Below are 110,800 nucleotides of genomic sequence, written 5' to 3' on the forward strand. Positions count from 1 at the left end.
TCGGCGGCGATGGCGCGCAGTTCGGCAGAGTTCTTGAAGGTCAGGATGCCCGAGAACGACACGTAGCCGCCGAGCGAGACGCCCACCTCGGCCAGCCGGCGTCCGGAGGAGAAACAATGCAGGATGAAGGGGAAGGTGCCCTTCCCTGTTTCGTCCTCTAGAATGGCTGCCATGTCGTCATCGGCATCGCGCGAATGGATGACGAGAGGCAGGCCGGTCTCGCGAGCGGCGGCAATGTGATTGCGAAAGCCCTGCGCCTGCGCATCGCGCGGCGCCTTGTCGTAGAAATAATCCAACCCCGCTTCGCCGATTGCCACCACCTTCGGGTGTGCCGACAGGCGGATCAGCTCCGCCGCCGTCACGTCCAACTCTTCCTCCGCATTGTGCGGATGGGTGCCGACCGAGCAATAGACATCGTCGAAAGTCTCCGCGATTTCAAGTATTTGCTGAAACCGCTTCACACGGGTTGAGATCGTTACCATACGGCCAATTCCGGCCGCCTTGGCGCGGGCGACAATGGCCGCCCGCTCCTCGGCGAAATCTGGAAAATCCAGATGGCAGTGGCTGTCGACAAGCATCAGGCGTTCGCGCTCGGCTGTTCGACGTAACGTGGAAACACGCCTTCCGGCACCGGCAAGGCAGTGCCCGGCACCAGCGCATGGTCGGCGTGGACATGCGCGAAATCACGTTTGTCCGCGGGCACCGCCAGCAGGTCGAGCAGCTTCGCTGCCGATCCAGGGATAAAGGGCTGGCACAGCACCGCCACGCGCCGCACCAGTTCGGCGGTCGTCCACAGCACCGTTTCCATGCGTTCCGGATCGGTTTTCTTCAGCGCCCATGGTGCCTGTCCTGCGAAGTATCGATCGGCTTCCGCCACCACATCGAAGATCGCCGCCAGTGCCAAATGAATGCCTTGCCCGGCCATGGCTTTGCGCGCGGTGGCGAGAGCGGTCACCGCCTGATCCAGGATCGCGCTGTCGGCTTCCGTCAAATCGCCGCGCTTCGGCACCACGCCGCCGCAGTTCTTGGCGATCATCGACAGCGACCGCTGCGCCAGATTGCCGAGGCCATTGGCAAGATCGGCGTTGGTGCGGTTGACGATCGCTTCATGGCTGTAGCTGCCATCCTGGCCGAACGGTACCTCGCGCAGGAAGAAGTAGCGCACCTGATCGAGACCGTAATGCTCGATCATGGTGAACGGGTCGATGACGTTGCCGACCGATTTCGACATCTTCTCGCCGCGGTTGAACAGGAAGCCGTGGCCGAAAACCCGCTTCGGCAGCGGGATGCCGGCCGACATCAGGAAGGCTGGCCAGTAAACCGCATGGAAACGCACAATGTCCTTGCCGATGATGTGCGCATCGGCCGGCCACAAGCGCCATTTCTCATCGTTTTCATCGGGATAGCCAACACCGGTGATGTAATTGGTCAATGCGTCGACCCAGACATACATCACATGCTTGTCGTCGCCCGGCACAGGCACGCCCCAGTCGAAGGTCGTGCGCGAGATCGACAGATCCTTCAGTCCCGATTTGACGAAACTCATCACCTCGTTGCGGCGCTCGGCCGGGCCGATGAAGTCGGGCTGGCTTTCATAAAGCGCGATGAGCTTGTCCTGGTAGGCTGAGAGGCGGAAGAAATAACTCTCTTCCTCGACCCATTCGACCGGCGTCCCCTGCGGTCCGTAGCGGACATTGTCGGGACGGACCTCCGTCTCCTCCTCGCCGTAATAGGCTTCGTCGCGCACCGAGTACCAGCCGGCATAGCCGCCCTTGTAGATGTCGCCATTGGCGTCCATCGCCTTCCAGATCGCCTGCGAGGACGCATAGTGCCGCTCTTCCGTGGTGCGGATGAAATCGTCGTTGGAGGCGTTGAGCGCGGTCGCCATGCGCTTGAAATCGGCCGCGTTGCGATCGGCCAGCGCGCGCGCCGAAATGCCTTCGCGCTTCGCCGTCTGCAGCATCTTGATGCCGTGCTCATCGGTGCCGGTGAGGAAGAAGACCTGCTTGCCGTCGAGGCGCTGGAAGCGCGCAAGCGCGTCGGTGGCGATCAGCTCGTAGGCATGACCGATATGCGGCTTGCCGTTTGGATAGGATATCGCGGTCGTGATGTAGAATGTGTCGCGTGACATGAATGAACCGTCATGAATGTCCGAATGAATGTGAGGCGGTGGATATCGCATCGAGACAGCGATTGCCATCCCGACACGAGGCTGGGCCTGTCACATTCGCGTTGCGGAATTCAGGCGGTCGATCATGATCAAGGCGTGCTGCTTCTTGTCGAGATTGTAGGTGTCGGTTTCAGATATCGCGTCCAGCGCCTCGTGCCAAGTGTCCGACAGCGTTTTCGCCCTTGCGAGGTCGCCTGCGAGCGCGGCCTGGCTTGCAGCATCCGACAAAAGGTCGAGCGCCCGGCGGTTGAAGATACCGAACTGGATCGCCTGGTCGCGGCCGGCGACGGCTTCGGCGAGCCGATAGGCGCCGCCGATGTCGTTTTTTCCCTTCGCAACCAGCGCGTCGAGCGTCGAGGCGATCTCCAACCCGCCATATTGTGTCAAAAGGATCGCGTTGCGGGCGCTGCCACCTGCCCGCTCGACCAGTGCCGCCCGCGCGGCCGGATCGTCCGGCGGCGGCGGTTCGGCTGTTTCCAGCACCGCCATCAACTCGTCGGCGTCGAGCGGTATCAGGCGTATCACCTGGCAGCGTGAGCGGATCGTCGGCAGTAGGCTGCCCGGCGCATGGACGATGAGAATGAACAGCGTTCGCGCCGGCGGCTCCTCAAGATTCTTCAGCAAGGCATTGGCGGCATTGGCATTCATGTCGTCGGCCGGATCGACGATGACCACCCGGTAGCTGCCGTCATGCGAGGTCATCGACAGGAAGCGGCTGACCCGGCGGATCTCGTCGACGGTGACGACCGTCTTGAAGCTCTTGGTCTTGTCGTTCATCGGCCGGGTCAGATGCAGCACGCCCGGATGCGCCCCGGTCGCGATCTGGCGAAACAGCGGTGAGGCCGGATCGGGACTGGCAAGGCTTTCCGGCGCCTGCTCGAAGGCCGGGTGCTTCAAGAGATGGTGCGCCAGGTGGAAGGCCAGCGTGGCCTTGCCGATGCCGACCGGTCCGGTGAAGATCAGCGCATGGGGCAGCTTTCCCGATCGATAGGCGGCGGCGAGCATTTCCGCCGCCTGCCTGTGACCGACCAGACGAGGCGTTTCGGACGGTTCGGGAACGCCGTCCAGCGTATCATGCTGTTCCGGCGCGATGCGTTCGAAGATCATACCGGTGCGGCCTGCCTGTTGCGCGCGGGCGCCCTCGCCTCCAGAGCCGCGAAGACGGCCGCGGTGACGACGTCCTCCACCATATTGGGATCGGCGGAGGCATCGACGACGATGCAGCGTTCCGGCTCGGCCGCGGCGATCGCCAGAAAGGCCGCGCGGCGGGCTTGATGAATGGCCAGCGTCTCCTTTTCGAAGCGGTCGGGGTCGGCGTCGCTGCCGCGCCGCAGCGTCGCGCGCCTGAGGCCCTCGGCCGGATCGATATCGAAGATCAGCGTCATATCGGGCATCATGCCGTTGATGGCGACCTGTTCCAGCGTGGCCATGAACGCCGGGTCGATCCCGCCGGTGACGCCCTGGTAGACGCGCGAGGAATCCAGGAAGCGGTCGCAAAGCACGATGGAGCCGCGCTCGACCGCCGGCCGGATGACCTGCTCGACATGGTCGGAGCGCGCGGCGGCAAAGAGCAGCGCTTCCATCTTCGGTCCGAAGGGCTCGGCGGCACCCGAAAGCAGCACATGCCGGACCGCTTCGGCGCCCGGCGAGCCGCCCGGTTCGCGCGTCAGCAAAACATCATACTTCTTGGCGCGCATCTTTCTCGCCAGCCGCTCGATCTGCGTCGACTTGCCTGCGCCCTCGCCGCCTTCGAAGGTGATGAAAAATCCGCGCGCCAATCGAAAGGGCCTTTGTCCAGGTGGATTGTTGCGCTCTAGATAGTCCGCGTTCGGGAAAACGTCCATGCCGTCGGTGCTATCGCAGCCAGCCGATCGCCAGTTCCTTGACGGCATCGAGCGCGCGCTGCGGCAATGTGCCGACGCCGATCGATTCGGCAGCGAAAAGCGGCGTCTCCTGGCTCAGCGTGTCGCCGATCCAGACGCGCAGCGCCCCCACCGGCTGGCCCTCCTCCACGGGCGCCGCAACCGGCCCGGTGTAGACGATCCTGGCCGTCAGCTTGTCGCGGTTGGTGATCGGCAGGAAGATGTCGATCGGCCCTTTTGCCTTCAGCGTCACGCCGGATTTCGCACCGCCGAAAACCTGGGCCTCGCCGACCACCTCGTCCTTGGCGAAGATCTCGGTCTTCTCGAAGGAGCGCGCGCCCCAGTCGAGCAGCTTTCGCGCCTCCTCGGCACGCTCCTTGTCGTTGGCCAACCCACTCATCGCCATGATCACCCGCGTGCCGTTGTGAGCGACCGAAGCGACGATGCCGAAGCCGGCCACCTCGCTGGCACCGACGGCCAGACCGTCGGCGCCGATGTCCATGGCCAACAGCGGATTGCGGTTCTTCTGCGAGATCTTGTTCCAGGTGAAATCCTTCAGCCCGTAGTAGCGATAGAAATCCGGATAGTCGCGCCACAAATGCAGCGCCAACTGCGCCAGCTCGCGCACCGTCGTCTGCTGGCCGTCGGCCGGCAGGCCGGTCGAATTGACGAAAGTCGATGTCTTGAGCCCGATCTGGCGGGCGCGCTCGGTCATTTGCGCGGCAAAATTGTCCTCGGAGCCGGCCATGCCTTCGGCGATGACGATGCAGCCGTCATTGGCCGCCTGCACCGTCACGCCCTGGATCAGGTCTTCGAGCCGGATCGCGGATTTGAGCTTGGCAAACATCGTCGACGTGCCCGATGGCGCGCCGCCCTTGCGCCAGGCGTTTTCGCTGACCACGAACGTGTCGTCGAGCTTGAGGCGCCCGGACTTGATGGCGTTGAAAACCACCTCCATGGTCATCAGCTTGGCCATCGAGGCCGGCGGGATCGGCTTGTCGGCGTCTTTCGAGAACAGCACCGTGCCGGTGTCGGCATCGATCATGAAGGCCTGAGTGGCCTTGGTCTCGAAAAGCTGCGCTTGAGCTGGTGCGAGGCAAAGCAGCAGTAAGGCCAGTCCCAGAAAGCCGGCAAATGGCGGAAAGGCGCGCAACTGCATGAAATCTCGACCCGTTTGCCGGTTTTGGCACAGTCAAGCTATCAGGGTTTTTTCCGCCGGATCAACCGCCCGGAGAAAATAGATCAGTTGCGCACAGCCAGCGCATCGGGTGCGCCGTGCGACCATGCCGCCTGCAGCAATTCGTCCAGGCCGCCATGGCCGTTCGGATAGAGATTGATCGCGTACCAGTCATTGCCGTCGAGGTCGGAACGCTGGATTTCCGTTCGGCCGAAGGGCTGAAGTGCCGTTGCCACGCGCTTGGCTTCGGTGGCGTCGTCGAACGTGCCGGCGGCGACATAGTCGGCGCTGGACGGTGACGCCTGAGGATTGGACTTTTTCCACAACCGCAGGATATCGGCGGGCGACATGCCGCTGTCGTCCAGCGCGGCAAAGACGTCCGCGCGCTGCACGCGTTCATCCGCATAGGACAGCGAGGCCACCGCGAACGGCGACTGCGGCGGCAGGCCGATCTCCGGACGCTCCGGCACGATCGGTCCGAAATCGGGCAGCGCCAGGTCGCCGAAAGCCGGCGCCTGCGCCGACAAAGACGGTTGCGCCGCCTCGCCGGAATTCGTCAACTGACCCGGGAACGGCACGGCGGCCGCGCCCACCGGCACGCTTGGCGACGGTCCGTTCATGGCCACCATGACGCCGGTCGGCAGGCCATCCGACGGATCCGGAATCCTGTTGCCCGGATGATAGGAGGCCATCAGATACTGGTCGTCATTGCCATCGAGCGGCGCGCGACCGACATATTCGACCTTGACCTTCGCCGTGCCGACTTTGTCGTAGTCGAGCATCTGCGCCGCGCGCTCCGAGACGTCGATGATGCGGCCCTCATGATACGGTCCGCGGTCGTTGACGCGCACGACGACCGAACTGCCGGTTTCGAGGTTGGTGACACGGGCGTAACTGGGCAGCGGCATGGTCGGGTGCGCGGCCGTCAGATGCGTCATGTCGTAGACTTCGCCATTGGCGGTCAGCCGGCCATGGAAGGCGTCGCCATACCACGAGGCCAGGCCGACCTTGGCATAGTGCCGATCTTCCTTGGGATAGTACCACTTGCCGCGCACCTGGTAAGGCTTGCCGAGTTGGTCGCGACCACCGCCGCGCCGCATGAAGCCAGCGCGCGGGCTCGCCTTCACGCCATATTCGGTTTCGGCGAAATATTCCTTGGAGCGATGCTTGGGATTGACCATCCCCTTCGGCTCAGGCTGCGACGCGCAAGCCGCCAGCAGAGCAGCCGACGCAGCAAGCAGCGTAAGCGTGGAAGCGCGACGAAGACGCGGGCGCGTCATAGCCTGCATTGTCCTGAAATCCCCTACAGTCTCAATCAAGACGCCGTCGTATGAACAGCAGAGGAGCCAAAGCACTCGCTCGACAATACCAACGGCACCCTGAACCCCGATCCTTTGTGCGCAGGAATTGTTTATCACGGTATTAATTGATTGTGGCCGGAACCGGGCAAGATTGTGGCGCTGCCCTGCTGCATGGTTCAGTGAAGGAACACGCGCGGCCACGCATGCCGGTTGACAGGCCTTTGCCGGGCACACTAGAGCAGTCGCATGTGACTGATGTCACTGGAGGGATGGCCGAGCGGTTTAAGGCACCGGTCTTGAAAACCGGCGTGGGCGCAAGTTCACCGTGGGTTCGAATCCCACTCCCTCCGCCACAATATCAATAAAAACAAATGGTTAGGGTTATGGGATGGGCCTTGCCATAACTTTTGCCCCAATCCCCTACATAAAAAGCCGGGAAGCCGAGCCGGCGGGCTAAGAGTTCGCCCCCCGTTTCGATCCACGCTGACCTCGACTTCAGTGGACCAATGATCTGTGATTGACGGTAACCCTTCCGCAGCGTTAACTTCTTATTAGCTTTTGCTAAAAGAGGGGCATCTAATGAAAACCGCTATTCTTTGCGCGGCAATTGTGCTTGCCGCGTCGAGCGCCGCCATGGCGCACGACAAGAAGGCAAAGGTCGTTGCCGACGCGTGTGCCGGCCTTTCGATCAAGGCTGCAGTTGCCGCGAAATTGGACTGTGCGGCAACCGGTACGGCCATTTCACCACAGGCCGATTCAAGTAGTCCTAAGCCGCACCTTGGGTACGATACCAACCCTTGGACTCCCTCATTCGGACTCTAGGCGCTCCATAAAGCGGAAGGCCCGCAACTGTTAGGCTGCGGGCTACTGTGGGTCTGCATCGGCCACTCCCGTGCCGCGTAGGCGGATATCACTTCCTCCCGGCTCATCGTGTGGCCTCAGCCACCTCCTCGCTATCACTGGCTTCCGTGTGCGGCGCAAAGAAGCAGCGGATGGTCATATTCGGGGAAGACGTGCAGATGTGATATTGGCTGTCTTCGCTCTCTAGGACGCGGTTCTTGGGATGAAGTATCGACTCTTGGACCCGTGCGGATATTGAAATCGCCGCCCGGTAGTGGCTCGACATAGCGCGAGCTAATGACCCTACAATCCTTCTTGTCGTCGCAGCATTCATATCCGGTGACCGGATCATGGTAGCCGGTATACCAGTTGTGAGCGACAACGAGTGCGATCAAAAAGAGCCCTCATGTGTCAGAAAATCTTGCGCCTCCAGTCGAATATTAGCAAGTTCTTGGCGTGTAGATCAGGCCGACAGCGCGGCCCGCAGAAACGCTCGCTGGCCGGACTCCTAGCGGCCCAGCGGCCAAAGGCTCCGTCCTACACCGGCGAAGCATCCCTCCCACCGCCGAAGCCTCTGCCACGCTCTGTTGCTTGCCGAGGAACAGTTCCACCCCTCGCGAGTTTCTAATGCAGGCGGACGCGCAACGATTTAAAGGCGGCCATTGCATGCAACAGATCGACGACACCAAAAAGCCGGTTGAGTTCGATGAACGGGAGCGGCAAAGCCTCATCCGCATTAAGGAAACTCAGGAACTCATCGAGCGGAACCGTAGGCTTATAGAGCGGTCTCGTGAAATCCTTTCGAGGGCTAATAAACGGGCTTGAGAGAGCCAGCGCCTAGATGCTTTACGCGCCCAGGTTTTTCCTGTGGTTGCAATCGTGGCAGCCCGCGCGGCCGCTGGCCAACGTTCGGCTGACCTTAGTTGGTCGGCCCGCGTCAAATGGCGCCTGCATCACGTTGGCGGGGGTGATGCGGGCCGAGCCAAGACCGCACGGATCCAGGCGCTGATCCGCGAACTGGTCGGGCGTTCGATCCAGCCGTTGGGGCGACACCATAATGTCGGTTTGCCGGGTGGCCTATCCACGGCGATGAGCGCGTGCGGCGACGACAGGCCCGTGCAATGCCAGGCGATTGCTCAATCCGACGGCTGGGTACGCTCCGCGATGGCGAACGCCTGAAGGTTCTTGGCCTTGCCGATGTCCTGATCCGCATTTGCGATGATCGAAAAGAAGGCCGCTCTGGCGATGTCCTTCTTCGAGGCCTTGGGGTGCGCTTTTTGGGCTGCCTTGACAAGCTGTTTGGGAGACATGTCGGGCGTGACGATCCTCATGAGGGTGTCGCCGATCGCGCTCATTTCACTTGCGTCCATGACGGGGTGTCCTGTGCTGACCGTAGACCACGATAGCAAGGATAATTCGCGACTGCCAAGATGGTAGCTGAAATAGAAAACCCCACCGGCAGGGAACCGGAGGGGTTGGTCCTGGGAGGACGCACGGCGCACGCTGCGTTCGTCGACCGCGCCTTGTCTTCATATCGCCCGGTTGCGACACCGATGTGACACTCTGGTCAGCGGCTCATTTCCATGCTCGGCCATGCGTATAGCTCGGACGCCGGCATCAAGCCTTTGGAAAGGAGAAATATGGTTCTGTTCGGAAGCTGAGGCGCGTGCGGTGCTGGCCAGGCTAGGCAATAGAGGCGAGCGAATGGATATATTTGGCATCAAGGGGCTGTTGATCTGCGCGCTGATCTTCATTCCGTTCGAACATCTGTTCCACGAACGGCCCCAGAAGGTCCTGCGCAAGGGCCTGGGTGTCGATCTGATCTATGTGCTGTTCAATGGCCTCATCGTAAAATTGGTCATCGTTCTGATCGCGGCCAACACACTCGAAGCCGCTGCGATCCTCGTTCCGCAATCAATCACGCAGACCGTTGGCGGCCAGCCCGTCTGGCTGCAGGTTCCCGAAATCATCGTGATCACCGATATCGGCGTCTACTGGGCACACCGGGCTTTCCACACGATCCCGGCGCTTTGGAAATTCCATGCGGTACACCACGGCATTGAGGAACTGGATTGGCTCGGCGCTTTTCACTCCCACCCGGTCGACGCCATCCTCACAAAGGCATTGTCGCTGACGCCGATCTTTTTCCTCGGCTTCTCCGAAGCCTCGATCGCCGTCTTTTCGGTCATCTACTTCTGGCACACGCTGCTCGTTCATTCGAACGTGCGGATTCCGTTCGGTCCCTTGAAGTGGCTGATCGCCAGCCCGCAGTTCCATCGCTGGCACCATGCCAACCAGCGCGAGGCCTATGACAAGAACTTCGCCGGGCAATTGCCTGTCCTCGACATGGTGTTCGGCACCTACAATGCCACTGGCGACAAAGTGCCGGAAAAATACGGCGTCGATGATCCGATCCCCTCCAGCTATTTCGGGCAGGTCAGCTATCCGCTCCTGCCGGACGAGAAGCGATCGAACCGTCCAGTGCCGAGCACCGAAGCCTGACGGCTGACACCGACACGCAGGTCTTTCGCCGCTCGAAACCGGCGGTGTCGCCAGGTGGCAGCAGACGTTGCGTCGCGGGTTGGCTTTGGCTGATACCGGCAATAATTGTGGGTCCCGCGCGTTCGCCTCGAGGCATTCCCGGCATGGACCATCACGACGACGATCTCAGGAAATTCGAAGCGCATGGCGCGACGCCCCTGCCGGCCGCAAGGGACGAAGGCCGGGTGGCACATGATGGCGCCGAAATCTGGTACGCCACGTTTGGCGCCGGCCTCCCCGTGATCCTGCTGCATGGCGGCCTCGGTCACAGCGGCAATTGGGGATTTCAGGTCCCCGCGCTGGTCAAGGCCGGCTATCGGGTCGTGGTGATCGACAGCCGTGGCCATGGGCGCAGCAGCCGCGACGAGCGGCCATACAAATATGAACTGATGGCTTCCGATGTCCTGGCCGTGATGGACAGGCTGCACTTGAAAAAGGCGGCTATGGTGGGTTGGAGCGATGGCGCCTGCGTTGCCCTGATCCTCGGCATGAAAGCCGCCGACCGCATCACCGGCGTGTTCTTCTTCGGCTGCAACATGGATCCGAGCGGCACCAGGGAATTCGAGCCCAGTCCGGTCATCGATCGCTGTTTCAGCCGGCATGCCAGGGACTATGCCGAATTGTCGGAGACCCCGGACCAGTTCGACGCATTCGTCGAAGCCGTCGGCCTGATGATGAAGTCCGAACCCAATTACACCGCCGCCGACCTGGCGCGGACGCGCGTGCCCGTGGCGATCGTTCAAAGCGAGCATGACGAGTTCATCAGACACGAGCACGCGAGCTATCTGGCCCGCAGCATCCCGGCATCGCAATTGATAATCCTGCCCGACGTCAGCCATTTCGCACCGCTGCAACTGCCCGGGCAGTTCAACAGCGTGCTGCTGGCCTTCCTCGAAAAAATGCATTCTTGAGAGCTCGGTGCGCAGCGCGCGCCGATGCGGGAAGGCTTTTTTTGTCGAATCGGCTAAGCCTTGCGGCATGAACGAGACCTCACTCTATGCGCCGGTGAAGCGGTTCCTCGAAAGCCTCGACTTCGTCGTGAAGGGCGAGATCGGCGGGTGCGACATCGTCGCGCTGCGCGACGGTGAGCCGCCAATCGTCGTCATCTGCGAGTTGAAGCTGCAATTCAATCTGGAATTGGTGCTGCAGGGCGTCGACCGTGCGGCCGCTTGCGACGAAGTCTGGCTGGCGGCGCGCATGTCGGCGCGCGGCAAGGGACGTGAAAGCGACGCCCGGTTCCGCAACCTCTGCCGCCGGCTTGGCTTCGGCGTGCTTGGCGTGACAGCCAACGACAAGGTCGAGGTGCTTGTCAGTCCCGCCGCGCCGGAGCCGCGCAGGAATGCACGGCGGCGCTCACGCCTTGTCGACGAGCACCAGCGCCGCCGCGGCGATCCTGTCGCCGGTGGAGGATCGCGCAATCCGATCATGACCGCCTATCGCCAGAGTGCCCTCACCTGTGCGGCCGCGATGGCGGACGGACCCAAACGACCACGCGATCTGAAGGCCTTGACGCCGATCGCGCCGAAAATCCTGCAGCACAATGTCTATGGCTGGTTCGCGCGCGTCGATCGCGGCGTCTACGACCTCACCGACGCCGGCCGCGCCTCGTTGATCCGTTGGCCGCAGGCCTCGGACAGTTCGGCGGGATGACCGTGAACGTGCTCTGTGCCGTCATCCAGTTCGCGCAGGATTTGCCGATCGAACGGACGTTCCGATCAACTTTCTGACAGGGAGGCATGATGACGGTACGCATTCAGGGCATGCGAAATCTTGGACCGGCGACGGCGCGGATGTTGGCGGAAATCGACATTATCGACGATGAGGATTTGCGCCATCTTGGCTCGGTCGAAGCCTATCGTCGCCTAAAGTTTCGATTTGGCCGACATGTGACGATCCTCGCGCTCTATGCGATGGAAGCTGCATTATCCGATTGCGATTGGCGGGATCTCAAACCGGACACAAAGGCGTTTCTCCGACAACAGGTTGGCGCGGCCAAGTCTTAGAGGACGGCGCTCCAAACGTTCACCAGGAATTCGGTCCGACGACGAAACACGACACGGGATTTTGAACGCGAGGGCCGCCTGAACACGGGAACCTGCCGGGTCCTTTGGTTGATTTTTCAGACAAAACATGCTGCTAGTCCCGCCCATGAAGACACTCTGCATGATGGCCATTGCGTCCCTGACGCTGACTTTCCCGGCCAGCGCGATGGACAATGCTTTGCGTGCCGGGCTGATGAAACTTGACCCGCAAACACGCCTCGAACAGCGGTGCGATGCCGAAGTCCTGGACCGGATCACCCACGATGATCGCAAGTTCAAGGCCGACCGGGTCGTCGCCTACGCCTTTGCGACGCCCGAGATGAGCGCCGATGCGATCAGGAGTCCGGGTGCGGCATTCCGCAGCAAAGGACAGTGGTACCGACTGAAATTCAAATGCCAGACCGGGCCGGACCATATGGAAGTCCTGCAGCTGCGCTACCGGATCGGCGACGAAATTCCGGAAGCCGACTGGGCGAAGTACAATCTCTACGATTAGTTTTTCGCGGGCTTGCGTAGGCTTTGGCTCACGTGCCGGCAGCGGCTAAGAATCCCCTGTAATACCCCTGCCACGAAAGTGGTTTTCCAGTGGCGTCCGTCGCGGCGTCTTGACGCCAGCGGACCATGCCTTTAGGCCCGTCTGGACAATCGACAACGAACACTCGGCGAAGGGCTTCCCGGTCGATGGAAATATTTACCGCCGCGGGCATATCGGCTCTTTTTCAAGTCATCGCTATCGACCTTGCACTTGCGGGCGACAATGCCATCGTCATCGGCCTCGCGGCGGCCGGCCTGCCCGCCGCCCAGCGCAAGCGCGCCATTTTGGTCGGCATCGCGGCGGCCACCGTGCTTCGCATTTTCTTCGCCCTGATCACGCAATGGCTGCTGACCATCGGCCCGATGCTGCTGATCGCCGGCGGCCTGCTTTTGCTGTGGGTCTGCTGGAAGATGTGGCGCGAATTGCGCGTCAGCCAGGATGAGGAGCGCGACGCGACCGAAGCGCTGTCGAATGGCGATTTCGACAAGGACGGCGTCATCGGCGGCAAGGGATCCGGCAAGACCTTCTCACAGGCCGCCTGGCAGATCGTCATTGCCGACGTGTCGATGTCGCTCGACAATGTCCTGGCCGTGGCCGGCGCGGCCATGAACCATCCGACGGTGCTGATCATCGGACTGGCCCTGTCGATCGCCTTGATGGGCTTTGCCGCGTCGTTCGTCGCGCGCTTGCTGCACAAATACCGTTGGATTGCCTATGTCGGCCTGGCAATCATCCTCTATGTCGCGGTCAAGATGCTGCTTGACGGGGCCGTGCAGCAATTCCCCGAGCACTTCGCCTTCCTGGCGCCTTGGTTCGGATCCGGGGGCCACTGAGCCATCCGATGGCGCGGACCAGCCCGTCGGCCGGTTTGCTTGATTGCGCAACCCATGCTATTGCGCCGCGCGTATTGGCTCCTGCCATGCGCCATAGACCGACATTTACAGCGATTTGAGGCCGGACCAGCGTTTCGGCCCGTGCCCCCATTGGAAGCTTGCCTATGTCCGCCCCTCGCGTCAGTTTCGTTAGCCTTGGATGCCCGAAGGCGCTCGTGGATTCCGAGCGCATCATCACGCGCCTGCGCGCCGAAGGCTATGAGATCGCCCGCAAGCATGACGGCGCCGATCTCGTCGTGGTCAACACTTGCGGTTTCCTCGATTCCGCCCGCGACGAGTCGCTCAACGCCATCGGCTCCGCGCTTTCGGAAAACGGGAGGGTCATCGTCACCGGCTGCCTCGGCGCCGAGCCGGAGGTGATCCGCGAAAAGCATCCCAATGTGCTGGCGATCACCGGGCCGCAGGCCTATGAGAGCGTCATGGCAGCCGTGCATGAGGCAGCCCCGCCCTCGCATGATCCCTATATCGACCTGCTGCCGCCGCAGGGCGTCAAGCTGACGCCGCGCCACTACGCCTACCTGAAGATCTCGGAAGGCTGCAACAACCGCTGCACCTTCTGCATCATTCCCGCCCTGCGTGGCGATCTCGTTTCGCGCCCGGCCGCCGATGTGCTGCGCGAAGCCGAAAAACTGGCCAAGGCAGGCGTCAAGGAACTCCTCGTCATCTCGCAGGACACCAGCGCCTACGGCATCGACATCAAGTACCAGACGTCGATGTTCGGCGACCGCGAAGTGCGCGCGAAATTCCTCGATCTCTCCGAGGAGTTGGGCAAGCTCGGCATCTGGGTGCGCATGCACTATGTCTACCCCTACCCGCATGTCGCCGACGTCATTCCGCTGATGGCCGAAGGAAAAATCCTTCCCTATCTGGATATCCCGTTCCAGCATGCCTCGCCGCAAGTGCTGAAAAACATGCGCCGTCCGGCACATGGCGAAAAGACGCTGGAGCGCATTCGCGGCTGGCGTGACGTGTGCCCGGATCTCGCTATCCGCTCGACCTTCATCGTCGGCTTCCCCGGCGAGACGGATGAGGATTTCGAGATGCTGCTCGACTGGCTGGACGAGGCCAAGATCGACCGCGCCGGCTGCTTCAAATACGAACCGGTCAAGGGCGCCCGATCCAACGACCTCGGCCTCGAACAGGTACCGCAGGACGTCAAGGAAGCACGCTGGCACCGCTTCATGCAGCGTCAGCAGAAAATTTCGGCGACGCAGTTGGCCAGGAAGGTCGGCAAGCGCCTGCCGGTACTGATCGACGAAGCCCATGGCAATTCGGCGAAGGGCCGCACCAAATACGACGCGCCCGAGATCGATGGCTCGGTCCATATCCAGTCGCGCCGCCCGATGCGTGCCGGTGACATCGTCACCGTCAAGATCGAGCGCGCCGACGCCTACGACCTCTACGGTTCGGCCGTCTGAGCGTTCCGTCACTTTCTCCCGGCAAATGAAAAGGGCGCCTCGCGGCGCCCTTTCCTGTTCGAAATGTGATGCGCCGCTTACTGCGGCAGCTTGTCGTCGACGCCCTTCACGTAAAAATTCATGCCGAGCAGTGTGCCGTCATCGGCGACTTCACCGTCCTTGAGCCACGGTGTACCGTCCTGCTTGGCGATCGGTCCGGTGAAGGGGTTCCAGCCGCCGGCGATCTTCTTCTCGGTTGCCTCGGCCATCGCCTTCACGTCGTCGGGCATGTTGGTGTAGGGCGCGAGCTTGACCGCGCCGTCCTTGATGCCGAGCCACACATTGTCCGGCTTCCAGGTGCCATCGATGGCTGCCTGCACGCGGCTGATGTAGTACGGACCCCATTCGTCGGTCAGCGAGGTCAGCTGCGCGTTCGGCGCGAACTTGATCATGTCGGACGACTGGCCAAAGCCATGCAGCTTGCGCTCCTCGGCGACCTGCAGGGCGGCGGTCGAATCGGTATGCTGGACGATGATGTCGGCACCTTGATCGAACAGCGCCTTGGCGGCGTCGGCTTCCTTGCCCGGATCGAACCACGAATTGACCCAGACGATCTTGGCCTTGAAGTTCGGATTGATCGACTGCGCGCCGAGCATGAAGGAGTTGATGCCCATCACCACTTCGGGAATCGGGAAGGAGACGATGTAGCCGGCAACGCCGGACTTCGATTCCTTGGCGGCGATCTGGCCGAGCACATAACGGCCTTCGTAGAAGCGTGCGTTGTAGATGCCGAGATTGTCACCGGTCTTGTAGCCGGTGGCGTGCTCGAACATCACTTTCGGAAACTTCTTGGCGACCTTCACCTCGGCATCCATGAAGCCGAAAGAGGTGCCGAAGATCAGCTTGCAGCCTTCGCGCGCCAGACGCTCGAAAGCACGGTCGGCATCGGGACCTTCGGAGACGTTCTCCAGATAGGCGGTCTCGACCTTGTCGCCGAGCGCCTTCTCGACTTCGAGCCGGCCCTGGTCGTGCTGGTAGGAGTAGCCGAAATCGCCGATCGGGCCGGTATAGACCCAGCAGGCCTTCAACTTTTCGGCAGCCTCCGCGGACGCGGCCAGCGACAGTGCCGCTGTCGTCGTCATCAGGGCAATAAGCAGTTTTTTCATCGTGTTACCTCTCTGTGTTAAGCCTTGGAGCTTCCCGTCTTTTTGTTTTTGTCAACGATCCGGAACGAATGGCTGCCCCAGGGATGCCGGCGTGTTCATCATCGTCAGACGCTTGTTGCGCGAGATTAGAACGAGAACCACGACGGTTGCCAGATAGGGCAGAGAAGAAAGCATCTGCGAGGGCACCGGAATGCCAAAAGCCTGTGCATGAAGCTGGCCGATCCACACCGCGCCGAAGATGTAGGCACCGGCCAGCACCCGCCACGGCCGCCACGACGCGAACACCACCAGCGCCAGCGCGATCCAGCCGCGGCCCGCGGTCATGTTCTCGACCCACTGCGGCGTGTAGACCAGCGACAGATGGCCGCCGGCAAGACCGGCGCAGGCCCCACCGAAGATCACCGAGAGATAGCGGTAGCGGATGACCTTGATGCCGAGTGCGTGCGCCGAGGTGTGGCTGTCGCCGATCGAGCGCAGCGTCAGTCCGGTCCGCGTCTTGAACAGGAACCACATGACGGCGGCGGTCAGCACGATCGAGATGTAGAACACCGGATCCTGGCCGAACAGCAGCTTGCCCACGACCGGGATGGCGCTCAGGCCTGGAATGTCGAGATTGGGCAGCCTGACACCGGGCTGGCCGACGAAGCTCGTGCCGATCATGCCGGAGAGGCCGAGGCCGAGCAGCGTTAGCGACAGGCCGGTCGCCACCTGGTTGGTGGCCAGCGACAGGGTCATGACGGCGAACAGCAGCGAGAACAGCGCCCCCATGGCGATCGCCGCCAAAAGGCCGATCCAGGGCGAGCCAGTCAGATAGCCGGCCCCGAAGCCGCCGACCGCACCCATGATCATCATGCCTTCGACGCCGAGATTGAGCACGCCGGAGCGCTCGACCACCAGTTCGCCGATCGCAGCGATCAACAGCGGTGTCGCCGCCGTCGCGATGGTCAGGAGGATGTTGACGGTGATGTCCATCAGCGGGCTTCCTTCAACTTCGGTGCAGCGTCGAGCTTTGCCGCGCCTTCTTGTTCCGTCAGCGCCAGGCCGATCAGGCGGATGCGGTAGTGGATGAGCGTGTCGCAGCCGAGCACGAAGAACAAAAGCATGCCCTGGAACACCCGCGCCACCTTGTCGGAAATGCCGAGCGCGCTTTGCACCGCCTCGCCGCCGAGATAGGTCAGCGCCAGAACCAGGCCCGCGGCGATGATGCCGAGCGGATTGAGGCGGCCGAGGAACGCCACGATGATGGCGGTGAAGCCGTATCCGGGCGAAATCACCGGCTGCAATTGCCCGATGGCGCCGGAGACTTCAGAAATGCCGGCAAGTCCGGCCAGCGCGCCCGACAGCAGGAAGGCGAAGAACACCATGCGGCTGAGGCCGAAACCGGCAAAGCGCCCTGCCCGCGGGCTGGAACCCAGCACACGCACCTCGAAGCCCTTGAGCATGCGACCCATCAGGATCCAGATCAGCACCGCGGCAACCAGCGCGAAGACAAAGCCCCAGTTGGCGCGTCCGGCGTCCGGCATCAGTTCCGGCAGCACGGCGGAGTCGCCGAACTGGATCGTCTGCGGGAAACCATGGCCCTGCGGATCGCGCCATGGGCCGCGCACCAGCCAGTCGAGGAAGAGCTGGGCGACATAGACCAGCATCAGGCTGGTCAGGATCTCGTTGGTGTTGAAGCGGGTCTTCAGAAACGCGGGTATCGCCGCATAGGCCGCGCCGCCGACCATGCCGAGCAAAAGCATCAGCGGCAACACCAGCGGGCCTTCGAATTGCGGAAACAGCACCGGAATGGCCGAGCCGAAGATGGCGCCGAAAATAAACTGGCCCTCGGCGCCGATGTTCCAGATGTTGGCCTTGTAACAGACTGACAGGCCGACCGCGATCAGGATCAGCGGCGCCGCCTTGATCGCCAGTTCATGCAACTGCCAGACCTGGCTGATCGGTTCGATGAAATAGATCCGGAACGCGGTCAGCGGATTGACGCCGAGCAGAGCGAACAGAATGGCACCGGCGATGATCGTCAGGGCGAAGGCGATGAACGGCGACAGGGCTGAAAACAGCGCGGAGCGCTGCGGGCGTTTGACGAGTTCGAGGCGCATCATGCCGTCTCCAGCGTATGTTCGGCGTGGCCGGGCTCGGCGCCGCCCATTAGCAGGCCGACCTTCTCGAAGGTTGCTTCGGCGATCGGCATCGGCTTGGACAATTCGCCATTGTGCATGACCGCGATCGCGTCCGAAATTTCGAACAGCTCGTCGAGATCCTGGCTGATCACCAGCACCGCCGATCCGCTGCGCGACAGTTCGATCAACGCCTGGCGGATGTGTGCGGCGGCGCCGGCGTCGACGCCCCAGGTCGGCTGGTTCACCACCATGACGCTGGGCCGGCGGTCGAGTTCCCGGCCGACGATGAATTTCTGCAGGTTTCCGCCCGAAAGAGCCGCAGCTTCCGGATCCGGCGCGCTCTTGCGCACGTCCATCGCCTCGATGATGCGTTGGGAGGCAGCGTAAATGGCGCCGCTCTTGACCATTCCACCGGTGCCGACAAACGCCTTGCCGTCAGTGGCATGGCGCGACAGCAAAAGGTTTTCCGAAAGTTTCATGCGCGGCGCCGCACCATGGCCGAGGCGCTCTTCCGGCACGAAGGCGGCACCCAGCAAGCGCCGTCCGGTGATGGTCAGCCCACCCGCATCCTTGCCGCGGATGCGCACCGAGGCGGCATCCTGCTGCAACACTTCGCCTGAAACGGATTCGAAGAACTCGCCCTGCCCGTTGCCGGCGACACCGGCGATGCCGATCACCTCGCCGGCACGGACATTGAGGCTGATGTTCTTGAGCGGAATGGAGAACGGCGTTGCCGGCTTGCGGGTGAGACCGCGGACTTCAAGCAGCGGCTGCGCGGTCTCGATCCCCTCGACCGGGGCACGCACCACGGCCTGCACCTCGTTGCCGACCATCATGCGGGCGAGCGAGGCGGCTGTCTCCTCGCGCGGATTGCAATGGCCGACCACCTTGCCGTGCCGTAATACGGTGGCGCGGTCGCAGATGCGCTTGACCTCTTCCAGCCGGTGCGAAATGTAGAGGATCGATTTGCCTTCCGAGCGCAGCCGCTCCAGCGTCTCGAACAGCTTGTCGGCTTCCTGTGGCGTCAGCACCGAGGTCGGCTCGTCCAGGATGATGAGCTGCGGCGTCTGCAGCAGGCAGCGGATGATCTCGATGCGCTGGCGTTCGCCGACCGACAGGTCGCCGACCAGCGAATCCGGATCGAGCGGCAGGCCGTAGCTGTAGGAAAGCGCCCTCGCCTTGGCGGCGATGCTGCTGATGGGCGAGCCGTCGTCCAGGGAAAGCGCGATGTTCTCGGCCGCGGTCAGCGCCTCGAAGAGCGAAAAATGCTGGAACACCATGCCGATGCCTAGCTTCTTGGCGACACCCGGGCTGGTGATCCGCGCCGCCTGGCCGTTCCAGAAAATCTCGCCGGAATTGGGCTCCAGCGAGCCGAACAGCATCTTGACCAGCGTCGATTTGCCGGCGCCGTTCTCGCCGAGCAGCGCATGGATTTCACCTTTGGCGATGTTGAGATCGATATGGTCGCACGCCGTCAGCGTGCCGAATATCTTGGTCAGGCCACGAACCTCGAGCAGGTTCGCCCCATCGTGATTTGCACTCACAGTGCCTCCCATCTGGTTCACCAGATATGTTCTGTGTTCCCGCAAACATGGTAGGCGCCGCCGGCTCTCAACGGAAAGCGGCACGCGTCTTGAAAGAGCTTCAAGAATTTCAGCGGAAATTCAAGGGATAGCAAGCCCGGCGGGACTAAGGGATGAGAATGGTCGTCCCTGTGGTTCTGCGCCCCTCGAGGTCGGCATGCGCCTTGCCCGCATCCTTCAGCGCATAGCGCTGGTTGATCTGGATCTTGACGGCGCCGCTGAGCACCACTTTGAACAACGCGGCCGCGGAGGCGTCGAGGTCCTCGCGTTTCGCGTTGTAGACGAACAGCGTCGGCCTGGTGGCGAACAGCGAGCCCTTCTGTGCCAGCAATGACATCGAGAAGGGCGGGATCGGTCCCGACGACTGGCCGAAGCTGACGAACATGCCGAGCGGCCTGAGGCAGTCGAGCGAGGCCGGGAATGTGTCGTTGCCCACCGAATCGTAGACGACGTCGCATTTCTTGCCGCCGGTGATGGCCGCGACGCCGGCGACGAAATCCTGCTCCCTGTAATTGATGACATGATCGAAGCCGTGCGCCTTGGCGAGCTCGATCTTGTCGGTCGAGCTTGCCGTGCCGATGACGGTTGCGCCCAGATGTTTCGCCCATTGGCCGAGAATGAGCCCGACGCCGCCGGCAGCGGCATGGAACAGGATCGTGTCGCCCGCCTTCACCTTGAAGGTTCGGCGCAGGAGATATTCGGCGGTCATGCCCTTCAGCATCATTGCGGCCGCCTGTTCGTCACTGATGCCGTCCGGAACCTTGACGACCCGGCTGGCATCGATGACGCGTTCCTCGGCATAGGCGCCTGTCGTTACGGCATAGGCGATCCGGTCTCCCGGCTTCAGCCAGTCGATATCCTGGCCCACCTGCAACACCACGCCGGCGGCCTCGCTGCCCGGAATGAGAGGAAAGCCTCCGGGCGGCGGATAAAGGCCGGAGCGATGATAGACATCGATGAAGTTGAGGCCGATCGCCGTATGCCTGACCAGGATCTGCCCGGAACCCGGTTGGCCGGGATCGGCGTCCTCATAGGTCAGAACTTCCGGGCCGCCATGGGCGTGGATGCGGATAGCTTTGGACATGGACCGGGATTCCTCTGGGAGCGGCTCGTCAGGCCTTTTTGGCGCCGAGATTTGGAAAGAACTGCATGATGCCACCGATACAGGCCAGGTAAAGCCCGGTAATGGTGATGCCGATCTTGATGAAGGTGCTGACCTGTGCGCCCAACACGCCGATCTGGTCGTAGAAGGCGGCAAGTGCCGCCTGTGCGAGAGCAAGCGCGCCGAAGGCGCACCACAAAAGGGTCATTGTGAGATTGATGGGCCGCAGCCGCACGACCCGCACCGGATGAATGAAATTGATGGGGATGAAGGTCAGAATACCGGCTACCACCACCACCGCGAACGATACCCATTGTCCGGGCTCGATGACGAACAGCGTGAACACCACCATGTTCCAGACCACGGGGAAGCCCTTGAAGAAATTCTCCTTCGTCTTCATGCCGGTGTCGGCGTAATAGATCGCGCTGGAGACGACGATGATTGCCGCCGACAGGAACGACAGACCCTCGCCCATGAAGCCGCGCTGGTAGAGCGCGAAGGCCGGGATCAGCACGTAGGTCACGTAGTCGATGATGTTGTCGAGGAGCTCGCCCGACCAGGTCGGCAGGATTTCCTTGACCTCGAGCTTCCTGGCGATAGGCCCGTCAATGCCGTCGACGAACAGCGCCAGCCCAAGCCACCAGAACATTGCCGTCCAGCGTTCCTCACTCGCCGCCACCAGCGACAGGAACGCGAGGAACGAGCCTGACGCCGTCAGCAGATGGACCGAGAACGCCCTCGCCTGCGGCCAGGTGACCTTCTTCTTCGGTCGCGGAATCCGGTCCGTGAGCTTCTTGGCGGCTTTCCGTGCCGCCATGTTCCTGGCCGATGTGTTCTTGCTCACGGGCCCCGCCAATCCAGCTTGCAGATTTCGGCCGAGCGGCCGGCAAAATTCCAGTTGCGGCCAAAGGCTCGCATCTTGCTCTTGTCGGACCTCGCCACGATGATCTCCGGTGCAATCCAGTATTCCGAATTGGTGATCACCGTATCCTTCTCGCGATCCTTGCCCGCGATTGGCGTGACCGCGCCATCGATGATCTTCGGTATCTGGAAGATACGCGTCTTGTCCCGTGTCTCATAGGTGATCGGCACCTGTTCCACACCCAGGAATTTTCCGACCAGGATCGACAGCAGCGATGTGGTTCCGCCGGCCTTGCCGGTGAAAATCTTCGTCAAGGCCTTTACCGCGTAGATCGAGGCGCGTTTGTCGATGAAGAGGCCCGCGGTCCAGTTGCCACGGCTCATGTAGCCGGGGATTTCCATGATCAGCCCAAGGTTGAGGCCGGACAGGTCGACCTCGCCGAAATGGCCGGCATCGATACGGAAACCTGCCCAGGTCTGGCAGTAGCCCTCGGTCGGAGGGTGGCTGCCGAGCGACAGCACGCAAGGGCAAAAAACCGTGCAATTGCAGGAGAGTACGAGCTCTCCTTTCATTGCCCAGCCCTGATCTGTCATTGAATTTCCCCCACTCACAACGAGATTACTAACAGCGCGGCTGCCCAGACAAGCAGTATCGCACCGGCCAGCCGGGTTGGAAGACGGCCCGTGGTTTGTTTTTCAATCAGGGTGAACACGCCGATCAGCGCCATCCAGAAGATGTTCATCACGCCGACTGCGAACATCACCAGCATCAGCGCCCAGCAGCAGCCGAGGCACCAGATGCCTTGCACGGCACCAAGGCGGAAGACGCGGATCGGCGTGGCGCTCCAGTTCGAAAACAGGATCGAGAACGGGTTGCGGCATTTTTTCAGGCAGGCCTCCTTGAGGCCGCTGAACTGGTAGAGGCCTGCAACCAGCAGTGCAAGCGCCCCGGCAACGCCAAGCAGCGGATCGTAGATTTCGCCGGACGCGGCGAATGCATGCACGCCCAATGTCAGCGCTGCAAACAGCATCGAGGCGGCGAGCCAGACACCGAGATAGCCGGCAACCAGTACCAGCGGATGGACGACCGGCTCGCCTTTGATCCGGGCCGTATCGGCGATCTCACAATAGGTGCGGATCATCGGTGCCGCCGACGGCAGCATCGCGGCGACCGCCATCAGGAACCACATCAGGATCAGCGCCAGGGCATGCGGGACGATGCCTGCATCCAGCGGCGCCGGCGACAGGCAGAGCGCGAATAACCGCTCCAGGAAATCGGGCAGCGGCAGCTGCGGCAGACCGCGCAGGAGCATGTCGCCGGGCGCGCTGCCCCTGGCCTCGGCGCCGCGAATCGCCATCGTGGCCAGCGACGACCAGGCGAGCAGAATGCTGGCGCCGACGACGATATTGACCGTCAAACGCGGGTTGCGCGCAATATCAGCCGTGGCGCGGCCGGCGCGGTCGAGATGGCTGAAATCGTCCTGGGGGCCGGTCATGACACCCGAATGAGCCGAATCGCCGCGTTGATCAAGCCGCATGAACTGACCTATATGCTTCTCGACTGGCAGGTCTGGTGGCCCGCCTCGCATCGCAAGCCGGAAACCGATCTTGGAGCATCACGAAACAGCGCCGATACTGATTGCCGGCACTGGTCCGGCAGGACTGATCGCGGCGCTTGCTTTTGCCGATGCCTGCTTCCCGGTGACGCTGGTGGGGCCCGAGGCGTCGGCCCCCGATGGCCGCACCACGGCGCTGATGAACCCTGCCCTGAAAGTGCTTGAGCGGCTCGAGGTCCTCGAAGTCATCAGGCCCAAGGCCGCTCCCTTGAAAGTCATGCGCATCGTCGACGCGACCAGCCGGCTGATCCGCAGCCCCGTCGTCACCTTCCGCGCCAGCGAGATCGATGAGGACCAGTTCGGGCTGAACCTGCCCAACAGCGTGCTTAGCCCGGCGCTTGCCGACAAGGTCGCCGCCCATTCCGGGATCGAATGGCGCAGGTCGATGGTGAAGACCTGGCATCTCGATGCCGATCGGGCCCATGCCGTCCTCGCCGACGGCAGCGAGGTTGGCGCGTCACTGGCGGTCGCCGCCGATGGTCGCCAGTCGCCTGCGCGCGAGGCGGCAGGCATTTCGACCGGCTCGCACGCCTATCCGCAGGCCGCGCTCGTGCTTAATTTTGGCCATAGCCGTGAGCACGCCTCCACCTCGACCGAGTTCCACACCGAAACCGGTCCGTTCACTCAGGTTCCGTTGCCCGGCAATCGCTCAAGCCTCGTCTGGGTGGTGAAGCCCGAGACCGCCAAGGAGCTTGCCGCCCTGGATGACGCAACGCTCTCGTTGCGGGTCGAGCAGCAGATGCAGTCGATGCTGGGTCGGGTGACGGTAGAGCCGGGCCGCCAGATCTATCCGCTTTCGACCGTGACGCCCCTGCGTTTCGCACGGGACAGGGTGGCGCTTGTCGGCGAAGCCGCGCATGTGTTCCCGCCGATCGGTGCGCAAGGCCTCAACCTTGGCATCAGGGATATTGACGATCTGGTTGGAATTGCAAAAGAAAATAGCGGAGATCCAGGCGCGGCCAAGGTCCTTGCCGCCTACGATTTCAAGCGTCGTCCCGACATTCTGGCGCGCAGCAGCGCGGTCAACCTGCTCAACATGTCGCTGCTCTCCGACATGCTGCCGGCGCAGATGGCACGCGGCGCCGGTCTCGGCGTGCTCGGCGGCTTTGCACCGCTGCGCGCCTTCTTCATGCGCGAAGGGCTTCGCCCCGGCAGTGGTTTTGCAGCACTCGCGGGCGGCCTGCGGAAACCCATGCGGCAGCAGTAGCGATTTTGCGGATTTTATCGCGACATCGCGACATCAATCAAAACCTTTGCGTCGCATTCTGCGTAGCTTGAAGGCGCTCGAACGCTTCGGGATTGAATTGACTCGGAGTCTGCGCCAAATAAAGTCAAGGAATTCAGTGGTGAGTACGATGAAAACGGCCAAATTCGCGATCGGACAGGTGGTTCGCCACCGGCTGTTTCCGTTTCGAGGCATCATTTTCGACGTCGACCCTCAATTCGCCAACACCGACGAATGGTACGAAGCTATCCCCGCCGATGCGCGGCCGCGCAAGGATCAGCCATTCTACCATCTGCTCGCCGAGAATTCGGAAACCGAGTACATCGCCTATGTGTCGGAGCAGAATCTCCTCGAGGATCGGTCAGGCGAGCCGGTCCGCCATCCGCAGATCAAGGAGATGTTCGACAAGAGGCCGGACGGGCGTTACGAGCCGAAACGCCAGTCCAGGCACTGACCTTCCGGCATTCCGGCCGCCGTCAGGAAAGGCCAGACACGAAAAAAGCGGGGCATGACCCCGCTTTTTCATTGGCTTGGGAGCGACCGAAGCCGGTGATCAGTTGGCGGTCTTGGCCTTGTCCTGCTCGTCCTTGAGCTTCTTGGCGAAGTCCTGGTTGTTCTTGGCAACGAAGTCCTGGAGCTTCTTCTGCCGGTCCTCGATGTCCGACTGCTGCAGCGGAGGGCCGTCATAGGCGCCGCTGAAGCCCTGGAGCGCGATCTTGATCGGGTTGGCCTGATTCTGGAAATTGATCGAGGTCAGCGTGATCCCCTGACCCTTCTTGAACGAGGCGACGAGCTGGTCGGTCAGCGGCACTTCGGCCACGCAACGATCCGGAAAGCAGATGACATAGTCGAGCTTTACGGCCTTGCCGGTGTCGATCTGCAGGCCGATGCCGGGAGGCACCAGGCGGCCGGTCGGGACCGTCACCTGAAACACCTTGCGGTTCACCTTGCCCTTGAGTTCGATCAGGCTGACACCGGTGACGAGCTGGCCGTTGCCGGCAGTGACGATGTTCTGGACGTTGCAGATATCAACGTCTTCCTGCTTGGTGCAGGCCTTGAACCAGCCCTGAGGGATCTGTTGCTGCTGCTGTGCGGAAGCAGAGGGAAGTCCTGCGCCTAGAAAGCCGACCACGCCCGCGGCCATGACCGAAAGGCGGTACGCATTGCTGTTCAGGCTCGTCATGTCGTGCACTTCCTCTCAAATAATCCCGGAACCGGCTTCTCTACGCCGTGTGGTCCAGCTACCTGTTGCCGAAATGAGGCAACAGAATGACTTCGGACGGCGTGTTACACTGCAAGCGGTGCCGAATCCAGCCCCGCTCACTTCTAATTCTTGATGACACGATTGGCCGGTACGCGACTGCCTCATGCTAGGCTGCGCACCGAATCATCAAGCCGACCTGTTAAGGAGACGGTCATGGGCCGCGTTCTTGTTTGGCTGGTCACCGCGATATCGCTTTTCACCCTTTCGCTGCGACCGGCCATGTCGGAACCGAAGCATGCCATCGCCATGCAGGGCGAGCCGGCACTGCCGCCCGACTACACCCATTTCGACTACGTCGATCCCGATGCGCCGAAGGGTGGCAACATCACCTATTGTGTTGTCGGCAGCTTCGACAACCTCAACCCTTTCATCCTGAAAAGCCTGCGCACGACGGCGCGCGGCATGATGGATCTGACCTACGGCAACCTCGTTTTCGAACCGCTGATGCAGCGCAACTACGACGAGCCCTTCAGTCTTTATGGCCTGCTCGCCGACAGCGCGGACATGGATTCCGAGCGCAAGTCGATCGAATTCCATCTCAATCCCAATGCAAAGTGGTCGGACGGCGAGCCGGTGACGCCGGAGGATGTGCTGTTCACCTACGATGTGTTCACCGACAAGGGCCGACCGCCCTACAACGCACGCATGAGCCTGATCGCCAAGCTTGAAAAGACCGGTGATCACAGCGTGCGCTTTACCTTCAATGACAAGGCCAATCGCGAAACGCCCATGATCATCGCGCTGACGCCGATCCTGCCGAAACATGCCTTCGACAAGGAGACTTTCGACAAGACAACGCTCAAGCCGCTGATTGGCAGTGGACCCTACACCATTGCCCAGGTGGCTCCGGGCCAGCGCATCGTGTTCAAGCGCAACCCCGACTATTGGGGCAAGGATGTCCCGGCCAAGCGCGGCTTCGACAATTACGAACAGATCACCATCGAATATTTCCTCAACGCCAACGCCAAGCTCGAGGCTTTCAAGAAAGGCCTTTGCGCCATCGACGACGACGGCGATCCGGTCAAACGGGAGCGCGATCTGGATTTCCCGGCCTTCCACAGAGGTGAGGTGGTTTCCGAAACCTTCGATACCGGCATTCCGCCCGTGGTGACCGGTTTCCTGTTCAACACCAGGCTGCCGAAGTTCTCCAATCCGGTGGTTCGGCGCGCGCTCGGCATGCTTTACGATTTCGAATGGGCGAACAAGAACCTGTTCGGCGGCAAATACACCCGCACGATGAGTTATTGGCAGAATTCCGAGCTTTCCGCGCTCGGCCATCCGGCCGACGACAGGGAAAAGGCGTTGCTCGCCCCCTACCCCGGCCGTGTGCCGCCTGACGTCATGGACGGCACCTGGAAACCGCCCGTGACCGACGGTTCGGGCCAGGACCGCAAGGTTTTGAAGACAGCCTTCGATCTCCTGAAAAGCATCGGCTACCACGTGCAGGACGGCACGATGCTCGATCCCGACGGCAAACCTTTCGGGTTCGAGATCCTGACCGCTTCGCAAGACGAGGAGCGCCTGGCCGGCATCTATCAGCGCACGCTGGAGAAGATCGGCATCAATGTCAGCATCCGTAGCCTCGACGGCGACCAGATCCAGTCACGCAAGCAGCGCTTCGATTTCGAGGCTCTGATCGGATCCAGCGGCTTCAGCAATTCACTGTCGCCAGGCTTCGAACAACTCGGGCGCTGGGGCTCCGAGGCGGCCAGGGCCGAAGGTTCGTTCAATCTCGCCGGCGTTGCCGATCCGGCAGTCGATGCGGCGATCGAAGCGATGCTGCGCGCCCGCTCGAAGGAGGATTATGTCGCCGCCGTTCGCGTTCTCGACCGGCTGCTGATTTCGGGCAATTACATGGTGCCGATGCAGTACAACACGCAGCAGTGGCTTGCTTACTGGAATTATCTGGAACATCCGAAGAAGACGCCCATATTCGGTTATCAGCTGCCGACATGGTGGCGCAAACCGAACTGAAAATCCGGAGATCGAGATGAGCGAAGCGAACGCCATAACCGTCGATGTGGTGTCGGATGTCGTCTGCCCCTGGTGCTTCATCGGTCAGAAGCGGCTGGACAAGGCCGTTGCCGCGGCCGGCGACGTCGATGTGCGTATACGCTGGCGGCCGTTCCAGCTCGATCCGACCATTCCGCCGCAAGGCAAGGACCGCCGGGAGTATATGCGGGCCAAGTTCGGCAGCGATGAGCGCATTCGCGAGATTCATGCCCGCATCGAGCCGCTCGGCGAGGCAGAGGGCATCTCCTTTGCCTTCGATGCCATCAAGGTGGCGTCGAACACGCTGGATGCGCACCGCCTGATCCGTTGGGCGGGTGCTGCCGGTGAAGCCGTGCAGAACAGGCTGGTCCGCCGCCTCTTCCAGTTGAATTTCGAGGAAGGCGTCAACATCGGTGACCATGCCGTGTTGGTCGAAGCCGCTCGCGAGGCCGGCATGGACGCATCCGTGGTCGCCACGCTGTTGCCGACCGACGCCGATGTCGAGGCGGTGCGCACCGAGATCGCCACGGCGTCGCGCATGGGCATATCGGGCGTGCCGTGCTTCCTGCTTGAAGGCAAATATGCCGTGATGGGCGCTCAGGACGTCGACACGCTGGCTGACGCCATCCGCCAGGTGGCGGCGGCGAAGGCGCGCGGCGAATTGGACAAGGTCGGCTGAAGCCGGTCATTCCTTCGCCTGCGACGAGACCGTTTCAGGTCACTTCTCGGGCTCCCGGAAAGGCCGATCGCGCCAGGAATCAGACGTCAAAGGACGGCCGGTTTTCGGGAATTTGGTTAGCCCCAACGAAAAATCGGCTCGCCGGACAAGCCAAAATGAGTCACGAAATCGTGTGGACGCCTTCCCTAAGGGAAGGTTGTGGCTCATCGCGTCGTAACCAAGTAACCATCTGACATTGTTATGTTAAGTCGCCTTCCTGCCGGCTTACGCGAAGCAGTTGGAAAGCCTGCTCTGTTGCCTTCCCGACACGGCCGGATCTTCAAATCTCGCTGACCCCTATAAAAATTAATGGAAAATGATCAATTGGTGTTACCATCCGTAACAAAACAAAAAAGGTTTGGGCGGGATCGTGATTCGGATCGGCAGACGATCGCAGGAGTCAGTACCGGATAGACTACACCGCGGCGCCGCAGGGCGGTCGCATTTGACGCCGGTATCCTCGATGCGCAGTTTCTGGGGGCTGATGAAGGCCTACTGGTTCTCCGAGCGCTGGAAGGAAGCCTGGACGCTCACCATCGTCATCGCTCTGCTGACGGCGCTTTCCAGCAAGGCCGGCGTCTGGTTTGCCCTGGCATTGGGCGAGTTGGGCAATTCGATTGCCTTCTTCCACGATGCAGCCAACACCAGCCCGCTGCAGGCAATCCTGACCAATGCCGGCATATTGGTTCTGCTGGTCGTGCTCAAGGATGCCGGCTTCACCGGCGTGCGTGGTCTTGTCTCGGCAACCCTGCACCGAAAGTGGCGTGGCTGGCTGAATAGCCAGTTCAACAAGGCTCTGCTCGACGGCAATCACACCCACTTCCATGCTCAGCATGGTTCGGCGGCTGGCGGTATCGTCGCGCCCGACAACATCGACCAGCGCATCCAGGAATCGATCAAGGACATGACGGGCGGGGCGATCGGTCTCGCCATGGGCGTTCTGGGTGTCGCGACCTCGCTCTATTTTATCGGCGAAAATCTGATCGGGTCCTCGGTTGAGGTCAAAGGACTGGAGTTCCTCGGCAGTTATGGCAGCGCCGTGCTGGCCTTCCTCGCCGTCGCCATTTACGTGCCGCTGAACACCTGGATCGCGGTCAAGCTCGGCCGCTTGCTCGAGCGGCTCAATATCCGCATGCAGCAGGCCGAGGGCAGCTACCGCAGCGAACTGACGACGTTCCTGCGCCGCAGCTTCCATGTCGCCGCCTCGCATGGCGAAGACGTGCAAAAGTCGATGCACGACAAGCTCTACGTCGATATCGACAAGACCTGGGGCAAGCTCAATGTCGTCAACAATGGCTACACGTCGTTCGAGCTGATCTACAACTTCCTCGGCGCCCGGATCGTCGCCTATGGCCCCGGTCTGGTGTCGTTCATACACAATCGCCTGGACTACAAGGGCTACATAACCGGCTCCGAAATGGTCGCTCAGCTGATCAGCCAGTGCTCGTGGTTCATTCATGTCATGCCCGCCATCGCCACGCTGCGCGCCAACAGCCAGCGTGTCACGGAACTGGCGAACGCGATCGAGAACGTTCAGCATCCGCAGGCGTTCTACAGCCAGACCGGTCAGTCCGACTTCCATTATGCCAGCCAGAACCCGGTTTTCGGCCTGACCATCCAGAAGCTCGAACTGGCGCATCAGGGAGAGGACGCGACACCGTTCCTCAGCGCCGCCAATTTGCGCTTCCGGCGCAGCGAGTGGACGTTCCTCAAAGGCGAATCCGGTTGCGGCAAGACTTCACTGATCAAGGCGATCAACGGTCTTTGGCCTTATGGCCGCGGTACCATTGTCTTCCCCGACGGGGTGAAGAGCTTTTATGCCGCCCAGGAGGTCAAGCTCCAGCAGGTGTCGCTGAAGCAGCTGGTCTGCCTGCCGGGCTCCGAGCACGACCACGGCGATGCGCAGGTCGCGTCCGCGCTGCACAAGGCCGGCCTTGGCGACTTCATCGAGCATATGGCCAATGAAAGCCGTGAAGGCAAAAGCTGGGATCAGGTCCTGTCGGGCGGCCAGAAGCAGAAGCTGGTGGTGGCCCGCATCATCCTGCAGCAGCCGGGGCTGCTGTTCCTTGACGAGGCGACCGGCGCCCTTGACCCGGAAGGCAAGATTGCCTTCCACCAGGCGATCAAGGACAACTGCCCCGATGTCACTGTGATCAGCGTCATGCACGAAGCGGTGGCGCCACGATCGGCTGCCGGCACCGAGTTCTACCATTCGATCGTGTTGATCGCCGACGGCGTCGCCACCAAGAAGCCGCTGGTTCCGACCCTGCCGGTCGAACTCACGACGATTCTGACCCAGCCACGTCCGGTCGAGGACAAATGGCTGCGTTTCTCACGTCGGCTGAAGCAGAAATAACGTTGATTTCACCGCGACTTGCCGGGCAGCGCGGCAGTCGGCGATCACAGTATCGCGATCGGAGCCATCAGGCGCCGTTTTCCTCACTCACCGCGATTGACTCGGCAAGGCGCGCTCCTATGTTGCGCCCGCTTGCTGACAGTCAAACGCGAACCCGCAAGCGGAAAGGTCACCGCGCCATGCCTGGCGACAGTATTAGTCGAACGCAACCGCCGTCCGCCTAGACGTGACCTGACATGGTTCATGTCCTGCCGGACGGCAAGGAGTGAACCATGAACGATTTTTTCCCCGTAGCGGACGACGAGGCCGTCGCCATCGCCCGCATCCTTGCAAACGACCATGTCGCCGACGTGGTCGAGGGGCTCAACCATGAATCGCGCGAAACCGCGACGGATTTGCTTTGCGCCGTACCGTTCGAGCGGCTGGTCGAGATCTTCGACCAGCCTGAACTCGACGGCGCGCCCGAACTCGCGGAGGCCCTGCCCCGCGCCAAGGCAAGCAAGCTGCTCACCGCCATGTCGGTCGACCGTGCGGCCGACATACTGCGCGAGCTCGATGAGCCGGCACGCTCCGAACTGCTCGGCGCACTGGCGCCGCCGCTGCGCGCCACCCTGCTGTCCATTCTGGGCTATCCCGAAGGCAGCGCCGCATCGATCATGACGACGGAATTCGTCAGCGTTCCCTCCGACTGGACCGTCGGACGCACGCTGGACTACATCCGCAAGGTCGAGCGGACGCGCGAAACCGTCTACGCGATCTACATCGTCGATCCGCAAACGCACCTCCTGGTGCGGTCGACCGGCCTGCGCCGGCTCATCACCGGTGAGCCGGACGACCCGATCCTGTCTGTGGCGCCGGACCGTGTGCCGGTGACGGTCACCCCGCTGACCGATCGTGAAACCCTGGCGCAGACGATCTCCAAATACGATCTGCTCGCCGTACCCGTCGTCGACCACGGCAAGATCCTCGGCATCGTGACAATCGACGACATCATCGACACGATGATCGAGGAAACGACGGAGGACGTGCATCGCTTCGGCGGCATGGAAGCGCTCGACGAGCCCTATATGAAGATGAGCTTCCTCGCCATGATCCAGAAGCGCGCCGGCTGGCTGTGCGCCCTGTTCCTCAGCGAAATGCTGACCGCGAACGCCATGCAGAGCTACGAAAGCGAACTGGAAAAAGCGATCGTGCTCACCCTCTTTATCCCGCTGATCATGAGCTCCGGCGGCAATTCCGGCTCGCAGGCGACCTCGCTGGTCATCCGGGCGCTGGCGCTGCGCGAGATTGGGCTCGGCGACTGGTGGCGGGTTGCCTTGCGCGAACTGCCGACCGGCCTGGTGCTGGGATCGATCCTTGGCGTGGTCGGCGTCTGCCGCATCACGCTGTGGCAGTATTTCGGTTTCTACGATTACGGTCCGCACTGGCCGCTGATTGCCGCGACGGTCGGGGCCGCATTGGTCGGCATCGTCACCTTTGGTTCACTCTCGGGATCGATGCTGCCCTTCGCGCTGAAACGGGTCGGTTTCGACCCCGCCAGCGCATCGGCGCCGTTTGTCGCCACACTGGTCGATGTCACCGGGCTGGTGATTTATTTCTCGGTGGCGCTGGTCATCCTGCGCGGCACGCTGCTGTAGCCGCATTGCTGTCTCCTCCGCTGGCCATGGCCGCCGGCGGCTTCCGCCCTAGGCTGCCTGCCTTAGGTGGTTCAGTCGACCTTCATCGAGCAAAACGCGCCCGTCACTGGACGCGCTGGCCGTCCTTCACGCGGTAGGTCGGCTTGTACATGGTGACGAGTTCTTCCGCCGCGGTCGGGTGCACGGCCATTGTGCGGTCGAAATCATCCTTGGTCAGGCCGGCCTTCAGCGGAATGCCTAGCAGCTGCGCCATTTCGCCGGCATCCGGCCCCAATATGTGGGCGCCTAGCACTTTGCGGGAAGCGCCGTCGACCACCAGCTTCATCAGCATCTTCTCGTCGCGGCCCGAAAGCGTGTGCCGCATCGGCCGGAAGCTGGCGCGGTAGATTTCGACATCGGCGAAACGCTTGACGGCTTCGTCTTCCGACAGGCCGACAGTGCCGATTTCCGGCTGCGAGAAGACCGCGGTCGCGATCGTGTCGTGGTCGGGCGCGGTCGGGTTGCCCTTGAATGCCGTCTCGACAAAGCACATTGCTTCGTGGATCGCCACCGGTGTCAGCTGCACGCGGTTGGTGACGTCGCCGATCGCCCAGATATTGTCGATGTTGGTGCGGGAATACGCGTCGACCTTGATCGCGCCGACCTGGGTCATCTCGAGGCCGATGCCTTCCAGGCCCATATTCTCGGTGTTGGGGATGCGTCCGATGGCCAGCATGACCTGATCCACCGTCAGCGTCTGGCCGCTGGTGAGAAGGGCATCGAGCCGGCCGTCCGGCCGCTTGCGGATCGACTCCGATACGGCGTGGCAGAGGATCTTGATCCCCTTCTTTTCCATGGTCTCGTGCAGCGTGCGGCGCAGATCCATGTCGAAGCGGCTGAGGATCTCCTTGCCGCGATAGACCAACGTGGTGTCGACACCGAGCCCGTGAAAGATGTTGGCGAACTCGACCGCGATGTAGCCGCCGCCCTCGATCATGATCGCCTTCGGCAGTTCCTTGAGGTCGAAAGCCTCGTTGGAAAAGATGCAATGCTCATGACCGGGAAGCGCTGGGTGGGCCGCCGGACGGCCACCGGTGGCGATCAGGATCTGGTCGGCGGTGACGGTGCGGTCGTCGTCCAGGAGATGCACCACATGCGGGTCGACGATCATCGCCCGCGAATGGAAGGTCTCGCCGCCGGCGCCCTCGACATTCTTCTTGTAGATCGCCTCCAGCCGGCTGATCTCGCGGTCCTTGTTGGCCACCAGCGTCTGCCAGTTGAAACTGGCTTCCGGCACCGTCCAGCCATAGCCGGCGGCATCGGCAAAATGCTCCGGAAATTGCGAGGCGTAGACATAGAGTTTTTTCGGCACGCAGCCGCGGATGACGCAGGTACCGCCAAAACGGTATTCCTCGGCGATGCCGACGCGCTTGCCGAGTGCGGCGGCAACGCGCGCCGCCCTCACCCCGCCGGAGCCGCCGCCGATGACGAAAAGATCATAGTCATAACCGGCCATGAGGCGGCTCCTTGAATGTCGGAAAATGCGAGTGACAGGTAGGCCGCCAAAGGCCAAAAGAAAAGCCCGGACAAGCCGGGCTTCGCAGATGGCCGCAAGGCCGCATTTGAAAACGCAGGATCAGTTCTGCGTGCCGTCGGCGGGAGCCGAACCGTCGGCCGGTGCAGCGCCATCCGCCGGAGCCGCATTGTCGGCCGGAGCAGCACCATCAGCGGGCGCAGCAGGCGCAGCCGGAGCCTTTGCCTTGGCGGCCGCGGCCAGCGTTTGGCCGACCTGCTGGGCGAGATCGCGGGCAAGGCCGTTCTGCCAGATGTCGGCTGCCTTGACCAAGTCACGCGTCACGGTCGGGCCGCTGTCGAGCAGCTTCTTGCCGGACTCGGAGCTGTAGAAGGCGGCGATGTCGTTGAGTTCCTTCTCGGAAAACACCTTCGCATAGGCAAGGGCCGCTTCCTTCTCGAGATCGGCGCGGCGCGACGCCATCGCCAGCGCCTTCTCGCTGATCGTCTTGCCGATCAGTTCCTGCATGTCCGGGTTCTTCTGGATGAGCTGCGATTCGAGCGCGGCGGCCGCCTGCGGCAGGATGTTGTCGAACGGGTCGGTCGCATGGATCGCCGCGACCGCGGCGCGGGCCGCCTTCAGGTGCGATTCGGTGACGTCCTGCGAAAACGCCGGCGACGACAAGGCCAAAACGGCCGAAGCCGCCAGAACGACGCAAAGGCCGCGAACCCGGTTATGCAACATCATGGTTGGTAGAACTCCCTGGTTTTCGGGCGGCATGGACGGTTTGGATACCGTCGCCGCCGGCGATGATGGCCGCTGACGCCAGCCCGATGAAAAGACCATGCTCGACCACGCCCGGAATGGCGTGGAGAGCATTCGAAAGCGCTCTTGTATCCGGAATGCGGCCAAAAGATGCATCGAGGATAAAATGGCCGCCGTCTGTAACAAAAGCCTGGCCTCCCGTCATCCTCAATGTAATCGGACCGGAAAGGCCGAGCTCTGCAGCCGCCTTGGCTACGGCGATCTCGGTGGCGCGCAGGCCGAACTTGTTGACTTCGATCGGCAGCGGAAACCGGCCGAGCGTCTCGACCATCTTCGAGCGGTCGGCGATGACGATCATGCGCTGCGAGGCCGCGGCAACGATCTTCTCGCGCAGCAGCGCGCCGCCGCCGCCCTTGATCAGGGTCAGTTCCGGATCGACCTCGTCGGCGCCGTCGACGGTGAGATCGAGCTCGGGCGTCTCCTCCAGTGTCGACAGCGGCACGCCAAGCTCGCGGCACAGTGCTGCGGTGCGCTCCGAAGTCGGCACACCGATGACGGTCATGCCGGTGGCGACCTTGTCGGCGAGCAGCCGCACGAACTCTTCCGCAGTGGTGCCGGTGCCGATGCCGAGCCGCATGCCATCGCTGACATGGGCAAGGGCGGCCCGCGCGGCCTCGACCTTCAACTGTCTTGCATCCATGCTGCTGCTTGCTGCCCCGGGGAACCTTGTGTTCGGGCTCCTAGCATTTTTGCCGGCCCGGTCAAAGCTTTTGACCGGGTCAAAACCTTTGACCGTGGTCAAAGCCGTTGGGGCACCTATCCACCGCTTTGCTTGCCTTGACGCGCCGCAGCCGCTATCGCCTCCACAGGTACAAACCTGCGCAGGATGGATCATGAGTCGCCCGATCATCGTGTTCGACTTGGACGGAACGCTGGTTGACACAGCGCCGGACCTGCTCGACAGCCTCAACCACAGCCTGGCCGCCAGCGAACTCACGGCCGTCGACGCGGCCGGCTTCAGGCGCTTTGTCGGCCATGGCGGCCGCGTGATGATAGAACGGGCGCACGCCGCCCAGCAGCGCTCGCTCGACGTCGCCGAGCATGACCGGCTGCTAAAACTGTTCCTCGATCACTACACCGACAACATTCCCGGCAAATCGCGCCCCTACCCCGGTGTCGTCGACGCGATCGGGCGTTTCGAGAAGGCGGGCTATCTCCTGGCGATCTGCACCAACAAATACGAGGCCAATTCCCTGGCGCTGATCGAAGCGCTCGGCCTGACCAGGCATTTCGCGGCCATCGCCGGCCAGGACACGTTCGCCTTCCGCAAGCCCGATCCACGCCACCTGACCGAAACCATCAAGCTGGCCGGCGGCGATCCGCACCGCGCTCTGATGGTCGGCGATTCGCAGACCGACATAGACACCGCCAAGGCCGCCGGCATTCCGGTGGTGGCCGTCGATTTCGGCTACACCGACCGGCATGTCCGCGAATTCGAACCTTCGGCGGTGATCTCGCATTTCGACGCTCTGACCGTGGAACTGGCGGAGCGGCTGATCCGCGCCGCGGGCCACTGAGCCGACGGCGACCGGCATCCCATCGGGACGGCCCGAGGAGCGAAGAATCCGATCGCTGTGAGAACGCCAGACAGCGCCTTGACTTAACCGGCCGGCCTCCCTTATATCGCGGCTCGCTTGGCCTTCGGGCAACGAGCGGGCGATTAGCTCAGCGGGAGAGCACACCCTTCACACGGGTGGGGTCGCAGGTTCAATCCCTGCATCGCCCACCATTTTCCCAAATGGTTTTCCAGCCTTAGCCCGTTGACGCTCTGTTGGCAGCGGCGCGGCGAATTGCAGCTTGTGCGGACATGGCCGGGCACGCATGGCGTCCCATCCGGAACCAACCACCGCACCAGCTCGTTTCCTTGCGTCGAAACTTGAGGGAAAACCATGTCCAGATTTCTCGTGGCAACCAGCGTTGCCGTTCTTCTCGCCGCCGGACCGGCCCTGGCGGCGGATGACAAGCCGTTGCCGCCGCCCAATGCCAAGAAGCTGTCGGAGATCCTCGCCAAGGTCGAGCACCGCGACGGTTTTCGCTATGTGAAAGAGGTCGACTGGGACGATGGCGCCTACACCGTCACCTATTACACGTCGGACAAGGCGAAGGTCGAAATCACCTATGATCCGGTGACCGCCGAGCCCAGGTAGGAGCCGCCGGCAGATATCCGATAGACGGATCCGCTTTTGCACACGCTCGATGGACCAATCGGCGTGCCGCAAATTGTCCATCCTTGGCGTGTGATATGTACGCCGAGGCGCGGCCGTGCCTTGCGCTATCCTGATGCTTGGGGCACCGATGCGATCTTCCATCCAAACCAAAGTCTTGCTTGTGCTTGCTGTCATCCTGGCTGGCGGCATGCTTGCGGCGCCTTCGGCGCGCGCGGACGGGCCATCCTTCGATTGCGCCAAGGCCAGCCTGCCGGCGGAGAAGGCGATCTGCGCCGATCCGCAGCTGTCGGCGATCGATCTGCTGGTCGCCAAGGCCTACAAGGGGTTCGAGCCGGCCTTTGGCGGCGACAAGCGCAAGATCGCCCGCGGGCTGATTGCCGACCGCAATGCCTGCAGGAGCGATACAGCCTGCATCGTCAGCGCGCTGAACAACGCCTTGCAGACCTATGGCAATGCGCCCTCATGGGTACAGGACTACAACATCGCCCTGATCGGCAAGAAGGCTCTGGATACCGCCGCGGGCAATCCCGGCAACAACGATCAGCCCCTGCCCTCGGCCGTCGGACAATGCGCGTCCACGCACATCAAGACGCTGACCACGCGGCTTGGCGACGATCCGCTGGAAACCGCCTCGCCCGACGCCGGCAGCGCAGCCACCTTCACCAATGGCGGTGGGGCCGTCTCCTATGATCGCGAACCGGGCCTTGCCGCCTCGAAGGTCGGCGAACCCGTCGTGACTTGCCTGATCGCGATTCCCAGGGATTGTCCCAGGGATGACGACCGCGGCCGGGTCTATTATTCGATCGATCTGGTTGCAAAAGGTTCCTGGGCCTTGCCGGACTCCGAGCATCTGTGCGGCGGCGCCTGATCGGCGTGCTTCCCAATCCACGAAGCCTGCCAAAGCATCCGCTCTGTGCCTGCCCTTGCGCCGGATCGTCTTTGATGGCTGATTGGAACGGTTGACTGCGCCGCATGGGGGATGGGCATGGCGACGGCGAAGCATGTGATGAAACGCATCCTGATGATGCTGGCCGGCTATCTGGTCGCCGTGCTGGTCGGCCTGGTCGCCGTGGCGGCGATCTACGCCGCGCTCAGTTCGCTGCCCAACGCGCCGGCCTATTTCGACATCATGGGCGTCAGCCCGATCGCCGTCCTGGTGGTGCCGCCGCTCGGCATGTTCGTCTACTTCCTGACGATTGTCGTGACCGGGCTGCAGACACTGATCTTCGCGCTGATCGCCGAGTTCTTCTCGCTGCGCAATGCCCTGATGCACATGGTCTTCGGCGCCGCTGCCGCCGCCGGCGGCTTCTTCCTGATCTGGCCGAGCTCAGCGGAAGACATAGACCCGGAGCGCTGGGCCGATATCGGCATCATCGCCGCGGCCGGCCTCGTCGCCGGATTGATCTACTGGCTGATCGCCGGGCGGGAGGCGGGGTTCCGCCGCCCGTTGTCGCAATTCTAAACGATCAGCTCGACGGCGAGCGCACGGCCTCGGTGGCGTCCAATGCCTGCTTCAACCGCGAATCGCGGTCGTAGACGTCGCTGAAATACTCGACCTTGCCGGACATGTCGGGCCATGCGGTGAAATAGGCGACATAGACCGGAATCTTGCGCGTCACATCCTCGGTCGAATGCCCGTGCTTCAGCTTTTCGGCGACATAGTCGACCGTGGTGCCGAGCACCGCCGCCGCCATGCCGCGCGGATCCTGCAGGCGCACGCAGCCATGGCTGAGCGCGCGCATGTCCTGCTTGAAGAACGATTTCTGCGGCGTATCGTGCATGTAGATCGCATGCTTGTTGGGGAACAGGATCTTCAGTTCGCCCAGCGCATTGGCCTCGCTCGGCTGCTGGCGCACGCTGTAGGGAATGTTGGCGCCATAGCCGCCCCAATTGACCGCCGACGACGGAATGCGCTTGCCGCGCGAATCCGTCACCTCGTAGCCGGCCCGATCGAGATAGCCGGGATCGCTGCGCAATCTGGGCAGCATCTCATTGACGATGATCGACTGCGGCACGCCCCAATAGGGATGGAAGTCTACCTGCTTGATCTGGTCGTAGAAGAAAGCCGTCTGGTTGGTCACCCGGCCGACGACGACGCGCGTCTTCAGCTTCTCCTCGCCGTTGTCGATGTAGCTCGCAGTGAACGCCGGCTGGTTGATGAAGACACGTGGGCTGCCGAGATCGGAAGGCAGCCAGCGCAGCTCCTCCAGCGCCACCTGCACCTTGAGCAGTTTGTCAGCCTTCGACGTGCCGGCCAGCAAGGCGACAGTGCGCGGACCGATGACGCCGTCGCCCTTCATGCCTTCCTTCACCTGCACCGCCTTGATCAGCGGCACCAGCTCGGGGACATAAACCTCGCTGGTCGCCAGCCGCGACAAGAGCTCGCCATAGGTGCCGCCCATGCCGTCATCGAGATTGCGCGCGATCAGCGACAGCAGCTTCGGCAGTTCGGGGCTGGTCTCGCCCGGCTTCAGCAGCAGCTTGGGATCGACGACGATCTCATTTTCGGCACTGGCCTGCAGGGCCTCCAGCTCGACGCGCAGCGCCTGATATTCCGCATTCTGCGGATGCCGCGATTCGAGGTAGGTGCGCACTTCCTGTGTATGCGCCAGCGTCTTCAGCACGCCGACCATGTCGAGCGGCTTGGCCGGGAAATCATAGTAACCGGTCATCCGGTTGGGCTCGACACGGCCGTTCTGGGCGTCATGGGCATAGCGCAGGACGCGTGCCGACAGCGCCATCTCGAAGCGCACGAGTTCCCGGAGCTTGGCCGCGTCATCCGTCGAGGCCGAAGTCGTGGCCGGCACATCGACGGTATAGTCGGTGGGCGTCAGGCCGTAGCTCGCGGCCTCGCCCAGCACCCGCACCGCATCCTGGGCGCGGTTGTTGGGGCTGGTTCCGTTCACCCAGATGAAGTCCGGATTGGCCGAGTAATAGGCGATCAACGCCTTGGCGATGTCGGGCTCGGCGTAGAGTTCGTAGTCGCTGAGACCGGCAATGGCATCGTGGAAAGCAGCCCCCGTTGCTGACGGAACGAACGCCGCGTCCTGCGCCGTCGCCGGCTGCGGCGCGGCGGACAGCGTCGAGAAGTCGACGCGAATAAGCTTGTCAGCCTTGTAGGTGTAATAGGACGGCCCGCTGATCTTCGCGCCGCCGCCGCCGCCGCCGCCAGCCGGGGCTTTGGGTTTGTGCGTTGGCGGAGGCGGAAATTCGCCCTGCGGCTCATGCCTGATGCCGCCGCCGAACAGCATGTCGAAGAGCCCCTGGGCGCCTGCCTGAGGCGCGCCCAGGGCGAGCGTTGCCGCGATCGCCACAAGCGGCATCGCGGTTGCTTTTTTACCGAGGAATTTCATGGATCACCCGCTCCGGTCGCAACCGGTTCCCGTTCCGCACGCTAGACCGTCTCGCTCACCGCATGGCGGATGTAAGGCGCGACTATACCGATTCATACCGATTTGGTTAAGCTTTCATAAATTTTGGAAAGCCTGTTGCAGAACGGTTTCACAAGATCGTGTCGGCTGGAGCGCGGGCGTTTCGCTCCAGCCTGGAGAAATCCCCAAAATTCAGGCGTTGGCGCCGCCATCGATGATCAATGCGGCACCGGTAACGAAACGCCCCTCCGGACCGGCGAGCCAGGCAACCATGCCGGCGATGTCATCGGCCTTGCCGAATCGCGGTGCAGCACGGCATGTCGATCCAGGCGCGCGACGGCGCGTCGCGCCCAGCGCTGATGGCCACCGTCACTGGCGCGATGGCTGCCTGGCAAACTCTGGCAGGCCCCGACTGAGCGTGACAAACGCTGGCCATTATGGTGGAAATCCAGCCAAACGCGCGGTCGGGAGGAACAAGCTGTGAAAAAGGGTTATCGCGAACTGCTGGATGAAGCCAACGCCGAGATCGAAGTGGTTTCACCTGAAGAAGCCGCGGCACTGCTCGAGGACGAAGGCACCATCTTCGTCGACCTGCGCGACCCGCGCGAGGTCGAACGCGACGGCAGGATTCCCGGCGCCAAACATGTGACACGCGGCATGCTGGAATTCTGGATCGATCCGGAAAGTCCCTATCACAAGCCGTTCTTCGCCTCGGGCAAGAGCTTCGTGTTCTTCTGCGCCGGCGGCTGGCGTTCAGCGCTCGCCACCAAGACGGCGCAGGACATGGGGCTTGTGCCCGTCAAGCACATCCTTGGCGGCTACACCGCCTGGAAGGCGGCCGGGCTGCCTGTCGAGCCCGGCGAGAAGAAGAAATAGCCCCAATGCATGTCGCTCGAGAGTGGTCCCGGTTTTGAGACAACGACATGCCTGGAACGAGGATTGCGTCTCAATGCAGCCGCGACGGCTCGCGGTGTTCCGCGACGAAGGCAACGGCGCGTTCGACAACGCCCTTGTCCGCAAGGATGCGGCGGTGGCCGAGACCGTCGGCCCAGTGCAGCCGCACATGGCCGCCAGCGCCGGCGTAGCGTTTCGCGTGCTCGGCCGGCACCTCGCGATCGTCAGGCGCGTGGATGACCAGCGTCGGCACCGGCGCCTGGGCGAGCTGGCGGTCACCGGTGAATTCATGCAGCGGCCGGCCGGACAGGTGCTGGACGCGGTCCGCCATCGCCACCTGCGAGCGCGGCCCGACGTTGAGCATGCGGCTGAAATCGGCGAAGATAGCCGGCAGGGAGCTGGGTGCGGCGATCAGCACGAGACGTCCGGCCGCCAGCGGCGGAATGTTCTTGACGGAACCGGCAATGGCATTGGCGGCAACGGCGCCGCCGAAGGAATGACCCACCGCCGCGACGAACGGGCCGAACCATTCGCCGGCGACCCGCACCGCGTCGACCGCGTTGACCATGTTCAGGTGCCGGCCCTGCGAATGGCCGTGCCCCGGCAGGTCCAGGGAAACGACCCTGTAGCCGGCGGCGCGATAGCCCTCGATCAAGGCGCGCATATATTCGGTGCGCGAACGCCAGCCATGAACGACAAGCACCGTGCCAAGTACGGCCCCGCCCGGTTCCGGCCGGAATTCGTGCACCATGACGCAGCCGGTTGCCGTCTTCAGCCGATGATGGCGCGCCTCGGTCATGAACTCGGCGGCCCGGCCGATGGCGCGGCGCTCGCCATCGGTCAGCGCCTTTGTGCTCGGCGTGCGGCAGAACAGTTCGAAAGCCGCGCGCCCGGTGATGCGTGGCGCAATATGCTCGGCCGCACCAAATACGCTCCGGATGACCTTCAGCCCGATTGATGCCATAGTGAGAATCCATCCATACGTTCAAGCATGAACATAATAGTTCAAAGATGAACAATAAACAAGAGCTACCCTGGGACAACCCGCGTTTTCGCAACTGGGTCGCGGTGGCGCGTGCCTGCCATGTGCTGGAGCGCACGCTGGCGGTGAAACTCGCGCCGCTCGACCTGAAGCCGGCGCAGCTCGACGTGCTGATGAACCTCTACCGCCATCCCGGCATGTCGCAGCACGATCTTGCCCGCAAGCTGCTCGTCGGCCGCTCCAACATCACCATGCTTTTGCCGCAGCTGGAGACGCGCGGCCTGCTGCGCCGCGAAGGCGACGAGAAGGACAAGCGCATCCTGCGGCTCGCCTTGACCGAGGCTGGCGAGGCGCTGCTGATGCAGGCGCTGAAAGTGCATATGGCGCTGATCGAGAAAGCGATGAGCCAGTCGACGCCGGAGCAGTGCGACATGATCGGCGAACAGATGCGCAAGATCTATGAGGTGCTGAAGGAGGCCTGACACCCAAGGTGTGCCAAGATTCAGGTCAGGATGCGCCGAAAATGGCGGCTTCCGAGAACCGGAGCGGAGCGTACTTAAAGTACGTGAGCACCGGAAGCGCAGGAGGCCGCCATTTGCAGGCCAGCCTCACCTGAATATCGGTGCACCGGCTACCACATGGTTTTCTTTGCCCGCTCCGGCCATTCCTTGTCGTAGGCCCCGCCGTCGATGTTCTTGCGGCTGGTGATTTCCAGGATTTTTCCCGGCGTCGGCAGCGATTTTGGATCGACATGTTTTGCCGGGTTCCAAAGCTCCGACCGCACAATGGCGCGGGCGCACTGGAAATAGACCGAATCGACGTCGATGACGGTCACCGAGCGCGCCGCCTTGCCGTCGACCATGAAGGATGCGCAAAGTTCGGCGTCCGTGGTGATGCGCGCGCGGCCGTTGATGCGCAGCGTCGTGCCAGAGCCCGGCACCAGGAACAGCAACCCGACACGCGGATCCTGGATGATGTTGCGCAGCGAATCGGCGCGATTGTTGCCGCGCCGGTCCGGCATGATCAGCGTCTTCGGATCAACGATACGCACGAAGCCGGCGAGATCGCCGCGCGGCGAACAGTCCAATCCCTCCGGGCCACTGGTGGCAAGCGCAACAAAGGGCGACGCCTCGACGAAGGCGGCATATTCGGGAATGACGTGATCGAGTTCCTTGACCAGCGAGGCTTCGCCTGGAACGCCGTAGAGCGCCTCGAGCTGTTCGACCGTGGTGATAAGCGACATCTTTTTCGTCTCCGAATCCTGGCCGGCGCTACTCCAGATGTGTGACGCCTTTACGACGTCGGCTTAGCGATCGCGGCTCAGCCCTTTTTCGGCAAGCTCCGCCAGATAGGCATTCCAGCGCTCATCCTTCTCGTGGCCAAGCGTGTGCAGATAGTTCCAGGTGAAAATGCCGGTGTCGTGGAAATCGTCGAAGGTGATGCGCACCGCATAGTTGCCGACCGGCTCGATCTTCAGGATGGCCACATTGCGCTTGCCGGGAACCGTCACACGCTGGTCGGGCGAATGGCCCTGCACCTCGGCCGATGGCGAGGCGACGCGCAAAAGCTCCGCCGGCAGTTCAAATGGCTGGTGATTGGGAAAGGTGACCGACAGCAGCTTGCGGTCCTTGGAGACCCGGAGTTCTTTTGGCGCGGTCATGCTGTTTGATCCCGTATCGATTGCCCTTCCCTACGCCGCTTCGCGACAGGGGAAAAGTCCTGGTAGACGACCGACGCACGGTGTCGGCTCCGGGATGTTACCAAAGATCGAGAAGCGGTATCTTGAATGGTGGGCTGGATCGTATCACATAGCTGTATATAACGACGCCGGTAACGGCCACGGGAAACGCTCGAACATGAACATGATCGACCCTTTCGGTCGCACGATCAGCTATCTCAGAGTGTCGGTCACCGACCGCTGCGATTTTCGCTGCACCTACTGCATGGCCGAGGACATGGCCTTCCTGCCGAAGAAGGACCTGCTGTCGCTGGAAGAGCTGGATCGGCTCTGCACCGTTTTCATCGAGAAGGGCGTCAGACGGCTGCGCCTCACCGGCGGCGAGCCACTGGTGCGCAAGAACATCATGCATCTGGTGCGCCAGCTCTCGCGCCACCTCGATAGCGGCGCGCTGGAAGAACTGACGCTGACCACCAACGGCTCGCAGCTGTCGCGCTTCGCCGCCGAGCTCGCCGATTGCGGCGTCAAGCGCATCAACGTCTCGCTCGACACGCTGGATGCGGACAAGTTCCACCAGATCACCCGCTGGGGCCATCTCGACAAGGTCATGCAAGGTATCGATGCCGCTCAGGCGGCCGGGCTCAAGGTCAAGCTCAACGCGGTGGCGCTGAAGGATTTCAACGACGCCGAACTGCCCAACATGATGCGCTGGGCGCATGGCCGCGGCATGGATCTCACTGTCATCGAAACCATGCCGATGGGCGAGATCGACGCAGACCGCACCGACCAGTATCTGCCGCTGTCGCTGCTGCGCGCCTCGCTGGAACGCCAGTTCACGCTGGCCGACATTCCCTTCAAGACCGGTGGCCCTGCACGCTATGTCCACGTCGCCGAGACCGGCGGAAAGCTCGGTTTCATCACACCGATGACGCATAATTTCTGCGAAAGCTGCAATCGCGTCCGGCTGACCTGCACGGGCACGCTTTATATGTGCCTCGGCCAGGAAGACGCGGCCGACCTGCGCGCGCCGTTGCGTGCATCCGAAGGCAACGAACTTGTCGCCGACGCGATCGACGAGGCCATCGGCCGCAAGCCGAAAGGCCATGATTTCATCATCGACCGCCGCACCAGCCGTCCGTCGGTGTCCCGGCATATGAGCGTCACCGGCGGCTGATTTTTTGTCCGATTTGGTGCAAGACTATCTTTGGTCACAAGGCCAAGGGGGCATCGTGCTGCGTCTTTATCGTATAGGCTTGTCGTCGCTGACCACTGTTCTGTCCTTGGCGACGCCCGTCGCAACAAGTGCAAACGCCAAGCCCTTCACCTATGCGAACGCGCGCTTCGGCACCGTCTGCACCTTTCCCGATGAGATATTCACCGATCGCCAGCCCGAGCCGGAAAATGGCGACGGACAGGTTTGGCTGAGCGCGGATGGCGCCAGCCTGACCTGCTCCGGCATCCTCAACGTCGATGACGACACGCCGAAAGGCTTTGTCGCCGATGAAAAGGCAAGCAAGGAACCTGACTACACCGTTACCTACAGCAAGACCGGCAAGAACTGGGCGGTGCTGTCGGGCATGAAGGATGGAAAGATCTTTTATGAGCGGCGCCTGTTCGGCACAGATGGCGTCATCCGCACGGTCTGGATTGATTACCCGCCAGCCCTGAAGTCGAAATACGACCCGCTGGTCGGCGCGATTGCCGGCAGTCTGAAGGGACAGTGAGTATTTCGGATCACACCCCTGAAAAAGTCTTGTCCGCGAACCGCCGCCGGATTTACGGCCACATTGTTCCGGCCTAGCCTTCCGCTGAAAGCGGCTTTTCGCTGATAGGGGGAAACGTCATGCGCAAACTCATTCTTTCTCTTGCATTGCTCGGCCTTGCGGCCGTGCCCGCGGCGGCGCAGTCGATCGGTGGAACCTATACCGTCGCCGGCACCAATTTCGACGGATCGAAATATGATGGCGAAGCCACCATCACGCTGACCAGCGGGACGACTTGCGCGATCCACTGGGAGACTGGCGGTTCTTCGTCCGATGGCATCTGCATGCGCAACGACGATGCATTCTCCGCCGGCTATGTCATGGGCAAGGACATCGGCCTCGTCGTCTACAAGGTCGAGGATGACGGGTCGCTGCATGGCCTGTGGACCATCGCCGGCAAGGAAGGCAACGGCACCGAAGTGCTGACGCCGAAGCAATAGACATCGGCAGCCGGTACGTTCCGGGAGGCGAAGCCGCCTCCTGACCAGATCCGCGCCGGATTGAGGACGTGATTTCACGCCGGCGATGACGAATGCCCGGTCCTGGCCCAGCCCTTTGCCATTGCTGTTTCGTGGCGGGCTGTTACAGGCTTGCTTGCCCAAGCAACCGGTAGATGTCTTGCCTCTTTCCCCAAATCTTCGCGGCGCGTTGTTCATGATGGTGGCGATGGTTGGCTTCACGCTCAACGACGCCATCACCAAATACTCTTCGCAATCGATGAACATGGCGCAGGTCATGCTGATCAGAGGAGCTTTTGCCTCGCTCTTCGTCGGCCTGCTGGCCTGGCAACGCGGCGCGCTTTTGCGGCCGCGCCTGATGCTGCAGCCGCTGGTGGCAATCCGCGTGCTGGGCGAAGCTGGCGCCACCGTGTCATTCCTGGTGGCGCTTGCCCATTTGCCGATCGGCAGTGTCTCGGCCGTTCTTCAGGCGCTGCCGCTGGCGGTGACGATGGGTGCCGCGCTGTTTTTCGGCGAAGCGGTCGGCTGGCGACGCTGGCTGGCAATCGCCGTCGGTTTTGCCGGCGTACTGGTCATCGTGCGGCCCGGCTTTGATGGCTTCAGCATCTATTCCCTTTGGGCTCTGGCCAGCGTCGCCTGCTGCACCGTGCGCGACCTCGCCACCAAGCGCATTCCCCAAACCATACCGACCATGCTCGTCTCGACCGCGACCGCGCTGGCAATGACCGGCGTCGGCGCGGTGCTGTTGTCGCCGATGGGTGGCTGGACGCCGATGACCGGCAAAAGCACGGCGCTGCTGGCGCTGGCCGCGGTGCTGGTGCTCATCGGTTATCAATTCATCATCATGGCGATGCGCTCGGGCGAGATCTCCTTCATCGCGCCGTTCCGCTACACCGCGCTCCTCTGGTCCATCCTGCTTGGCTTGATCGTCTTCGGCGACATTCCCGACATGCCGATGATCGTCGGCGCGACAATCGTCGTCGGTTCGGGTCTCTACGCGCTCTATCGCGAGCGCGTGGTCGGTCGGCGAAGGATCGTCGCCGAAACCACCGGGCCGGCCATGGCGCCGGATGGAATCTAGCCGGGTCTTGTGATTTCCGGCGGCTGGCGTACAGGCTCGATGCATGAGGCGAGATATTGCAGGGATCGTTCTGGCCGGTGGCCAGTCAAGGCGGATGGGAGGCGGCGACAAGAGCCTGTTGCCGCTCGGCGGCGGCAGCGTGCTTGAGCAGGTCCTGTCGCGCCTTGGCCCGCAGATCGAAACCCTGGCGCTGAGCGCCAATGGCGATCCCGAACGCTTTTCCCGTTTCGGACTGCCGGTGCTTGCCGACACCGTCGAAGGCTTTGCCGGGCCGCTTGCCGGCATTCTGTCCGGCCTCGAATGGGCGGCCGCTGGCACACCTTGCAAAGCGGTCGTCACCGCCGCCGGCGACACGCCTTTCCTGCCGCTAGACCTCGTCGCGCGTCTGGCGGCGGCAGCCGGCGAACATCCAGGTTCAATTGCCGTCGCCTCCTCGGCCGGCCGGCTCCACCCGACCTTCGCGCTGTGGCCGACGGACTGTCGCGACGCCTTGCGGCATTTCCTGGTCGATGAGGACAACAGGCGCGTTTCGGCCTTCATCGAGCGCCATGGCCATGTCGAGGTGGAATTCCAGGTCCTGCAATTCGCTGGCCGGCCGCTCGATCCTTTCTTCAACATCAATGTGCCGGACGATCTTGCCCAGGCCGCGCGCCTGTTGCAGAGCATGACATCATGAACGTCTTCGGCATCACCGGCTGGAAAAACTCCGGCAAGACCACCCTCACAGAAAAGCTGGTCGCCGAGCTTGTGCGGCGCGGCTGGAAGGTCTCGACGGTCAAACACGCCCATCATGATTTCGACATAGACAAGCCGGGCGCCGACAGCTTCCGCCATCGGCAGGCCGGCGCCACCGAGGTCGCGATCGTGTCCGGCAACCGCTGGGCGCTGATGCATGAATTGCGTGGCGAGGATGAGCCGCCACTGGAGAGCATCCTGTCGCGACTCGCCCCATGCGACATCGTGCTGGTCGAAGGCTACAAGCGCGAATCACACCGCAAGATCGAAACGCGGCGCCTGGAAGCGAGGGACCGGGCGCCGCTTTCGGCAGGCGATCCCAATATTGTCGCCATCGCCGCCGATTTCGCCGTCACGGACGAGAGCCTGCCGGTATTCGACCTCGACGACCTAAAATCGATAGTCGACTTCATCGAGCGCATCACCGGCCTCGTTGCTTGGGATGTAACGTAACGGCAGAACCCCATTGCCGATTTCGGTGGTTTTGCAGTTGCTTTTTTCTTGGAAAGAGTGGGAGTATCGCCTCAGCGGGCGGTCAAAAGCACCGCCCCATAGAGCCGTTTCGGAACGACGGCCGGGACCATAAAGAGAGGACTATCATGCGTATTGCACTGCGTATCGCGCTCGCCGCATCGGCTGCGCTGCTGACGCTCGGCGTAGCCCAGGCCCAGGAAAAGACCCTGCGGATCGGCACCGAAGGCGCCTATCCCCCGTTCAACAACCTCACCTCCGACGGCAAGCTCGTCGGCTTCGACATCGACATCGCCCAGGCGCTTTGCGATCAGATGAAGGTCAAGTGCACCTTCGTCGCCCAGGATTGGGACGGCATCATCCCGGCACTTCAGGCCGGCAAGTTCGACGCTATCGTCGCCTCGATGTCGATCACGCCGGAGCGCAAGGAGAAGGTCGACTTCACCCACAAATACTACAACACCCCCTCGGCTCTCGCAGTGCCGAAAGACAGCACGCTGAAGGGTGTGACCAAGGAAGATCTCGCCGGCAAGACCATCGGCGTCGCCACGACGACCACCCATTTCAACTATGCCTCGAAGACCTACACCGACAGCACCGTGAAGGGTTATCCGAGCAGCCCCGAGGAGCAGGCAGATCTGGCCAACGGCCGCCTCGACGCCATCGAGGACGATATCGTGGTGCTGCAGCAATGGCTGGACACGCCAGATGGTGCCTGCTGCAAGATTCTCGGCCAGCCCTCGCCGCAGCCGGTCGAGATCTTCGGACCGGGCGCCGGCATTGCCGTGCGCAAGGGCGAGACCGATTTGGTCAACAAGCTCAATGAGGCCATCGACGCCATCCGCGCCAATGGAAAATACAAGGAAATCAACGACAAGTACTTCAAGTTCGACGTCTTCGGCGCCGAGTCCTGATAGACAGGATCAAGACGGCGGGGAAATTCCCCGCCGTCTTTCTATTCATCCTGGGAACGTCGTGGGGATAACACCTGTCAATGCCAGCCCAAAGCATATGGACACTTCTCAGTTGGGGACCTGATGGCTGGAGTGACGACATTGCCTATGGCGTCATTGTAACGGTTCTGCTTGCGCTGGCGACGCTCCCCATTGGGTTGACGATCGGTTTTTTCATTGCGCTGGGCAAGCAATCCGAGGAGCCGTCGCTGCGCCTCGCCGCCAATATCTACACCACGGTCTTTCGCGGCCTGCCGGAACTGGTGACGCTTTTCCTGTTCTTCTTCGGCATGCCGATCCTGCTGCAACATCTCATCCGGTATTTTCGCCCCGAAGCGACCATCGACGTCAACAGTTTCGTGGCCGGCATGATCGTGCTCTCGCTGATCTTCTCGTCCTATGCCAGCGAGGTTTTCCTCTCGGCCTTCCGCGCCATCCCGAAGGGGCAGTATGAGGGTGGCTATTCCATTGGTTTGTCCAGATGGCAGACAATGCGCTTGGTGATCCTGCCGCAGCTGCTGCGCATTGCCTTCCCCGGTCTCGAGAATTGCTGGCTTAGCCTTCTCAAGGACACGTCGCTGGTTTCGGTCGTCGGTCTTGCCGAGACGCTGCGCAACGCCGGTGTGGCGGCTCGCGTCACCAAGCATTCGTTCCTGTTTTACAGCATTGCGGCTCTGGTCTTTCTGGGTCTGGCCGTCGTGTCATCCTTCGCCACCAGCGCCATTTTGCGCTCGCTTGGCAAACGGGAGGCACAACGATGAGCGCCACAGCCGCCATGGTCGAGCGGCCGCCACCGCGGACCCGCGGCTGGCCGCGACCGCGCATCGTCGGCTACGCGCTGGTCTGCCTGTGGATCGCCTTTGGCCTCGGCATCGTCGGCTATCTGTTTTTTGCTTGGAACCCGGCCTTCTTCGCCAAATATGCGCCGGCCTATCTGAGCGGGCTGGGCGTTACCTTGTCGCTGGTCGCCATTTCGATGGTGCTTGGCGCCGTCCTGTCGATGCCGGTTGCTTACGGGCGTATGTCCAGGAACCGGATCCTGGCCGGTCTTGCCTACTGTTACGTCTATTTTTTCCGGGGCACGCCGCTGCTGGTTCAGACCTTTCTGGTCTATTACGGGCTGGGGTCGTTCAGGCCGGAACTCCAGATGATCGGGCTTTGGGATTTCTTCAAGGACGCCTTCAACTGCGGCGTCTTCGCCTTTGCGCTCAACACCGCTGCCTACCAGGCCGAAATCCTGCGCGGCGCCGTCGAAAGCGTGCCCAGGGGCCAATGGGAAGGCGCCGCCTCCCTCGGCCTGCACAAATTGCAGACGCTGCGCAAGATCATCCTGCCGCAAGCTCTGATCGTCGCCTTGCGGCCCTACGGCAATGAGCTGATCCTGATGGTCAAGGCGTCCGCCATCGTCGCCATCATCACCGTGTACGACCTGATGGGTAATGCAAAACTCGCCTTTGCCAATTCCTTCGACATCCAGGCCTATATCTGGGTCGCCCTGGTGTACCTGGTGATGGTCGAGTTGTTGCGCCATGCGATCGAATGGATCGAGCGCCGGATCACCATCCACCTGAAGCGTTGACGGATTTCCATATTGCCTGCACCAGTCGATCAGTCCGCAGGCGTCTTGACGAATTGAGCGCAGGGCCTAGAACGGTTCACCGTTTCGCAGAAACGCCGAACCGCTCTATCTCTTTGTTTTGATGCAATTCCGGAGGGAAAACCGCTTCACACTTTTCCTGGAATTGCTCTAGAGCTTCCGCAGCAATTTCGTTTCCGTCTGAAGGGCAAGTTCATGGCATCTGTGGCATTTCTCGGTCTTGGCGTGATGGGCTATCCCATGGCCGGCCACTTGAAGAACAAGGGTGGTCACGACATCACCGTCTACAACCGCACCAAGGCCAAGGCCGAGCAATGGGTCGGCCAGCATGGCGGCGGCCTTGCAGTGACGCCGGCAGGGGCAGCCAAGGACAAGGACTTCGTCTTTTCCTGCGTCGGCAATGACGACGATCTGCGCTCGGTGACGACAGGTCCCGAAGGCGCCTTCAAATCGATGAAGAAAGGTTCGGTCTTCATCGACAACACCACGGCTTCGGCGGAAGTCGCGCGCGAACTGGCGGCAGCAGCGGAGGCAGGTGGATTTTCATTTCTCGACGCGCCGGTCTCCGGTGGCCAGGCCGGCGCCGAGAACGGCGTGCTGACCGTCATGGTGGGCGGCGATCAGGCTGCCTTCGACAGAGCGAGGCCCGTTATCGACGCTTTTGCCCGCATGGTCGGGCTGATGGGCTCGGCGGGCGCCGGCCAGCTCACCAAGATGATCAACCAGATCTGCATCGCCGGGCTCGTGCAGGGACTGTCGGAAGGTATCCATTTCGGCAAGAAGGCCGGGCTCGATATCGAGAAGGTGATCGAGGTGATTTCCAAGGGAGCCGCCGGTTCCTGGCAGATGGAAAACCGCCACAAGACAATGAATGCCGGCAAGTATGATTTCGGCTTTGCCGTCGACTGGATGCGCAAGGATCTTGGCATCTGCCTGGCGGAGGCCGACCGCAACGGCGCCAAGCTGCCGGTGACCGCGCTTGTCGACCAGTTCTACAAGGATGTGCAGGCCATGGGTGGCAAGCGCTGGGACACCTCCTCGCTGCTGGCGCGCCTGGAGAAGTAGGCGATCATGTCCCTGCCCGCTCCAGGCTGGACCGCGCAGGACATCGTCGCGCATCTGCGCTCGATCGGCACCGAGGAAAACCGCGCCGGCATGGCGCGGTTCGGCATCAACATCGCGACCGCGCTCGGTGTCGGCAACACGGATTTGCGGCCCTTGGCGCGCAAGCTGAAGCGCAACCACGAACGATCCCTGGCGCTGTGGACCAGCGGCATTCGCGAAGCGCGGATGCTGGCGGCTTTCACCGGCGAACCGAAGAAGATCACCATTGAGGAATGCCGTAGCTGGGCCGACGATTTCGATTCCTGGGAAGTCGTCGATACCGTCTCCGACCTGTTCGTCGATACGCCGTTCTGGCGCACGCTGATCGAGGAGTTTGCGGTCGACGAGCGCGAATTCGTCCGCCGCACGGCCTTTGCCATGTTGGCATGGGCGGCCGTGCATTTGAAAAAGGAGCCGGACGCGACTTTCCTGTCCTATCTGCCCTTGATCGAAGTCCATGCCGGCGATCAGCGCAACTTCGTCAGGAAAGCCGTCAACTGGGCGCTGCGGCAGATCGGCAAGCGATCGATGAGCCTGCACGCCCCTGCCCTGACCCTGGCACAGAAACTCGCCGACTCCCCAGACAAGACCGCGCGCTGGATCGGCAAGGATGCCGTGAAGGAACTGTCGGATGCCAAAACGCTCGAACGCCTCGCCGGCAGAAACGTTTGACCTCGCCAACATCCGCTTCACCGAGGTGACGCCGGCAACACGCGGCAGCTTTGAGACCCTGTTCGAGCAGCCGGGTGCGCCAAAATATTGCTGGTGCATGGCCTGGCGGAACTCTGACCGCGAGCACATCAAGAACGATGAAAAGAAGCGTCAGATGATGGCGCTCATCGATGCCGGCACCCCGGTCGGCATCCTCGCCGAGATCGACGGCAACACCATTGCCTGGTGTTCGGTCGCTCCGCGCGAGACCTATCGCAGGCTTTCAAGGCGGCAGGACGACAGCGAGACGGGCGTATGGTCGATCGCCTGCTTCTATGTGCCGAGGGCCTTGCGTGGCGGCCGCCTAGCTTCGGCCTTGCTTGATGCAGCCATCGATCATGCTTTCGCCAAGGGCGCGCGCATCATCGAGGCCTATCCCGTGGCGGAGGCGTCGCCGAGCTACCGTTTCATGGGCTTTCGCGACATGTTCGCGTCGCGCGGCTTCCGTGAAGTCGGCATGGCTGGTTCTCGCCGACATGTGATGCGGCTCGCGCATTGACGTCATTGGCCGCGGCGTCTTTACTTGGCCGCAAAGGAAGCGGCATGAGCATTCATCTCAAATCAATCCTGGCTCTGGCGACCGCGCTGTCCCTCTGGGCTGCCGGCGCTTCGGCCGAAACCATGCACATCTTTTGGAAGGATTTGCGCCCGGCGAGCCAGGCCGTCGCGGAAGACGCCGGCCTGCCGATGATTGCGGCTAAACTACCCGATCATGGTGAGACGCTGTCGCTCGGCTTGCAGGACAAGACGGTACAATTAGCCGGCTACGCGTTGCCGGTCGATCGCGATGGCGACCTCGTCTATCAGTTCCTGCTGGTGCCATGGACCGGCGCGTGCAGCCACATGCCGACGCCACCAGCCAATCAGATCGTGCTGGTGACGCCAGCCCATCCCTACAAGATGTCGCAAGCCTACCAGTCGGTCGCCGTCACCGGCGCCCTGAAGCCGGACATGGAGAAAAGCCAGCTGTTCATTCTGGATGGCGTCAGCGTCATCCAGTCGGGCTATAGCGTGCACAGAGCAGAGGTGGTTGGGGTCGACACCGTGCCTGATGCCATCACCCTGCCGGTGAACTCGCCCTGGACGTTCCTGAACAAAAAGAAGGACTAATCGGGCTTGCGCTCAGGCGGCGTTGGCGCCCGATTCCTTGTCCAGCACCATGTAATCGAGCGGGATTTCAGTGGTGTACTTGATCTGCTCCATGGCGAAGGACGACGACACGTCACGGATCTCGATCTTGGCGATCAGCCGCTTGTAGAAGGCGTCGTAGGCGGCGATGTCAGGCACCACGACGCGCAAGAGATAGTCGACGTCGCCGCTCATGCGGTAGAACTCGACCACCTCGGGAAACTCCTGGATGACCTCGGAAAAGCGGCGCAGCCATTCGTGGCTGTGCGAATTCGTGCGGATGGAGACGAAGACGGTGACCCGCACATTGACCTTCTCATGGTCGAGAATGGCGACGCGACGCTTGATGACGCCTTCCTCCTCGAGCTTCTGGATGCGGCGCCAGCAGGGCGTGGTCGACAGGCCTACTTTCTTGGCGACATCGGCCACCGCGAGTGTCGCGTCCTCCTGCAGGAGGCGGAGAATTTTTCGGTCAAGGCGGTCCATTAGAGGCTCCTGAGGAATAGTTTGGCTATATTCCCCTTTATTTCGAGCTTTCACAAGAAAGAAATTCTGCCAATCGCTATGAAAGCGAGTGATTTCTTGCTGAATGCCTAGCCGAGGCGATAGCGGATTTCCGAGCGCAGGAAAGGCAGCAAATCCATTTCAAACCACGGATTCTGCTTCAGCCAGCCGCTGTTGCGCCAGGATGGGTGCGGCAGCGGCAGCACCTTTGCGCCGACGGAATTCTCCCAGATGGCCCGCCAATCCTTAACCGTCTCCGTCAGCGAGGGCCGGCGCGCGGCGCCCATATGCCAGGACTGCGCGTAGATGCCGATAGTCAGCACCAGGTCGATCCGCGGCATCAGCGCCATCAAGGGCGTGCGCCAGGCCGGCGCGCATTCGCGCCTTGGCGGCAGGTCACCACCCTTGGCATCCTGGCCGGGAAAGCAGAAGCCCATCGGCACGATGGCGAATTTCTCGATGTCGTAGAATTCGTCGCTGGTCACGCCGAGCCAGTTGCGCAGGCGGTCGCCCGAAGCATCGGTGAACGGCATGCCCGACAGGTGAACCTTGGTTCCCGGCGCCTGGCTGGCAATCAGGATGCGGGCACTGGACGAAGGCCGCAGCACCGGCCGCGGCTCATGCGGCAGCGGCCTGCCGGCGGGGTTTTCGACGCAGATGCGGCAGGCGCGGACTTCTGCGGCAAAATTGTCCAGTTCCAGGGTCAAGCGGCGGCACTCGGCCGGCTGGAGATCGCCTGATGCCAACGCAGGACATTGGTGCATTCCTCCGGTACGTTGATGCGCGCCGGCTTCATGAAGTCGATGGCGATCAGGCCGGTGATATCGGCGATCGAATAGCTGTCGCCGGCGGCGAATTCCCGCTTCGCCAACTCGCCGTCGAGGATTTTCAGGAACTCCAACGCCTTCGGCTTGTTGGCCTCGCCCCATTCGGGGATTTGTGGGATTTCCCATTCCTTCATGGCCGGATGAATGTGGCGAAACGCCTGCGCGACGCAGCTGAGCAGGTTGAACTCCATCCGTCTCTGCCACATCTCGACCTGTGCCTTGCCGAGCGCGCCGCGTCCGAACAGGGCCGGCTCCGGATGCAACTCCTCGAAATACCGGCAGATGGCGACGGATTCGGTGATGACGGTGCCATCGTCGAGCTCCAGCACCGGCAGGCGCTGCAAAGGGTTGCGAGAGCTCACCGTTTGGCCCTTGTGCTCCAGCGCGCCCATGTCGACGGACACCAGCGGAACCGCGATCCCCTTTTCGGCGAGAAAGACGCGTACCCGCCGCGGATTGGGCGCCCGGCCACCGTCGAAGAGCTTCATTTCGATCCTCCCTTTCCTTCCAAGCCGATACGCCTCACCAGAAGCGAAAAATCTCCCGCACGGCGTCGCCGATCGACGCCAGCGTGCCGTGTTTTCGCCCCACCACTTCGCCGTGATGGCTGTCGCGCCAGTCCTGCGGTTGATCGAACGTACCAGCCCAGATACCGACCTTGGCGGCCCGGGCGGTTGCCTCCTCACTTTCGAAGTCGCCAAAGGCAACCGCCCAACCCGCCTCGACCTGAGCGCGGTTGAGGTCGGTGCCGCCGGCCTTGCAGTCGCCAAGCAACCGGCCATAGCGATCCCGCTGCCAGCCGCTGCAGGTAACGGGCCTGCCGGCGATCAGGCGCACCAGGGACTGGCGCGCAAGCGTGCCGCAGGCATAGTCGGCGCCGTTCCTGCGGCAGGTCTGTGTGTATTCCGGGGCGTCGATGCCGCGCATGCGGATGCGCTCGGTGCCGAGCGTGATCGAGTCGCCATCATTGATGATGGCAGCGCCTTGAGTCTGGCGCGTCTCCACCCGATCGAGGCGCGCCGCCAACAGGATCAGCAGCCCCAGGATGATGATGGCCAGCCCATAGTCCAGCACCTTGCGCCACAGGCTTCTCGGGCGCGGCGCCGCGTACCGCCGGCGCGATCTTGGCGACCAGGAACGGCTCATATGGCAAACGGTTGGTTAATCATTCGAACGTAGCTTAACACCTTGGAACCGCTGCACGCATAAATCGAAGTTTTTGATGCCCTTGCAACGCTCGAACACAGCGGACAAGTTCATTGTGGACCGCAGGAAACGGCATCGCAACAGCGATGTCGCGCGTGCGGTGCGCAAGACGCGCGACCGTCTTTCGCAGCAAGCCGGTAATCCCGATTTCGACCGCGAATTGTTGAAACTCCACGCCGGCGCCATGACAAGCGGCGCCGTGGCGATCCCGCTGCTCGTCCTGGCGATCGCCGCTGCCGGCCGGCTCGCCGGCGTCGGCAATGAGATCGGGCTCTGGGCGTTGTTCACGCTCATCTGCTATACGATCGTCGCCTTCATGGCGCGGCGCATCGAGCGCACCGAAGCGTCCGAGCTTAACCCCTTGCAAACGCGACGGGAATTCCTGGTCGGTCATTTCCTTTGCGGCCTCGGCTGGGGCTGGTTCGTCGTGCTCGGCTGCGGCGCCTGCCAGGTCGATCAGTTTCAGGTGGTCAAGGCGGTGGTGCTGCTTTTTGCCATGGCCGGGACGGCGCTCATGGCTTCATCGCTGAGCGGCGCGCTGCTGGCGACTTTTGCCGTGCCGGTGGCGCTCTACGCCTATGTCGGCACCAGGCTGTGGATGCCGGTCGAGGCGGTCATGGCCGGGCTGCTTGTCCTGTCGCTGCCTTTCTTCGTCTATGTCGCCCGTCAGCTCAACCGCGCTTCGCTGATGCTGTTGTCGTTCCGCTCCGAAAAGGATGCGTTGATCGCCGAACTGGAGACAGCGAAATCCATGTCGGACGAGGCGCGGCGGCGGGCCGAGGATGCCAATCTGGCAAAGTCGCGGTTCCTCGCTTCGATGAGCCATGAATTGCGCACGCCGCTCAACGCCATTCTCGGCTTTTCCGAGGTGATGGCGAACGAGGTGCTGGGGCCGATGAGCAATCCCACCTATCGCGATTATGCCCATGACGTGCATGATTCCGGCCAGCACCTGCTCGACCTGATCAACGAGATCCTCGACCTGTCGCGCATCGAGGCCGGTCGCTACCAGCTCAACGAAGAGCCGGTGATGCTGCTCAACATCGTCGAGGATTGCTGCCACATGATGGAGTTGAAGGCGCGCAACAAGGATATCCGCGTCATCCAGGATTTCGAACAGACATTGCCGCGGCTGTTCGCCGACGAGCGTGCCGTGCGCCAGATCACGCTCAACCTTCTCTCCAACGCCATCAAATTTACCGCCACCGGCGGCGAGATCCGCGTCCGCGTCGGCTGGACGGCGGGCGGCGGGCAATACATCTCCGTCAAGGACAATGGCCCGGGGATTCCCGAGGACGAGATCCCGGTCGTGCTCTCGGCTTTCGGCCAGGGCTCGATCGCCATCAAGAGCGCCGAACAAGGCACCGGGCTCGGTCTGCCGATCGTGCAAGGCCTGCTTGCCATGCATGGCGGCGAATTCGAGCTGCATTCCAAGCTGCGTGAAGGCACGGAGGCGATTGCCATCTTCCCGCTGAGCCGGGTGATGGAAGAGCTGCCGGCGTTGCCAACCGCGGCGGTGGCGGCGCGAAGGCGTTAGGCGACCGGCCTCAAAGGGGAACGCGGACCGCAATGACCGCAGACTGGGATGCCGGCAGCGTCGAAATCAAATCGCTGCGGCTTCGCCTCGAGCTGTTTACGGCCGTTGATGCTGACGAGGTCTTTGCCGCCATCACGCCCGCAATCACCCGTTTCATGCAGTGGGAACCACCTTGATCATCAACGGCCTTTGCCGAGGTATGGCGATCCTGGTTGGCGCCGATCCTCGACGGATCGGATCTGCATTTTGTTGTGCGCTCGCTGGCGGACGATCGCTGTCTGGGTCTTGTCGGCCTGCATGCGGCGAAGACGGCCTGTCCAGAAATCGGAATTTGGATAAGGGAGGACGTCCATGGAAACGGCATCGGCCGGGAGGCCGTCGCCGCCGTGGTGGCATGGGCGTCCGAGGAACTCGATCCGGATGGCTTCGAATATCCTGTCGCCGAAGAGAATATGGCGAGCCGAAGAATCGCGGAAAGCCTCGGCGGCTCGATCGTCGAGACCCGCTCCAATCCGAAATACACCTCGGTCGTCTATCGTCTCCCCAATCCCAGGCGGTGATGCGGCGGACGGGAAGCCTCTAGATCCGAACCGCCGCCGCCATGCCTGAACTGGTCAGCGCCGCCGCCTTGACCAGGCCCGCGCCAAGTGCCGCCCCCGCCCCCTCGCCATGGCTTATGCCGAGGTCTAGCAGTGGGCGCAAGCCAAGCAGTTCGGCGGCCCTTGCATGCGCGGGCTCCGGCGACAGGCTGGCGAGAAGGCAATGCTTGAGCGCAGCGGGGTTTGCGACATAAAGCACAGCCGCGGCAGCCGTTGCGGCAAAACCGTCGAGCAGCACGGGTATCTTCTGCATCCGCGCGGCGAGAATGGCGCCGGCTATCGCGGCGAACTCGCGGCCGCCGACCCGGCGCAGCACTTCCAGCGGGTCGTCGAGATGGCCGTGGTGAAAAGCCAGCGCCGCATCGACCACATCGGCCTTGCGGACCTGCATCGCCGCGTCGGCGCCGGATCCCGGACCGACCCAGTCGGCACCCCTTCCCTCGAACAGGGCGGCGAGCAGGGCGGCGGCGACGGTGGAATTGCCGACGCCGAGATCGCCGAGGCAAAGCAGGTCGGTGCCGCCCGCGATCGCTTCCATGCCGAAGGCCATGGTCGCCGCGCAGCCGCGCTCGTCGAGCGCGGCATCCTCTGCGATGTCGCCGGTCGGGATATGCAGGGCAAGATCGAACACCTTCAATCCGAGATCATAGGCAATGCAGATCTGGTTGATCGCCGCACCGCCTGCCGCGCAAAGCTCGACCGCGTTGGCGGTTGCCGCCACCGGACGCGGCGAAATACCATGACGGGTCACGCCGTGATTGCCGGCAAAGATTGCCATCAGCGGCCGTGTCACCGCGGGCGGAGCCCGGCCGCTCGAGGCGGCAAGCCACGCCGCGATGTCCTCGATGCGGCCGAGTGAATGCGCTGGCTTGTCGGCCTTGGCAAACAGCGCGCGCACGCGCGCTTCGGCTTTCAGGTCGGCTGCCGGCAGATTGTCGAGCAGGTTGCGAAAATCGTCGAAAGGCAGAGCGCTGGTCATGTCGTGAGCAATCATTCCTGGATTTGGTGAGCGGCATAGCCGCGTTGCGTGATCGGCACAACCTCTCCCAAACATCAGCCTTGATTGCCGCAAAGATGGCCCGGGAAGGCGCGATCGCGAGGGCTTGCATTGGCTTTGCCGTTGCACCATGTGGAGGTGGAAGAGCGGAGTCCGCACGGATCCCTCGAGAGAAAGTCATGACGGCCATCGAATCCCCCTGCATCCTGGTCTGCTCGATCGACATGAAAACCGGCTTCTGCTTCGGTTGCGGCCGCACGCGCGAGGAAATCGGCGCCTGGATGGGGATGACGCCCGAATCACGCCGCAATGTGATGGCCGAACTGCCGGCCCGACTGGAAACGGTCGAGCGCCGGCCGCGCCGCGAAACGCGCCGCACCCGCATGGCGCGCGAACGCGACGTACTCTAAAGCCTTCACCGTTTCACGGAAACGGCGAACCGCTCCAACTCTTTGTTTTAACGCAATTCCTATGGAATACCGTTTTCACACTTTTCCTGGAATTGCCCTAGCGAGGCACGGATGAGCAGCCGACTGTTCTGGATTCTGATGGCGGTGATCGGCGTTGGAGCGGCCCTGCTCGTGCTCAATGATTCCGCCGGCAGCACGCTTGGCGTCGAGAATTACGATTTTGGCAGGCTGATATGGCTTGGCGCCTTCGGCGCCCTGATCGCCACCGGCCTGCTGCGATCGGGCCGCCCGTTGGGCGACATGGCACGGAATTTCGGCGCCTGGGCGGCAATCGTGCTGGCGCTGATCGCCGGCTACCAGTACCGCTACGAACTGCAAGATGTCGCCAGCCGGGTGACCGCGGGCCTCGTTCCCGGCAGCCCGCTGGCGCTTGGTGTCGAAGACGGCCACGCCACGGTGACCCTCGACAAGGCCGACAATGGCCATTTCGAAGCGCGCATCCTGGTCAACGGCAACCCGATCCGGGCCGTTGTCGACACAGGCGCGACCAGCACTGTGCTGACGTCGCAAGATGCGCAGGCTGCCGGCTTCAATCCGGCGGCGCTCAACTACACGATACCGGTTTCGACAGCCAACGGCATGGCGCGCGCCGCCGCGGTGAAGACCGACTCGGTGGCGATCGGCGGCATCGTGCGCAAGGACATGCCGGTGATGGTCGCGGCACCCGGCATGCTGAGCCAAAGCCTGCTCGGCATGAACTTCATCGGCTCGCTGTCGGGCTTCGACGTGCGTGGCGACCGCATGATCCTCAGGGACTGAGCTCAGGCCGCCTCGGCGGCCCCTCCACCGAATTCGACGGCGGCGAAAGCCGTCTTCAGCACGTCGGGCCCGGCACCGGGCCGGTTTGCGTCGGTCGACAGGATCTGGCGGTAGCGGCGTGCACCGGGCAGCCCATGGAACAGCCCGACCATATGGCGGGTAACATGGCCGAGCCGCCCGCCCCGTTCGATGTGGCGCGCCGCGTAGTCCGCCATGGCATCGATCAGCCCAGCGAAATCGAACGCCTCGGGCCTTGCGCCGTAGAAGGCTGCGTCGACGCCGGCCAGTATGCCTGGCGTGTGGTAGGCGGCGCGGCCGAGCATGGCGCCGTCGACATGATCGAGATGCGCGCGCGCCTCTTCAAGCGACTGAATTCCGCCGTTGATCCCAATGAATTCGTTCGGCTTTTCGGCCTTCAGGCGATAGACCCTGCCATAGTCGAGCGGCGGGATGTCGCGGTTTTCCTTGGGGCTCAGCCCTTCCAGCCACGCCTTGCGCGCATGCACCCACAGGGTGTCGGTGCCGGCCGCGAAAACCCCGTTCGCCAGCGCATCCAGCGCCAGCTCCGGATCCTGTTCGTCGACGCCGATTCGGCACTTGACGGTGACGGGGATTGTCACGGTCGCCTTCATTGCCGCGACGCAGTCGGCGACGAGGTCGGGCACCTTCATCAGGCAGGCGCCGAACGTGCCCGACTGAACGCGGTCGGACGGGCAGCCGACATTGAGGTTGATCTCGTCATAGCCGAAGGCTTCGCCAATGCGCGCCGCCTCGGCAAGTTTCGCCGGATCCGAGCCGCCGAGCTGTAGCGCGACCGGATGCTCCACGTCATCGAAGCCGAGCAGCCTCTCGCGCGCGCCCTGTATGACCGCGTCGGCCACCACCATTTCGGTGTAGAGCAGCGCATGGCTCGTCAGCTGGCGATGGAAGAACCGGCAATGCCGGTCCGTCCAGTCCATCATCGGGGCCACGGCGACTCTATGATCTTGATTTTTCAGCATTTTTTCTTTAACATCAAATTCTTAGGTCCTAGCGGCCCAACCCGAATTTACGCCAGAATACGACCCTTTTCGCCACGTTTCGATCTCTCAGTGCACACGGAGCGCACACGAAAAAATGGCCACCTACACAAAGCTCTCGTCCGGTTCCTCCAGGTCCGTCGCAAAGGACGCTACGCTAGCGAGACCTTCCTTCGCCGAGACGACGCACGGCGCTGGGCGACCGACACCGAGCGCCAGGTCGATCGCGGTGAGACGCCGACCAAGTCCCGCATAGCGCGCCTGAAAACTTTCGGCGACCTCATCGACCTTCATATCGGCGACATGAGCGATGTAGGCAAGTCCCCTCGCCGCTCCAAGGCCGCAGCCCTCAATATGCTGCGAAGACATCTGGGGAAGTGCAACATAGCGGCTCTCGATCGCGAACGGATCATTCGTTTCGGCCGAGAGCGGGCCGTCCAGGGCGCCGGGCCGATGACTCTTGGTATCGATATCGGCTTTGTAAAACTTGTCCTCTCTCATGCTGCGGCGGTTCACGGTCTGCCAGTCAAGGTCGAACCGGTTGATCTGGCGCGTATCGCCCTGACAAGGCTTGGCCTTGTGGGTAAAGGGAACGAGCGAGACAGACGTCCCACCCAAGATGAGATCGATGGGCTCATCGCCCACTTCAATTCAAACCCTCTGCAGATAGCGCCTGTCGGTCGCATCATACGCTTTGCCATCGCTACGGCCATGCGGCAGGAGGAGATTTGCAAGGCGCGTTGGTCTGACGTCGATTCTCGCACGCGGATGCTACTCATCCGCGACCGAAAAGATCCTAGGAACAAGAACGGGAACAATCAGCGCATACCGCTGTTCGCCGCAACCGGCTACGATGCGTGGGCTATTATCGAGGAGGAACGCGCAAGGCGCAGCAACGACGATGATCGAATTTTCCCGTTCAATCATAGGTCAGTCGGCACCGCCTTCCGTCGGGGGTGTGCTGACCTTGGCATCCACGACCTTCATTTTCACGACTTGCGGCACGAAGGAACGAGCCGTCTGTTTGAAGCTGGGTTCACAATTGAACAAGTCGCGCTGGTCACAGGGCACAAAGATTGGAAGATGCTACGGCGATACACTCGTCTAAAGCCGGAGATGCTTCATACCATCCACGCGACAAAGGCTGCATGATGGTGGTGAGGGGTGGCAGCATCAGTCGGGACCGCGTTGAGCGCTCCATGGACCGAGCAGCTGTTTGAGGACGACTTTGTCATCGTCGCGCATCAGGGCCATCCGATCCTGGCTGCGGAAACCCTCGCGCCGCGCGACATGACGGGCTTCGAGTGGGCCTTGGTTTCCTCTTCTGGGGATCCGGTCGGACAGGTCGACGATGCACTTCGGCCCTTGGGGCTAATGCGCCGAGTCCTTCTCACGGTTCCGAACTTCCTCCACGTTCCGCAGATCGTCGCCGAAACAGGGCTCGTCATCGCTCTCGGCCGGCGCTTCAGCAAGATGGCGGCGGCACATTGGCCGCTAGGACTGCGCGAGCTGCCGCTGCCTGTTGCTGGCTTCACAGCCAATATGATGTGGCTCGCGCAAAGAGATGGCGACCCGGTGCTCGGCTGGATACGGTCCCTGCTGCGGTCGTCCGTCTTGTCGTCAGAGGGTTTGTTGGAGCTCGGGCAAGATCTCGAAAAGATCGGCAACGATTCCGTAATCGGCGACTTGGAAGATTGGCGCGTTGGCGTCGGTGTTAATCGCCACGATCACCCTAGAATCCTTCATGCCGGCCAAATGCTGTACGGCGCCGGAAATCACTCAGGCGATGTAAAGGTCCGGGGCGACTATCTTTCCGGTCTGGCCGACTTGCAAGTCTTTCGGCGCGTAGCCCGCGTCTACCGCGGCTCGAGACGCCGACGGCGGCGCTGAGCCTGCCGGCGGTCACTTCGGCAAACTTTTCCGGCGAGCCAAGCGCCCGGCCGCTGGAGACGATGATCTTCGCCGCTGCCGAAATGCCGCCGCTGGCAGCATAGGCAGCGACCCAGATCCGGAATTCCGAAATCCGGAGTCAGCCGTCCGGTTACCTCCGACGGCATAAAGCGCCCGGCCGAACCAAGTCCGGCTCAGCACCAGCTCTGCAAGAACCAAGACGAGCACCCAGAGAAAGACGACCGGCGCCAGGCATCGCCGGCCAAAGCGACTGTGAGAGAATCATTTTCTGGTCAGAAGCGGCAAGAACGAAATCTGTCGCTGGCACGGCTGGATGCGTCTCCATCAAAATCGCGGAATCGATCTTATCCGCGACGACCTTGTCGCTAAGATCGGCTTGTGCCCTCATTCTGCGAGCGCTCCACGTGTCCGCAGAAATCTTGCCAGACCCTCGACGAAGGCGCGCACCTTTCTAGGAACATAGCGATTCGAAAGATAGACGGCCTGAATGACCTGTGGCTCGTGCCGCCAATCGGGAAGCACGCGTTCAAGTGTGCCCGACGCAATCATCGGATCCAGAAGGACGTCATGGACGAGTCCAATACCCATGCCTGCGACGATCGCCTCGCATATAAGATGTGAATTGTCAGATCGGAGTACTGGCTTTACGAGAACTTCCGTGACCTCTGCGGATCGCGTCAGACGGATCTGTTCGGCGCCTTCTAGATACGAGCGTACGACGTAATCGTGATGCTTCAGATCCGCAGGATGGCTCGGCCGTCCATGCCCATCAAGATACTGAGGCGTCGCCGCGAGACTGCGCTTCAGTAGCCCTATCTTTCGCACGATCAGCTGACTTTCCGTAACCGGTCCCATCCGAACCGCGAGATCGAGACCGTCGGCGGCCAGATCAACGAAGCGATCGGAGAGTGAGACGTCCAAATCGATGCCCGGGTGCTCTTCCCTGAACTGAAAAAGGTATGCGCCCAGAATTTGGGTCCCAAAGCTAACAGGCGCGCTAACGGCCAATCGACCCGTGATTCCTGCGTCTAGATCACTGACGATCTGGTCGGCTTCCTCCATGCGCTCCAGTACGCCTCTGACATGCTGAAGATAAAGAGCACCCGCCTCCGTCAAAGCAACTTTTCGCGTTGTTCGATCGAATAACCGAGTCTGCAGCTGGGTTTCTAAAGCCCGGATTTGCTGGCTTACGGCAGACTGCGCGCGCTGAAGATCACGAGCCGCAGCCGAAAAGCTGCCGCTTTCTGCGACGCGCACGAAACAGGACAACATCGAAAGACGATCCAAGGTGGCGGTCCCATTTATAAGTAGCCGAGATAAATGTTATCAAGTTTGGCGGAATTAATCAGCGGCGATAATCGCGATATAGCACTTCAGCCAATCGTCCGAAACTTCCAGGAGCTGACATGTCTATCTCACGTCGAAACCTTTTCGCCGTCTCTGCCGGCCTCGCTTCGCTCGCCGTTCTCCCCGGCTCCCCTGCCGCTCTTGCCGCGGCTCCCCCTGCCGCAACCCCGGTGCCCGGCGTGATCCGCCGGAAGGTCGGAAAGATCGAGGTGACCGCTCTTCTTGACGGTTATATGGAAATGCCCGCCACCCTATTCAAAGCACCGGAGGAAGAAGCTGCCCGCCTCGCCCGCGAACAATTCCAGCCGCCCTCGCCGCGCTTGAGCCCGGTCAACGCCTATCTAATCAACCTGGGCGACCGCCTTGTGCTGATCGACACAGGGGCAGCTGATCTCTTCGGTCCAACGCTCGGGAAGGTGTCGCAAGCACTTGCCGCGGTCGGGGTCAAACCCGAGCAGATTGATGCGGTCCTGCTCACCCATATGCATCCGGATCACGTTGGCGGCGCCATCGATCCGCATGGGAAGGCCGTGTATTCAAACGCGGAGCTGATTGTTTCGGGAGCTGACTTTCGCTACTGGCACGACGATGGCGCTCTTGGCCAGGCTCCAGCAGCATTCAAGCCATTTTTCTCTGGAGCTCGCGCCGTCGCCAAAGCTTACCAAAAGCGTCTGACACAGTTTTCCGATGAAACCGAGGTATTCGGCGAGCTAAGGACCGTGCCGCTCCCCGGCCATACACCCGGCCACACCGGCGTTATGGTCCGTTCCGGAGACGATGCCCTCTTCATTTGGGCCGATATTGTACACCATGCCGCATTTCAGTTCGCCCATCCCGAATGGGGTCCTGCCTTTGACGTTGATGGAAACCAAGCTGCAGCGTCCCGCAAGCGCGCGTTTGACCAGGCAGCTTACGATCGCATCCTTCTAGCGGGGATGCACATGCCGTTTCCCGGTTTTGGCCACATCGCTTCCGAAAATGGCAGCTACCGTTTCGTGGCCGCCGAATGGCCGTACGCGCTGTAGCTGCAACCCAAGTTGGACGGATCGCTGGCGAAATCTACGCGAGTTCTGGCGGATTCTACGCGAGTTCCATCCGCCAGACCGCTAACATTGCGCCTCGCCTGGCACGTTGAGGTCAGCTGTCATTGTCGAAGCCACGGACTGAGGCACGAGAACCTACCCGTCAGACGAGTCAGCGGTCAGGATTGTTTCGAAGAAGCAGCCCGGGAAGCTATTTCGCTGCGACGGCGGCAATGTCGTCGACGGCCAGACTGCCGACGCGATGCGTCATGGCGCTAGGTGAGGCGTCTAGTCTAGTCTCTGCTGGGGGCGTCCGGCTTGCAGAAACAGTAAAAAGGGGGCTGGCTGGCGTCGGTTGCTGCTGCGACTTTCGGCCCATTTCAGATACTTGACCCGATTCATCGAGCGGCCTCCGTCGCGCGTCCGTTCCCTTTTTGGATGAACCAACCATGTGCGCGGTGTACGACGCGCGACTAACCCGCCTTCAAAGGTGCATAAACGAGCAGCCCGCCGCCGCCGAACGCAATCCAGGCAAGATCGCGGCGTCGCACCGCGCGCAGGCCGGCGACCAGCTCTCGCCAGAGCAATATCAGGACAAGCCTGTCGTGCCGCATTGGTCCGTCATCATGTTTCCGATGTTGAAATAGGTCACGGCAATTGTGCCGCGAGTGCGGCGACCGCTCATCCGCCGCCGGCCGGCTTCGCGTTGACGTTCTTCATGGCGGCAAGCAGATAATCCTGCACCGTTGCCTGAAGATTGGTCGTGGCGGCGCGCACCGCGGCCATCGCCTGCCTGACCGCCGCCTCGTCGAAGGGTTGCGCCTTCTCGGCCGCCGTCAGGTCGGCGCGCGCCGCGCGCAGCTGCCGCAGCGCTTCGAACGTGCGGGCGCGGTTGTCGCGCATGACCGCACGGAACTCCTTGCGCACCTCAGGTGAATAGGCGCCCGCAACCTCCGCCAGCAGCCCGCGCGCAACGGCCGCCTGGCGCAGGCCATGCGTGGCATAGCCAATGAAGAAGAAGTTGAGGGCAAGCGACAGCGCGAGTACAACCAGCACGGCCGCCCAGGTCCATGAGCGCCTGGTCATAGCGGATCCCCCTCGCCCGGATCGGCCGTGATCGCTGACCCTCCGTCATCTGCAAGCCTGGCGCCCGCAGCGAACGCCAGAAGTTCGGAATCCTGGGACTGGTCCTGAAGGCGCGCCACCTGGTAGCCGGCGATTGTCGCAGTGACAAGCAAGGCGGCGGCGCAAGCGGCAAGGCCCGTCGGCGCAAAGAGGAAGCGCGGCACCAGCGAAGGACGCGCCGCGCCGCGATCGATGCGCGCCATCACCTTGCGCGCCAAAGCGCGGTCGTCGCCCTCGACCAGCGCGGCCTGCCGCACGAGCCTGTCGAGCGCCGCGTCGGCGCCGGCATCGCCTTCCAGCGCCATGAATGCCAGGGCCGGGCCTTTCAAGGACGCCGGCCAGGCGTCGATGTCGTCGCCGAAGCGGCGCCGGTTGTTCTCGAATTCCTCGCGTGTCATGAGGACTTCCTTTCGCGGCCCCCGGCCGCATCTGCCAAATGATCCCTGAGCGCGCGGCGTCCGCGCACGAGCAACTGCTCGACCGAGCCCGCGCTGGCGCCCATCACCTCGGCTATCGCCGCGATGTCAAGCTCGCCCACCGCCCGCAGAAGCAGCGCCATCCGCTGGCGCTCCGGCAGGCGCGACAGGCCATCGCGCACGATCGCCAACTCCTGCCTTGCCGCCGTCGCGGTCTCGGCATTCGCTTCCAGCGCGGCCGGCTCCTCGCCGATGTCGTCCAGGCCGAAGAAATTGCGCAGCGCGCGGCGCCGGCGCTGGTCAATGCAGCGGTTGGCCGTGATCCGGTAGAGCCATGTCGAGGCGCGCGCCCTGCCGGGATCGAAGCGCGCGGCCTGTTTCCAGACGGTCACGAACACCTCCTGCACCACGTCCTCGGCATCGGCCGCATGGCCGAGATAACGCGTGGCGAATGTCCGCAGCCCACGGCCGTGACGGGCCATGAGCGCGGACAAAGCCGCCTGGCTGCCCGCGGCGATGCGGGCCAGAAGCTCCTCGTCGCCATTGGAGGCTTCATCCCGCACGGCGGCGGGCACCGGTCGAGGAGCCCCCGGCGGCGAGGGAGAAATCTGCGACGATCCGGCTCGGGAGAAGAACGAATTCCGACGTCAAGTCCACCACCAGATATCAGCGGCGCCAACGGCGGAAGCCGTGAACCGTGTTGCCGTTCGGGCCCGTGAAGCTGCCGACAGAACGGCCGCCAAACGGTCCGGCCGCGCTGTAGCGCTGACCTGAAACGGTCTTGCCGTTCGGCCCGGTGGCAGAATAGCTCCTGGAGCAGCGGTCAACAACGCCGGCCTTGCAGGTTGAATTGGACGTGTAGGTGCCGCCGTTCGGTCCGGTGCGCGTGGTCGAGCCGGTGTAGATATTGCCGTCCCGGTCGACGCTGCGGCTCAGTTCGCCGCCATGCGCGGTCTTGCGCGTCCACTCCTCGGCGGAGGCCGGGGAAGCGGCCGACCAGACGACCATTGCGCCAAGGCAAAGCAGCGGAAGTTTGAGTCTTGAAAGCATGTCATTTCCTTTCTGGCAGGCAGGTTGGTCAGTTGGCGTGAGCAGCCACGATCTTGCGGATCGCCGCGATCTCGTCGGCGGAGAGCCTGCCGTCGCCATTGCGGTCGGCGAGATCGAAGAGCGGCGTGCTGGCCTGGAACTCGCTCTCGGTGACCTTGCCGTCGCCATTCCTGTCCATGCGCCGCCAGCGATTGCCGAGGCGGGCCTCGGCTGCCAGGGCGCGGTCATCGATGGCCTGGCGGGCGGTCTCGATCTCGTTCTCGTCGATGACGCCGTCGCCATTGCGGTCGAGCCTTTTGAAGAGACGTTCACGGGCGCCAAGGATCTCGTCCTTCGATATCGCCCCGTCGCCATTGGTGTCGAGGCGCTGGAGGATGCGCTGGCCGGGCATGTCCTGCGCCGCGGCGGCGCAGATCGGCGTGAGGCCTAGAAGCAGGCCCGCAAGGATCGCTGAGCGTTTCATGGGTGGTTCCTTTCGATTGTGACGTCGCGGGGGAGCGACTGTCGGCCAATACGCAGCCCGGTTCGTGCTCCTACGCCGACGTCCGGATTTTTTTGGCGGCCGCCATACCGCGGTGCCCCGTGCATCGACCTTCCGAAAAATTCGAAGACGGCGCGTAGGAGCCGGCGAACTCTTGCGTAGGAGACGCTGCAAGGACGGTCCGCGGCGGGCCGTCGATTTCAGCGGAGACCCAGATGACCAAGATCGTGACCGCCTTTGCGGGGCTGCTTCTGTGCGGCTGCAGCGCATTCGCAGCCGACCAAGGCGCCAGGGAGGCGTTCCGGCGCATCGACACCAATGGCGACCGAAAGCTCGAATTCAGCGAGATCCAGGCAGCGCGGGCGCTGATGTTCGACCGGCTGGACGCCAACCACAATGGCGTGCTCGACCCCGACGAGGTGCAGGCGGCCATGGCACAGGTCAAGGCGAAGCGCGACGTGCAGGCCGGACGGTTCACGGGGCTGCAGGCCGAGGCGGGGCGCATGGACCGCAACGGCGACGGCAAAATCTCGCGCGACGAATTCACGGCCGCCATTCCCGACCGGCTGCTGCAGGCAGACACCGACGGCGACGGCGCGCTTTCGATTTCCGAACTGCGGGCGCTGAAGCGCCCGTGATCCATGCCAAACCAAATCAGAGGAGACTATCGATGAAGAGAATGATCACTGCTTTCTGCGGCCTGATGCTCGGCGCCGTGATCTTGGCCTCGCCGGCCGAGGCCATGCCGCTTGCGGCGCCGGCAGTTCCGGCGTCCGTGACCAGCCAGGCAACGCCGGTCTGGTACCGGCGCGGTTTCTACGTTGTCGGCGGCGCCTATTACTACAATGGTTACCGGGGTTATTGGCGTGTACGGCCCGGCTACCGCTACTACAATGGCTACTGGTTCCCGGCCGCCGCCTTCGCGGCCGGCGTGGCGGCCGCCACGGTAGCGCCACCCCCGCCCCCCGCGGCGCGCCTGGCGGCCGCCCATGTGCGCTGGTGCTTTGACCACTACCGCTCCTACCGCGCCTGGGATAACAGCTACCAGCCCTATGACGGCCCTCTACAGCAATGCCGGTCGCCCTATAATTGAAACGCGGCGCTGCCGTCATCGACCCCGGAAGGAGGCTCGCCCATGCAGAACCGCTCCATGCCTGCCAATACGGTCATACCGGTGCTTGCCTACCCAGATGTGGAAGCGGCGAGTCGTTGGCTCTGCGAAGCCTTCGGATTCGAATTGCGGCTGACGATCGGCAATCATCGCGTCCAGCTCGGCTTCGGCGACGGGGGCGTCGTGGTCACGACCCTGAAGAGCGGCGGATCCGCGCTGTCGCCCGGCGACGAGAGATTCTCGGTGATGGTGCGTGTCGAGGATGTCGATGCGCACCACCTCCGCGCGATGCGCCGCGGCGCCATGGCGCTGACCGCGCCGACGAGCTACCCCTATGGCGAACGGCAATATTCCTGCCGCGATCTCGCCGGCCACGCCTGGACTTTCTCGCAGACGATCGCCGATGTCGCGCCCGAGGAATGGGGCGGCAGAACCGAGCGTCACGTCTCAACGGATTCAGACGACACGCTTTAAGCGTTGTTTTGACGTATGCCGCTGCCTGCATGGGCGCAAAGCTGTCGTTGGGAATACTTAGGCGCTCGTGCTGACGCGCGCTATCAGCAAGGCACACGTGCCAGAGGTCGACACCTCTTATCCGAAAATCGAATCTACTGACCCACCTTGTCCATAAGCAAATGCAACTCGGGCTGCGGCGCGATCCAGAAAGTTCGAAAAGCTTCCAAGAACCCCAGGCGAATTGGATGCGCTCTGTGGCTTGGTCTCCGTGACATCCATCTAACAGTATCCGCTGGTGGAATTTCTCTCGGCATCGCTCAAAATTGCGGTATACGACAGATGCGTGGGGCGAGCTTTATCCCTATCGTAGGAGCTGATACTTGAGCGATCAAAACGAAGCCCAAACGGCCGATCTCGTCGGGCTGACTGCAGACATTGTCTCTGCCTATGTAAGCCAAAATCCACTACCCGTTGCTGCGTTGTCAGATCTCATCGCGTCGATCCATTCGTCACTGACAGGCCTTGGCCAGCCGAATGTGGCCGAGCTGCCGAAACAGGAGCCAGCCATCAATCCGAAACGGTCGGTAGCGCCGGACTACATCATCTGCCTCGAAGACGGGAAGAAATTCAAATCGCTAAAACGGCATCTCTCGGTACACTACGGACTCTCTCCGGATGAATATCGCGAGAAATGGGGATTGAAGCAGGATTACCCTATGGTTGCGCCGAATTACGCGGCTCAAAGATCAACACTTGCGAAGGCGGCGGGGCTAGGACGCAAACCGCAGCCGGTCTCTGCTAAAAAAGTCCCTGCCAAGCGCAAGTCCAGGGCCTAGTAGAGACAAGCTTCTGGAGCGTCCCACCTTGGGCGCTCTGGTTTTTCGACCAAAACGACCCACCGGCGACGTGCCGGGGGCGCACCACCTTATACCAGGCGCTCTTCGACGTTTAAATTCTCGACTGAGCATCGCCGATAGTAGAAGAGTGCTTCCTCGATAGTGGGTCTCGGAATGTAGCGGTCTACCGACTCGAACCCCAGAATTCGTATTGCTCAAGTTCGCATAGCTGCGGATAGAGACATCGAACTTCCATCATAAGCGAACGCAATTCACCTGGAGGCGCAAGGCAGAAAGTTCGAAAAGCTTCCAGGAACCCCCAAATTGCAGAACCGCTTTTGGGGTCGCAAGCGGACTGACGGGTTCGGGGCTAGACCTGAAAAGCCGACGGATGCTCCCAACATGTCTCGGTCGTCAACTTCCGAACATGAGGACAACGGTATCGCTGGATGCCAGAACCGCTGCTATCACACCTTGAAAGTGCCCGCATCCGCTGTGGCGTCGACGTCGGTAATCAACATATGCCCTGGCGATACCGTGATCGAGATCGCGAGTTCGGCGCGAGCAAGTGCATCTTGCGCGGTCAGGCTGCTGGCCCAGAACACTGGGACCTCCCCTTCCAGGATTTCGACCGCATCGCCCCAATCGGGAGCGGTCAGATCTCTTACTCCGATAATCGATGGATCTCCGACATGGATGGGAGAACCGTGGGCAAGCGGGAAGCGTGCGGTGAGGGCGCGAACCTTGTCGACATCGCAGCGTCTCATGGGACGCATGGACACGACCATCTCGCCACCAAAAGGTCCCGCGCCGCGCGTCATGATCTTGGTCCGAAACTTTGGGAGGGCTTTGCCGTGGCCGATGCTGCGGAGCTTGACGCCCTTTTCCACGAGGGCCGCTTCGACGGTAAGCGCACTGCCGAGCGCGAAGGCGGCAAAATCGTCCCGCCAAAGGTCGATGATATCTGTCCTCTGACGGATCACCTCCCCAAAGTGATAGATATTGTATTGCGGAGCATCGGTGCGGATATCGATATCGCCTAGCGCTGGAAGCAATGGGCTGCCGGCGCGGCTTACCGCGACCAAGGGGCAGGCTTTAGGGTTGCGGACGCAAAACTGATGGAAATCGCTTGCAAAGCGACGGGGCACAATCACGACGTTGGCTTGAAGCTTGCCTCTTGCAAGCCCTCCTGTGCGCCCTTCATATTCGCCCGTCCTGACCAGTGTCCGCAGTTTGTCTGCATCGACTAGCCGCAAATTGTCATAGAACAATGAAGTGACTTGGCGAGGCATGGTTTCCGAAAATACGCACGTTTCAGGAAAGAGTGTAGGATCATGGCGACCTAGCGGATTGTCAAATCAACAGAATCTTTCCTCGTCGATAAATTGTATTTATTGCTTAGATGGCAAAGTCTAAGTTATTAGCAGTTTTGCATAGACATACTGACTCTCACTGACAATCGCGGCAGCCGATCGCTTCGATCTGCCGGCCCGCTTCGTGCAGAAAGGCGAGATCGCGATTCATGTAAGAGAGAAGGAAAGCCGCGTAGAGGACGAAGACGAGGCTGAAGACCAATGTCTTGACGACCAGCGAAAGCGCAAAAACATTCAGGTGCGGTGAGGCACGCGCCAGGAAGGCCAGCACAATATCAGACAAGAGCATGCTGATGATGAGCGGGAAAACGAGGGTCAGCGCCATCACCAGGATGCGGTTCATGAGATCGAGAAAGATTCCAGCCGCGTCCTTGCTGAACACAGGCAGAAGATGATCGATCGGCCAAAGACCATAGCTGTCGTAGAGGCCTGTCAGCGAAAGCTGCAGGCCGCCGGCTGCAAGGTAGATCGTGACCATGATGATGGCGAGCAAGGTGCCCGTGGCCCCTGTCTCATGGGTCATCATCGGATCGATCAGCGCACCCATCGAGGAGCCGCGCTGCAGATCCAGTATATCGCCCGCCGCTTCCGCCGCCCAGAACGGTATGCCCATCGCCAGCCCGAGTGTCACCCCGACCACGACCTCCTTGAGCATGTACAGCACGATCATCGTCATCGGCAGATCGGTGGTCGTCAGCTTGCTCACGATCATCGGAAAGACCGGAACCGCCAGCGCCAACGCAACACCATTGCGCAGAAGTCCTGACAGGGGCACACGCGAAAAAAGCGGCATGAGCAGCATGAACCCGGTCATGCGCGCGAGCGCGAAAGCACCTGCCAGAAGATAGAACTGGAGCTCTTTGACCGAGGTGAAGAGCGGTTCGACCGGCATCCTCGTATCTCAGCGGGTGACGATGGGAAACTCGTCCAGCGCGGTCGACGCCTGTTGCGCAATCTGCTGCGCGAGCAATGGACCAAAGACGATGATAACCAGAAGGATGACGACGAGCTTTATCGTCTGCGGCAGCGACTGATCTTGAATCTGTGTCAGTGCCTGGGCAAGGCCGACGAGCACGCCGACGGCCAGTGCCGCGACGATGGCCGGGCTGGAGGCCAGCAAAACCGTGAGAAGCGCGCCTTGGACCTTCGCCAGAATAAAATCATTGCTCATGCGAAAACCCCCGGCGGCGTCATGAGTAGCTCAGGATGAGGCCATGCATCAGCCGCGACCAGCCGTCTATCGCGACGAAAAGGAACAGTTTCAGCGGGATCGAAATCAGGACCGGCGAAACCATGATCATGCCGAGCGTCATCAGCACGTTCGCAACGACGATATCGATGATCAGGAAAGGCAGATAAAGTAGGAAGCCGATCTCGAAGGCACGGGTAAGCTCGGATGCGACAAAGGCAGGGACAAGGATTGACAGGTCGTCGTCCTTGAGGTTTTGCCGCGCCTGTTCCGGCCAAAGGCGGTTCGTTCCGTCGAGAAAGAATTGCCGCTCCTGCGGCTGGGTGAACTTCATGAGGTGGCGCTGCAACGGCTCCCTGACGAGTTGTGCTGCCCTGGCAAGGTCATCCGTCGTCTGGAACTGCACCTGTCCTTCCTGAAGCCGGCTCGACATTTCGCTCAGCAATGGCGTGGTGACATAGACCGTCAGCACGAGCGCTATGCCATAGAGCACCAGATTGGGCGGCATCTGCTGAACGCCGAGCGCGTTGCGGATGAGGAACAGCACGACCGATATCTTCAGGAAGCCCGTCATCGTGACGACTGCCAGAGGCAGCAACCCAACCACACCGACGGCGATAAGGATTCCAAGCAGGTTGGGCGAGTTATCAAGCATTGTCGAACATGCGCAGGACCCGCACGCCCAGGCTTTCTCCGATCCGCGCGATCTCGCCGCGGCCGACACGCCTGCCATTGGCAAGGATGTCGACAGTCGCCTCGGTTACCTCGACGAGCGGAATGATGGCGCCGGGCGCAAGCTGCCTTACTTCTCCAAGAGGCATTGCCGTGCGGCCGACCTCGAAGGCAAGGACGACCGGCAATTCGTCCAAAGTCGATTCTTCCAAGGTGTCCGGCGGCGGCGTATTCTGGTTCATGGCCCACTCCCAGTTCGATCCAGTGATTGCGGTCGGCGCGGCAAGCAATTGCGGGCCGCCGGCGGTCAGGCCCACCGGCGCGAAAAGGCGCTCGGCAATGATGAGCGTCGCCACGCCCTCTTCCGCCGTGTCGTCGAACAGCACCACATCGTCAGCCTGCAGGCTTTGAAGCTCGCCAATGGTGATCGCAAGCGGACCGCGCCAAAGACGGACCGACAGCGGAAATTCGGCCGGGATCGGCGGCCTGGTTTTGCCGAGCTCGTCGAGAAGGCGGCCGATCCGTACCGGCAGACCGGTGTCATTCGTCGTCAGGACGCAGCCTATGGTGTCATCCTTGTCGGTCAGGGCGAAAGCGAATGGAGTTTCCCCCGAAACGGCATCTCCCGGTGCCAGCGAGGTGATCGCGATCTTCTCGCCCAGTCTGGCCTCGATATATTCGAGATCGTCTTCGAACGTGGCCTCCAACAGGAGCGCGGCGTGGGCCGGCGCAAGCCGTTTCATATCGACCGCCCCGTCGACCCTGGCGAGACCTCGCTCGACAACAGAAAGCGGCAGGCGCAATTGCCCGGCCATGTCCCCGACGGTGAAGCCAACAGCGCATAGCGGCTGGTTCGCGGAATTCAGCCCCGGCCAGGCGGCCGCGATCGCCATGGCCTTCCCGGCAATCGTGATCTGCGCGGCAGTGCGGCGACGGTAGAAGGCGTTCAACGCCCCGACATCCGCGGTCGCTACGGTTACTAAAGTCAGTGGCTCTCCGCTGCTCGACTGTGCCGCCGCGCGTTTCGCCGGTTTTGCCCGCGCTTTCGTTCTTGCCGGCGCGAAGTCTTGAGGCATCACATCCATATCAATCACGGATTGGGCTATCGTTCTGTGGACAAGCGCGGCTGGCCGCGCTCCTCTTCCTCGGAAAGCTCGGCGAGGGCCTGGCGGCGACGCGCGTTGCGTTTGGCCAATTGCTCCGACAGCCTGTCCAGCTTGGTCACAGCCTTGATGTTCGCACGGTGGTCGTTGCGGGCTGCCGACAGCTCGACTTTCCGTCGCTTCTCGACGACGCCGGCCATTTTCTCGCCTTCCCGCAACTGCCCGGTTTTCCTGGCGGCGACCTCGAACCGTCCCTGCAGCCGGTGGAGGCTGGCGGCATTCACCGGCTGCCCGACCAGCGCATCGAAGGCCGCATCCTCGGCGTTAGCAGTGCGCAGGAGGTGTTCCGTGACGGCCGCGGCCGCCTCCTGAACTTCCCTCGCGGCCTGGTTGGCGGCGGCGCGCCTTATGATCACCTCTTCCTGTGCGCGCTCCTGGCGGCGGCGTCTGAGGTCGCGCAGTCGAGCGATCATGTCAGGCTCCTTCATTGACGATCTCCCGCATGCGCTGGCGTGTCCCGTCGATGGTCTCATATGTTGCGGACGGCTGGCGCAGGAAGGCGTTGATGGCATCGATCTTCGCTACCGCCTCGTCCGCCACGGCATCGTTGCCCTTTTCGTACTCGCCGACGCGCAGGAGCAGTTCGATGTCGGCATAGCGGGCGAGCAGTTCGCGCAAGCGGCCGGCGTCAGCCCGATGTGCCGGCGGCACGACGGCATCCATCAGGCGGCTTCGGCTGCGCAGGACGTCGATGGCGGGAAAATGGTTGCGTTGCGCAAGCTCGTTCGACAGGAAGACGTGGCCGTCGAGCAGCGCCTGGATTTCCTCGGCGACCGGATCAAGCGTGCCGTCGCCTTCCAGGAGAACGCTGTAGAGGCTTGTGATGGACCCGACTCGACCGGGGCCCGAGCGCTCGAGCAGACGCGGCAGGACCGCAAACAGCGAAGACGGGAAACCACGGCGCGTCGGCGGCTCGCCCGAGGCCAGGCCGATCTCGCGCTGCGCACGCGCAAACCGCGTTATGTTGTCCATCGCAAGCAGCACATGCTTGCCCTGGTCCCGAAAAAATTCGGCTATGGTTGTCGCCACATAGGCGGCCTTGACACGCTCGATGGCGGGCCGGTCCGAAGTTGCGACGACGACGATCGCCCGCTCGCGCCCTTCCGATCCAAGCTGGTGTTCGAGGAATTCACGCACCTCGCGCCCGCGCTCGCCAACCAGGGCGACCACGGCGACATCGGCGTCGGTGCCGCTGACGATATCGGAAAGCAGGATGGACTTGCCGACGCCTGGCTCGCCGAAGATACCGACGCGCTGCCCGCGTGCGCAGGTGAGCAGCCCGTCGAGGGCGCGGATTCCGAGCTGGATCGGCTCGGAAATCAGACTGCGCTCCAGCGGGGATGGCGGATAGGCATTGACCGGATAGCTGCCGACAATGCCGTCCGGCGAAAGCGGCTTGCCATCCAAAGGTTCGCCGAACGCGCTGATCACCCGGCCCAGAAGGCCGGGGCCGACGGGCACCAGCTGGTCCTTCCCGGTCGCAACGACTTCGGTTAGGCTTGAAAGCCCGGTCAGATCGCCCAGTGGAACAAGGACCGCCATCTCATCCATGAGGCCTACGACTTCCGCCTTGGTCGTCCGGCCGGTTCTGGGGTCGACCAGCTCGCATATCTCACCGATCCTGGCTTCTTCGACGGTCGCATGAATGACCGTTCCGGTGACCCGCCGGACACGTCCTTTGCGGGGACGGCTCGAATCGTCGCGAAGGCCAGAACGGAGGTTTGGAATGATGGACGCCAGACGGCTTTCGATATCGATGGCGGGACCTGTCATGCCGGCGCCTCGGCCCTTGACCGGATTGCGGCGGCGACGGCATCGAGCTGGGCGTCGATGCTGGCGTCAATGACGGCGATATCGGTCGAGAGGATGCAGGCCGCCGGCGCCAGCGCATCATCCGCATCGATTTCAACCATCATACCCAGATCGCTGTTGCGCAAGACCGTGTCCAGCTCCTCGCGGACCCGGTCCACGGAAGCGGGATGGACACGGATTTTCAGATATCTGGCACGGCGAATTTCGGTCACGGCCTGTCCAGCAGCCCTCGCGACAAGCGTGCCGACGTCGAACTCCCCCAGAATTCGCCTGACGACCTCGAGGGCGAGCCCGGTGACTTCGGCTTCGAGCCCGCCGAGATAGCGATCCACCTTGACTGCCGTTTCGCTTATCAGCCGGCTGGCATCCGCGTCGCCTTGCGCCTTGCCGTCCTCATAACCCTGAGCGTATTCGGCTGCGTAGGCGCGCAGGGCGGCTTCGCGCATTTGCTGGGCATCACGCCTCGCGGCATCGAGAAATGCATATCCATCCTGCCAGGCCCGCGCTTCAGCGGCGCGCAGGATGCGGGCATAGGGGCGCCTTGGTATTTCAACGGTCGCGGTGTCCGCTTCGGCCATCGCGCTAACCCATCGCTCGCCGCACAATTGCCGGACCGGCCTCGATGAACGGCTTGGCGGTCCGGTCGACGAATTCGTGCGGCATGAGCTTGATGCGGACGCGCGCGCCTGTCTCGCCGGGCATCGCCTGGCACCATCCGCCAAGGCAGCTCAAACCATCGGCATAGACACGACCGCGGATATCCTCAAGCGGGTGCAACGGCCGCGTTGGACCGGCCAGATCGCGATTGGCAACCGCAAAAGTGCAGAGATCCGCGCCCAGCGCAGTCTGCAACGCATCGGCTTCGCGCCCGTCAATGGCGGCGGCAAGATTGCCGGCCCAGTAGATCGCACCCGAGCGAAGAGCTAGGTCCTCCAATTCCTCGCCCGACGACAAGGCAATCGCCCGATCCACGTAGTCCGACGGTTCATCGGTCGCGCAAGAGAGCCGGTAGTGATCGAGCAAAAGCTTCGACAACCGCTCATGCAGGCGTTGCGACTGCAACATGCGCTGGCACGCAGCTTCGCTGATCGCATCGTCAAAGCATTCGGCGAGTCGGGCCGCGTCCGCATAGGATGCGAGGCTAGAGATGAAGGCCTGCCATTCCGGGCTGGCCGCTTGCTCCGAGCCGGCCCCGGTCATGCCTTCCTCGCGGGGACTGCGGAAGCTTCAAGGGCGTAGACATTAGGCCGTCGATACCACTGCAGGTACGCCAACCGGGCGGCCAGCGCGAGTATCGCGGCCGCCATGCCGTAGAACAGCCACATCGCCGCCGCCACGCTGTCCGGATGCAGCCAGAGACCAAGGAAAGTTATGAACCCTGGCTCAGATTCCTGCTCCGGGGCGGTCGCGGCGACCGAAATGAGCGTGACGGAGACATTGTCGTAGGTCAGCCCGGCGATGCCCTTGGCCACCAGCATCTTGACCTGCGGGATCAGCTCGTTCATCGGCACCGATGCGCGATGCCTGATGAATACCGACGCGGACGACGGCACCAACTGCTGCCTCAGCGGATCATTCTCGGGCAGGACCAGGTGAACCCGCGCGGAAAGCACGCCGTCGATTTCGGAGATTGTCTGCGACAGCTCCTGGCTCAGGCCATAGATCATCGTTGCCCGCTCTTCCACCGGCGAAGATACGAGCCCGCCTCTCTTGAATACGTCGCCGAGCGTCTGGAATTCCTGTTTGGGTAGACCGCTTTCGTCGAGAAGGGCCATTGCCTCGGCAAAGCGGCCCTTCTGCACCGAAACCGTCATCTTGCCGTCCTTGCCGGCCTCGCGCTGGGCCAAAATCCCGTGACGCATTAGCGTGGCCACGATTTCGTTGGCCTGCCGCTGATCGAGGTTGGAATAGAGTTCCACCGAACAGGCCTGGAGCATCAGCATGCCGGCGACGACAAGCGCCACGCGGCACCGTGCGGCACATCGATTGAACAGCGCCGACCGTCGCGACTGGAACAATTCGGGCACGAGCATTCCGCGGCGCCTACTGTTGCTTGATCAACGTGCTGGTGGACGACGTCACGGCCTTCACGCTGCTGGTCACGACTTCCAGATTGGCTGCTGCCCACATCACCGAAATGGATCGCTCGAGCAGGTGCTGGGCATTCTTTGCCGGCGCATTTTCGGCTTCCTTGCCTGCCGCGGCGGCATCCGGCGTGGCGGCGGTCTCGGCTTGCGCCGGGATGTTCGCCTTGCCAAGGGCCTTTTGGACCTGCTGCATGGTTCCTTCCAGCGACTGGACAGCGGAGCCGAACAAGGCCGAGGGATCCGTGGCCGGGCCCCCTCCGGTCTTTTCCACCTCGGCCAGATAGTCGAAGAGTTTGCGCTCAACGATCGGCTCCGTCCTTCCCGGTTTTGAGGACTGTCCAGCCGTTGCCGGACTGGCGCCGGACGATGCCTGTGCCACCTGCTGACCCGCACGTGTGGCGACATCACCGCGCTCAGGCGTGTTGACCTTCGCGGCGTCGTGCTTTTCCTGCTTGGCTCCGACCATTCCGTTGCCAGGCTGCGCTGCAGCGCCGGCGGTGATCTGCTGTTGTGAGCTTATGCTGGTGGTCAAGTTTGCAAGCGTAGCTTCCAGAGCTCCAATCGGCGCGATTTGCATGGACCTGCCCTCCTCTTTCCTAGTTCGGTTGGGCGGAGGGGACATTATACACCTCCGCCTGCGTTCCGCGGAAAACGCGGACCGAAACAACTTTGCCCGGCTCTTGCTTGGTGCCCGTCGCCGCAGGAACTCCGAGCGTTTTCCTGACCAGTTCGATGTAGGAGGGCGGCCCCGACACCGAGACGACGTCATCTTGCCTGGAGACCTTGGTCGGAAACCTCGGATCGATGACGCCCAGCCGCGAAAGCCGATCTTCCGCGCCGGCGGCCGTGTTGGCATCGAGCGGGATCAGTTCGGTCTGGATTTCAGCTTCGGTGGCGACGTTCATGACGATACCGTCGAAATGCCAGACCAGACCGTATCGATTGCAAATATCTTCCAGAAATTCGCGCGCCGTTCCAACTTGCATACCGGCGCTCAAACGTCCCTTAACGAGCTTGCTGACGCGCATCGGCACCCGCATGTTGCGGCCAAGCTCGGCGAGCGCATCCGTCACCGACTGGTCGATGGTGATATATTTGTAGGGGCCCGCGGGCCAGCGCGGCTCGGCGGCGTTCGCCTGCGAAGCAGCAAGCGTGAACAGCAGGATCACACCAGCCATGAAGGCAGCGTTGGCTCCCGATAACCGGTCCACGAGGCAGGTAACGCGACCCGTCAAAATTGATCCTATCACGGACGCGCGGAGCTAGCCCGCGTCGCCCGTCTCATGGGTTACCCGCCAATTTCCACCCTATCGCGTGCGTTGCTAAAATGGAAGTCCAATTGGATTGAACTCACGTAGTTAGTTCCAAATGTTGCGGTCAGTGAGCAAAGCGATATGGTGCGGGCTGGAATCGGGCAGCGAAGGCTCGCGGGCGCTGGTTTGTTGCTCGGATTTGAAGGGATCAGCCCAGGTGGCGGCACGCAAGAACCTGCTCTTGAGCCTGAATGGTCCGACCGGCATTGCTTGGCAATGGCCCCTGATCGGGGAGCGGCTCGGCAAGGGCTTGGGTGAATCGGTTCTGGTCGCTGCCACGTTGACTGCCGCGATGGCGCCGGCGCAAGGTCAATCGAACAGCGGCTACGACCCGAGAAGCTGGAGCTACGATCAAGCCCGAAATGTGCTTGTCTCGCCATCCGCCCCCGGCCAGGCCTCGGATGGCGAAATACGGCCGGCATGGTCGGCAATACCGAGGGAGATCGTCGATTTCGCTGAGACGCAACCGAAGGGATCAATCGTGATCAACACCAGGGAGCGGCGTCTCTATTACATATTGGGAAACGGCAAGGCGCTGCGATATGCGGTCGGCGTCGGCAAGGAGGGTCTGGAATGGTCCGGTCGCGACACGATTTCGAGCAAGAAGGACTGGCCGGATTGGCGACCACCGGCCGACATGCGGTTCAGGGAAGCATCGAAGGGCCATTTGCTGCCGGCGCGCGTCGCAGGAGGACCGAACAACCCGCTGGGCGCACGCGCGCTCTACATCGGCAACACGCTTTATCGCGTTCATGGCACCAATCAGCCATGGACCGTCGGGCAGGCCAATTCCTCCGGTTGCATTCGAATGACCAATGAAGACGTTATCGACCTATATGACCGAGTGAAGATCGGCGCCCAGATTATTGTCCGGCATTGAATCGTGATCCCTTTCAACATCAAGCAGCTTGAAACCTTTCTCCTGGTGGCGACTTTCGGAAGCTTCCGAAAGGCTGCGGAACGCTTGAACACAACGCAGCCGGCGGTATCGACCCGGATAGCCAGTCTGGAAGAAGCGCTCGGCGCCAAGCTGTTCGAAAGGCAGAGCAGCACCGTAAGGCTGACCGCCGAGGGACAAAGGCTGCTGCCGCCGGCGCAGCGGGTCCTGCGTGTCGCCGAACGGCTGCAATTGACCGCAAGCTCCCTTTCGGAAACAGCGGGCGTGCTCAGGCTCGGGGTTGCCGAGACCATCGTGCACACCTGGCTGGCGGATTTCCTTAAGGAATTGCAGGCGAACTATCCGCTCGTCGATACCGACATCGTCGTCGACACGACGACGACGCTGCGCAATGAGCTCATGTCCCACCGGCTTGATCTTGCGGTGCTGATGGGTCCCATTCAGGAATACAGCATCGAGAATATAGAGCTGCCCTCCTTTCCGCTCGTATGGGTCTGCTCGCCGTCCTTGAAATTGCCCAATCGAGGCAAGCTGACGCTAAGCGACCTGATGCAATTTCCGATTATCAGCTATGCGCGCACGACGAGACCCTACAGCGAACTTTACCGCAAGCTGACCGGTGAGCTTGAAGCGACGCCGCGTATCTTTCCGGCCAATTCGCTGGCCGCCTCCATCACGATGACGCTGAACGGGATCGGTATCGCCTCCCTCCCCAGGGAAGTCGTTCAGGATCATACTGCCAGCGGCTCGCTGCGCATCGTCGATTGCGAATGGCATCCCTCCGACCTGCGGTTCACCGCTTCATACTCCTCCGAACCGTCCAATCCGATAGCGGAGCGTGCGGCAAAGCTGGCCGGCTGCATCGCACATGCATTCGCCGCAAGAATCGGCAAGGCCCAACCTGCCGATTAGAACCCGCGCCGTCTCAGCCAACCGCCGCAATCGGCAGGTAGATGCGGTCGCCGGAGAAAATCATATCCGGGCTTAGAATATGATCCATGTTCAGCACCACCGTATCGGCAACATCGGCTGAATGCGCCTTGGCGATCAGGCGGATGCTGTCACCGTTCCTGACCTCGACCCACTGATAGCCGTCCTTCTCCAGTGTCGGGTTCGTGCGGCCCTGCGGATTGCTGCTGCCTTCGGGATGAACCTCGACATAGTTGCCGGAAGCCCAGCCGCTGTGCATTTTGCCATCCGTTCCGAAACCTTCGACGGCTATCCAGGCCTTTCCCGACGGGTCGGTCGAAGGCCTCGCGGTCTGTTCGACGAATGAGCCGGGTCGCAGCACCGTCACCACGGCGGCGTCGCCCTCGGGCTGGCTCCGCAAATTCAGGCCATCGTCCGCCGACACCACAAGTTGCGGGAAATGTTCGGGCGGGGTCTTCGGTTCGTCTGGGACATCCGGGTGATCGTCGGGCTGCTGGGAGGACGCATCGCCATCCGGCTTGTTCGGATCGGGCGGGGCGACCGTCTTGGGGTCCCAAGGTTGGGCGAGCAGCGAGTCCAGTGAGAAGAGAAGCATTCCGATGCCGAAAGTGATGCCCAGCGTCCAGCGATCCCATGCAGCCCATTTCTTGTCGGACTTCGCAGCGGCCGCGATATCGGCATCGGTTCGCGGCACCGAACGGCGGTTCATCCGGTCCGTCCTTATCGCCGACGCCCAGAACTCCGCGCAGCCGAACGTGAACATGGTGCCGGCGACCGTGGCGATCGGCGCCGGCCAGGAGTGAAGTGTATAGACAGCGCAGCCGAGCACATAACCGGGGCCAGCCAGATGCTCGGCCAGGTTCCGGATCACCGGCCTGCCGGTGAACGACTGCAGCATTGACTTCGTGCCATAGACGACGTTGCCGAGCGAGAACGTGCTGTTGACGACAAGATCCTTGCCCTGGACCATTCCGGTCGCGGCCCCTGGCGCCGCGGCAATGAACGTGGCGCCGCCAAGCGCATTGAGGAACCGCCCGAACGGCCTGTGGCTTGCCGTCGCGTTGGGAAAGATCGCCTGCGTGCCGAACACGAAGCCCCGCACGCCAAACGCAACCGCTCCGGCGGTGGCGGTCCAGGTCGGAGGCAACGAGCTCCACAGCACGTAGGATGTGGTCGACATGCCGCCAAAGGTGGCGAGAGCCTGAGCGTTTTCGCGCATCCTGGCGTGGCTCAGCGCCAGATCGACGCCGGCCGCCTGATCCGGCGTCAGCGCCTTTTTATGGGTAGCCCGAAAGGTTGTCAGCTGCAGCACGGAAAGCGCATTCGTCTGCTCCGTCGACATCCAGGTAAACTGCGTGGGCGTGAACTTGCGCAACTGGCCGGGGCTCAGTTCGCCAAGCTGCTTCGGCGTCAGGGCGCCGATCTGTTGCCTGGTCAGCGCCTCGATCTGATGAACGGTCAGGGTCCCTAGCTGCTCACGCGTCAGCGCCGATATATGGTCCGGCGACAGCTTTGCCGTTGTCGCGGGATTGCGTGCCGCGACAAGGTCGGGATTGAACGCCGCGAACTGCGTCCCATCGAGATGGCCGAACTGGGCAGGTCTCATGGCCGCGAACTGTTCCGACGTAAAGGCGTTGCGCTGCTCATCGCTGAGCTTGGCGATCTGGTCAGGCGTCAGCTTGCGCACTTGCTCCAAGGTCAAGGCAGCGAGCTGCTCGGGCGAGAAGGCGGCAACCTGATCCGGTCGCAAGCCGCTGATGCGGCCAGGCGCAATGGCCTGTAATCTGCTTGGCCTGATCGCCTGGAGCTGTTCGCTGCTCAGCGCCCGCAACTGCTTCGGCCGCAGCGCCGCAAGTTGATCAATCGTCAGTTGCCCGATCTGCTCTGGGCTCAGTGTGGCAACCTGCTCGGGCGTCAGCTTGGCGATGTGCTCCGGCTTGATGGCGTGCAACTGCGCCCCGGTCAGCCCTGAAATCTGATCGGTGGAAAATGCTCTGACTTCCGGCCCGGTCGGCGCCCGTACCGGTTGGGCATGTCCCGGTTGCGCTGCGGAACTCGCCGGAAGCTCAAGGCTGACGATCCTTCCGCTTGCCGGGTCAAAAACCGCCCTGCCGTCGTCGGACACGGGCGGCCAAGTGACGCTCGGCGAGGACGTTTCGGCCGAAGTGTCCACCACCTGCGGCGTTTCGTTGGCCGTCACGGATGGCGTCTCGTCGACCACCGCTTCGGTTACCGGCGCCTCCGTCGGAGCGCCGACATCCCAGAATTCGTCGGCTGGCCGCAAGATGATCTGCGGGCGTTTCGGCGTCGATGCGCCTGGAGCAACGGCATCCTCGTTGCGGGTAAATCCGCTGACGAAGGTGCCGTCTGGGCCCATCATCCGCCAACCATGGACCTCGCCCCACGGTATGCTGCCGTCGACTGCGGTCTCGTCGACACGGGCCATCCTGTCGCCGACAGGCCGGCCCATCGCCTCGAACTCGGTCGGTACGTGGAGGCGCGGCCGGCTCGGATTCAATGTGTAGAGATAGGTGTAGCCTTGCTGGCGCGCGGCCCGCGACTCCTCCGAGACGAAGGCCTTCGCCCCTGAGACCGACTGGCTCGTGCCAACGAAACGGCCATGGGTATTGCCCATGACATAATTGCTCAGCGCGATGCCTTGCGGGTTGTCCACCCAGATCCCTGTCGGCAGCGGCGGCGAGAAGCCTCCCGCGTCCCTGATCTCGCCCGGCGAGCGCGTGTCGGCGCGGAAAACATAGGGGCCGACATTGCCGCGCAACGGTCGGCCGGCATTGCTTGCTCCCTCGTCTACACCAGCGGGCTGATCGCCCTCTTCCGGACGATCCAGGCTTCCCGGCACGTGTTCGTCGGAAGCACCGCGTATCCAGGGCAGCACCACAGCTTCGCCCGTACTGGGGTCGTACACCAGTATGTGCGTCTTGTCCGCTAGCTCCGGGGCGTCGCCCCACGCCCGTGGACCGTCGGAAGGCGGAACATAGACCCGTTCCGGTCCCCTTGGCTCGGTGCCCAGCATCGCCGCCGTGATCACCTTGCCGCTCTCGTCTTCGAGCTGGATAGTTCGGCCCGAACTGCTTTTGGTCGCCGCGGACTGGGATGGTGAAGTTGCAGCGGCAGGTTTGTTGTGTCCGAAGATGTTGCCGACGATCCCGGCATCATCGAGCGCCCCTTGCAACTCGGGCGAAGGCGGCGCGTCAAGGAAAACCCAGCGCGGTTGATAGCCCGGGTTCTCATCCCGCAGCGCCACATCCTTGTTGATCTGCTCCTGCAATTTCGGCGTGAGCGGCACTTCGCGCATCTGCGCGACACCGTTGATCGTCGTCCAGCGATGGTAGGTCTTGACCTCGATGGCTTCGATCACGTCGTCGCTCTTGAAGACGGGCGCATCCACATACCGGCCACCCGCGCCTGAGACGGGGTGGGCTCCACCCGGGTTGGCATCGACCGGAAAATGCGCTTCTCCAGGCGACCCATTGAGTTCGCGCGTATAGATCTCGCCGGCCTTCCATTTCTCGGGCTGCCGCATGTTGCGGACCTGTTGCAGCGAATAGGTCGTTGGAGGCGCCGCCTCGATCGCCTTCCTGACCGGCGTTGCCGCCGGCGGCACGGCCTCACCCTCCGGCCGAGTGCCCGGAACATGGTCCTCGGAGGCGCCGCGCATCCATGGCAGGACGGATGCTTCTCCGGTCTCCGGATCGCGGAACAAAATATGCGACTTGTGCATCAACTCCGGTTCGTCGCCACGCGCCGGTGGTCCGTCGGCGGGTGGCACATAGACATTCTCCGCGCTCTTCGGCAGCGGTCCATAACGGGTTGCCGTCACGGACTGCCCGAGCTCGTCCCTGATCTGAATCGGGCCGTTTCGGCGGCTGCCCACCTGCGAGGAGAGGAACGTCAGCACACCGTCGGCAACGTTCTGGCGCATGAAGCCGCCATCGACGATCGACGGGCCGAATTCAGTCCGGAACTGCTCGATCGCGGCGCGCTGATCAGGTCTTGCGTTTTTTTCCAGTCCGCCGAGGAACTGCTCCAGGGAGGCTTTGCCGCCCTTCGGGATGCCTGTCGCCGCGCCGTCATGCGAGGTTTCCACGGTATGGGCAAGCCAGGCCGGGACCGTCAGTTCCTCGGTTTGCCCGTCGGCGCGATCGAAGGTCAGTGTCGCGGTTTCGTTCTTGGCGATCGAAGGAGCCATGCTGGCCGCCTTGGACTTGTACTGGACCCTCACCTCGGCGCTGAAAGTCAGCGCACCCGCGGGCAGAGGATGCGTCGACAGTGAAACCGTGTAGCGCGTGGCCGGGCTGCCATGCGAACCGTAGAGGTTCTTGTAGATGTTGCCGGCGCTCGGCATGTACCGGGACTGAGGCGGTCCGTCGGATTGGAAGCGTGCCGGAAGCCATGATTGTACTGTCGATTTCACCTTGTAGGTCGCGGACGTGACCATCCGGTCGGGATTGAAACCCAGCACGCCCGGCAGGTTGTTGTGATCGTTGAAGATGACGTCGACCAGCATCGCCTCGGGATTTACAACGCGAGCCTTCTCGCCGGTCAGCAAAACGATGTCTGCCCTGGCCGCCTTGCCCGGCACTGCCGAAAGACGCAATCCGCTCAGCGTCGGCTCATCGACCAGAGAAACCGTGTTCGACGGATCGATCTGACCGGCCTTGACGAGGTCACGGATCGAGCGGATGCCATCGCCCTGGCCGATGGCTGCGATCAGTTCGGACGCCTTCGCCGGGTCCTTGACCGCGAACTGGATCTTCAGGCTTGTCGAGCCGAGCGCGGACTGGATCTGGTCGAATGCCTGCGTCGACACTATGTCGCCCGGCTGCAACGTGTCCTTGACAGACAGTTCCGGGCGCCTCTCGAAGCCGACGCGTGGCATCTCGCCCACCGCCGCGACGTGATTGGCTACGATCGGCAGGCGTATGCCGGCCTTGGTCTCGGTCATGACACGATCGAACGGAAGCGCGCCTTGCAGCGTGACATGGCCGGAGCTGTTTTCCGCCGGCACCCCAAAGAAATCATGCTGGCCGGGCGCGAGGGTAGCCTCCTTGCCAGTCAGCGAAGGCGTGTAGATCATCTCGATCACAGTGCCTTCGCCGTCGGGTGTCACCCCGACGATAGCGGCATCGACCGGATTGGCCTCATAGTCGCTGGCATCGTGGAATATCGCCTTGCTCGCCGCCGCCGACAGATCGCTGCTGCGAACCGGGAAGGCCGTCTGGTTGGACACCGGCCACACGCCGGCCTGGAGGCTTGTGATATTCCTGTATTCGCGTGCCCGGTAGGATACGACGCCCTGGGTGCCGAGCGCGTCCTTGAACGGCGTCAGGCTGCGTTGGCTGACGCTGTCGACGATCGACCACCCGATCATGCCGAAATCGGTCTTGGTTCCGACACCGAAGCCAACGGCCGCAATTGTCGGCGAGCCTATCCCGAATGCGTCGCCGGTGTTCAACCGGACCCGGAAGGTGAGGCCGGCGCGGAAGTCCGGCAGTACGTCACGAAGCGGCGTGCGTGGAACCTGGACGCCGTCCGGGCCGTAGCGCTCGGCCATCTCGGCGCTGGAATAATAGCTTTTCTCCTGCTCGTAGCGAGCCACCAGCTGCTCGGCGCCCAGGCCGTCGAGATAGGCCGAGGACGTCTTCGGATCCTTGCCGCTGGTGTAGACGTAGCCGCTCGTGTCGCGTTCGGGCATGCCGGCAAAGCTGCGTGTCTGCGGATCCCAGACCAGGCGTACCGGTCCGTCTTTTCCTGTCGGCTCACCCGGCACCACGATGGGGTCGCCATCAGCGGGATGCGGTGTGCCTTGGGCAGTCGAGCCATCAGAATCGCGGCCCGTCAGTACCGTCGGATCATTGCCGCCGGCGTCATCGCCCTTGATCGCTTCTCCCGGGATCACCGGGTGGCTGGGGTCATGGAAGACCTGCTCTCCCGTCGGCCGGTAAACGCCATCGGCGCCCATTTCATAGATATTCATCGGGCGTCCGGAGGAGCCGGGGCCAAGCGCCGGCGGCGACTGCCTCGGTCCCTTGCCGCCGGGCGGTTGCTTGCCACCGGGCGGCTGCTGATGCGGACCGCCATTGCCCGGCGGCGGGTTGGCGCCGGGGCCGTTGGAGCTCGCCTGTGTTCCCGTTCCTGGCCGCATGGTGCGCAGACCGTGGATGCCGAGCCCCGTGCCGGTGACGCCAGTGCCAAGACCCGTCAGCGCGTTGGCAAGCTGGAGACCGTTCATCTGGTCCCCGTTGGCGGCGAGATCGTACGCGGATGTCGCCAGCAAAGGTGTGCCGACAATCACCGAGCCGACGTCCAGCCCCCACGCCGTCTTGTTCAGTTTGGCGGTCGATTGCATATAGGTGCGGGTTTCTGACGCCAACGCCCAGTTCGACCGTGTCGCGCCTATGCTTCCGGCGAAGGCGCGGGGGCTGGCAGCAAGGCCTGCCAGCAATGACTCGCTCTTCGCCGCCATGCCGATGGTGCGCAGGCCGCTGGAGGCCACGGGGAGAACTGTTGTCGCGGCGCTTGCGATATTCGTGAGCGATTCGGTGTCGTACCACTCGCCACCGTGATCCAGGTGGTTGGCCTCGTTTATAACGGCTCTGGCTCCGAGATAGGCCGCGCCCGTATAGGCCAGCGGCGCGGCGACCGGCGCCGCTGGCGTGAATGACAGGATGGTGGCAATGCCGGTACCGATGCCAACCAGCGGATCGACGACCTTATCCCAGACCGAGACGTTTCGCGCTTTCACCACCTCAAGCGCGATCTTGCCGTCGGCGCCGGCCTTCATCTCCAGGTTTTTGGGAACGACAAGCTTGCCGTTCTCGCCAAACTGACTGTTGTTGTCCTGGAAATCACCAAGGTCATCGAACTTCTTGCCAGTGGCATCGACATATCGGGTGTTGCCGTCCCCGTCGCGCACCGCAAAGAGAGTAACCTGCTGCGTTCCGACCTGGTCGTCGACATAGAAGATCGGCACGCTGCGCACATACGGATTGTTGCCGCCGATATCGCGGATCTCGTCCGTCACATTGTCTATCGCGTCGCGCCCATCATCGGTCGAACTGTCCAGGCCGAGCTTCTTGGCGACCGTTTCATCAAGGGCCGCGCCCGGCTGTTGCCTGAACTCGTTGTCGTAGCCGTTGGCGAGCAACTGCTGGAACCTCGGCTGATACATGCCGTCGAGCGCCTGCGGCTCATGCTTGTCCAGATAGGTCTTGTCGACCGTGGTGTTGTCATCCACCAGCAGCGAAGGCTCGCTGAGCCGAAGCTCATGATAGTCGCTGAAGCCTTGCACCACCCTGCGCAGATCCTCGGCCTGCGATATCTGAAGCCTGACGGCCCCCAGCTTGAGCCTGGCGACCGCGACTTCGGGGTCGACCCAGCGACCGCTGGTATCGTCATCTTCCGTGTCAAGATCGATCCAAACCGCCTTCCCGCCCTTGGTCAGCGCATCGATCCCCGTCTTGGCGTAGTTTTGGGCAACGTCGGGCGCCACCTTGATCTTCTGCCCGCCGACATCGATCTCGACCGGCTGCGCGCCATCGGGTAGCGTGCCCGCGGGAGCATCGACCGTTCCTGGTTTGTGGTTCGTCAGCGCATTGTCGAAATTGGTCTGCAGCGTCGGCAGTTGGGTCTTGAGGTCGGCAATGCTGTTGCCGAGTTGCTTGTCGAGGACGTCGTTCAGGCTCTTTGCCGCCTGTTCCTCGCTGGCCTTTACCGATTGCAGACCATTTGCCGTGCAGACTTTTGCGTTGGCATCGTAGCCGGCCAGAAGCGTCTGCCAGTCCTTGTTGAGTTGGCGATCGCGATATTCGTCCCGGACATTCTTGTCGGTCAGGCTGTAGGTCAGCTGCTGTTCGGTGGTTCCCTCGTCGAAATGGTTGACCACCCAGAGCTGGCCGTCACGGATCTCCAGTGTCGAGCTCTTGTAGTGCCCGAGGTAATCGCCGCTGATGCGATTGTACTTCTCGTCAAAATTAAACTTCTGCTCGCCAAGATACTCGTTGGACAGCTTCTGCTCAAGATCCGTCTGCCGCGCATTGACCTTGGTTGCGTCGGCATGGGCGTCGAAATAGTTCTGGTAGGCCTGAGCCAGTTCGAGTTGGCTGCCTGCCGTCGTCTGTAGGCTCGTGAGCTCCTTGTATTCCTTCGAGTCCTTGGGAACGCCGTTGAGCTCGGCCTGCCCTACCAGGAAGTCGACGGTGAGCTTGTCGCCCTTGCTCAGATGCAGGCCGACCTCGGAAAACAGCTTGTCGACGGCAGAGTGGTCGGCGACGCTTTGATCGCGTTGCGGATGAAGGTCGGGAGTGCCCCGCGCGCTGACTGCCGGCGCGTTCGGATCGCCCAGCGGGGTTAGCGGACCCTGCCCGGCGATGGCGTCCTTAAGGACGCGCCCGGCGTTCTCATATTCGCCGCGGGCATCCCGCGCGTTCTGCAGCAAGGTGTTGGCCTTGGTCAGCCGCTCGCGCGCATCGGCAAGCGTGCCTTTCGGTTTCTGAGCGTTCCATTGCAGGCCGTGCGGCGCCAACGCCTTATTCAGGATGGTCTGCGCGCCACCGACGCCATCCTTGTAGGCGGGATCGAGCATATCGACGTTGAGCTGCTCCTGCTCCTGGCCCGCCAGAGCCCGCGTCTCGGTGACGCGCGACAGCGCGATGTTCTCGTCGATGATGGCCTGAGCAACCTGGGGATCGACCCAGGTCCAGACGCCGTCCATCTTCATCGGCATCCACTTTCCGCCGGAGGGCGCGTTGCCCTGCGGTGGATCGCCGAGTGGATCGACAACCCTGTTCTGTCCGTCAAGCTTGGGCGTGACGGGCTTACCCAGGTGGTATTTGTCGATCAGGTCCTGTTTGTCATGTCCGGCTTTTTGCGCGGCGGCGATCAGGCTGGGCAAGGTCTCCCCGGCCAACAACCCCTCGACGAAGGTCTTCACGACCTGGCTTTCTTTTGCCTCCTTGGCATCGCTGCTGTTGGGGTTTGCCGCCAGCAGTGTCTTGGCCAGCGATTCCTCCGTGCTTCCTGCCTCGATCTGCAGGTCGGTGCCGGTGGTGTTGTTGTGCAACGTCGAGCTGCCATCGGGCTTGGTGGTCAGGGTATAGCCGTTGAAGGTAACCTTCACGGTCGTGCGCGTACCGTTATCGATGGTGACCTTTTCTCCGGTGTCGATGATGTCCGGATCGCGGTGCGAGCTGAAAAGCTCCGGATTCGCGCGCCTGAGATCATCCAGCGTCACGCCATATTGCTGCGCGATAAGGGTCAGGTTGTCGCCCGCCTTGACCTCGTATTCGACAGGCTTGCCGCCATTGATCTTCTCGGTGATCGTCGTCGTCACCCGGCCGTCCTTGTCGGTGACGGTCTTGGTCTCGGTTCCGTTACCATCGACGGATTGCGAGGTTTGCTTGCCGTCAGCCGTGGTGGTGACGGTGCGTACGTCGTGCTGATAGTCGTGGGAGTAGACGGTCTTGTCGCCGCTGCGCGGATCGACGATCTCGACCGACTGCGCGTCGCTGCTGTCGGTGGCCTTGACCTGATAGCCGGCGCCTTCAATCTCGGCGATCACCTGTTGGTCGGTGAGGCCATTTTCCTTTGCGATCTGGTCGATGCTTTTTCCGTCGGCAAGGCCTTGCCTGATGTTCGGCGTGTCGGATCCGCCTGGATCCTGGGCGGGCGCCAATATGGTTTTGCGGCCGTCCGGACCTGTGACCGTGGTCACGGGAAGAGAAGGACCGGCGCCCGGCGTCACGGTTTCCACCGACGCTCCATTGGGCAGCGACGTCCGCTCGGTAACGGTTCCGGTCCCGAGGTCGTCCTCATAGCGCGTCGTTAGGGCGCCGGTGTCTGAATTGTAGCTGGTGGTTTCCTTGCGTCCGAGCCCATCCCGGACCGGCGAGGTGGTCGTCGCGCCGCCGGGCTGTTCCTGGACGGTCGCATAATAGCTGTCGTGCTGGTAATCATAAAATTGCGTGACGGTGCGGCCGCTGGCATCCGTGATTTTCGTCGTCTGCGTGTCGCCGTTCGGCGCGCTTCCATCCGACACGGTCATCCCGCCGGACCTGAGCGCGGCGATAACCTGCTCGCGTGTCATATGGCGGTCAGACGCGATCTGGTCGATGCTTTTGCCTCCGGTGACGTCGTTGACGATATCGCGGGCGGTGTTTGCTGCTGCGGGATCGTCCCTGGTCGGACTCCCATCGAGGTCCACCAGAGTCACGACCGGCGTCGCGAGATTGGTGTTCACGTAGAGTGCCGGCGTCACCGTCGTGCCATTGCCGGATGTGCCATTGCCGGCGTTCGCAACATTGACGCCCGGTGTCGCCGGTGCCGTTGCCGGCTTCGGCTGAAGGGAACTCAATTGCGTGTTTACATGCGCCAGTTCCTGGCGAGCCTGTGCCGCCCAATCGCGCTCGCCCATTCTGTTGGCGAGCCTGATCTGATCGCGCAGTGCCGCCGCCTGCGCCTCCAGCCGTGCTACCTGGGCGGCATCCGCGTTGGCATTGACCTTCTGTGTCTGGAGGGGCGGCTTGGTGAGCGTTATCGGGCGAACCATCTGGACGACCTCCGGAAATCACTGTTGCCGGCAGCCCGGCCGCCGTCACACCCGCCCCGATCGCAGTCTTCCGCTATTATCGAGGGGGCTTCCAATAGATGCCGAAAGCAGCAAGCTGTTCTTCCGACTGTTTCACGCGCTCCGCGGCATCCATTCCGGAGCGCGCCGCCGTCAGCGCCGCCAGGATTTCGACGGCGGCGAATGCCGGCGCCATGCTTCGGAAGAATGATTGCGAATTGGAGGTGACGATGATCGCTTCCCGCGCAATCCGGGTCAGCGGCGACACGCTGCTGTCGGTGATCGCCACCACGCCGACGCCCTGCCGGGCCGACTGGCGCGCCACCTCTATCGTCGTGCGCTCGTACGGCGACATGCCGACGGCAAGGAGCACGTCGCCGCGTCCCGCGTGCTGAAGGGCCTCCAGACCTTGTCCGGCCATCTCGCCGACCAGCATCACCTTGCGGCCGCCGCTATCTGCGAACGACATGATGTCAACGAAATGGCTCGTGACCGGATAAGCCGAGCGTAGGCCGAGGCCGAAAAGATTGCGCGATCCCGCAACGAGGTCGGCGGCTGCGATGAATTGCATGGCGCTACCGTATTCGCCAAGACTTGAGACCTGCGCGGCGAGGGCGTCGGCAACGACGCCGACCGTCGAGAATCCCGAACCGCCGTCCCGTTCGATGCCCTGTCGTGCCGGCAATCCTCCTGTCGTCTCGCGCAGCGCGCGCGCATAAAGGCTGCGCATGTCCTCATAGCCTTCAAGGCCGAGCCACCGCGCCAATCGCATCATCGTACTGTGCGAAACACCGGCCTGCTGGGCCTGCTCGCGCATCGACATCAGCGCCACATCCTTGGGATGATCCAGCACAAAACGCGCCGCGATCCGCAGTTGCGGCGGCATAGTCTCAAACCGTTCGGCCAACAGCTCCGCCAAAGGACCTTTTTCCATTCCCAATCACCCCATTCACCCCATCGCTCAGGCTACTCCGCAAACGCCTCGAACGCAACAGTTGGAACAAAAATAGCTCACATATTCCAAACGGACTTTCATTTTCGATCGCCCTGCCCTAGATTGCGACTGCAAGGTCCTGGACCGCATGCACGAGTCTGGGCTTGCAACCTGAACAGCCCCTCAAGGAGACAATGATGGCTGCCACCCCTCCCATTACATCCGGTTCTGCAGGGTCACCGGAACAAAACCTGGACAAGATGATCAAGCAACAGGAACGCATGTTTAACCTGGAGATCACGAAAGATATCGCGAAATCACAGCATGACATGCTGATGAGCACCGCCAAGACGCTCGGCGAGTCGGCTGAGAAGGCCTGACGCGAAGCATGCTCAAATCTATGCGCCGCCGACAACAACCGGCGGCGCAGTTGCATGGCGGAAGCCCATCGTCCGGCTGCATTTGAAATCGCCATCGGCGGGAGATGAAGTGGCATGACCGCTAGTCCTATCGGCAGATATCTGGACGCTGTGCCGGCGCGTCGGCTGCGATCGATTATCGCCCCGTCGCCGTCATCCGCACAGTCCATCGCGCTCAGCGTAACCCACGGTTTTCATGCCGGCGCTGAACTCAGTCTGGTTGAGGCGCTGTATACGATCGGCTCCAGCACCGAATCTGACATCGTCCTCAGGGATGCCGGCATCGCTCCAATCCACGCCAGGTTGCGGCGCAAGGGCAACCAGTTTGAAATCGAAGCCGTCGGCGGCGATGTTGCACTCCTCACAGGCGAAATCATTCGTCAAGGACAGGGCAGTCGCTGCAGGTTGCCGTTCGTCATCGGTATCGGTGACGCCCGAATCCGGCTGGTCAATCCGGAACGCCCATCGAGCCGGTGGTCGCTCGGCAACCGCTCCATGTTGGTTGCCGGCAGCGTTCTCCTTGCCGTTTTTGCCGTTTCTGTCGCTGCCAACGGGTTCTCGCTCGCCAAGTCAGACATTGGCTCACAGGCATCTTCTCGGGACGATCAACCGGTCAGAATGGCGTTCGCCGGTGAGCGCGGGCAGGAAGTGCTGGACGATTCATCGCCGGCGCAGATTCAAACAGTCGCCGATGCGGAAAGCCAGCTCAAACAACGTCTCGATCAGTCCGGCATAAGCACCGTCACCGTCCAGCGATCGCCCGGGCGCATCGTGGTTTCCGGCGTGATCCCAGATGACAAGAGCGGCGTCTGGACCGAGACCCAATCCTGGTTCGACCAGACCTTCGGCGGTCAAGTTACTCTCGTGTCCAACGTCATGACCGGCAACGCAGTGCAGGCGCCGCGCCTGATGCTGCAGGCGATCTGGTATGGCGACCGGCCCTACGTCATCGCAGCCGACGGCGCACGCTATCACGAAGGCGCATTCACCGATGACGGCTGGACCATCAAACATATCGGCGAGACGGAACTTCTGCTGACCAAGGGCGGCGCCACGGTCGCGCTGAAATATCCGTGAACCGCCGGCTCGAAGGGCCGCGCCTCGATTCGGCGAGGATGGAGACTGCCGGCCGCGACGTGCATCAGGCCGAAGGCGTGCGCGGTCAAACGATCAGCCGGCGACGGATGAATGGCGCCGACAAAGCCGCGAAGGGTGCTCCGGGGACGAAATCGGCCGCTGCCGCCGAGAGGCCTGGGACGGCGGAATTCCAGGCCTCTGGAGAGGCCGCCGGCGAATCGCTGGATGAAATACTCAGCAACTTCGTCATGCCCGCCATTCCGGAGCCGGCCATCTTGCGCCGCTCGGTGCCTATTCTGCAGCATTTCATAGCGAACCTGGTCCCAGACCTTGAGGGCGGCGAGCAACTCAAGACGCTCGCCAGAACGCTGATCGAGGATGAAATCGAACGTCATCGCGACCTGCTTGGCCGCATGCAGGAAGGAATCGAAATCTGACAGACCCGCATGACACCGTCCATCTGCTGCATGTCCTGGGCTATCTCCACGGTTGTCATGGGCAGGCCAAGCGGGGCGCGGCGTACCTGCTTATCGCCGCGCAGCTCTCGCCGGGAAATGCCGGCGTTCTCAGGACACTGGCGCACCTGCTCATACTGGATGGCGAGGCCGAAAAGGCGCTTTCGACGATTGCCAGGCTGGAGACTTTGGAAGGAATGGACCACCCGGTGCTTGCACTGCTGAAGAGTCGGGCCCTGCTCGTTGCCGGGCGCAAAAGCGAGGCGCACAGCGCGTTGCTCAGCTTCCTGTCGCATCGGGCTGCCTGATGACCGCGTCGGAGCGACTTCTGCAATTCCTTGCCAGGCTGTCACGCCGCAGCGACCTGATCATCGCCGTCCTGATGCTGGTTGCAGTGGTGATGATGCTCATTCCCCTGCCGACCTTTCTCGTTGACTTCCTCATCACCGCAAATATCGCCATTAGCGTGCTCATCCTACTGGCGTCGTTTTACGTTTCTCACCCGCTTCAGTTTTCGTCGTTGCCGTCGGTCATCCTCATCGCCACCTTGTTCCGGCTGGCGATCACGATCACGACAACTCGGTTGATCCTGCTGCAGGCCGACGCCGGCGAGATCATCACCGCCTTCGGCACCTTCGTCGTCGGCGGCAGCATCGCGGTCGGCCTCGTTATCTTCCTGATTATCACAGTCGCGCAATTCATCGTGGTAGCGAGGGGTGCGGAACGCGTCGCCGAAGTGGCCGCGCGCTTCACGCTCGATGCGCTGCCGGGCAAGCAGATGAGCATCGATGCCGAGCTGCGCAACGGCGATATCGATCAAGCTGAAGCACGCCGCCTGCGCCAGCAGCTGGAGCGCGAGAGCCAGCTGTTCGGCGCGATGGACGGCGCCATGAAATTCGTCAAGGGCGATGTCATTGCCGGCATAGTCATCATCCTGGTCAACCTGATCGGCGGTTTCGCCGTCGGCACGCTGCAGCACGACATGTCGCTGGGGGACGCGGCCGCGACCTATTCGTTGCTCACCGTGGGCGACGGGCTGGTGGCCCAGATCCCGGCGCTGCTGGTCGCGATCGCCGCCGGCACGATGGTGACTCGCGTCGGCAGCGCGGACGGAACGGGCGACCTTGGCCGGCAGATAACCAGCCAGCTCCTCAGGGACTCGCGAGCACTGGCCCTCGCGGCGGTGATCATGGTTGGCCTTGCCATGGTGCCAGGTTTCCCCTTTATCGTGTTCCTGGCCCTTGGCGCCTGCTTCGGCGCGGGCGCCTATGCAATCAATCGCCGCGACGCCGGTGTTTCCGAACCCCAGGACATCGGCCAGATCGCGGCGCAGGAACAACGCGGTGATTCGGCTTCGCTTTCAGCTATCTCCACCGGAACGCTGACTGCTTCCTACCGCGTCGTCGTGCGCTTCGGAGCCGAACTCGCGGCGGCGGTTCCAGAGCCCGAATTTGCTGCGCTTGCCGACGGCGTTCGCCGCGAACTCTTCGGCGATCTCGGTGTCGACGTGCCGGTCATCGGCATGCAGGCCGACGAGATGCTCTCCCCGCGAAGCATCCGCATCGATCTGGAAGGCGCGCCCATCCTGGACGCCGAAATCCCTGCCGGACGTGTTCTCGTCGAAGCCGACCCAACGCATCTCGATCTGCTCGAGTTGACTTACGAAAAAGCTGCTTCAATCGCCGGCCAGCGCAGGTTCGCGTGGGTCGATGACAGCCAAATATCGATACTGAAAGAAGCGGGCTTCGCTTTCGCCACACCCGCCGAAACCGCGGCCAGATGGACCGCAAATGCACTCCGGCTGTATGCGGGACATTTCGTCGGGATCCAGGAGACGCGCAGGCTTCTGTCGGACATGGAGCCGGACTATGCGGATCTTGTCCGACAGGCGCAGGAGATCGTGCCGCTGCAGAAAATCGCGGAAGTGCTTCGCCGGCTTGTCGGCGAAAACGTGCCGATCCGCAATCTGCGCCTCATCCTCGAAGCGCTGATCGAATGGGGTCAACGCGAACAGGACGTCGTCCTGTTGACGGAGTATGTCCGCACGTCCCTGAAGCGCCAGATCAGCTTCCGTTCCGCCGGCCGCAACAACATCATCGCAGCCTATGTGCTGCAACGCTCCGCCGAGGATATTCTGCGAAACGCGGTGCAAAGCACATCGTCAGGCACGTTCCTGAACCTCTCGGACGACGATGCGCAGGCCTTGGTAAGCGAAGTCGAGCGAGCCCTGTCGCACAATTCCACCGACGCCTCGCCGGTCGTCCTTGCAGCCATGGACGTGCGCCGTCACATGCGCAGCCTGCTCGCCCACAATGCGATCGAGCTTCCGGTCCTGTCCTTCCAGGAACTTGCGCAGGAATTCAACGTCCAGCCGCTGGCCACGATCACCGGCCGCAGCGGAAGAGCCGGCGGGCGCGCCCACGCGCTGCCGTCGGCTCAGGCGAAAGCCTCGCAGGAGACAGTCTCATGACGGCGGCCGGACGAATGAGGACATCTGGGGAATCAGGAGAGGAACGGCATGACGATCCACGATACAGCGGCAAGCGTCCGATCCGCAGCTGGGCGGACGGATATGCGCTGGCTCGCGATCGCGACGGCTGGCGTTTTGCTGGCCTTGTTGTTCACGATCGCAGGCGCGGCGGCGCAGAAAGCGTCGCCGCTGCCGAGCAAGCCAAGTCTCGATCTGCCGGTCGGGCAAGGACGCTTGCTGCGGTTCAATGAGCCGGTCGAATCCGTGCTGGTCGCGGACACAACGATCGCGGACCTGCAGGTCGTATCGCCAAGTTTGGTCTATGTCTTTGGCCTCAAACCCGGCCTCACCAATCTCATTGCGGTCACGGCCGATGAGCGGATCGAGGCAACCGCTCAATTCCGCGTCACGCCCGACATCACGCCCGCCAATGAGGCCAAGCACGCAATGCAGCCGAAGTCGGCGACAAATCTGCACATTTTCGGAACCCGCATCGCCATCACAGGCGAAGCACGAGGCGTCGACGAGGCAAAGGATCTGGACAATGTCGCAAGAACGTTCTCGCCGCCAGAACAGCCGCCGCTGAACAACATGACCGTGCAGGGCTCGCAGCAGGTCAACATCCGGGTCCGCTTTGCCGAAGTCTCGCGCACGGAGTTGCAGTCATACGGCGTCGACTGGTCCGTCGGCTACAAGAGCGGCGGCTTCGAATTCAACATGTTCCAGGACAATGGCGTGCCTTCGGGCAGCGATGGGAATTTTGGTCTGAGCCTCAACCAGGCGCACGGCCTCAATTTCGATGTCCTCATCGAAGCCCTGCAACGCAATGGCGTCGTCAAGATACTGGCCGAGCCGAACCTGACCGCGGTGACCGGACAGACGGCGAACTTTCTGGCTGGTGGCGAGATTCCCGTGCCTATCGCGCAGGGATCCGACGTCACCACCATTCAATACAAGCCTTTCGGCGTGTCCCTCGGTTTCACCCCAACGCTCATCGGCCGCAATCGCATCGCGCTGCACGTCCAGCCGGAGGTCAGCTCTTTATCGGATTCCGGCTCCGTAAGCGCCAACGGCTTTGCCATGCCGAGCTTCGTGGTGCGACGAGCCGACACCACGGTGGAGGTGGCAAGCGGTCAGACCTTTGCGATCGCCGGCCTTTTCCAGCAGCGAACCTCGCGCAACCTGGAGAAATTTCCGGTTCTCGGCGATGTGCCCGTGCTTGGGCCCCTTTTTCAGTCGCAGCGGTTCCAGCACGAAGAAACCGAACTTGTCATCTTGATCACGCCCTATCTGGTGGCACCGGTGCGTGACAGCCTCGCCACGCCGCTCGACCGCCCGGCTGCCAAGCGTCTCAGTCGCAAGCACGCCAACGACGCGTCATCGACCGGTCTGATCATCAAATAGCGAGAAACGACCATGATATTGCGCATCGCTTTCAGCTCCGTTTTTCCGCCGTTGTTTCTGGCCGGCTGCATGAGCAGTCCGCAACAGCGGCAGGATTACTCGCCCGGCTACAGCTATGTTTCGACCGATACCGACGACTCCGAGAAAGGCGTCAGCGGCTCCGTTCTGGCTCCCAACGCATGCCTGGCCGAACCGGCCGATGATGACAATTCGGCCGCCAGAACCAATCTGACGATCGTCTCCGGCGTCGGCTTCCACCTGCCGTCCGGCTGCGCTAATGCCTATAATCTGCAGCGCATGGCCGAAAGCCAACGCGACCTGGTCGAAGGCCGGCGCATGGGAGCCGCGCCTGCGGCGCCGACGGCGCGCGCGGCCCGTCGTTACCTCGATGGCGAGGAGGCGCCGACAGGCGGAGCCAACACAACTGCGCCGGCGACGCCGCAGACGACGCAGTCCGTCGAGTGAGCCTCTGCCAACTCCTCGCCCGCAGCACCGCTCCAGGCGTCAAGCTTGGTGCGAGATCGGCCCAGGTCTTACGCTCCGACGCGTTGGAACAGGTCACAGTTTCACGGAAACGGCGAGCCACTTCATCTCGTTGTTTCAACGCAATTCCGGACCGAAAACCGCTCCGCACTTTTCCTGGAACTGCTTTAGCCCAGGATGGAGCCGAGCGCTTTGGCCTTGGCCTGCGTGCTGCCCTTCGAACGGATGGTCCTGGCTCGCGCGAGCAAGATGGCCACCTCCTTGGTCGTCAGACCGATAGGCGGCGACCCCTTGACCTGATCGGCTTGGCCAAGAAGTCCATAGACCATCACGACATTGCGCTTCTGGTGCAATTGCGCATTGGGTGCGGCAGCAATCTTCTGCACCAGCGGCAGTGCCGCCGCGGAATTGTCTTCAAGGGCTGCCGCCAATACCATGTTGGTCTCCACGTCGAGATCGCCGGGAGCGAGTTTCAACGCCTGGGCGAAAGTCGTCTGCGCTTCGGCGGTCTGGCCGGCGAATGTCTGCGCCACGCCCAGACGGTTATAGGCAGCGCTGGTGTTGACCAGAGGCGCTGCCTGCGCGAGCGCGCGCATGCCGGCATCGATGTCGCCAGCCTCTATCATCGCCGAGCCAAGGCCGAGCATCGCCTTCCCGTCGTTGGGAGCTTTTGCGAGCGCGGCCTGGTAGGCCTTGGTCGCATCGGTCGGATATCCGGCCCGCATATAGGCGTCGCCCGCCTTGACGAACGCGCCCGCGTTGGCGTCCGGCATCGTTGCCGCACGCTGATAGAGCGCTATCGCGGTATCACTTTCCCCGCGCGCATCGATATCGTCGGCAAGCTTGATCAACCGATCCGACTGCGAGGACGGACCTTGGGCCGTCGCGTCGATCGAGCCTGTTTTGGCCGTCTGGCAAGCGGACAGCGCCAGGGCCAGGGCCACAGGCAAGAATACGACATGCAACCGCATATCCACCTCTCCGTATTCAAGCCCGGCGCCACCTTACACAGCGCATGGGCGGACTGGAACCACAACAGTGCGGTAAGATTGCAACATGGCCGAAGAAGCTGAGGAAAAGAAACTCCCGGCATCCGACAAGAAGCTGCGCGACGCGCGCCGCAAAGGCCAGGTTCCGCAGAGCCGCGACCTTATCTCCGGCTTCACTTTCTTCGCAGCGCTCGCATATCTCTATTTTTCCTGGCCGATGCTCTTCAGGCACCTTTCGGAACTGGTGCAGACCGTGACCGTGACCGGCGGTTCGTTCGGGGATGTCAGCCTGCGCGCCATCCATCAATTCTTCTCGCTGCTGATACTTGCCACTCTGCCGTTGGTCAGCATCGTTGTCGTTCTCACCGCGGTCTTCGGCATGCTGGGGACGTTCGGGCCAGTCCTCTCGTTCGAGCCGCTCAAACCGCAGTTCGACCACATAAATCCAGCCAAGGGCCTGCAGAAGATCCTGTCGCTCCGCAACGTCATCGAGTTTGCCAAGGGCCTGATCAAACTGGTGCTACTGGCATGCCTCTTCGTCTTTGTGCTGATCATATGGCTGCAGCCGCTATTCGATGCGCCGGGTTGCGGTCCGTCATGCCTGGGGCCGGTGATCCAAGCAGTCCTGACGCCGCTGGGAATCGCCGCCGGCCTGGCTTTCGTCGTCATCGGCGTGATCGACGTCCCTATTCAACGCTGGCTGTTTCTTCGCGACATGCGCATGACAACAACCGAGTATAAGCGTGAACACAAGGATCTCGAAGGCGACCCCTTGATACGCCATGAACAGCAGCGGCAGCGGCGCGAAGCGGTGATACGGCCGGCGAAGCTGGGCGTGAAAAATGCGGTTATCGTCTTCGTATCCGGCGACCGGGCCGTGGCGTTGCGTTACATCAGGGGCGAAACGCCGGTGCCGACGGTTGTCGCCAAGGGTCAGGGGCGCGTTGCTAACGAGATAACAGCTCAAGCGCGCCAGGCCGGTATTCCGGCGGTCGAGGATAACGCCCTTGCCGAAGCACTCTTCGAGAACACGAACATGGGATCATATATCGGCCAGCAGATGTTTCCGCCGGTTGTTCGCCATCTCGTTCGGCATGGCCTCACTTGAGGCGGGGTTCGCCTGCAAAACTCAACGTCGACTCAGTCTTGACCTGACTACCGGCAGCGCTCGATCCACACGGCCTTTATCGACTCGATCATCGACCTCATCGATATTAGGCGGCACTCCCGCGAAACGGATTCGTGCCTGAGGCGCAAAGCTGCCACTCACATTTGGATTCCTGTTGACGGCGTTATCAGGAGGGCAAACGCGCCAGGAAGTCGATGCCGGCCAAACTCGCCCCAAAAAACCGAATTTAGTGTCCCGCCTTGTCCATGAGTACCCGCAATTCGTGCTGAGGCGCGACCCAGAAAGTTCGAAAAGCTTCCAGGAACCCCAGGCCAAGTGAACGCCGGGGCGGCCAATGATGTTCACGGATATCCCGGCGAACATTCGCGTTGGAGCGATCAATATCGTCGGCAGAAGAACGTCAGAGAAGGGCTACCGGCGGCTCCGTCGTGGGAACGAAAAAAGAAGAGAAGCAGAACTTTCGTGTGCGATTTTTGCACACGCTGCCCCGTAAACATCTGATTTCATTTATCTATATGTCCAGTCCATCATAGGCGCAATGGCAAATTTCATATACTTGTCAATCATTTATCCGCATTATTTAAACTGCATTTAGGTTGGGGCAGACTGACATTGCCGGCCTCTATGATATGTGGCTCGTTTCATTCTATTTTTCAAAGCGTAACCATCAATGTCACTCAACACCGCTTTTCTGTTCATGGCGCAATACAACGGTAAGGCTATAATTCCGCTCGATGAGGTTCGGCGCGATTTCTTTGCCACCTGACGCTCCCGAAATTTCTCCGCAAGCTCGGTTCAGGCGACATCGCCCCGCCGCTCATGCGAATAGAAACAGGTCAGAAATTTGCCAAGGGTGTCCATTTGCAGGATTTGGCAGACTACCTTGATAAGCGCAGACAGGCGGCCCAGAGGGAGATGAGCGGTTGGAACTGAGTGCAATCGTTACCCATCAGGCACTCATGCAGGGCGGAAGCCTGGCAGTTCATGGATGGCGACAAGATCGTTGCGATTCAGCCGCAGGGCAGGTTCAAGGCCGATAACGCTACGGCGCTTGCCGCTGCCGCGGCGGCAGGACTCGGCATCGCTTGACTCGCCGATTGCATCACGTATGGCTATGTGACCTCCGGAGCGCTCTCGTTCCGATTGTAGCGGAGCCAGACTAACTCTGCGTCGCGAGCAGACGTGCAGCTGACTTCAGATCAGCAGTATCCAAACCCTCAACGAAGCGCTCGAACCGCGGCTGGAGATGCGCCCGGGCGGTTTCGTGTTGTCTGCGATCGATCAGAAGGCTAGCCAGGTCGATCGCGGCGCGCAGCTCCCATCCCCATGCGCCCCAACCCTGGCTCATTTCGAGTGACCGCGTGAAGCAGGTTTCAGCCTCGTCGGTGCCAGACTGCACTGACGCCAAAACAAGGCAGCCCTTCACGCGCAGTAACTCCGGCATATAGCAGAGATCTCCGTTTGCCTCGACCGACAGAATCGTGTCGTCGAGCAGTGGGAGGGCCTCCGCGAGCCGGCCCGTGGCGGCAAGGCCTTGAACGAGCGCGACGTTGAGCGGAGTGGTGAGCAGTTCGTAGGGCGCTGCGTGGAGCTCCGCGAGACTGCGTTGCAGGCTCTCGATTCCCTTCTCCGCATCGCCTCGACGAATGGCCAGTTCTCCCTTGAAGCCTCGTCCTAGCGCCAGATACGGTCCGAGCGAGTGGGGTTCCGCACGCAAGAAGAGACGGTCTATATGCTCGTCCGCGCGATCGAGATCGCCGACCCAAATGAACACGGAAACGGCCCAAACAAGAGCGATCGAAAGCGTCAGCGGATGGTTCAGGATCTCGGCGTCCTTGATCGTCAGCAGCGCACGTTCCACCGCCCGATCCGGATGGCCTTGCAGCCAAAGCGTCCTTGCCAGGATCGCGCCGGCGAGGATTCTTCCGTCGAAACCGAGATAGTTGGTCGTGGTCCGGCCGGAATTCGGCCCGTATCGCAATGCTGCCGCAAGCGAGGTCTGTGCGCGGCCTAGTTCTCCTTTGAGGTGAAGCGATATTCCCATCAACGAATGCGCCAATGTCGTGGAGACGGAGTCTTCCAGCGCGCCGGCAATAACGGCGCAACGCTCCGCGTAGCGGAGCGCGGTCTTGAAATCTCCCGTACGCAAATGGAACATCTGCAGTGGCCCGAGAACCTGAATCTGATCCAGCGCATCGCCGCGCTGCTCGGCAATGGAGAAGCTTCTGTTCAGCGCCACGCGTGCTGCATCCCTTCCCCCGTGCGTGAACATCAGGGAGATCCCGAGGGCCGCCTGAAGGTGCATCTCCTCGCGTCCGCTGCGCATGGAGTCGTGGAGAGCGAAAATTGCGAGGGAGGTCCAGCGATGGCACTCGGTGAGCAAGGACATCGATAGGAAAAGCGGAGCAGCGGCGGCGGCAAGACGAATGCCGAGCCTGGCATCCCCGTTGGATCCGAAACACCGATCCAGAGCACCACGCACATTGGCAAGGCCGGCGAGGTGCTGTGATCGTTGCGACGCGCTCGACAACGTAGGCCACTCATTCCCCGTATCCTCCAGCCATCGCAGACAGTAGGTCGCGTGCCGGGCGACCAGTTCCGTGAGTTCCGCATCCTGGACCTCGAACTGAAGGGCATAAGCCCGCGTCGTATCGAGCAGCCGGTAGCGCATCGTTGCACCGGCTGGCCTCGCCGCGACCATCGACTTCGCCACGAGGCTGTCGATGGCGCTGAATACGAGCGCATCGTCCACGGTCGGGCTTGTTACTATTGTCAGCGCGGCATCGATCGAAAAATGACCAACGAAAACGGCAAGCCGGCGAAGCACCAGGCGCTCGAATTCGGACAGAAGCCCGAAGCTCCAGTCCAAAGTGGCCTGAAGTGTCTTCTGGCGCGGCGGTGCGCTGCGCTGCCCCGGCCACACGAGGGCCAGGCGTTCGTCGAGAAGCATTGCGGTCTTCTGCAGGCCGTAGCTCGCAACCCGTCCTGCTGCCAGTTCGATGGCAAGCGGTACGCCATCAAGCTTCCGGCAGATGTGCGCCACGACCCCTGCTTCCGAATCGTCGAGGTCAAGACGAGCACCGCTCGCTGCTGCGCGCTCCAAGAACAGCTCGGTCGCAGGGAACGCTTGCGCGACTGCCGCGGTGGGTTCCAGATCGTCTGGCGGGTAAGCAAGCGGCGCGAGCTTATAGACATGCTCGCCTTCGACCTGGAGAGCCTCCCGGCTCGTCGCCAGGATGTGGGCCTGCGGCGCGGAAGCGAAGATACGGGCGGCCAGGTCCGCCGCCGCGACTATGACATGCTCGCAGGTGTCCAGGACCAGGAGGATTCTCTTGTCAGCCAGGTATGTGATGAGAGCGGACGCGGCGTCGTCAGACTGAAGCGACAGCCCCAGCATCGAGGCTACAGTCGGCGCAACCAGGTTGGGATCATTCAGCGCCCCAAGATCGACGAAATGCACGGCGCCCGCGAACGCATCGACCACGTGATGCCCGGTCGCCACCGCAACGGTGGTCTTGCCGACCCCACCCGTGCCGACGATCGTGACGAAGCGCGCGGCCGCCAGCTCCGCGGAAAGCGCGGCCGTGTCTTCGGTTCGCCCAACCATGCGGGCCAGTCGGCTCGGGAGGTTGGCCTGCGGGTAGCTGGCGGCGGCCTCGCTTCGCGCATCGTCGCGACCACCCGATCGCGAGATCGGTGCCACGAAGCAATAGCCCCGGCCCTTCAAGGTAGCGATGTAGCGCGCGCCGTCCTTGCCATCGCCCAACGCCTTTCTGAGATTAGCCATGTGAAACCGCAGACTACCCTCCTCGACGGTCACGTCGGGCCAGACGTTCGCCAATAAATCCTTCTTGCTGATCACCTCGTTGGAGCGGGCAGCCAAAGTAGCCAGGATATCGAACGCCCGCCCGCCCAGATCGACGGTGGTGCCTTGCCGCAAGAGCAGCCGTTCGCGGACGGCAAGCGTAAAGGGACCAAATGATATCGTGTCGCTTGCAGGTCCTATCATGACACTCCCTTGGCGGCCTGCTCATACAGGCGACCACTCACCTATGAGAAGAACAAAAGTGGGGGCTTCGCTGCAAGCCTGCATTCGCCGACGAGCGCTAACGTTGCATCATAATGCATAACGGGCGCTTCGGGCGATCTCCTTCTATGTGTCGAAAACAGCAAGAACGTCTCTGCCGACGGACCCAAGGAGAACGACCATGCCCGCATCATCGTCATCGCTCACGCGGCGAAGCCTGCTTGCCGCATCAGCGGTGGCAGGCGCCTTGAGCCTGCTTCCCGCGAGGGCGCGCGCGAGTGCCGACATCGAAGCCGTCCATCCCTTTCGCGCCGACATTCCGGAAGAGGCAATCGTCGATCTTCGTCGACGTCTGGCAACGACGCGCTGGCCCCTGCGGGAAACCGCCACGGATCAGTCGCAGGGCGTGCAACTCGCAAAGCTCCAGAATCTCCTTCGCTATTGGATGACCGATTACAACTGGCGGAAGGTCGAAGCGAAGCTCAACGCTCTGCCTATGTTCGTCACCGAAATCGATGGCGTTGCCATCCACTTCATCCACGTCCGGTCCCGCCATGAGAATGCTATGCCGATGATCATGACGCATGGTTGGCCCGGTTCGATCCTGGAATTCATGAAGGTCATCGGTCCCCTGACAGATCCCACCGCTCATGGCGGTGCTGCCGGAGATGCCTTCCATCTCGTGGTACCGTCAATCCCCGGCTTCGGCTTTTCCGGGAAGCCGACGGAGACCGGCTGGGGCTCAGACCATATCGGCCGTGCCTGGGGCGTGCTGATGGGGCGGCTGGGTTACGACCGCTATGTCTCACAGGGCGGCGACTGCGGTTCGGTCATCTCTCATCGCATGGCGCTGCAGAAGGTGCCTGGGCTCATTGGCATACACGTCAACATGCCAGGTACCGTTCCGAAAGAGATCGCGGCGATCCTCACTGCCGGCGGACCAGCGCCAAGTGATCTGACCGAGAAGGAAAGCGCGGCGTTCGATGCGCTCGACACCTTCTACAAGGACAGTTCCGGCTATGCCGCCATGATGGTCACACGGCCGCAGACCATCGGCTACTCCCTAGTGGATTCGCCGGTCGGCCTAGCCGCATGGATCTACGAGAAGCTCGCGCAGTGGACCTACAGCGGCGGGGAGCCCGAGCGGGTTCTGAGCAAGGACGAGATGCTCGATGACATCTCGCTCTACTGGCTCACTGAATCCGGAGCGTCGGCGGCGCAGATCTACTGGGAAGACCACTCCAACAATTTCAATGCCGTGGACATTGCCGATCTCCCCGTCGCCGTGACGGTGTTTCCAGGCGAAATCTACTGCGCGCCGCGAAGCTGGGCCGAGCGCTGCTACCACAACCTTATCTACTTCCACGAAGCCGACAATGGAGGCCACTTTGCGGCATGGGAGCAGCCCCTGCTCTTCACGGAGGAAGTCCGCGCGGCCTTCAGATCATTGCGCTGATCGAACATCCGATTTCATAACGGGAATGCATACCATGACGACTCAAGCGAAACGACTCTACACGGGGAAAGTGCGTACCACAGGAGGTCGGGACGGTGCTTCACGCAGCTCCGACGGCCGCTTGGACATCAGGCTCTCGACGCCTGGCGGTGCGGGCAGCGGCACCAATCCCGAGCAGCTTTTTGCTGCAGGTTGGTCGGCATGCTTCGAAGGCGCGATGGCGATCGCCGCGCGCAAGATGAACATCGTGTTGCCTGCGGATCTTGCGATCGATGCGGAGGTCGATCTCAACAGCAACGACGGCGCCTTCTTTCTCAGCGCCCGGCTCAATGTGAGCCTGCCAGGGATGGATCCCAATGACGCCAGGGCGGTCGTCGATGCAGCGCATCAGTCATGTCCCTATTCAAAGGCCACGCGTGGCAACATCGAAGTCGAAATCAACCTGATCTAGTCCCTCGGTCTTGGCAATCGCGCTGCCGCGACTGCCCCGTAAGCAAAGGCAATACTCCCATGAACGCAATCAAGATTCCGGAAGTCATAGACCATCACCGCCGGCGCCTGTTCGGCATCGCTGCGGCTACCGTCGCCCTAGCTCAGCTAGGGGCGGTCCGAAGCTCGAATGCTCAGGACGGAGAGCAGACCGCTGTGGTCAGCGCAACAGGATCGCGCACCGCGTTCGCGGCGCTAAAGCAGATCGATGCTGGTCTGCTGAACGTCGGATATGCCGAGGATGGCCCAGCGGATGGGCCTCCCGTCATACTGCTGCATGGCTGGCCATACGACATCCACAGTTATGTCGATGTCGCGCCACTGCTTGCGGGAGCCGGCTATCGGGTAATCATCCCTTATCTGCGCGGCCACGGCACGACGCGGTTCCTGTCGGATGCCACGCTTCGCAACGGGCAGCAGGCCGCGCTGGCGGTCGATATCATCGACCTGATGGATGCCCTGGGCGTCGAAAAGGCGATCGTCGCCGGCTACGACTGGGGCGCACGGACGGCAAATATCCTTGCCGCGCTCTGGCCCGAGCGCTGCAAGGCCATGGTGTCAGTCAGCGGCTATCTGATCGGCAGCCAGGCGGCCAACAAGGCGCCGTTGCCGCCGCAGGCCGAACTGCAATGGTGGTATCAATTCTACTTCTCGACAGACCGCGGCCGCGCCGGCTATGCGAAATACACGGATGACTTCGCCAGGCTGATCTGGAAACTCGCCTCGCCGCACTGGAACTTCGACGACGCGACTTTCGCCAGAAGCGCCGCCGCGTTCCGGAATCCCGACCACGTCGATATCGTCATCCACAACTACCGTTGGCGGCTCGGCCTTGCAGAAGGCGAGCGCCGCTATGACGAGCTAGAGGAAAAGCTCGCCAAGGGCCCGGTGATCAATGTGCCAACGGTCACGCTCGAGGGCGACGCGAACGGCGCCCCACATCCCGTTCCCACGGCCTATGCGAAGAAATTCTCTGGCAAATACGAGCATCGGCTGATCACTGGCGGCATCGGGCACGACCTGCCGCAGGAAGCGCCCGAGGCGTTCGCAAAGGCCGTCATCGACGTCGACAAGTTCTGAGTGCGGACGGAGCGAGCGCATGAGACGCAATCTTGTAATTGCAGCCGTCATCACCGTGTCGATCGCTCTCGCTATCGGCTGCGTGGAGATCGACATTGTTCGAGCTCAGAACAACACGGAAGCCTCGCCGATCTATGGCGTGACGATCCCGGACGGTTACCGCAGGTGGGAGCTCATCGCGCCAGCCCTGGAAGGCGACCCGCTGAACGAGCTTCGCGCTGTCGTGGGAAATACAGTCGCAATGGATGCCTATCGAAATAGCACGCTGCCGTTCCCGGACGGTACCGTGCTGGTCAAGCTCGCTTGGAAGCGCATGCAGTCGGCCGAGTTCGAACCCGCTTCGGTTCCTGGCGCCGCCACAACGGTGCAGGTCATGGTCAAGGATTCGAAGAAATACGCGTCGAGCGGCGGCTGGGGTTTTGGGCGGTTCATTAATGGCAAGCCCGTCGACGAAGCGCAGCACGAGACATGCTTCGCCTGCCACGAGGCGCGCGTCCAGGGACACGACTACGTCTTTACCCGCGACGCGCCGTAACTCGGTTCCCACGCAGAGAAACGCAGAGCGAACACGAGGGAGAGTTTGCGGCATCCCCGCCCCTCACCTGCGCTCGACGCGGTGAAGACCGCACCCCACAACGAAAGGATGTTCCAATGAAAATCTTGCTCGCAGGCCTCGTAATTATCGCGGCCACGTTCGGTAACGCACAAGCGCAGCCCGACAAGCCTACCATCGTCCTGGTTCACGGCGCCTTCGCCGACTCTTCGAGTTGGAACGGTGTCGTTGAGATTCTTGAAAAGGACGGCTTTTCCGTCGTGGCGGCAGCCAATCCGCTACGGGGCGTCAGAAGCGACGGAAACTATGTCGCCAGCGTGCTTTCCTCGAT

The 110,800-nt window shown here is 62.2% G+C and carries 111 protein-coding genes, 2 tRNA genes and 7 pseudogenes (2 of these 120 cut by a window edge); 67 read left to right on the top strand and 53 right to left on the bottom strand.

The features are described from left to right. The 6 genes from FJV80_RS06920 to FJV80_RS06945 all read right to left on the bottom strand — a co-directional run. On the bottom strand, window positions 1-578 hold the 5' portion of the coding sequence (locus tag FJV80_RS06920; RefSeq protein WP_142875956.1) for a TatD family hydrolase. The gene continues 217 nt to the left of window position 1, outside the view; only the first 578 of its 795 coding nucleotides appear in the window; the start codon lies at window positions 576-578; its stop codon lies off the left edge, out of view. Continuing rightward, the gene (metG, locus tag FJV80_RS06925; RefSeq protein ID WP_095788735.1) at window positions 578-2,131 is read right to left on the bottom strand and encodes a methionine--tRNA ligase; all 1,554 of its coding nucleotides are present in this window, start codon (window positions 2,129-2,131) and stop codon (window positions 578-580) included. The genes FJV80_RS06920 and metG overlap by 1 nt, the downstream gene beginning before the upstream one ends. Window positions 2,132-2,221: 90 nt before the next feature. Beyond that, complete coding sequence (locus FJV80_RS06930; RefSeq protein WP_142875957.1) at window positions 2,222-3,277, bottom strand: DNA polymerase III subunit delta'; 1,056 nt, start codon at window positions 3,275-3,277, stop codon at window positions 2,222-2,224. Continuing rightward, on the bottom strand, window positions 3,274-3,948 hold the full coding sequence (gene tmk, locus FJV80_RS06935) for a dTMP kinase (protein ID WP_142875958.1): 675 nt from the start codon (window positions 3,946-3,948) through the stop codon (window positions 3,274-3,276). The genes FJV80_RS06930 and tmk overlap by 4 nt, the downstream gene beginning before the upstream one ends. A 76-nt stretch (window positions 3,949-4,024) precedes the next feature. Beyond that, on the bottom strand, window positions 4,025-5,191 hold the full coding sequence (locus FJV80_RS06940) for a D-alanyl-D-alanine carboxypeptidase family protein (protein ID WP_142875959.1): 1,167 nt from the start codon (window positions 5,189-5,191) through the stop codon (window positions 4,025-4,027). Window positions 5,192-5,274: 83 nt separating this feature from the next. Continuing rightward, window positions 5,275-6,498: a septal ring lytic transglycosylase RlpA family protein gene (locus FJV80_RS06945; protein ID WP_142875960.1), complete on the bottom strand. Its 1,224-nt coding sequence runs from the start codon at window positions 6,496-6,498 to the stop codon at window positions 5,275-5,277. Between the two features lie 275 nt (window positions 6,499-6,773). Between FJV80_RS06945 and FJV80_RS06950 the strand changes: the two genes are divergently transcribed. The 3 genes from FJV80_RS06950 to FJV80_RS34445 all read left to right on the top strand — a co-directional run bounded on the left by FJV80_RS06950 (window position 6,774) and on the right by FJV80_RS34445 (window position 8,175). Beyond that, a tRNA-Ser gene (locus tag FJV80_RS06950) sits at window positions 6,774-6,863 on the top strand. 226 nt (window positions 6,864-7,089) lie between these two features. Continuing rightward, complete coding sequence (locus FJV80_RS06955) at window positions 7,090-7,332, top strand: hypothetical protein (protein ID WP_095788745.1); 243 nt, start codon at window positions 7,090-7,092, stop codon at window positions 7,330-7,332. 684 nt (window positions 7,333-8,016) lie between these two features. Beyond that, window positions 8,017-8,175, top strand: a complete 159-nt coding sequence (locus tag FJV80_RS34445; RefSeq protein ID WP_179295961.1) for a hypothetical protein — start codon at window positions 8,017-8,019, stop codon at window positions 8,173-8,175. Window positions 8,176-8,486: 311 nt separating this feature from the next. Here the strand turns inward: FJV80_RS34445 and FJV80_RS06960 are convergent, their stop codons facing one another. Next, window positions 8,487-8,720, bottom strand: coding sequence for a hypothetical protein (locus FJV80_RS06960; protein ID WP_010909424.1), 234 nt, complete (start codon window positions 8,718-8,720; stop codon window positions 8,487-8,489). Window positions 8,721-9,054: 334 nt separating this feature from the next. Between FJV80_RS06960 and FJV80_RS06965 the strand changes: the two genes are divergently transcribed. The 7 genes from FJV80_RS06965 to rimO all read left to right on the top strand — a co-directional run bounded on the left by FJV80_RS06965 (window position 9,055) and on the right by rimO (window position 14,779). After that, window positions 9,055-9,852: a sterol desaturase family protein gene (locus FJV80_RS06965; protein WP_095793077.1), complete on the top strand. Its 798-nt coding sequence runs from the start codon at window positions 9,055-9,057 to the stop codon at window positions 9,850-9,852. A 143-nt stretch (window positions 9,853-9,995) separates the two neighbouring features. Further along, window positions 9,996-10,802: an alpha/beta hydrolase gene (locus FJV80_RS06970; protein WP_142875961.1), complete on the top strand. Its 807-nt coding sequence runs from the start codon at window positions 9,996-9,998 to the stop codon at window positions 10,800-10,802. 67 nt (window positions 10,803-10,869) lie between these two features. Beyond that, the gene (locus FJV80_RS06975) at window positions 10,870-11,541 is read left to right on the top strand and encodes a DUF2161 domain-containing phosphodiesterase (RefSeq protein WP_095774451.1); all 672 of its coding nucleotides are present in this window, start codon (window positions 10,870-10,872) and stop codon (window positions 11,539-11,541) included. An 89-nt stretch (window positions 11,542-11,630) separates the two neighbouring features. Next, window positions 11,631-11,894, top strand: a complete 264-nt coding sequence (locus FJV80_RS06980) for a TfoX/Sxy family protein (RefSeq protein ID WP_210202897.1) — start codon at window positions 11,631-11,633, stop codon at window positions 11,892-11,894. A 127-nt stretch (window positions 11,895-12,021) separates the two neighbouring features. Continuing rightward, a complete protein-coding gene (locus tag FJV80_RS06985) occupies window positions 12,022-12,429 on the top strand; it encodes a DUF930 domain-containing protein (protein ID WP_179295962.1) in 408 nt (135 codons plus the stop codon). A 185-nt stretch (window positions 12,430-12,614) separates the two neighbouring features. Then, window positions 12,615-13,301 carry a TerC family protein gene (locus FJV80_RS06990; protein ID WP_095774449.1) on the top strand — a complete coding sequence of 229 codons (687 nt, stop codon included), beginning with the start codon at window positions 12,615-12,617 and terminating at the stop codon, window positions 13,299-13,301. Window positions 13,302-13,465: 164 nt separating this feature from the next. Next, window positions 13,466-14,779: a 30S ribosomal protein S12 methylthiotransferase RimO gene (rimO, locus tag FJV80_RS06995; RefSeq protein ID WP_095774448.1), complete on the top strand. Its 1,314-nt coding sequence runs from the start codon at window positions 13,466-13,468 to the stop codon at window positions 14,777-14,779. A gap of 77 nt (window positions 14,780-14,856) precedes the next feature. On the opposite strand, the gene FJV80_RS07000 is transcribed toward rimO, so the two are convergent. The 8 genes from FJV80_RS07000 to FJV80_RS07035 form a co-directional block, all read right to left on the bottom strand. Next, window positions 14,857-15,924 (bottom strand): BMP family ABC transporter substrate-binding protein, encoded by a 1,068-nt coding sequence (locus FJV80_RS07000; RefSeq protein WP_095774447.1) that lies wholly within the window; start codon window positions 15,922-15,924, stop codon window positions 14,857-14,859. A gap of 51 nt (window positions 15,925-15,975) precedes the next feature. Next, complete coding sequence (locus FJV80_RS07005; protein ID WP_095774446.1) at window positions 15,976-16,896, bottom strand: ABC transporter permease; 921 nt, start codon at window positions 16,894-16,896, stop codon at window positions 15,976-15,978. Further along, window positions 16,896-18,026 carry an ABC transporter permease gene (locus FJV80_RS07010; RefSeq protein WP_095774445.1) on the bottom strand — a complete coding sequence of 377 codons (1,131 nt, stop codon included), beginning with the start codon at window positions 18,024-18,026 and terminating at the stop codon, window positions 16,896-16,898. Before FJV80_RS07010 ends, FJV80_RS07005 begins: the two co-directional genes overlap by 1 nt. Next, window positions 18,023-19,600 carry an ABC transporter ATP-binding protein gene (locus FJV80_RS07015; protein WP_179295963.1) on the bottom strand — a complete coding sequence of 526 codons (1,578 nt, stop codon included), beginning with the start codon at window positions 19,598-19,600 and terminating at the stop codon, window positions 18,023-18,025. Before FJV80_RS07015 ends, FJV80_RS07010 begins: the two co-directional genes overlap by 4 nt. A 133-nt stretch (window positions 19,601-19,733) precedes the next feature. Next, window positions 19,734-20,711 carry a quinone oxidoreductase gene (locus FJV80_RS07020; protein ID WP_095788750.1) on the bottom strand — a complete coding sequence of 326 codons (978 nt, stop codon included), beginning with the start codon at window positions 20,709-20,711 and terminating at the stop codon, window positions 19,734-19,736. Between the two features lie 28 nt (window positions 20,712-20,739). Further along, window positions 20,740-21,546, bottom strand: a complete 807-nt coding sequence (gene pcsA / locus FJV80_RS07025; RefSeq protein ID WP_179295971.1) for a phosphatidylcholine synthase — start codon at window positions 21,544-21,546, stop codon at window positions 20,740-20,742. Window positions 21,547-21,569: 23 nt separating this feature from the next. Next, window positions 21,570-22,184 (bottom strand): DUF1326 domain-containing protein, encoded by a 615-nt coding sequence (locus FJV80_RS07030; protein ID WP_095788751.1) that lies wholly within the window; start codon window positions 22,182-22,184, stop codon window positions 21,570-21,572. A 14-nt stretch (window positions 22,185-22,198) separates the two neighbouring features. Next, window positions 22,199-23,086 (bottom strand): DUF2182 domain-containing protein, encoded by an 888-nt coding sequence (locus FJV80_RS07035; protein ID WP_185975146.1) that lies wholly within the window; start codon window positions 23,084-23,086, stop codon window positions 22,199-22,201. Window positions 23,087-23,198: 112 nt separating this feature from the next. Here FJV80_RS07035 and FJV80_RS07040 point away from each other — a divergent pair, with 112 nt between their 5' ends. Together FJV80_RS07040 and hspQ are read left to right on the top strand one after the other, a co-directional pair. Beyond that, window positions 23,199-24,413: a UbiH/UbiF family hydroxylase gene (locus FJV80_RS07040; protein WP_142875963.1), complete on the top strand. Its 1,215-nt coding sequence runs from the start codon at window positions 23,199-23,201 to the stop codon at window positions 24,411-24,413. 148 nt (window positions 24,414-24,561) lie between these two features. Then, window positions 24,562-24,885, top strand: a complete 324-nt coding sequence (gene hspQ, locus FJV80_RS07045; RefSeq protein ID WP_179295972.1) for a heat shock protein HspQ — start codon at window positions 24,562-24,564, stop codon at window positions 24,883-24,885. 99 nt (window positions 24,886-24,984) lie between these two features. Here the strand turns inward: hspQ and FJV80_RS07050 are convergent, their stop codons facing one another. Beyond that, window positions 24,985-25,614: an invasion associated locus B family protein gene (locus tag FJV80_RS07050; protein ID WP_027046833.1), complete on the bottom strand. Its 630-nt coding sequence runs from the start codon at window positions 25,612-25,614 to the stop codon at window positions 24,985-24,987. A 234-nt stretch (window positions 25,615-25,848) separates the two neighbouring features. Between FJV80_RS07050 and FJV80_RS07055 the strand changes: the two genes are divergently transcribed. The 4 genes from FJV80_RS07055 (at window position 25,849) to mgtE (ending at window position 32,398) form a co-directional block, all read left to right on the top strand. Further along, entirely contained in the window at window positions 25,849-27,669 is a 1,821-nt protein-coding gene (locus FJV80_RS07055) for an extracellular solute-binding protein (RefSeq protein ID WP_095774439.1), read from the top strand. A 16-nt stretch (window positions 27,670-27,685) separates the two neighbouring features. Continuing rightward, a complete protein-coding gene (locus FJV80_RS07060) occupies window positions 27,686-28,366 on the top strand; it encodes a DsbA family protein (RefSeq protein ID WP_095788755.1) in 681 nt (226 codons plus the stop codon). A 502-nt stretch (window positions 28,367-28,868) separates the two neighbouring features. Then, entirely contained in the window at window positions 28,869-30,761 is a 1,893-nt protein-coding gene (locus FJV80_RS07065) for an ABC transporter ATP-binding protein/permease (protein WP_179295973.1), read from the top strand. A gap of 272 nt (window positions 30,762-31,033) precedes the next feature. Then, window positions 31,034-32,398: a magnesium transporter gene (gene mgtE / locus FJV80_RS07070; RefSeq protein WP_095788756.1), complete on the top strand. Its 1,365-nt coding sequence runs from the start codon at window positions 31,034-31,036 to the stop codon at window positions 32,396-32,398. A 103-nt stretch (window positions 32,399-32,501) separates the two neighbouring features. Here mgtE and gor read toward each other — a convergent pair whose 3' ends face one another. From gor to rpiA, 3 genes are all read right to left on the bottom strand, one after another. After that, window positions 32,502-33,893 carry a glutathione-disulfide reductase gene (gene gor, locus FJV80_RS07075; protein ID WP_142875964.1) on the bottom strand — a complete coding sequence of 464 codons (1,392 nt, stop codon included), beginning with the start codon at window positions 33,891-33,893 and terminating at the stop codon, window positions 32,502-32,504. Between the two features lie 120 nt (window positions 33,894-34,013). After that, complete coding sequence (locus FJV80_RS07080; protein ID WP_095774435.1) at window positions 34,014-34,637, bottom strand: DUF2059 domain-containing protein; 624 nt, start codon at window positions 34,635-34,637, stop codon at window positions 34,014-34,016. Further along, window positions 34,624-35,355, bottom strand: coding sequence for a ribose-5-phosphate isomerase RpiA (rpiA, locus tag FJV80_RS07085; RefSeq protein WP_095774434.1), 732 nt, complete (start codon window positions 35,353-35,355; stop codon window positions 34,624-34,626). The genes FJV80_RS07080 and rpiA overlap by 14 nt, the downstream gene beginning before the upstream one ends. A 193-nt stretch (window positions 35,356-35,548) precedes the next feature. Between rpiA and FJV80_RS07090 the strand changes: the two genes are divergently transcribed. The 5 genes from FJV80_RS07090 (at window position 35,549) to FJV80_RS07110 (ending at window position 38,345) form a co-directional block, all read left to right on the top strand. Further along, on the top strand, window positions 35,549-36,232 hold the full coding sequence (locus FJV80_RS07090; RefSeq protein ID WP_095788758.1) for a phosphoglycolate phosphatase: 684 nt from the start codon (window positions 35,549-35,551) through the stop codon (window positions 36,230-36,232). A gap of 137 nt (window positions 36,233-36,369) precedes the next feature. Continuing rightward, window positions 36,370-36,444 (top strand) — tRNA-Val (locus FJV80_RS07095). 160 nt (window positions 36,445-36,604) lie between these two features. Beyond that, window positions 36,605-36,862 (top strand): PepSY domain-containing protein, encoded by a 258-nt coding sequence (locus tag FJV80_RS07100; RefSeq protein ID WP_095774432.1) that lies wholly within the window; start codon window positions 36,605-36,607, stop codon window positions 36,860-36,862. 148 nt (window positions 36,863-37,010) lie between these two features. Continuing rightward, the gene (locus tag FJV80_RS07105) at window positions 37,011-37,751 is read left to right on the top strand and encodes a lysozyme inhibitor LprI family protein (RefSeq protein WP_245438059.1); all 741 of its coding nucleotides are present in this window, start codon (window positions 37,011-37,013) and stop codon (window positions 37,749-37,751) included. 111 nt (window positions 37,752-37,862) lie between these two features. Next, window positions 37,863-38,345 carry a hypothetical protein gene (locus FJV80_RS07110; protein WP_179295965.1) on the top strand — a complete coding sequence of 161 codons (483 nt, stop codon included), beginning with the start codon at window positions 37,863-37,865 and terminating at the stop codon, window positions 38,343-38,345. Between the two features lie 4 nt (window positions 38,346-38,349). Here the strand turns inward: FJV80_RS07110 and FJV80_RS07115 are convergent, their stop codons facing one another. Both FJV80_RS07115 and FJV80_RS07120 read right to left on the bottom strand, forming a co-directional pair. Then, entirely contained in the window at window positions 38,350-40,236 is a 1,887-nt protein-coding gene (locus tag FJV80_RS07115; RefSeq protein WP_142875965.1) for a murein L,D-transpeptidase, read from the bottom strand. Window positions 40,237-40,446: 210 nt separating this feature from the next. Beyond that, window positions 40,447-40,554: pseudogene (locus tag FJV80_RS07120) on the bottom strand (SDR family oxidoreductase); the annotation flags it as partial. A gap of 5 nt (window positions 40,555-40,559) precedes the next feature. Here FJV80_RS07120 and FJV80_RS34935 point away from each other — a divergent pair. Next, window positions 40,560-40,670: pseudogene (locus FJV80_RS34935) on the top strand (TetR/AcrR family transcriptional regulator); the annotation flags it as partial. 64 nt (window positions 40,671-40,734) lie between these two features. Then, window positions 40,735-41,130 (top strand): rhodanese-like domain-containing protein, encoded by a 396-nt coding sequence (locus tag FJV80_RS07130; RefSeq protein WP_142875966.1) that lies wholly within the window; start codon window positions 40,735-40,737, stop codon window positions 41,128-41,130. 70 nt (window positions 41,131-41,200) lie between these two features. On the opposite strand, the gene FJV80_RS07135 is transcribed toward FJV80_RS07130, so the two are convergent. Beyond that, the gene (locus FJV80_RS07135) at window positions 41,201-42,112 is read right to left on the bottom strand and encodes an alpha/beta hydrolase (RefSeq protein ID WP_142875967.1); all 912 of its coding nucleotides are present in this window, start codon (window positions 42,110-42,112) and stop codon (window positions 41,201-41,203) included. A gap of 47 nt (window positions 42,113-42,159) precedes the next feature. Here FJV80_RS07135 and FJV80_RS07140 point away from each other — a divergent pair, with 47 nt between their 5' ends. After that, window positions 42,160-42,612 (top strand): MarR family transcriptional regulator, encoded by a 453-nt coding sequence (locus tag FJV80_RS07140; RefSeq protein WP_019858112.1) that lies wholly within the window; start codon window positions 42,160-42,162, stop codon window positions 42,610-42,612. A gap of 149 nt (window positions 42,613-42,761) precedes the next feature. On the opposite strand, the gene FJV80_RS07145 is transcribed toward FJV80_RS07140, so the two are convergent. Together FJV80_RS07145 and FJV80_RS07150 are read right to left on the bottom strand one after the other, a co-directional pair. Beyond that, window positions 42,762-43,373, bottom strand: a complete 612-nt coding sequence (locus FJV80_RS07145) for a pyridoxamine 5'-phosphate oxidase family protein (protein WP_142875968.1) — start codon at window positions 43,371-43,373, stop codon at window positions 42,762-42,764. A gap of 63 nt (window positions 43,374-43,436) precedes the next feature. Further along, entirely contained in the window at window positions 43,437-43,790 is a 354-nt protein-coding gene (locus tag FJV80_RS07150; protein ID WP_010909462.1) for a DUF971 domain-containing protein, read from the bottom strand. A gap of 196 nt (window positions 43,791-43,986) precedes the next feature. Here FJV80_RS07150 and moaA point away from each other — a divergent pair, with 196 nt between their 5' ends. The 13 genes from moaA to FJV80_RS07215 all read left to right on the top strand — a co-directional run bounded on the left by moaA (window position 43,987) and on the right by FJV80_RS07215 (window position 53,791). Further along, window positions 43,987-44,982 carry a GTP 3',8-cyclase MoaA gene (moaA, locus tag FJV80_RS07155; RefSeq protein ID WP_095788759.1) on the top strand — a complete coding sequence of 332 codons (996 nt, stop codon included), beginning with the start codon at window positions 43,987-43,989 and terminating at the stop codon, window positions 44,980-44,982. A gap of 55 nt (window positions 44,983-45,037) precedes the next feature. Next, window positions 45,038-45,532 carry a hypothetical protein gene (locus FJV80_RS07160; RefSeq protein ID WP_185975147.1) on the top strand — a complete coding sequence of 165 codons (495 nt, stop codon included), beginning with the start codon at window positions 45,038-45,040 and terminating at the stop codon, window positions 45,530-45,532. Window positions 45,533-45,651: 119 nt separating this feature from the next. Then, window positions 45,652-46,011 (top strand): hypothetical protein, encoded by a 360-nt coding sequence (locus FJV80_RS07165; protein ID WP_095774425.1) that lies wholly within the window; start codon window positions 45,652-45,654, stop codon window positions 46,009-46,011. 178 nt (window positions 46,012-46,189) lie between these two features. Further along, window positions 46,190-47,110, top strand: coding sequence for a DMT family transporter (locus FJV80_RS07170; RefSeq protein ID WP_142875969.1), 921 nt, complete (start codon window positions 46,190-46,192; stop codon window positions 47,108-47,110). A 43-nt stretch (window positions 47,111-47,153) separates the two neighbouring features. Beyond that, window positions 47,154-47,786, top strand: coding sequence for a molybdenum cofactor guanylyltransferase MobA (gene mobA, locus FJV80_RS07175; RefSeq protein ID WP_142875970.1), 633 nt, complete (start codon window positions 47,154-47,156; stop codon window positions 47,784-47,786). Next, window positions 47,783-48,298 (top strand): molybdopterin-guanine dinucleotide biosynthesis protein B, encoded by a 516-nt coding sequence (gene mobB / locus FJV80_RS07180; RefSeq protein ID WP_142875971.1) that lies wholly within the window; start codon window positions 47,783-47,785, stop codon window positions 48,296-48,298. Before mobA ends, mobB begins: the two co-directional genes overlap by 4 nt. A 146-nt stretch (window positions 48,299-48,444) precedes the next feature. Further along, a complete protein-coding gene (locus FJV80_RS07185; protein WP_095774422.1) occupies window positions 48,445-49,230 on the top strand; it encodes an ABC transporter substrate-binding protein in 786 nt (261 codons plus the stop codon). An 80-nt stretch (window positions 49,231-49,310) separates the two neighbouring features. Beyond that, window positions 49,311-50,030, top strand: a complete 720-nt coding sequence (locus FJV80_RS07190; protein WP_095774421.1) for an ABC transporter permease — start codon at window positions 49,311-49,313, stop codon at window positions 50,028-50,030. Next, entirely contained in the window at window positions 50,027-50,848 is an 822-nt protein-coding gene (locus FJV80_RS07195) for an ABC transporter permease (protein ID WP_095788761.1), read from the top strand. The genes FJV80_RS07190 and FJV80_RS07195 overlap by 4 nt, the downstream gene beginning before the upstream one ends. A 213-nt stretch (window positions 50,849-51,061) precedes the next feature. Continuing rightward, a complete protein-coding gene (locus FJV80_RS07200) occupies window positions 51,062-51,931 on the top strand; it encodes an NAD(P)-dependent oxidoreductase (protein ID WP_142875972.1) in 870 nt (289 codons plus the stop codon). Between the two features lie 6 nt (window positions 51,932-51,937). After that, window positions 51,938-52,642, top strand: coding sequence for a DNA alkylation repair protein (locus FJV80_RS07205; protein WP_095774418.1), 705 nt, complete (start codon window positions 51,938-51,940; stop codon window positions 52,640-52,642). Next, on the top strand, window positions 52,602-53,180 hold the full coding sequence (locus tag FJV80_RS07210) for a GNAT family N-acetyltransferase (protein WP_142875973.1): 579 nt from the start codon (window positions 52,602-52,604) through the stop codon (window positions 53,178-53,180). Before FJV80_RS07205 ends, FJV80_RS07210 begins: the two co-directional genes overlap by 41 nt. A gap of 44 nt (window positions 53,181-53,224) precedes the next feature. After that, complete coding sequence (locus tag FJV80_RS07215; protein ID WP_142875974.1) at window positions 53,225-53,791, top strand: DUF3299 domain-containing protein; 567 nt, start codon at window positions 53,225-53,227, stop codon at window positions 53,789-53,791. Between the two features lie 12 nt (window positions 53,792-53,803). Here FJV80_RS07215 and FJV80_RS07220 read toward each other — a convergent pair whose 3' ends face one another. The 4 genes from FJV80_RS07220 to FJV80_RS07235 form a co-directional block, all read right to left on the bottom strand. After that, on the bottom strand, window positions 53,804-54,295 hold the full coding sequence (locus FJV80_RS07220; protein ID WP_006205209.1) for an Lrp/AsnC family transcriptional regulator: 492 nt from the start codon (window positions 54,293-54,295) through the stop codon (window positions 53,804-53,806). A 107-nt stretch (window positions 54,296-54,402) separates the two neighbouring features. Beyond that, complete coding sequence (locus tag FJV80_RS07225; RefSeq protein WP_095774415.1) at window positions 54,403-55,077, bottom strand: uracil-DNA glycosylase family protein; 675 nt, start codon at window positions 55,075-55,077, stop codon at window positions 54,403-54,405. Next, window positions 55,017-55,628, bottom strand: a complete 612-nt coding sequence (locus tag FJV80_RS07230; protein WP_095774414.1) for a glutathione S-transferase — start codon at window positions 55,626-55,628, stop codon at window positions 55,017-55,019. Before FJV80_RS07230 ends, FJV80_RS07225 begins: the two co-directional genes overlap by 61 nt. Before the next feature lie 34 nt (window positions 55,629-55,662). Continuing rightward, window positions 55,663-56,286, bottom strand: coding sequence for a thermonuclease family protein (locus FJV80_RS07235; RefSeq protein WP_142875975.1), 624 nt, complete (start codon window positions 56,284-56,286; stop codon window positions 55,663-55,665). Window positions 56,287-56,362: 76 nt separating this feature from the next. Here FJV80_RS07235 and FJV80_RS07240 point away from each other — a divergent pair, with 76 nt between their 5' ends. The 3 genes from FJV80_RS07240 to FJV80_RS07245 are packed head-to-tail and all read left to right on the top strand — an operon-like array spanning window position 56,363 to window position 58,443. Continuing rightward, entirely contained in the window at window positions 56,363-57,883 is a 1,521-nt protein-coding gene (locus FJV80_RS07240) for a HAMP domain-containing sensor histidine kinase (protein WP_142875976.1), read from the top strand. A 32-nt stretch (window positions 57,884-57,915) separates the two neighbouring features. Then, entirely contained in the window at window positions 57,916-58,059 is a 144-nt protein-coding gene (locus FJV80_RS34940) for a hypothetical protein (RefSeq protein ID WP_246688912.1), read from the top strand. Between the two features lie 36 nt (window positions 58,060-58,095). Then, window positions 58,096-58,443, top strand: coding sequence for a GNAT family N-acetyltransferase (locus FJV80_RS07245; RefSeq protein ID WP_246688913.1), 348 nt, complete (start codon window positions 58,096-58,098; stop codon window positions 58,441-58,443). 19 nt (window positions 58,444-58,462) lie between these two features. On the opposite strand, the gene FJV80_RS07250 is transcribed toward FJV80_RS07245, so the two are convergent. Next, entirely contained in the window at window positions 58,463-59,461 is a 999-nt protein-coding gene (locus tag FJV80_RS07250) for a nicotinate-nucleotide--dimethylbenzimidazole phosphoribosyltransferase (protein ID WP_142875977.1), read from the bottom strand. Between the two features lie 197 nt (window positions 59,462-59,658). Here FJV80_RS07250 and FJV80_RS07255 point away from each other — a divergent pair, with 197 nt between their 5' ends. After that, on the top strand, window positions 59,659-59,889 hold the full coding sequence (locus FJV80_RS07255; RefSeq protein WP_064988667.1) for a DUF1289 domain-containing protein: 231 nt from the start codon (window positions 59,659-59,661) through the stop codon (window positions 59,887-59,889). 111 nt (window positions 59,890-60,000) lie between these two features. Continuing rightward, on the top strand, window positions 60,001-60,708 hold the full coding sequence (locus tag FJV80_RS07260) for a TIGR02281 family clan AA aspartic protease (protein ID WP_142875978.1): 708 nt from the start codon (window positions 60,001-60,003) through the stop codon (window positions 60,706-60,708). Window positions 60,709-60,710: 2 nt separating this feature from the next. On the opposite strand, the gene dusA is transcribed toward FJV80_RS07260, so the two are convergent. Next, window positions 60,711-61,709 (bottom strand): tRNA dihydrouridine(20/20a) synthase DusA, encoded by a 999-nt coding sequence (gene dusA / locus FJV80_RS07265; protein ID WP_142875979.1) that lies wholly within the window; start codon window positions 61,707-61,709, stop codon window positions 60,711-60,713. On the opposite strand from dusA, the gene FJV80_RS07270 reads away from it, so the two are divergent. After that, complete coding sequence (locus FJV80_RS07270) at window positions 61,689-62,879, top strand: site-specific integrase (RefSeq protein WP_246688914.1); 1,191 nt, start codon at window positions 61,689-61,691, stop codon at window positions 62,877-62,879. The genes dusA and FJV80_RS07270 overlap by 21 nt on opposite strands. Before the next feature lie 12 nt (window positions 62,880-62,891). Further along, window positions 62,892-63,323 (top strand): annotated as a pseudogene (locus FJV80_RS07275) (LysR substrate-binding domain-containing protein); the annotation flags it as partial. A 24-nt stretch (window positions 63,324-63,347) separates the two neighbouring features. On the opposite strand, the pseudogene FJV80_RS07280 reads toward FJV80_RS07275, so the two are convergent. Then, window positions 63,348-63,693, bottom strand: a pseudogene (locus FJV80_RS07280) (FAD-binding protein); the annotation flags it as partial. Window positions 63,694-64,022: 329 nt separating this feature from the next. Further along, window positions 64,023-64,925 (bottom strand): LysR family transcriptional regulator, encoded by a 903-nt coding sequence (locus FJV80_RS07285; protein ID WP_142875980.1) that lies wholly within the window; start codon window positions 64,923-64,925, stop codon window positions 64,023-64,025. Window positions 64,926-65,044: 119 nt separating this feature from the next. On the opposite strand from FJV80_RS07285, the gene FJV80_RS07290 reads away from it, so the two are divergent. Both FJV80_RS07290 and FJV80_RS34450 read left to right on the top strand, forming a co-directional pair. Beyond that, window positions 65,045-66,010 (top strand): MBL fold metallo-hydrolase, encoded by a 966-nt coding sequence (locus FJV80_RS07290; protein WP_142875981.1) that lies wholly within the window; start codon window positions 65,045-65,047, stop codon window positions 66,008-66,010. Window positions 66,011-66,441: 431 nt separating this feature from the next. After that, entirely contained in the window at window positions 66,442-66,654 is a 213-nt protein-coding gene (locus FJV80_RS34450; protein WP_185975148.1) for a hypothetical protein, read from the top strand. A 34-nt stretch (window positions 66,655-66,688) separates the two neighbouring features. Here the strand turns inward: FJV80_RS34450 and FJV80_RS07295 are convergent, their stop codons facing one another. From FJV80_RS07295 to FJV80_RS07315, 5 genes are all read right to left on the bottom strand, one after another. Beyond that, window positions 66,689-67,093, bottom strand: coding sequence for a periplasmic heavy metal sensor (locus FJV80_RS07295; protein ID WP_142875982.1), 405 nt, complete (start codon window positions 67,091-67,093; stop codon window positions 66,689-66,691). Next, window positions 67,090-67,530, bottom strand: a complete 441-nt coding sequence (locus FJV80_RS07300) for a hypothetical protein (RefSeq protein ID WP_142875983.1) — start codon at window positions 67,528-67,530, stop codon at window positions 67,090-67,092. The genes FJV80_RS07295 and FJV80_RS07300 overlap by 4 nt, the downstream gene beginning before the upstream one ends. Then, entirely contained in the window at window positions 67,527-68,123 is a 597-nt protein-coding gene (locus tag FJV80_RS07305) for a sigma-70 family RNA polymerase sigma factor (RefSeq protein ID WP_095774402.1), read from the bottom strand. The genes FJV80_RS07300 and FJV80_RS07305 overlap by 4 nt, the downstream gene beginning before the upstream one ends. Window positions 68,124-68,214: 91 nt before the next feature. Beyond that, window positions 68,215-68,598 carry a hypothetical protein gene (locus FJV80_RS07310; RefSeq protein ID WP_095788775.1) on the bottom strand — a complete coding sequence of 128 codons (384 nt, stop codon included), beginning with the start codon at window positions 68,596-68,598 and terminating at the stop codon, window positions 68,215-68,217. Between the two features lie 28 nt (window positions 68,599-68,626). Further along, on the bottom strand, window positions 68,627-69,061 hold the full coding sequence (locus FJV80_RS07315; RefSeq protein WP_095793054.1) for an EF-hand domain-containing protein: 435 nt from the start codon (window positions 69,059-69,061) through the stop codon (window positions 68,627-68,629). Between the two features lie 233 nt (window positions 69,062-69,294). Here FJV80_RS07315 and FJV80_RS07320 point away from each other — a divergent pair, with 233 nt between their 5' ends. From FJV80_RS07320 to FJV80_RS07335, 4 genes are all read left to right on the top strand, one after another. Then, window positions 69,295-69,717 carry an EF-hand domain-containing protein gene (locus FJV80_RS07320; RefSeq protein ID WP_142875984.1) on the top strand — a complete coding sequence of 141 codons (423 nt, stop codon included), beginning with the start codon at window positions 69,295-69,297 and terminating at the stop codon, window positions 69,715-69,717. Window positions 69,718-69,749: 32 nt separating this feature from the next. Next, a complete protein-coding gene (locus FJV80_RS07325; protein WP_095774398.1) occupies window positions 69,750-70,172 on the top strand; it encodes a BA14K family protein in 423 nt (140 codons plus the stop codon). Between the two features lie 42 nt (window positions 70,173-70,214). Then, window positions 70,215-70,664: a VOC family protein gene (locus FJV80_RS07330; RefSeq protein ID WP_142875985.1), complete on the top strand. Its 450-nt coding sequence runs from the start codon at window positions 70,215-70,217 to the stop codon at window positions 70,662-70,664. 362 nt (window positions 70,665-71,026) lie between these two features. After that, complete coding sequence (locus FJV80_RS07335) at window positions 71,027-71,482, top strand: MucR family transcriptional regulator (protein ID WP_095774396.1); 456 nt, start codon at window positions 71,027-71,029, stop codon at window positions 71,480-71,482. Window positions 71,483-71,949: 467 nt separating this feature from the next. Here FJV80_RS07335 and FJV80_RS07340 read toward each other — a convergent pair whose 3' ends face one another. From FJV80_RS07340 to FJV80_RS07395, 12 genes are all read right to left on the bottom strand, one after another. Then, window positions 71,950-72,774 (bottom strand): DUF1445 domain-containing protein, encoded by an 825-nt coding sequence (locus FJV80_RS07340; protein WP_142875986.1) that lies wholly within the window; start codon window positions 72,772-72,774, stop codon window positions 71,950-71,952. Between the two features lie 157 nt (window positions 72,775-72,931). Further along, window positions 72,932-73,747: a type III secretion system export apparatus subunit SctT gene (gene sctT / locus FJV80_RS07345; protein ID WP_095788779.1), complete on the bottom strand. Its 816-nt coding sequence runs from the start codon at window positions 73,745-73,747 to the stop codon at window positions 72,932-72,934. 9 nt (window positions 73,748-73,756) lie between these two features. Continuing rightward, window positions 73,757-74,026 (bottom strand): flagellar biosynthetic protein FliQ, encoded by a 270-nt coding sequence (locus tag FJV80_RS07350; RefSeq protein ID WP_095774393.1) that lies wholly within the window; start codon window positions 74,024-74,026, stop codon window positions 73,757-73,759. A gap of 19 nt (window positions 74,027-74,045) precedes the next feature. Then, window positions 74,046-74,699 carry a type III secretion system export apparatus subunit SctR gene (gene sctR, locus FJV80_RS07355; RefSeq protein ID WP_095774392.1) on the bottom strand — a complete coding sequence of 218 codons (654 nt, stop codon included), beginning with the start codon at window positions 74,697-74,699 and terminating at the stop codon, window positions 74,046-74,048. Next, complete coding sequence (gene sctQ, locus FJV80_RS07360) at window positions 74,692-75,666, bottom strand: type III secretion system cytoplasmic ring protein SctQ (protein ID WP_185975149.1); 975 nt, start codon at window positions 75,664-75,666, stop codon at window positions 74,692-74,694. The genes sctR and sctQ overlap by 8 nt, the downstream gene beginning before the upstream one ends. Window positions 75,667-75,818: 152 nt before the next feature. Then, entirely contained in the window at window positions 75,819-76,307 is a 489-nt protein-coding gene (locus tag FJV80_RS07365) for a hypothetical protein (protein ID WP_142875988.1), read from the bottom strand. Next, on the bottom strand, window positions 76,294-77,652 hold the full coding sequence (locus FJV80_RS07370) for a FliI/YscN family ATPase (RefSeq protein ID WP_095788782.1): 1,359 nt from the start codon (window positions 77,650-77,652) through the stop codon (window positions 76,294-76,296). Before FJV80_RS07370 ends, FJV80_RS07365 begins: the two co-directional genes overlap by 14 nt. Continuing rightward, window positions 77,649-78,269, bottom strand: a complete 621-nt coding sequence (gene sctL, locus FJV80_RS07375; protein WP_142875989.1) for a type III secretion system stator protein SctL — start codon at window positions 78,267-78,269, stop codon at window positions 77,649-77,651. The genes FJV80_RS07370 and sctL overlap by 4 nt, the downstream gene beginning before the upstream one ends. Window positions 78,270-78,273: 4 nt before the next feature. Further along, window positions 78,274-78,891 (bottom strand): SctK family type III secretion system sorting platform protein, encoded by a 618-nt coding sequence (locus FJV80_RS07380; RefSeq protein ID WP_142875990.1) that lies wholly within the window; start codon window positions 78,889-78,891, stop codon window positions 78,274-78,276. Continuing rightward, complete coding sequence (gene sctJ, locus FJV80_RS07385; protein WP_142875991.1) at window positions 78,888-79,724, bottom strand: type III secretion inner membrane ring lipoprotein SctJ; 837 nt, start codon at window positions 79,722-79,724, stop codon at window positions 78,888-78,890. The genes FJV80_RS07380 and sctJ overlap by 4 nt, the downstream gene beginning before the upstream one ends. A gap of 10 nt (window positions 79,725-79,734) precedes the next feature. Next, a complete protein-coding gene (locus FJV80_RS07390) occupies window positions 79,735-80,355 on the bottom strand; it encodes a hypothetical protein (RefSeq protein WP_142875992.1) in 621 nt (206 codons plus the stop codon). A gap of 19 nt (window positions 80,356-80,374) precedes the next feature. Next, window positions 80,375-80,956 (bottom strand): type III secretion protein, encoded by a 582-nt coding sequence (locus FJV80_RS07395; RefSeq protein ID WP_246688915.1) that lies wholly within the window; start codon window positions 80,954-80,956, stop codon window positions 80,375-80,377. 202 nt (window positions 80,957-81,158) lie between these two features. On the opposite strand from FJV80_RS07395, the gene FJV80_RS07400 reads away from it, so the two are divergent. From FJV80_RS07400 to FJV80_RS07405, 3 genes and pseudogenes are all read left to right on the top strand, one after another. Further along, window positions 81,159-81,971 carry a L,D-transpeptidase gene (locus tag FJV80_RS07400; RefSeq protein WP_348643951.1) on the top strand — a complete coding sequence of 271 codons (813 nt, stop codon included), beginning with the start codon at window positions 81,159-81,161 and terminating at the stop codon, window positions 81,969-81,971. Between the two features lie 45 nt (window positions 81,972-82,016). Beyond that, window positions 82,017-82,109, top strand: a pseudogene (locus FJV80_RS34945) (LysR family transcriptional regulator); the annotation flags it as partial. Window positions 82,110-82,220: 111 nt separating this feature from the next. Next, window positions 82,221-82,901 (top strand): substrate-binding domain-containing protein, encoded by a 681-nt coding sequence (locus FJV80_RS07405; protein WP_246688921.1) that lies wholly within the window; start codon window positions 82,221-82,223, stop codon window positions 82,899-82,901. 13 nt (window positions 82,902-82,914) lie between these two features. On the opposite strand, the gene FJV80_RS07410 is transcribed toward FJV80_RS07405, so the two are convergent. Both FJV80_RS07410 and FJV80_RS07415 read right to left on the bottom strand, forming a co-directional pair. Next, window positions 82,915-93,486 (bottom strand): LysM peptidoglycan-binding domain-containing protein, encoded by a 10,572-nt coding sequence (locus FJV80_RS07410; protein ID WP_142875994.1) that lies wholly within the window; start codon window positions 93,484-93,486, stop codon window positions 82,915-82,917. Between the two features lie 76 nt (window positions 93,487-93,562). Further along, a complete protein-coding gene (locus tag FJV80_RS07415; RefSeq protein WP_246688916.1) occupies window positions 93,563-94,411 on the bottom strand; it encodes a MurR/RpiR family transcriptional regulator in 849 nt (282 codons plus the stop codon). 221 nt (window positions 94,412-94,632) lie between these two features. Here FJV80_RS07415 and FJV80_RS07420 point away from each other — a divergent pair, with 221 nt between their 5' ends. From FJV80_RS07420 to FJV80_RS07450, 6 genes are all read left to right on the top strand, one after another. Beyond that, on the top strand, window positions 94,633-94,818 hold the full coding sequence (locus FJV80_RS07420; protein WP_140541216.1) for a hypothetical protein: 186 nt from the start codon (window positions 94,633-94,635) through the stop codon (window positions 94,816-94,818). 114 nt (window positions 94,819-94,932) lie between these two features. Further along, on the top strand, window positions 94,933-95,934 hold the full coding sequence (locus FJV80_RS07425; protein ID WP_142875996.1) for an EscD/YscD/HrpQ family type III secretion system periplasmic domain-containing protein: 1,002 nt from the start codon (window positions 94,933-94,935) through the stop codon (window positions 95,932-95,934). 59 nt (window positions 95,935-95,993) lie between these two features. Further along, entirely contained in the window at window positions 95,994-96,371 is a 378-nt protein-coding gene (locus tag FJV80_RS07430; RefSeq protein WP_246688917.1) for a hypothetical protein, read from the top strand. Between the two features lie 325 nt (window positions 96,372-96,696). After that, window positions 96,697-98,859 carry a type III secretion system export apparatus subunit SctV gene (gene sctV / locus FJV80_RS07440; RefSeq protein WP_142875997.1) on the top strand — a complete coding sequence of 721 codons (2,163 nt, stop codon included), beginning with the start codon at window positions 96,697-96,699 and terminating at the stop codon, window positions 98,857-98,859. 102 nt (window positions 98,860-98,961) lie between these two features. Next, window positions 98,962-100,263 (top strand): type II and III secretion system protein family protein, encoded by a 1,302-nt coding sequence (locus FJV80_RS07445; protein WP_245318211.1) that lies wholly within the window; start codon window positions 98,962-98,964, stop codon window positions 100,261-100,263. A 69-nt stretch (window positions 100,264-100,332) separates the two neighbouring features. After that, window positions 100,333-100,728: a hypothetical protein gene (locus FJV80_RS07450; RefSeq protein WP_245318210.1), complete on the top strand. Its 396-nt coding sequence runs from the start codon at window positions 100,333-100,335 to the stop codon at window positions 100,726-100,728. A gap of 185 nt (window positions 100,729-100,913) precedes the next feature. Here FJV80_RS07450 and FJV80_RS07455 read toward each other — a convergent pair whose 3' ends face one another. Next, a complete protein-coding gene (locus FJV80_RS07455) occupies window positions 100,914-101,717 on the bottom strand; it encodes a tetratricopeptide repeat protein (protein WP_095774377.1) in 804 nt (267 codons plus the stop codon). Window positions 101,718-101,802: 85 nt separating this feature from the next. Here FJV80_RS07455 and FJV80_RS07460 point away from each other — a divergent pair, with 85 nt between their 5' ends. The 3 genes and pseudogenes from FJV80_RS07460 to FJV80_RS07470 all read left to right on the top strand — a co-directional run. Beyond that, on the top strand, window positions 101,803-102,843 hold the full coding sequence (locus tag FJV80_RS07460) for an EscU/YscU/HrcU family type III secretion system export apparatus switch protein (RefSeq protein WP_095774376.1): 1,041 nt from the start codon (window positions 101,803-101,805) through the stop codon (window positions 102,841-102,843). Window positions 102,844-103,534: 691 nt separating this feature from the next. Beyond that, window positions 103,535-103,797: pseudogene (locus FJV80_RS07465) on the top strand (pyocin activator PrtN family protein). Between the two features lie 8 nt (window positions 103,798-103,805). Then, window positions 103,806-103,950, top strand: a pseudogene (locus FJV80_RS07470) (LysR family transcriptional regulator); the annotation flags it as partial. A 73-nt stretch (window positions 103,951-104,023) separates the two neighbouring features. Here FJV80_RS07470 and FJV80_RS07475 read toward each other — a convergent pair. Further along, entirely contained in the window at window positions 104,024-106,873 is a 2,850-nt protein-coding gene (locus tag FJV80_RS07475; RefSeq protein ID WP_142875999.1) for a winged helix-turn-helix domain-containing protein, read from the bottom strand. Between the two features lie 199 nt (window positions 106,874-107,072). On the opposite strand from FJV80_RS07475, the gene FJV80_RS07480 reads away from it, so the two are divergent. The 5 genes from FJV80_RS07480 to FJV80_RS07500 all read left to right on the top strand — a co-directional run. Next, entirely contained in the window at window positions 107,073-108,347 is a 1,275-nt protein-coding gene (locus tag FJV80_RS07480) for an epoxide hydrolase (protein ID WP_142876000.1), read from the top strand. A 34-nt stretch (window positions 108,348-108,381) separates the two neighbouring features. Beyond that, complete coding sequence (locus FJV80_RS07485) at window positions 108,382-108,798, top strand: organic hydroperoxide resistance protein (RefSeq protein WP_095774477.1); 417 nt, start codon at window positions 108,382-108,384, stop codon at window positions 108,796-108,798. Window positions 108,799-108,872: 74 nt separating this feature from the next. Beyond that, window positions 108,873-109,916: an alpha/beta hydrolase gene (locus tag FJV80_RS07490; protein WP_095774476.1), complete on the top strand. Its 1,044-nt coding sequence runs from the start codon at window positions 108,873-108,875 to the stop codon at window positions 109,914-109,916. Window positions 109,917-109,935: 19 nt separating this feature from the next. Next, the gene (locus FJV80_RS07495; RefSeq protein ID WP_095774373.1) at window positions 109,936-110,451 is read left to right on the top strand and encodes a cytochrome P460 family protein; all 516 of its coding nucleotides are present in this window, start codon (window positions 109,936-109,938) and stop codon (window positions 110,449-110,451) included. 116 nt (window positions 110,452-110,567) lie between these two features. After that, on the top strand, window positions 110,568-110,800 hold the 5' end (the start) of the coding sequence (locus FJV80_RS07500; protein ID WP_095774372.1) for an alpha/beta hydrolase. The gene runs 544 nt beyond the window's last position; the window shows 233 of its 777 coding nt (coding positions 1-233); it begins with the start codon at window positions 110,568-110,570; its stop codon lies off the right edge, out of view.

The sequence above is a fragment of the Mesorhizobium sp. WSM4310 genome, from assembly GCF_007003935.1.
Classification (GTDB): domain Bacteria; phylum Pseudomonadota; class Alphaproteobacteria; order Rhizobiales; family Rhizobiaceae; genus Mesorhizobium.

Excerpts from the sequence above, each read along its gene's own strand:
- metG (WP_095788735.1), bottom strand. The coding sequence starts at position 2,131 with ATGTCACGCGACACATTCTACATCACGACCGCGATATCCTATCCAAAC.
- FJV80_RS06930 (WP_142875957.1), bottom strand. The coding sequence starts at position 3,277 with ATGATCTTCGAACGCATCGCGCCGGAACAGCATGATACGCTGGACGGC.
- FJV80_RS06940 (WP_142875959.1), bottom strand. The coding sequence starts at position 5,191 with ATGCAGTTGCGCGCCTTTCCGCCATTTGCCGGCTTTCTGGGACTGGCC.
- FJV80_RS06945 (WP_142875960.1), bottom strand. The coding sequence starts at position 6,498 with ATGCAGGCTATGACGCGCCCGCGTCTTCGTCGCGCTTCCACGCTTACG.
- FJV80_RS06955 (WP_095788745.1), top strand. The coding sequence starts at position 7,090 with ATGAAAACCGCTATTCTTTGCGCGGCAATTGTGCTTGCCGCGTCGAGC.
- FJV80_RS34445 (WP_179295961.1), top strand. The coding sequence starts at position 8,017 with ATGCAACAGATCGACGACACCAAAAAGCCGGTTGAGTTCGATGAACGG.
- FJV80_RS06960 (WP_010909424.1), bottom strand. The coding sequence starts at position 8,720 with ATGGACGCAAGTGAAATGAGCGCGATCGGCGACACCCTCATGAGGATC.
- FJV80_RS06965 (WP_095793077.1), top strand. The coding sequence starts at position 9,055 with ATGGATATATTTGGCATCAAGGGGCTGTTGATCTGCGCGCTGATCTTC.
- FJV80_RS06970 (WP_142875961.1), top strand. The coding sequence starts at position 9,996 with ATGGACCATCACGACGACGATCTCAGGAAATTCGAAGCGCATGGCGCG.
- FJV80_RS06975 (WP_095774451.1), top strand. The coding sequence starts at position 10,870 with ATGAACGAGACCTCACTCTATGCGCCGGTGAAGCGGTTCCTCGAAAGC.
- FJV80_RS06980 (WP_210202897.1), top strand. The coding sequence starts at position 11,631 with ATGACGGTACGCATTCAGGGCATGCGAAATCTTGGACCGGCGACGGCG.
- FJV80_RS06985 (WP_179295962.1), top strand. The coding sequence starts at position 12,022 with ATGCTGCTAGTCCCGCCCATGAAGACACTCTGCATGATGGCCATTGCG.
- FJV80_RS06990 (WP_095774449.1), top strand. The coding sequence starts at position 12,615 with ATGGAAATATTTACCGCCGCGGGCATATCGGCTCTTTTTCAAGTCATC.
- rimO (WP_095774448.1), top strand. The coding sequence starts at position 13,466 with ATGTCCGCCCCTCGCGTCAGTTTCGTTAGCCTTGGATGCCCGAAGGCG.
- FJV80_RS07000 (WP_095774447.1), bottom strand. The coding sequence starts at position 15,924 with ATGAAAAAACTGCTTATTGCCCTGATGACGACGACAGCGGCACTGTCG.
- FJV80_RS07005 (WP_095774446.1), bottom strand. The coding sequence starts at position 16,896 with ATGGACATCACCGTCAACATCCTCCTGACCATCGCGACGGCGGCGACA.
- FJV80_RS07010 (WP_095774445.1), bottom strand. The coding sequence starts at position 18,026 with ATGATGCGCCTCGAACTCGTCAAACGCCCGCAGCGCTCCGCGCTGTTT.
- FJV80_RS07015 (WP_179295963.1), bottom strand. The coding sequence starts at position 19,600 with ATGGGAGGCACTGTGAGTGCAAATCACGATGGGGCGAACCTGCTCGAG.
- FJV80_RS07020 (WP_095788750.1), bottom strand. The coding sequence starts at position 20,711 with ATGTCCAAAGCTATCCGCATCCACGCCCATGGCGGCCCGGAAGTTCTG.
- pcsA (WP_179295971.1), bottom strand. The coding sequence starts at position 21,546 with ATGGCGGCACGGAAAGCCGCCAAGAAGCTCACGGACCGGATTCCGCGA.
- FJV80_RS07030 (WP_095788751.1), bottom strand. The coding sequence starts at position 22,184 with ATGACAGATCAGGGCTGGGCAATGAAAGGAGAGCTCGTACTCTCCTGC.
- FJV80_RS07035 (WP_185975146.1), bottom strand. The coding sequence starts at position 23,086 with ATGACCGGCCCCCAGGACGATTTCAGCCATCTCGACCGCGCCGGCCGC.
- hspQ (WP_179295972.1), top strand. The coding sequence starts at position 24,562 with ATGAAAACGGCCAAATTCGCGATCGGACAGGTGGTTCGCCACCGGCTG.
- FJV80_RS07050 (WP_027046833.1), bottom strand. The coding sequence starts at position 25,614 with ATGACGAGCCTGAACAGCAATGCGTACCGCCTTTCGGTCATGGCCGCG.
- FJV80_RS07055 (WP_095774439.1), top strand. The coding sequence starts at position 25,849 with ATGGGCCGCGTTCTTGTTTGGCTGGTCACCGCGATATCGCTTTTCACC.
- FJV80_RS07060 (WP_095788755.1), top strand. The coding sequence starts at position 27,686 with ATGAGCGAAGCGAACGCCATAACCGTCGATGTGGTGTCGGATGTCGTC.
- FJV80_RS07065 (WP_179295973.1), top strand. The coding sequence starts at position 28,869 with ATGCGCAGTTTCTGGGGGCTGATGAAGGCCTACTGGTTCTCCGAGCGC.
- mgtE (WP_095788756.1), top strand. The coding sequence starts at position 31,034 with ATGAACGATTTTTTCCCCGTAGCGGACGACGAGGCCGTCGCCATCGCC.
- gor (WP_142875964.1), bottom strand. The coding sequence starts at position 33,893 with ATGGCCGGTTATGACTATGATCTTTTCGTCATCGGCGGCGGCTCCGGC.
- FJV80_RS07080 (WP_095774435.1), bottom strand. The coding sequence starts at position 34,637 with ATGATGTTGCATAACCGGGTTCGCGGCCTTTGCGTCGTTCTGGCGGCT.
- rpiA (WP_095774434.1), bottom strand. The coding sequence starts at position 35,355 with ATGGATGCAAGACAGTTGAAGGTCGAGGCCGCGCGGGCCGCCCTTGCC.
- FJV80_RS07090 (WP_095788758.1), top strand. The coding sequence starts at position 35,549 with ATGAGTCGCCCGATCATCGTGTTCGACTTGGACGGAACGCTGGTTGAC.
- FJV80_RS07100 (WP_095774432.1), top strand. The coding sequence starts at position 36,605 with ATGTCCAGATTTCTCGTGGCAACCAGCGTTGCCGTTCTTCTCGCCGCC.
- FJV80_RS07105 (WP_245438059.1), top strand. The coding sequence starts at position 37,011 with ATGCGATCTTCCATCCAAACCAAAGTCTTGCTTGTGCTTGCTGTCATC.
- FJV80_RS07110 (WP_179295965.1), top strand. The coding sequence starts at position 37,863 with ATGGGCATGGCGACGGCGAAGCATGTGATGAAACGCATCCTGATGATG.
- FJV80_RS07115 (WP_142875965.1), bottom strand. The coding sequence starts at position 40,236 with ATGAAATTCCTCGGTAAAAAAGCAACCGCGATGCCGCTTGTGGCGATC.
- FJV80_RS07135 (WP_142875967.1), bottom strand. The coding sequence starts at position 42,112 with ATGGCATCAATCGGGCTGAAGGTCATCCGGAGCGTATTTGGTGCGGCC.
- FJV80_RS07140 (WP_019858112.1), top strand. The coding sequence starts at position 42,160 with ATGAACAATAAACAAGAGCTACCCTGGGACAACCCGCGTTTTCGCAAC.
- FJV80_RS07145 (WP_142875968.1), bottom strand. The coding sequence starts at position 43,373 with ATGTCGCTTATCACCACGGTCGAACAGCTCGAGGCGCTCTACGGCGTT.
- FJV80_RS07150 (WP_010909462.1), bottom strand. The coding sequence starts at position 43,790 with ATGACCGCGCCAAAAGAACTCCGGGTCTCCAAGGACCGCAAGCTGCTG.
- moaA (WP_095788759.1), top strand. The coding sequence starts at position 43,987 with ATGAACATGATCGACCCTTTCGGTCGCACGATCAGCTATCTCAGAGTG.
- FJV80_RS07165 (WP_095774425.1), top strand. The coding sequence starts at position 45,652 with ATGCGCAAACTCATTCTTTCTCTTGCATTGCTCGGCCTTGCGGCCGTG.
- mobA (WP_142875970.1), top strand. The coding sequence starts at position 47,154 with ATGAGGCGAGATATTGCAGGGATCGTTCTGGCCGGTGGCCAGTCAAGG.
- mobB (WP_142875971.1), top strand. The coding sequence starts at position 47,783 with ATGAACGTCTTCGGCATCACCGGCTGGAAAAACTCCGGCAAGACCACC.
- FJV80_RS07185 (WP_095774422.1), top strand. The coding sequence starts at position 48,445 with ATGCGTATTGCACTGCGTATCGCGCTCGCCGCATCGGCTGCGCTGCTG.
- FJV80_RS07190 (WP_095774421.1), top strand. The coding sequence starts at position 49,311 with ATGCCAGCCCAAAGCATATGGACACTTCTCAGTTGGGGACCTGATGGC.
- FJV80_RS07195 (WP_095788761.1), top strand. The coding sequence starts at position 50,027 with ATGAGCGCCACAGCCGCCATGGTCGAGCGGCCGCCACCGCGGACCCGC.
- FJV80_RS07200 (WP_142875972.1), top strand. The coding sequence starts at position 51,062 with ATGGCATCTGTGGCATTTCTCGGTCTTGGCGTGATGGGCTATCCCATG.
- FJV80_RS07205 (WP_095774418.1), top strand. The coding sequence starts at position 51,938 with ATGTCCCTGCCCGCTCCAGGCTGGACCGCGCAGGACATCGTCGCGCAT.
- FJV80_RS07210 (WP_142875973.1), top strand. The coding sequence starts at position 52,602 with ATGCCAAAACGCTCGAACGCCTCGCCGGCAGAAACGTTTGACCTCGCC.
- FJV80_RS07215 (WP_142875974.1), top strand. The coding sequence starts at position 53,225 with ATGAGCATTCATCTCAAATCAATCCTGGCTCTGGCGACCGCGCTGTCC.
- FJV80_RS07220 (WP_006205209.1), bottom strand. The coding sequence starts at position 54,295 with ATGGACCGCCTTGACCGAAAAATTCTCCGCCTCCTGCAGGAGGACGCG.
- FJV80_RS07225 (WP_095774415.1), bottom strand. The coding sequence starts at position 55,077 with ATGCACCAATGTCCTGCGTTGGCATCAGGCGATCTCCAGCCGGCCGAG.
- FJV80_RS07230 (WP_095774414.1), bottom strand. The coding sequence starts at position 55,628 with ATGAAGCTCTTCGACGGTGGCCGGGCGCCCAATCCGCGGCGGGTACGC.
- FJV80_RS07235 (WP_142875975.1), bottom strand. The coding sequence starts at position 56,286 with ATGAGCCGTTCCTGGTCGCCAAGATCGCGCCGGCGGTACGCGGCGCCG.
- FJV80_RS07240 (WP_142875976.1), top strand. The coding sequence starts at position 56,363 with ATGCCCTTGCAACGCTCGAACACAGCGGACAAGTTCATTGTGGACCGC.
- FJV80_RS34940 (WP_246688912.1), top strand. The coding sequence starts at position 57,916 with ATGACCGCAGACTGGGATGCCGGCAGCGTCGAAATCAAATCGCTGCGG.
- FJV80_RS07250 (WP_142875977.1), bottom strand. The coding sequence starts at position 59,461 with ATGACCAGCGCTCTGCCTTTCGACGATTTTCGCAACCTGCTCGACAAT.
- FJV80_RS07255 (WP_064988667.1), top strand. The coding sequence starts at position 59,659 with ATGACGGCCATCGAATCCCCCTGCATCCTGGTCTGCTCGATCGACATG.
- FJV80_RS07260 (WP_142875978.1), top strand. The coding sequence starts at position 60,001 with ATGAGCAGCCGACTGTTCTGGATTCTGATGGCGGTGATCGGCGTTGGA.
- FJV80_RS07270 (WP_246688914.1), top strand. The coding sequence starts at position 61,689 with ATGATCTTGATTTTTCAGCATTTTTTCTTTAACATCAAATTCTTAGGT.
- dusA (WP_142875979.1), bottom strand. The coding sequence starts at position 61,709 with ATGCTGAAAAATCAAGATCATAGAGTCGCCGTGGCCCCGATGATGGAC.
- FJV80_RS07290 (WP_142875981.1), top strand. The coding sequence starts at position 65,045 with ATGTCTATCTCACGTCGAAACCTTTTCGCCGTCTCTGCCGGCCTCGCT.
- FJV80_RS07295 (WP_142875982.1), bottom strand. The coding sequence starts at position 67,093 with ATGACCAGGCGCTCATGGACCTGGGCGGCCGTGCTGGTTGTACTCGCG.
- FJV80_RS07300 (WP_142875983.1), bottom strand. The coding sequence starts at position 67,530 with ATGACACGCGAGGAATTCGAGAACAACCGGCGCCGCTTCGGCGACGAC.
- FJV80_RS07310 (WP_095788775.1), bottom strand. The coding sequence starts at position 68,598 with ATGCTTTCAAGACTCAAACTTCCGCTGCTTTGCCTTGGCGCAATGGTC.
- FJV80_RS07315 (WP_095793054.1), bottom strand. The coding sequence starts at position 69,061 with ATGAAACGCTCAGCGATCCTTGCGGGCCTGCTTCTAGGCCTCACGCCG.
- FJV80_RS07320 (WP_142875984.1), top strand. The coding sequence starts at position 69,295 with ATGACCAAGATCGTGACCGCCTTTGCGGGGCTGCTTCTGTGCGGCTGC.
- FJV80_RS07325 (WP_095774398.1), top strand. The coding sequence starts at position 69,750 with ATGAAGAGAATGATCACTGCTTTCTGCGGCCTGATGCTCGGCGCCGTG.
- FJV80_RS07330 (WP_142875985.1), top strand. The coding sequence starts at position 70,215 with ATGCAGAACCGCTCCATGCCTGCCAATACGGTCATACCGGTGCTTGCC.
- FJV80_RS07340 (WP_142875986.1), bottom strand. The coding sequence starts at position 72,774 with ATGCCTCGCCAAGTCACTTCATTGTTCTATGACAATTTGCGGCTAGTC.
- sctT (WP_095788779.1), bottom strand. The coding sequence starts at position 73,747 with ATGCCGGTCGAACCGCTCTTCACCTCGGTCAAAGAGCTCCAGTTCTAT.
- FJV80_RS07350 (WP_095774393.1), bottom strand. The coding sequence starts at position 74,026 with ATGAGCAATGATTTTATTCTGGCGAAGGTCCAAGGCGCGCTTCTCACG.
- sctR (WP_095774392.1), bottom strand. The coding sequence starts at position 74,699 with ATGCTTGATAACTCGCCCAACCTGCTTGGAATCCTTATCGCCGTCGGT.
- FJV80_RS07365 (WP_142875988.1), bottom strand. The coding sequence starts at position 76,307 with ATGAAGGAGCCTGACATGATCGCTCGACTGCGCGACCTCAGACGCCGC.
- FJV80_RS07370 (WP_095788782.1), bottom strand. The coding sequence starts at position 77,652 with ATGACAGGTCCCGCCATCGATATCGAAAGCCGTCTGGCGTCCATCATT.
- sctL (WP_142875989.1), bottom strand. The coding sequence starts at position 78,269 with ATGGCCGAAGCGGACACCGCGACCGTTGAAATACCAAGGCGCCCCTAT.
- FJV80_RS07380 (WP_142875990.1), bottom strand. The coding sequence starts at position 78,891 with ATGACCGGGGCCGGCTCGGAGCAAGCGGCCAGCCCGGAATGGCAGGCC.
- sctJ (WP_142875991.1), bottom strand. The coding sequence starts at position 79,724 with ATGCTCGTGCCCGAATTGTTCCAGTCGCGACGGTCGGCGCTGTTCAAT.
- FJV80_RS07390 (WP_142875992.1), bottom strand. The coding sequence starts at position 80,355 with ATGCAAATCGCGCCGATTGGAGCTCTGGAAGCTACGCTTGCAAACTTG.
- FJV80_RS07395 (WP_246688915.1), bottom strand. The coding sequence starts at position 80,956 with ATGGCTGGTGTGATCCTGCTGTTCACGCTTGCTGCTTCGCAGGCGAAC.
- FJV80_RS07410 (WP_142875994.1), bottom strand. The coding sequence starts at position 93,486 with ATGGTTCGCCCGATAACGCTCACCAAGCCGCCCCTCCAGACACAGAAG.
- FJV80_RS07420 (WP_140541216.1), top strand. The coding sequence starts at position 94,633 with ATGATGGCTGCCACCCCTCCCATTACATCCGGTTCTGCAGGGTCACCG.
- FJV80_RS07425 (WP_142875996.1), top strand. The coding sequence starts at position 94,933 with ATGACCGCTAGTCCTATCGGCAGATATCTGGACGCTGTGCCGGCGCGT.
- sctV (WP_142875997.1), top strand. The coding sequence starts at position 96,697 with ATGACCGCGTCGGAGCGACTTCTGCAATTCCTTGCCAGGCTGTCACGC.
- FJV80_RS07445 (WP_245318211.1), top strand. The coding sequence starts at position 98,962 with ATGCGCTGGCTCGCGATCGCGACGGCTGGCGTTTTGCTGGCCTTGTTG.
- FJV80_RS07450 (WP_245318210.1), top strand. The coding sequence starts at position 100,333 with ATGAGCAGTCCGCAACAGCGGCAGGATTACTCGCCCGGCTACAGCTAT.
- FJV80_RS07455 (WP_095774377.1), bottom strand. The coding sequence starts at position 101,717 with ATGCGGTTGCATGTCGTATTCTTGCCTGTGGCCCTGGCCCTGGCGCTG.
- FJV80_RS07460 (WP_095774376.1), top strand. The coding sequence starts at position 101,803 with ATGGCCGAAGAAGCTGAGGAAAAGAAACTCCCGGCATCCGACAAGAAG.
- FJV80_RS07475 (WP_142875999.1), bottom strand. The coding sequence starts at position 106,873 with ATGATAGGACCTGCAAGCGACACGATATCATTTGGTCCCTTTACGCTT.
- FJV80_RS07480 (WP_142876000.1), top strand. The coding sequence starts at position 107,073 with ATGCCCGCATCATCGTCATCGCTCACGCGGCGAAGCCTGCTTGCCGCA.
- FJV80_RS07485 (WP_095774477.1), top strand. The coding sequence starts at position 108,382 with ATGACGACTCAAGCGAAACGACTCTACACGGGGAAAGTGCGTACCACA.
- FJV80_RS07495 (WP_095774373.1), top strand. The coding sequence starts at position 109,936 with ATGAGACGCAATCTTGTAATTGCAGCCGTCATCACCGTGTCGATCGCT.